Below are 115,343 nucleotides of genomic sequence, written 5' to 3'. Positions count from 1 at the left end.
GCGGCGCAATGGCGGCTCTTATACAGAAGGCTACGGGTATTGCGCCATATTTCATAGGTAAGCCAAACCCATTGATGATGAGAAGTGCGCTCAGATTCTTGGGGGCGCACTCCGAAGAAACGGTGATGGTTGGCGACAGAATGGACACCGATATAGTCGCAGGCATGGAGAGCGGCATGGATACGATAATGGTGCTCACCGGCGTCACGAGCGGTGAGATGATTACCAAATTTCCTTACAGGCCGATGAAAGTTGTAGAGTCTGTCGCAGATATAGAGGTGTGATGACGCTCAGCGCCTCCCAAAGCCAATAATCAATATAAAATACTCCAATACTAAATTAGCTTGGGGGTCAACCATGTATGTGACTTTGGTCTACGTTCAGGTCAAGCCGGAGCATGTTGAAGACTTCAAGGAAGCAACGCTCGAAAATGCAATTCAGAGTCAGAACGAGCCGGGCAACATCAGATTTGATGTGCTTCATTCAAATGTGAACCCGTCATATTTCGTGCTGTATGAGGCATATGAGTCGGCAGAAGACGCAGCCGCGCACAAGGGCACATCGCATTATTTGCACTGGAGAGACACTGTCGCCGACTGGATGGCCGCTCCAAGACAGTCTGCAGCATATGAAGGGCTCAAACCTTCCAATGATTTTTGGGTAAGTGACAAATAGATATCTTGCTGCCGGTTATTATAGTGGACTGTAATGTAAAGTCGTGCGCGGCTCTAAGCAATTTACGCTAAGTAAATTGCACTTCTCAGCATAAAACCCGTATATGTTAAAGTACAATCTCTAATACAAGTTTATGGGCATAATTTACTTAGCGGCGCTGTTCATATCATTATTCGCTCCGATGTATGCGTGTGCCTCCACGCGTGACGCCGGAAACGTTCTCACAAAAACTTTGAGGACGGATTATTTCGTCGTTCATTACGATCCTACCGACCCTTACTTGCCGCAGCTTATGTCAGAGACTGCGCAGATAGCGCTTACGCGCATCAGCCGTGACTTAGGTTACAAGCCTGAGAAACACAGGCCATTGGTTCTGAATATATATCCCACGCATCAATCGTTCATAAAAGCCGGTGGCTTGAAGGATAGGGCGTTTACAGTAGGCACCGCAAGCAGCCGGGATATTATTTCTGTCGATGCCAGCGGAGTCTTTGCATCTCCCACTGAAACGATAAACCATGAGATCACTCATGCGATAATATTCAGGCTGCTCGGCAAAAACATTACTGCGCTTCCGCTGTGGGCAAACGAGGGTTTGGCACAGTATGAGTCTGAAGAGTTTCCCGATGCGGACAACGCCATCGTGGCTAACGCGGCGGCAGACGGCAGCCTGGTCCCGCTATCCCACTTTGTCGACCATTTTCCAAAGGACAAATCAAACCTCGCTTATGCGGAATCCGCGTCGGCAATACGCTATTTGGTCAAAGAACATGGCAAATCCGCACCTAAAAAGATGCTTGCCGAGCTTGCACACGGCACTTCGTTCGATAAGGCCATGCTCAAAGCCGCAGGTCAGAGATCTGGTGATTTTGCCGATAGCTGGGAGGAACACGTCAATAAACGATACTATGCTCTTAAGTTGACGCGCATAGCGATTGGCACTGTGCCCATTGTTATGGCTATTCTCGCCATAATCGCCTTTTTTGTCAGACGCAAACAGAAGATTGAAGCAGCAAAGCGATGGGAGCAGGAAGAATTCGACGAGTCAATGCGCAGGCAACTCGGCAACGACTGGCATAGATAAGCAGCATTGATATGCAGATTGGACCTGCGCCAAAACGTGCATTGAAGTATAATTATATATGTGTGAATTACGAATACGAACAGTGAGATAGGAACCTACTTAGTATCATAATGAGTTTGCAAAATCTGCTTCAAATAAATCAGCGATTTTCCAAGTCGCGAGACGTGGCCGATTCAATAGCCAAGGGCATGAGGCTGGTCCAGGTGGAAGGGCTTGCCGCATCTGCGAAGGGTTGGCTGCTTGCAGGGCTATACGACCAGGCTAAGCGCACGACACTCGTGCTCACATACACATATGAACAGGCCGAACGCATAGCCGAAGACCTGCCTCTATACGGCATCCCTGCCGAGCAGGTGATGTTCTATCCTCCCAGCGACTCGCTGATATATGAGGAGGGTCCGCCCAACTACAGCGTGATAGGTGAGCGCCTTGCGGCTCTGCAATCGCTGGCGTTGGGTGAAAAATCGGTGATAGTGGCGCCGATAAATGCTGCTCTCCGGCGGACCATGACCGGCGATGAATTGATCTGCTCATACGCTTCCGGTAAGGTCGGCGATGAGATGGACATGGACAAGTTCGCCGCGCTGCTGGTGAGCATGGGCTATGAACATACCGATGTGGTGGACCGTCACGGCGAGTTCAGTAAGCGCGGCGGTATAATAGACGTATATGCGTCCAATCACGACAGTCCCATACGTATTGAGCTGTGGGGAGATGAGGTCGAAAGCATACGCCACTTCGACAGTGCCAGCCAGCGCTCTACGTCCAAGATAGACTCTGCACTGATATTGCCGTCACGCGAAGTGCTTCTCAATCCTGACCGGGCAAAGAGCGCGATAGTGCGTATCCGGAAAGAACTCGATGCTCAGCTAAAGAGCCTTTCCGATTCGGGTGAGCAAGAGTCTGCAAAACGGCTCTCTGAGAAGGTCAATGACGATATCCGTCGGATCGAGAACCTGGATTACTTCGACGAGCTTGAGTATTACCTGCCGTATCTGTTGTCGGATGAGGTCTCCATATTCGATTACCTGCCCGCGGATGCCTTGATCGTGCTCGACGAGCCTATGCAGATCAAGAGCCATTGGGAACAGCATGAAGAACAGATGGTCGAGACCCTGATAAACAGGGCCGGCAGGGGGTTGCTGCTTGCGTCACAGCGCAGACAGCACGTGCCGCTTGAGTCTACTGTAAAGCGTTCCCTTGCAACTCGTCAGGCCGTAGTGCTCACGCTGCTGCCGAGGCCGGTCAGTTGGGCAAAGTCTGATGTGATCGTTCAGATGGACTCCGCGCCCATGGACAGTTACGGCGGTCATCTGGAGGCTGTGGCTGACCAGATCAGGACATGGCAGTCGAACGACCTTACTATAGTTCTTGCCAGCAGTCAGGCCAAACGCATGCTCGAAATACTTACCGAGTTCAACATATTGGCTGCACGGCTTGAAGACATTGACGGCGGCGATTCAGAAACCGCTGCTGAGGGTGACAGAGAGGATTGTCCATTCTCCACTCTCCACTCTCCACTCTCCACCGGCGTTTACGTTGCTCAAGCACCGCTTCGCTCAGGCTTTAAGCTAAACGATGCAGGGCTGATGGTGGTGGCAGACTCGGACGTATTCGGCGCGCAAAGACTTCATCGACCGCGAAAAGCCTCTCATGAAGGCATCCCGATTTCGAGCGTCCTCGACCTGAAAGAGGGCGACTATGTGGTCCATATAAACCATGGCATCGGATACTATCGGGGTATTCACAAACTCACTACCAACGGCGTGGAGCGCGAATATCTGCTGCTGGAATATGCTCATGACGACAAGCTCTATGTTCCTGCGGAGCAGATCGACCGTGTGCAGAAATACATCGGCGGCGAGAGCAGTCCGCCTGCTGTCCATAGACTCGGCGGCAGCGAGTGGCAGCGCACGACCAGCAAAGTCAAAAAGGCCGTTCAGGAGATGGCCAAGGAGCTTGTGGAGCTATACGCATGGCGGCAGGCCCTCGGTGGACACAGCTACAGCCCCGATTCTGTCTGGCAGGAGGAGATGGAGTCAGCGTTTCCATATCGTGAGACTCCAGACCAGCTTGCGGCGATCCATGACGTAAAGCATGATCTTGAGGAGCCTAAGGCCATGGATCGCCTGATCTGCGGGGATGTCGGTTACGGCAAGACGGAGGTCGCTATCCGCGCTGCGTTCAAAGTGGTGAGTGAAGGCAAACAGGTGGCTGTGCTCTGCCCGACTACGGTCCTGGCGCAGCAGCACTTCAACACATTCAGCGAACGACTTGCCGCATTCCCAATCTCAATAGGCCTGCTCTCGCGTTTTCGCAGCAAGAAAGAACAGAAGGAAACAGTGGAGGGGCTCAAGTTCGGCACTGTCGATATCGCCATAGGCACACACAGGCTCCTGTCTAAAGATGTGGAGTTCAAGGAACTGGGACTGCTCATCATAGACGAAGAGCAGCGGTTCGGCGTGCGCCACAAAGAAAAGCTCAAACAGCTCAGGAAGACTGTCGATGTGCTCACCATGACCGCGACCCCTATCCCGCGCACTCTGCATATGTCGCTCTCGGGCATCCGGGATATGAGCATCATTAATGACCCGCCGGAGGGTCGCCAGCCGATCAAAACTATGGTTCGTGAGGCTCAGTCCGATATAGTGCGCGACGCCATAGTGCGTGAACTCGACCGCGGCGGGCAGGTGTTTTTTGTGCATAACCGTGTCGAAAATATTGGCCATGTGGCTGAGCAGGTCCAGAAGCTGGTCCCGTATGCCAGGGTGGATGTGGCGCACGGTCAGATGCCTGAGAGTGAACTCGAACGGGTGATGATGGACTTTTACGAGCACAAGTTCGATATTCTGGTGTGCACGGTCATCATCGAGAGCGGCCTGGACATTCCCAATGCGAATACGATCGTACTAAACGATGCCGACAAGCTCGGTCTGGCTCAGCTCTATCAGCTCAGAGGCCGTGTCGGGCGCTCGGACAGGCAGGCGTATGCATATTTGCTCTACAGACCAGACAAAGTCGTAAGCGAGGTCGCCGAAAAGAGACTTGCTGCCATTAAGGAGTTCACCGGTCTGGGCAGTGGGTATCGAATCGCTCTGCGTGACCTCGAAATACGAGGCGCGGGCAATATTCTCGGAGCCGAGCAGAGCGGACAGATGGCTGCGGTGGGCTTCGACCTCTATTGCCAACTGCTTTCCAAGGCTGTCGCGGAGTTTAAGGGCGAGGAAGTAAACGAGATCGAACTGCCGGCCGTGGACCTGCCGGTGGATGCATTCATTCCGCAGGGATATATGCCCACCGAGGCGCATCGGATCTTATTCTATAAGAAGATGGCGGCTGTTAAGAGCACTGCGGATGTGCAGGCAGTGCAGGACGAGCTTGAAGACCGTTTTGGAGACCCACCGCGGCCCGTATGGAATATGCTCGCTATATTGAGGCTCCGCCTGCGATGTTACGAGCTTGGGATTGCGAATATATCCACACTCAAAAAGCAGGTGATTGTCCACTTCGGCCATGGCGTGCGCCTGACTCAGAGCGTCTGTCTTGAACTTAACCGCCAGCACCGCACTCATTACTTCCAGACGGATAAGCTCACTATCAATGTCTCGACGCCCTCGCGAGTGATTTCAGAGGTCGAAGATATGATTGAGGTGCTTGCTAATGGGTTTAAGAGGGTGAAGGAGATACTGGCAAAGAGTAGTTATTAGGTGATGGGTGAAATGGCTTTATGCTTCAGCTTGCCTTAGATAAATTGATGTGTCTATTAATAAGCTATATAATCGATTCGTAGACATGTATTTTGTTACGACTGTGATTTGCCACGGAGGAACCCGGTGGAACCGTTACCATATGAAATCACTGAGGCAATGATTCAATGCTTTGGAAGAAGCTTTCATTATCGAGATCCATTTGCAAGCTTCTTTCGATCTGCTGGAGTTGACAGAGAGCTAGTTGACAAATATAGTCACTTGCCTAAGTTTAGGTGGGCTCGTAGCATTCTTACAGATTTGGGCAATTCAGAAGATGGACGTCTAGTGCAACGTAGGCTACTGACTGAGTTATGTAAGCTCCGAGGACTGCCCGATAATGATGTTCCGGATCGTGACGCTGGAATTAATGCGTTAAGGTGTCTTAAGGAACTTGCTATTTCGCACGATCTGTATGTCCAAGCAGAAAAGCAGCAAGCTAATACACGAGTGAAGCGTGCTGTAGACAAGATGAGTGTTATACAAGAAAGAGTTAATAAACTAGACAGTCTGCGGCAACAATTCAATGCAGGGCTGAAAAGTGATAAACGGCAACAAGCAGGCTATTCATTAGAAACTATATTCAAAGAATTATGTGCTCTATTTGAGATAGAATATAGAAAGTCCTACAAGATACGCAACCAACAAATAGACGGTAGTTTCAAGTTTGATGCATTTGACTATCTTGTTGAGGCAAGATGGCGTTCTAAATTGCCAACAAGTCAAGAGATAGGTGGATTCAAGTCTAAAGTAGACACCAAATTAGAAAGCACTCGCGGGCTATTCATATCCGTACTGGGTTTTAGTCCTGAAGTCATTAGTGAATATGAAGGTCGCGGTGCGAAGATTGTTTTCATGTCAGGTGAAGACCTTATATATATACTAGAAGGGCGTTTTGACTTTTGTGATGCCTTGAAGCTTAAAGTATCAAAGGCTGCACAGGAAGGCAAGGTATATGTGTCATTACGTGAACACCTATAAAATATAAGCTATGTTCTTTTTGTGTGTCTTTCCTGTTTCCTGGGTGGCGATTTCCGAATCGCCACCCCACCACTTAAGAAGGGGTTTCCAAATCCCGAAACTAATCAACCCACAAATGGCACATCGCTACAAAGTAACCCCCTTTATCACACAATCCTCTGTGCTCTATATGGTAGTGGTCAATAACCAGCCAAAGGAGGACACTACAATGGCAAGAAAAGATATAGAAGAGCAGCACTTTCAAACCGATCAGCAAGCGCAGGCGGGGATATCCATCGGAGACTAATGTCGGCAAGGGCATGCGAGTGGTTCACGGATATAAGGAACTCGAGGAAAAGCTGGGTAACAACGACCTGTGCCCATGCGGGTCGGGACGCCGCTTTCAAGAACTGCTGCCGAAACTCAGGCAGGTATGACGGCTCCGGTCGTCACTATTATTTTTAGGTGATAAAAAAGCTCGTGGGATCGGTGATCGATCCACGAGCGTTTGTTGCTGGAAGCATGGCGGTCCCAAGGGGGACCGGGGTATATGTATATTCCCTACCTCATTTCACTTCGTTGCTACTCTCAACAAGAAACGTGGGCATGGGTTTAGGGCGGCGTAATTTATACCGCTGTATCGGAGGTCTTTTTCTCTCATATCGCACTGACGACTGCGGCCAGATAAAGCTATTCAGTGGGTGCATTCGCTCTGTAGGAACGAGGAGCTTTGTTAGAAGTGCAGGGGTATAATTCAAGCAGTGGGATCGTTGCAATCCACCAATTACGGCTACACTTTGATATCTTATATTCACATTGACAACAAGCTATTGTTGTGCTAGTATGCTGCTGGTTGAACTTATCCCCACAGTAACTAAAAGTTTATAGCATACCGGAGAACTGTTGGTTACTATAATAAGGTTTCAACCGTGAGGCTCCACCCCCGCAGTGCTTGTCGCTGACGGGGGTGTCCTCTTTTTAGGGAGGTGTTGCGTCGTGAGATATGTGCTTGGGTTGGATATTGGAATAGCCTCAGTCGGATGGGCAATTCTAAATCTGGATGATAAGCGAGTTGAAAGACTTGGAGTACGTGCCTTTAACAAAGCAGAAAACCCCAAAAACGGTGCACCATTAGCCGAACCACGGAGGCTTGCAAGGTCTGTACGTCGTAGGCTGCGTCGAAGATCAGAACGGCTGCATAGAGCGAAAGACCTCTTTGTGGAATATGGTCTTATTGCCGAACGAGAGCGCGACACTGCATTTATAACTACAGACGCACGGCCAGACCCTTGGTGTATACGTGCTGAAGGGTTAGATCGACTTTTGACTGGCGAAGAGTTTGCACGAGCATTGTTTCACATCATCAAACGCCGCGGATTCAAGTCCAACCGCAAGAGCGAAGCTGCAGAAGAAACTGATGGAAGAATGAAAGCAAGTATATCTGCAAACTTGCAATATATGAATGAACATGGATATCGAACTGCGGGCGAGATGTTCTACCTAGATGAACGATTCAAAGGGCAAAAGCGCAATTCCAGAGATTTCTATGAGAACGCGGTAGATCGACCTACACTAGAATCTGAGATAAAACTGCTTTTCAATGCACAAAGAGGATTTGGCAGTAAATTTGGCGATGCAACTTTTGAGTCCAGAATTACGGATGTCTTTCTCTGGCAGATGCCCTTCGCCAAAGGTGACGATCTGTTAAAGAAGATCGGATATTGCTCTCTGGAAAAGGATCAGCCAAGAGCACCTCAGCACTCATATTATGCCGAGAGGGCAATGTTGCTAGGAAAAGTAAATAGCCTGAACTACTTCTGCAATGGCAACAAATGCTATCTTGAGCGCGACCAACGCGACAAAGTAGTTAATCTTGCATACTCTAAAGTAAAGGTCACCTATGCTGATTTACGTAAAGTTATTAATTTACCTGCTGACGCAAGATTCACTGGTCTTACCTATATGCGTCGTAAAACAAAAGGAGAACCCCTTGTAGAATGTGTAGAGGAATGCGAGAAGTCCTCTTGTGTTGAATTGAAAGGCTTCCATACTCTACGCAAAGCATTCGGAAAGAATGGTTTATGGAAAAGCATTGAGTCAAATCCTGACCTAATGGATCAACTCACATATGCACTGACGTTTTTCAAGACAGACAACGATATTCAAGAGTATCTTTCTAAAAACAGTGTCGATGACGAGATTGCTAGAATCGTACTAACTTGCCAGGGGCTAGCGAAAACAGCAAAGCTGAGCACTATTGCCCTTAGGAAGATACTTCCACATCTTGAGGAAGGTTGTTTCTATAGTGATGCATGTGCCAAGGCTGGGTACAACCACTCAAGTCTGAATCCTGGGATTAAGTTTAAAAAGCTACCTTCGATCGATCCTGACACGATACGTAATCCAGTGGTTCTGCGCGGTTTGACACAAGCGAGAAAAGTCGTAAATGCTGTGATTGATCGTTATGGGTCTCCATATAGAATACATATCGAACTTGCCAGAGACATGGGCAAATCCCGCAAGGATCGCGATGAAATTACTAGACACCAAAAGGAGAATGAAGCGGAAGCCGAGCGTGAAAGACAGCGATTCCGCGATCTGTTTAATGGGCGTGAACCAAACGGAACAGATCTGATTAAGCTCAGATTATACAATGAGCAACAGGGCAAATGCGCCTATTCCCAACAAAGCATAGATATCAATCGCCTATGGGAACCTCATTATGTCGAGATAGATCATGTTGTCCCTTACAGCAGGAGCTTTGATGACAGTCGATCTAACAAAGTGCTTGTGCTTTGGTCGGAGAATCAAAAGAAAGGCAACAAAATACCATTTGAGGCATTCGGACATGATGCCAGAATGTGGGCTGCATTCGATGGATGGGTCAGAGCAATATACCATGACAGAAAAAAAAGAGATAACCTGCTGCGCACCAGTTTCGACGATAAACTGGAAAAAGAGTGGAGAGATCGGAACCTTAATGACACTCGTTGGATTTGTCGAGCGTTTATGAATCATGTGCAAGACAACCTGTTGTTTGCAGATGCCGGAGAAAGAAATCCTGTTATTTGTGTAAATGGTCATATTGTCAGCAAGGCAAGAGGAATGTGGGGCATCAAAAAGGACCGGGAAGAAGATGATCTGCATCATGCAGTAGATGCAGCGGTTATCGCATCTCTTCTACAATATCAAGTTAAAATGATAACGGAACATGCTAAAGTGGGAGAAACTCGAATATCTTATAAAGATGATACGACCGGCGAAGTAATCGAGTGGGTCGAGAACAAGCGGCCCAGGCTTCCGCAGCCTTGGAATGGCTTCCGTGATGAGGTATTATCAAAAGTCCAGGATGTAATGGTGTCGCGCATGCCGCAACATAGTGCAAGCGGTGCAATTCACGAAGATACCATACGATCATCAAGAACAACACATCTTGATGGAAAGAGTTCAATCCGCAAACCGCTTAATGGACTCAAGGCCGATGATCTAAATAATCTATATGCTCCAGAAACGAATGAGAAGCTATACTCAGCAATACGTGAGAGGATGGTTCAATTTGATAATGATGCTAAAAAGGCATTTGCCGAACCGCTTTACAAGCCAACAAATGACGGCTCTCAAGGCCATATAGTAAAAAGCGTGAAAGTCTGTCAGACCCAGAATAGTGGCATTCATGTCCAAGGTGGAATTGCCGATAATGGAGACATGATAAGGACCGATGTGTTCAGGAAACCTAATGGCAAAGGGAAGTATGAGTATTATTTGGTTCCTGTATATGTTTCAGACAGACTCTTCAGGAAATTACCCAATAAAGCAATTGCAGCAAATAAGTCGTATGATGAATGGCCGGTGATTAATGATACCTACGAATTCTTGTTTTCTCTACGGCCTTTTGATCTGGTTCAGGTCGACGATATTGTAGGATATTATCACACAGTTGATCGGTCTAATGCTCGCATTCAGCTTTCTCTGCCTAATAAAACAACAGAAAAGCAGCGTGCCAGCACAAAGACCGCAACAACCATGAAAAAGTTCGCAGTTGGTATATTGGGTGACTACTATCCGGTCCGGAAAGAGGCAAGAGTTGGCTTGGAGAACGGTAGTAGTATCAAATCCTGCAAAACTACGAGTTCAAAATGATCAATTGGTAATCCAGCAACAGACTGCTGTGAATCTTCCTGTGGAAGACATCAGTGTCCTGGTGCTGGAGTCGCCTGAAGTGACTCTCTCATCGGCACTTCTTGACAGGCTTGCGCAACATGGTGTCACATTGTTCGCCTGTGACAGACGTCACTTACCTAGCCTGATCGCCACACCTTTTGCATCGCACAGCAGACTTGCAGGCATCCAGCGAATGCAGTTGGATGCAAGTATACCTTTCCAAAAGCGCTGCTGGCAAACGATCATCAAGCGCAAGATAGCAAATCAGGCTCGCTGCCTTGAGCTTCTTGGAAACACCACATCAAAACGTGTCGGCACTCTTGTCTCTCATGTATTGAGCGGAGATTCAGGCAATGCAGAGTCTACCGCTGCCAGAGTCTACTTTCAAGCTGCATTTGGACTAGCATTCAATCGCAGTGAAGAAGACACTCTCAATCACGCCCTCAACTATGGTTATGCCATTATGCGTGGCGCTGTGGCCAGAGGACTTACCGGTCATGGGTTTATTACATCTCTTGGCATTCACCATCGCAGCGAACTCAATCAGTTCAACCTTGCCGATGACTTTATCGAGCCGCTCCGTCCGGTAGTTGATCTATGCGCAGCTAATATGAGCTTGGGTGGCGAGTTGACAAAATCGAACCGTGAAAAGCTGGTGGCTTTACTCCATGCTGATGTTTTGGTAGACGGCAAATGCCATGCCGTCCATTATGCAGCAGAACTTATGGCAGCATCCTTTCTTGCTGCCTGTAGAGAAAAAGATGCAAGGTTGCTTAAGCTGCCGCAACTACTGCCGCTAAAGATGCACGAGTATGAGTAGATTTATGAGACTGGTTGTATTATACGATCTTCCGGTTGTGAGTAGAGTGCACAAAAAAGCCTATGTCAGGTTTCATAAGTTCCTACTGCGTGACGGCTATGATATGGTGCAGTATTCTGTATACGCAAGAATCTGCAATGGACAAGATGCAATAAACAAGCATGTAGCCCGACTAAAGGCAAATTTGCCAAATGATGGTTGTGTACGATGTATGCAGGTTACTGAGAAACAGTTCGCGGATATTCTAGTATTGGTCGGAGAAAAAAAGAAGAAAGAAAATCAAAAATACGCAAACCAGCTGACGTTTTTTTGATTCGAAATTGTGTAAATGGCCTCGATATTAAGCTCAATATCGAGGCTTTCAGCTTTATGCATTATAGCATACCGGAGAACTGAGGGGAACTATAGCCCGGGGGAGGAGGGAGCCGGAGAAGCCAGAATTATAGCATACCGGAGAACTGAGGGGAACTATAGCCGGCCAGGCGGCTTCGCCGCGTCGTATTCATTATAGCATACCGGAGAACTGAGGGGAACTATAGCTAGTTGGTGTCCCAGGCGTTCAGCAAACTCATTATAGCATACCGGAGAACTGAGGGGAACTATAGCTATGACGATAAATTATGTTGATGAGCCAAAATTATAGCATACCGGAGAACTGAGGGGAACTATAGCTTTTGCGAGGACTACAGGGTACTGGCTGATATTATAGCATACCGGAGAACTGAGGGGAACTATAGCTAGATGGTGTCCCAGGCGCTCAGCAAACTCATTATAGCATACCGGAGAACTGAGGGGAACTATAGCTCAAGCTCAAATATATGTGTTCTGCGCATGATTATAGCATACCGGAGAACTGAGGGGAACTATAGCGATGCCGGAGGTGCAGAGATGAAAGGCTGTATTATAGCATACCGGAGAACTGAGGGGAACTATAGCCCATCCTCGCCATATAAGGGATCGCCATTAATTATAGCATACCGGAGAACTGAGGGGAACTATAGCATGATGATTGAGCGCGAGGCAACACTCAGGATTATAGCATACCGGAGAACTGAGGGGAACTATAGCCATGAATCATACACAACGATTGCAAGCGCTATTATAGCATACCGGAGAACTGAAGCAGGCTTACATCTGCCCGATAAATTAGCTCCCCCCGGCTTTTTATGGCCAAGGCGATGTCTTGCCTCAATAATTCCTCCACACGCACTCAACCCTCTTTTGCCTTTCAGACACATGCCCTTCCCCCTGCAGCCCGCTTGCCCGCGTGCGGCCGGCAGCTTTACAGTTGACCTCCCATTCCTGTTTATCCCAGCCGAGGGTGTCGTATAGCTCATTAGGATAGCCGGAGAGCATCACCTTGCCCGTGACGTGCCGGAGCAGCTCCACCAGGTCACGGTGGTCCTCTTCCGTCATTTCGCATCGATAACTGCCGCCCTTTCGTGTGCTCGGCACGTAAGGCGGATCGAGGTAGAAGAACGTTTCCGGCGTGTCGTATATCTTGAGAATCCTGCGGAAGTCGTAGCACTCAATCTCCACTCTGGAGAGCCTCTCTGAAATAAGCGGAAGCATACAGAGCACGTTTTTATATGCCGACGCTTTTTCGGCCATTCCACGCGATGACGACGTGACACCCAGGCCAAATGCATTACCGAGAACACCGCTAAAGCTGAACCTGGCCAGCACAAAGAATCTGCGTGCTCGCTCTATTGGATCGGGATTGTCATTGAGATGGTCTTTACAGAAGCTGTATTCTTCCCGACTATAGGGACTCAGCCAGGCGCGCTGATAGAAGTCCGCAAATTGAGCAGGATCGCGGAGGACTCGAAAGAAGTTGACCAGGTCGCCGTCAAGGTCGTTGTATACCTCGACCGGACTTGGGTCCTTGGTTAGTAGCAGTGAGCCTCCACCTCCGAACGGCTCTACATAGGTATGATGCTCGGGAATGAGTGCCAGGAGCTTTTTGGCGAGCAGTTGTTTACCGCCAAACCATTGAATCGGGGAATGAAGTTGTGTGGACATAATACCTCCAAAACTAGAACATATGTTCGTATAATAATGTAAAAAAAGAGAGGGGCAGAGACAATTTTCCCTGCCCACTTCATTTGTGATTGGCAAATCAGGCCAGAATCGCTGCGGCTATAGCCTGCGCAGCCTGCTCGATCCAGTATTTATCGGTCAGCATCCGAACATCTGCGCTGTTGGTAAGAAAACCTACCTCTACCAGGACTGCCCGCATATGTCTGTAAGTATTTCTCAAGACATACAAGCTGCTGTGCTGACTCTGGTTATCCAGCTTTACTCCGCGCAACTTCATTCCTTGCCCACCTATAACGTGCAGGATTTTCTTTGCAGCCGCGCCACTCTGCTTGTCCGGCGCGGCTATAAATGCTTCGGCTCCACGTGCAGATGATGGTCCGGCGTTGAGATGGATCGAGAGGAACAAATCGCAGCCGTTTTTGCATGCTATGGCTGCTCGACTCTGCAGCGATACAAACGAATCGCCCTCACGGGTGAATACGGTCCTTGCTCCCATAGCGCGTAAATAATGCCCAAGGCGCAGAGCAAAGTTCAGCGCCCAGTTGTCTTCGGTTATTCCGTTGCCGTGAGCGCCGGTTGCGCCTGTTGGCTTATGGCCATGGCCGGGGTCGAGACATACTCGCATTCTAGTGCTCTCCTTACGAGTGTCAGCCCGAACTCGCGATATGACTGCTGCTCCTCCGGCGTTTCGCCCCATAGGGCGGCCAGGCAGTCAATTAAGTACTCGAGTTCGGGCGACATAGTGGTATTACTGCGCAGTGGCGGTGCTGGTGTCTGTCGTGGTTGTAGACGAGTGCGTGAAAGCGCCGATCAGATTCTTGAAATCGACAATCACATCAATAAGATTGCTGACACAGCTTATGATAGTCGTGGTTGGCAGATCGATTGAGAATGCGCTGTCCACAGTGTTGAGAGCTGCTGACACGAGGTTCAGAACAGCTTCTTTTTTCTGCGCACCGGTAGCACCAGTATTCTCGACCTGTTCTACCAGAGTAGTGATGTAGGGCACGAGTCCCAGGAGTCCCGAGAGTGTGCTGAGTGCAGTGATAACGTTCTTTACGATGCTGAGCATATGCTCCTCCTTTAATGTAAAAAAGCCCGCCTCCGGGATTGGAGGTCGGGCGTTGAAACCGGTATTGTATTTCGCACGGAATTATCGATGTGTTACGAGATACAAAATCAGTGAGCCATACAATGTCACCGATATACTCCAGAGCAGGTTCAGACTGATTGCTGACGCGCGGGTCTTCCACAGCTTTTCGATCTGTTGTTCGGCGCATGCAACTCGCGTCTTTTCAGCAGCGCAGTTAGCCGTCTCGCCTTGAACGACCTTCGCCAAATCCTCTTTCACGTGCGCAATGTCGTTTGTGGCGATTATCAGCAGTTCGTGATCCGATTTCTGCGATAGTTGTTTTAGTCTGTCGTCTGCAGACATTCGGTTCTCCTAATCAGCTCACCAGAGCAGTAATATATGTCGTATTGCGGGGTGCAACAACGGCCTGGCCGATTATGCCCCCGGCCAGCAGTGAACCCGTTGTTTCATCAGCCAACAGATTGCCCTCGATATCGCATAACAATGTGCCGTCCGGGAACAATAGATCATATCTGTAGTCGAGATGCACCCATATCTTTTGTCCTACATCCGGCTGAGGTCCGGTCAGGGAATTCGTCAAAACAACCTCGCCGGTCCCTACATTATGAGACGCAATGACGTTTGCCTGCGGGTAGCCGTAATATTCCGTTCCGCCTGCTCCGCTCAGTAGATATACAGTGTAGCCGGTGTAATCCTTGTCCAGCCCATCGACCACAAAATGCGTTGAGTCGGTTACGGACGTGATCGTGCCCTGCTTAGTGGTCGGGCACTGCAGCGCTGCTGTAAATGCGCCGGAGTCGTCTGCGGTCAAGTCCTGCTCGCTGAGCAGTGCCCCGTCCACTTTGTCGTACTTGCGAAGCTTGACTGTGCCGATATCACTCCCGCTCTTGGATATAGCTCGCACGAGCAAACGTGCACGCAGTCGTTTTGAGGCACCCGCATTAGCAGCTCCGCCCCCTTCGCTATTAAATGGGTATGCATATTTTGTCGCCTGAGCATATGTGTCAATGGCAATCGAAGTGCTCTCAGCATCGGATGTATAGTGTCCGCGAGCTAGGTAGATTATAGGGATGTTCGTTGCTTCCTCCGGGTAATCGAACTCCACCAGCCCATCATTCGGGTAATATCGACCCGTGGCAGACAGAGCCTCGGGGACGTGCTGCCATTTTCCCATGTCTCCCGTATAATGCGTCATGCCCATAATCTCAGCGGCCACGATGCCGTCAACGATCACGACTGCTGTGCGGCTATAGTATGTGGAGTTAGGGTCACCAGCAAGCGCATACGGTCCACCCAAATCGCTCGCACCTACGGATGTCCCGGTCTTACGTGTGCAGGTTCCGCCGTCCACCAGCACCTGGAATGGGTGTTTGCGCTTGAGCGTCAGGGATTTGAATGTGTATACCCTGTCAGCCTGAAGGTTGCCAAACTCAATATCACCGACATCGTGGATTCCCCATCCCCACGTAGGCGATCCAGTCCAGGCTGTTTGGCTCATATCTACAGCAGGAGTGTCAATATCGACAGGCGCGATCAGATCGATCTCATAGTCTGCAGGGCTGATCTGATACTGTCTCGTCGCCAGATATACGTCCACGGAGTCAGTATCGTCAGCCTGGTTGGTCGTAAACAGCAGATCGGCGTATCGACCGCCAGCCAGAGTGGCCGAATGTGTTTTCTTTATCCTGCACGGAGCGCTTGTCACAACCACCTGTATGCCGTCCGTTGTGTCCGTGATTGTGGCGGCTCCCTCGACTACAGTCCAGTCCGCCGCCGCGAATTGTGAAATAATGCTCTTCGACGTTGGCACGGTAATCGTAAGCGCGTCTTCGAGATAATCCATACTGGTTCTGATGGGTAGGCGCTTGTCGGACGCGCCATAAAACGACACGGGATATTCGTTAGTCCCGTCTGTATTTATGTATCGTTCCCCGGTCTCCATCGACCAGGGAAACTCCGGCTCACCCATTGCCCGGCAGTTACCTATCCAGGCGTTGAGCACAATCATTGATGTGTCGTCTGTTGGATTATAGCTGGGTCCTACATCATCCTTTACGTCGCTGTCAGAGTCGATTATAGTTCCATCTGTAGGACTAAGATAATGTGTCAGAGTGGCTTCATAGTGGCCATCATAACTTTTTGATACCTCAAATATCCCATCCTCATCAGTGTATCCCCCCGCATCATCGATTGTAGATATGTTTGCCGCAACCGCAGGGACGGTGCCGTCGATATTTTTAATGGTGCCACTGTAATTTGTAGAGTAAGCACCCTTCATAACACCTATGCCTCCAGACAGGTGGCCGGAGCCGCTGCAAACAAGACCGGCTGACCCTCCACCATAGGTCAATGTGCCAATATCTACCGATAGTGACCCTGATGGACTGCCGGAGATGCCGCTGACGCTCGCAGAGTATACCTGTCGCCCACTGCCACCTGTAGACTTTGCATTGCCTCCTATTGCATAACCAGATTTAAGCCCGTATTTGTATAATTCGCTGGGGATATCCTCGACGTCGTATGCGAATGATTTACTCCACAGGCTGCCGCAGGTAACTTCCAACGTCGCGCTGTTGAGCGTATAGACCGGACCGACAACATTCGGAGTTCGATCATACGGTGCCCAGTCTGCAGTATAGGCGTGGTGGAAGCTGGTCTGCTGATCTGCAGCCCCAATCTGCTCAATATTCACAGACATATTGAGCGTTAATGTGATATTAACGCTCAGAGATGTAGACCAAGAATACGGTGGCGCCCACCCATACTCATTCCACGATGGTTCGGGCGGTTGCGAACACTCATCGGTTGCGAATGCGTCTATTTGCCCGGTCCCCGATGCTCCGTCATAGAGTATCCCTGTCACCTGCAGGTGATTATACATCAGAAACTCAAAATACAGGGTGACTGTACCAAAGCCAGCTAATATAATGGTCAGCTCGCCTGCGGTCTCCTGCCACGCATATGCTCCATATCCCTCGGGAGGCGGATCGCCCTCCCACGCGCCGGATATATGAGCGTATATCGTGCCGCTGCCTGTAATAACTCGTGTAATATCCATTAGGCATGCACCACTGCAGTAGTAATCAAGGTCAGTGGATCAGATTCAGGACCTACAAATGTAGCCTCTTGCCCGAAAAATATGATATTGCGTGTCCGGTAAGTCAATTGTAGTGTCGACTTGTCATATTGCAGGTCTGTAATAACGCGCACCAAGACCGGTTGGTCACCAGTGTATCCCGGCATCAGCAGATCGAACGTGCCGCCGGTCACAGTGCCGCCGAAATCGATTGTCTGGTGTGTGGTATCAACCTGCGTAACCGTAACGGTCGGATCGGTTCCGGTCAGGTGGCTGGTCGCCTCTAGGAGCGGCACTGTATCCCACGCGCCGACAAACTCAATAGTAACATCGGCAGGCGCGGGACCATCTGTGAGTGTAACCGTTGCACCGACAAATCCGCCCACGTTCAGCAATTGCGTGAGCTTCGCAGCCAGGGCTGTATTGTCGATATTGTATGCCAGGTCTGTTACATTGATATCAGCCCGCCAATAGTCCTCATCGCGTGTGCCCTGCGTCGACGCAAGCTCGATCAGGTCAGCAAGCGCTGGCGATTCTTCTGCACCTGTTCCGCTGCTGATATCGCGACTGATGATGTAGTATTTCGTGCCGCTATAGGTAATCGTCTGCACCTCGACTATCGAGTCAACAGGTATTTTTTCGATATCAGTGTCGGCGACCTCTGCGATATTTATAGCCGTGCCGGTCTTGCCTCCGGTTTTGACCGTCCAGGTAGCATCGCTGTAGGTAACCTCTGCGAATGTGTAAACGGGGTCGTTGGCGGTGATTTTGGCGCAGAATGCAGATGCTTCATAAACACGTTGTCGTTGATTGCCGGGTGAATCACACAGGCCGATACCCACACCCGCACCATTCCGTGTTAACGACAAGCCAGACCCTACATGAATGTTCCCCGCTACATCAGCCTGACGAGCAAGCCTATTCAGCTTATTTATCAGTGACACTTTGCTTTGCAGGTCTTGTAGTGTAAACGTTTCCATTTTTATCCCGGTAATCCTAGAACTGAAGTAAAATCACACGATGCATATATAGGTTCGCTTGTCGTGGGGTCCTTTGGTATATCAAACGCCCCGGTGCCAGCTGTTCCAGATACATACACAGGCGTGCCGATTTGGGCAGGATCAGTAGAATAGTCTGGGGCTTCAGAGTCGGCATCCTGATAACGACGTGGCTGCTGATTGCTGTCTACAGCTTGCAGCGGAGGCCGCCAGAAATAGTTTTGCAGTATCACTGTTTCTGTGAAATGGTAGGTCACATTAACACTTATTAAGGCTCCCTCAGCAGTATACGACTCATCTTGCTCTGCTCCGTCAAATCTTAGGTATCCTGCCGCACATCCAAAAAATGACACAGAATTGATCTTGCCCTGTGCGGCTCTTATAGCAGTGCTTTGATCTGTGTCGCGCCGACATTTCAAAGTCCAAGTAGTTACCGGCATATAGACCGGTATATCGATCTCAACCGGCGTACCCGCATTGGTCCAGATATAGCCCCGCGTGATGTTTTGTTGTTCTAAACCGAACGACTTACTGAGATCAACAAATGATTCTGCAAGTTCACGCTCTGTAGAATAATTGGCTATAGCCTCACCAAATCCACCGTCGAGTTCGTTTGTGTCCACGCTTACACAGCGTAAATATGGGCGGGCAGTCGACCATGCGTCACCTGCACAGGGAAGATCGGTGTTATAAGTATCGTCTATATCATCAGTGAAGCTCGTGACTTTGAAATACTTTGTGCCTGTATAACCCTTAGTTGTGAACTTAAGACTTCGTCTGCTGTCTTCGCCTACGATACTCATGGCATTACTCCGACTGCATTCATTTTTCTTAACTCACGTAGTTGGCTGTTTTGTATACGTATCATTTGCAGAAGAGCGGCAGTGTTTGCGCTACTGTTACCTGCAACAGATTTTGTCTCAGCTGCTCTATTTTCATTCACTCTTTCAAAAGACTGATCCACTCGTTGCGTGGCACGTTGCACAGGCTCTACCATCGCCACGCCGCCAAGTTTAGTCATTTCTTTTTGCACGCCTGAAACCAGATCGGGGATGTAGCTATGTCCTACAACCGCATCAAAGAGGTTCTTAAAAAAGCCCGCCACTTTTTGGAGTTTTTCTTTGATATAGTCCACTATTTTTGTAACCCCAGCCATGGTGATTTTCCAAACTGCAGACCAGAGATTTTTGAAGAAGGCTTTAATCTTGTCCCAGTGCTTAAAGATAAATCCTGCAGGAGTAGCATTAAGACAGGCTTGCTTTACTAGGTTCCAGCCCCAAGCAAAAGCGACTTTCACTCCTGCCCATAGCTTTTTGAAGAATGCTTTGATCTTATCCCAGTGTTTAATCACCAGATACACGCCCGCGGCAACAGCCGCGATAGCAGCGATTACTAGGGCTATAGGTCCGAGTGTGGCAATCCAGGCAGCCGCAGCTTTTATCTTTACGATGTTGAATGCTACACCCAAATCCTTAAGCGTTGTAATCATAGTCAGCATCGAGCCTGTAGCCATGATAAGCGGGGAGATATTCCCGATCTTTTGCAGGAAGACTGCACCTAGTTGCTGGGCACGTGCCCAAGCGAAGCCCATCTTGTTAATGCCTTGGGTCTGCTCTTTGTAGGCTGCACTAACGGCAGTATTAACATCTCCATTTGCCTTTAACGCAGCAGTAAGTTTATCCGCCTGGGGCCCTGCTAATGACATAGCAAGTGTCTGACCTTCAATAGACCCAATGTAGTTCTGGAGAGGTTGACCAGAGTCCTGAGCTGCCTTGACAATAGCCTCAATAGTTTTTTGTAGACCAAGCTGTTTAACCATAGCTTCGCCAGACGCGAACCCCTGCTTTTCAATCAAATCCGACATCGCCTGTGTCGGAGCCAATAAACCCTGCAAAATGCCCTTATACTGTGTAGATACTTCTGCAGCATTCCCAGTTACACCCGTAGCCGTTGCCATTACGGCGAACAGTTCTTCTTGCGTAACTCCCAGAGATTTTGCCAGCGGTGTAACACGTCCTATGCTCGACGCAAGTTCGGGGAATGTTGTCTGTCCGAGTTTTACAGTTTCCATCGCCAGGTCAGCCACATGCTGGACAGCCTTTGCAGATGTGTCGCCATAAGCCTTGGTGACAGCGGAGGTCAAATTGATCGAGTCCGTTGTGCTCGCAACACCGGCAGTTGCAGCTTTGACATTAGCTTCTAGAATCTTAGCGGTGTCCGACGTATCCCCGAATGCGGATATCACCTGATACAGACCACCAGCAATGTCCTGCGTGCTTTTGCCGGTCTCAATTGCCATCGATTGAACAGAACCCTTGAGTTCGTTCACTCTGCTTATGTTGCCGGGGATTAACGATGCCACATTTGCCATCGACTCGTTAAAGTCGTTTGAGAACTTAAATGCTGCGCCTCCGAGTGTAGCCAATCCCACCCCGAGGCCGATCAAAGTCTTATTCTTGAGATTGTTGATCGTCTTTTCGCTCTGGCCAAACCGACTCTCGACACCGTTCATATCTTTGTCGAAGCTGCCTTTGTCAAGCCGGAGGACAGCGAAAAGCTCGCCGACTTTTAATGCCATAGCGCACCGCCTATAAAAACAGTTCTTTCCATCGCCGCTGTAACTCGTCTTTCGAGGTCACAACATGTGACCGTCTCTGATTCCTCGAAAACAACAGACTGTCCGCAGACAGGCCTTGCAGTAAAACAAAAAAACGACGCCAGGAAATGACGTCGATAATCGCCCACAAATCAAGGTTATATTCGCGCTGAAAATCGGCCTCTATATCTCCGAATCGCGCAATTATGTCTATGCCCCGGCGTCGGGAACCGGGGCTGTCGGGTTTCCCGCGTCGTCTCCAACTTCCTCGCCGCTATAAACCGACAACGCCCAACGTATTACCTCTCCGAGTTCATCAGTGGTAATACCGTCAGCTAATAACAAATCCAATGCCTTTTTGCCGATTATCGACAGCGACAATTCTGCAAGTTCGTCTTGAGGCACATCCGCCTCAGTCCCGTATTTTTTAGTCAGTCTGAGCGCCATAACCGGGACTATGGCGGGGATTTCAGGCGGCAGGTTGATCAGCATGCCGTGAATCTTAAACTGAATAGGGTCGCCCTGCTTTTCAGCGCGACCCTGATCAAAATCCTTGTATCGGTTGTTCATTAGCTCTCAGACACCTCGCTGTAGTACCGGATTGTTGCATTCCAATCCGCCGGATCGTCTTTTTCGCCACCGCCAAGGTCGCCAAGCGTAACAGTCCCCATAAACTCAGTGCCGGATGTTGCACCTGCAGGAGTAAACTTGAACTTGCCAATGGCTGACGTGCCGGTCAAAGCGCCCAATGCCTCCATTGCCGCTTGTCCTGCATCCCGTGTTCCATCACTAAGATCAACGTAATATTTGCCTTCCAAATCCCAGGACTTAGCTCTACGTGCAGGCAGTAATCGTTCGATCTGGTTTCCTGCACCGTCCGTAGAGTCTTTTGTGGACATATCGGCATCCGACGTGGTATGCTTCGGCGTGATTTTGTCTAGACCTTTCACCTCGACATATCCCGCCCCTGAATTGACTTCGATTTTCACCAAACTTGCTAAAACTGAATCAGCGGCCATCACCGCACCTCCCTGTTCGTATTTCTATACTTGATATTCAAATTGACCGCGAATTCCGGTCTGCTATTATCATCATCGCCCAATGGCACAATGCCTCCGTTCGGTGACAGACAGCTCAGGATATATGCCCCGCCATTGATGAACCACCCGTTCCGAAACCCATGTGTCTTATCGTAAATCGCCTGCGCCCGTGCTTGGGTTTCGACATCTGTATCAGCCGCCCCCCTCACAATGATCTGCACACCGGTATTATCTAGGTTGTCATAACCAGGCGATTGCGTGCCGGGCTGAGGCAATACAGCAACACATGTATCAGGTGTTGCAGGCAATTCGATGAACACATCTCCGCTTGTATCGTTAGCATCATACGTGACTAACTCGCAGGCATCTAAGTACTGCATGATCTCAGCGATCAACATATTTAGCCCCCTAAAACTCTCTTAATTGGACCAGCTATAATTTTGGCGACCTCGGATTCGCACTTTTTCAAAGTCACTTCCAGCCACTTCCCAATTCTGCCGTTTTGGAACTTGTATTCTGGATGTTCGTGAAGGCGGGCAGCATAAGGAGTATCATAACTGACGTTCGCTTCCAGCTTTTCATCATCAACGCTGGTCTCGCCGGATCGCTGCAAGGTTCCCTCGTTGTGCGGAACGACTCGATTACTCTCTTCGAGCAGATATTCTGCACCCAACAACAACCCCTCTGCCGCAGCTTCCTTGACCTCACGAGTGACCTGGTCGCCATACCAATTGAGCTTTACACTGACACCCATCACTCCGCCCCAATCGACTTCAGATAGACCTCGACATGATCGATCCGGCCATTGACCGGTCTCTGCTGTGAATCTATGACCTCATAGACCTGCCCATCTTTAGTAACTCTGTCCAGCGTCTTGACTGTCGCGGTTGCGCCCAGTATGCAAAAAGCGGAGGCCACAACCTCCGCTCCCTGCCTGTCTACGATTTTTTTGAAGCCTGGCTCGAATATACACGACTCGGAATAACCAGCCCCATATTTCGAGCCATAGGCGGTATTGCCCGCGTGCGGCTCAATCGATATCGAGTCCCTCAGCATCGATCTCGGCAGTCTCATTTCACACCCACCCCGGCATAGAGCAGTCCGGCTTTGAGCAATACACGCCGTGCCCGAGGTGCAAGATATCCAGGCGCTACGCGGTTGTCACCTGCACCATTTTGTATTTGCACCTTGCCTGCCACATATGTTTCAACAGGTCCGCTTATATCCCGATCCTCCCCGACCTCCAACCAAAACTCCACCTGCGCGCAGACTGCTTTCTTTGCTGCTGTGAGATGGTCAGCATTGTCAAGATCGATGAAACCGGGCGTAATGTCGTCCACCATCTCCGATGCACGGGTTATGAGCCTATCGATATCGCCAGGCAGCGCATCAGCGGCTATGCCGGTGTATGTGGTTATGTCGGCTGATGTTGCGTAGTTCATATAATCCCTGCCGCATGCCACTCATCAAAGAATCGCTTGTAGCCTTTGGTTGTGCCGTCGCCATTATCGTCTGCTGTGCAGAGCTGGTCATAGCTGCCGTCCGTCGAGCCGAAGAACGTCTCAAAATCGGCAATGTCCACGCGCTGGAATTGATCGAGGATAATGGCTGTGCCATCTATCAGCCCGGCGTTTGTAAGATTAGAAATCAACTGTTCCATCAAAACCTCCTATCCGCACAATTGCAGCAACAGCCAGTAACATCCGGGTGATGAACCAGTATTTTTGACCTTCAACTGTGCCGACCCGCCCCAGGGTGCATAATTCTGGCCGGTAGATGCCAAGTCGCGCCACGTCTCATCTGCTGTATTCATGACCGTTCCCAGTGTATATTCGCTTACCGACACTTCCCCTTCAGGACTTATGCGCTGAAAATACACGGTCCCCGCCACATCCTTCGCTTTGCCGAACACGATAAAGAATCGCATCCACCCGATGTCATCAACCACGACCGGGGTTGTGTATGCCCCGGCAGCAATCTGATAGCCATTGCCATCCTCATCACCATTGATGATGAGTCCGAGGTTTTTGTATTTGCCTCTGATCTGCTGCGAATCACCGTCGAGGGTATCAGCCAGATTTGCAGGGTGATCTACGATAGGAATTTTATTACTCATCGGTCACCTCTTGTGTCTCCGAACTTTCGCCATCTGTCTCAGCAGTTGCAGTGGTTACCCCCCCGTTTTCGGCCTCTGCAGCTCCTGATGTAACCTGTGCTTCTTGGGTAGTCGTTGTTGCATCGGTCGACTTCTTCTCATCGCCGGTGGCGCCGCCCTTAACTTCTGCAGCAGCCTCGGTGGTTTTCTTCGATTTCGACTTAGTATTGCCTTGGGCGGCATTCACGCCGCCCTTCCTAACCCATTTGATTTCCGACATAGCTCACCTCCTTACGGCAACTGAAAGACCTTGGCAGATACAGCCGCGCTCGCGTCGAGTCTGATCTTACCCTTGTCGGTGCCAGAGAGCGCTTTCACGCGAGCCGACTCAACATATATTGCTTTGGTCTCGCTCGCGCCGAGAGTAACCGTGATATCGCCCTGACCGCCCAAAGGTGAATCATCGCCACCGGCCTTGATGAGCACGGTCGCGCCAGCCTCACTGGTATCGGTAAGCTCGATTATCATTTTGTCGGATACCGGAGTGATGACTCCGTCATTTGCCGCAGCAAGTAAGGTTGCAGTGACAGCGTCACTTGCTGTGTTTATCCCGAGTTCCACGGGAGAAATTGCCTGATCAGCCATAACATTTTCCTTTCGTAATAACAAAAGGCGTGGTCATTACAACCACGCCTCTAGAAGTTGCTGAAGTTGAAGGTGTGAGCCTTACGACTCCGCGCCGATGGTTGCGTCAAGAACGGCCATGCAGTCTGGATCGATGACCTTAGCGCCATAAACATGAAGTCCCTTAACAGCATCACTGAACGAAGACTCCGGTCTGTATGCTTCGACCTTATTGATCTGCTCGGCATAGGTGATAGCCCGATCAGTTCCGGCCATGATCTTGTAGTTTGTGCCGTCGTTTGGCACATTATTGGACTGACGCAGGTCAAAACCGGCGCAACGAGCGATTCTGCCATTGTCGAACGCATCGTTGGAAGTGTTCTCGACAACATACTTTGCCAAGACAAGCTTTGTCTTGAACCAGGAGGGAATGACGCACCAACGACCTTCTGCAGGCACATTGAGATCATCCAGGGCTTCTCCTAATGAGAGCAGTGCGGCATAGACATTCTTGCTGGTGATAGCTGTAGACTCAGTGATCGAACTAGCATCGGCGTAAAACGATGCTATGTATTGATCAGCCTTATCGCGCATGCTAAACGCGGCCTTGTCCATGCCTTCGGCCATCAGATTACCACTGGCTTGGCGAGCATCTACATCGTCAACCTTGAACGCAAAGTATTTGCTCTGAGTGATCTCCAGATTCATCTGGGAGTCTTCAAGTTCTTCGGCAACGATATTTGTAACATTCGGGGTATAGTCCTCAACAGATACTGGTCCTACAGAGCCGATCTTAACCGTATCGCCCTTCTGGGCAATCTCACCCTCATAATCTCTGTTAACCAGAGAACCATAAACGAGAGTCTTCTGCAGTTTGCGGAATATCCGATCAGACCACAGTTCGGGAATAAAATTGTTGACAGACATATGCGTTTACCTCGCAGTTTTATTTTTTACGTTTCGCGGCATAGTATTTCTCGATCTCAGGCATCCGCCTAGCCATTTCGGCAGGTGACATGTCGGCTATGATCTCATCAGTCAGCGGCTTGCCGTCATTGCCATGAAATCCATCAGAGCCGCCTTTGTCATTGCCGTCAGGTGCAGTAGCCTTCAACTCCGGCACATCCTTGAGCAGAGCTTCGACTGCTGTTTTGATTGCACCAGTATCGGGTTCGCCATTGTCATCGACATCGATGTCGGACAAGTCGAGCATCCGCAGCGCATAATTGAGCCGGTCTGCCTTGATACCTGCCGCCAGAGCCTGCACTTTTGCTTCCGCTCGAATAACGCGGGTATTGGCCGCAGTGCTGGTATCTTTTGCTTTCTTTTCGGCCGCTTCTTTTTCGGCCTTGGCCTTCTCGGCCTCGGTCATCTGGGCTTTATTGCGCTCTTCTTCCTGAGCACTTTCCCAGCTTTTGCGCTCACGCCCCAGGCGCTTTTTGACAATATCGTCAACTTCGGTCTGTGTAAACGTCTTTCCGGCATTTCCGCCGTTACCATCGCCAGCATTTTTATCCTGGTCGCCGTCTCCAGCACCCTTGTCATCATTGCCGCCGCCGGAACCTGCTCCGTCATCGGCATCTAAGAAGAATAAGGGAATTCGCAAGAATCGAAAAAGTGTATACATGGTTCCTCCGTATTAGCCCGTCGGCTTATCCGCGATCAGCCCCGCGTAGGCGTATTGGCATCCCACTCGATGAGCGGGAAATTGTGTGCGATAGCGTCGGCAATTGCATCGACGGCATACTCGATCTGCCGTCTGAAGCCGCCAATCAGAATATCGTAAGCATTTTGACTGAGAACTCTATGCTCCCAAAGATCGAGCCGGATTATGTCGGTAGCCGATTCCAGATGACAATGAAGCAGTTCGTGAACTATCGTGTGACGCTGTTCCTCTGGAGATAACTCGCGAAAGCCTGTGCATAAATATATTGAGGCGCGTTTCCTACCCTCAATAGGAACTATCTCAGCACTTACATCCTCGTCTTCAGGCGGCTCGTCTTTCAACACAAACTCCCAATCACGCAGCCTCAGCTTATCGGCCACCTCGCGTATGTAAGAGCAGAGCGGATTATAGTCAGTCGTCAATGTAATCTCCGATGGTTGAATGAAAAAGCCCCCCGACAAAGCCGGGAGGCTCTATAAAAAATCGTATTTAAGAGGATTAGCACAGGAGTTAGCACCTGAAATCTGTTTCCACCGAAGCTATATAATCGGAATAACCTTGTGTCTTATGTGTCCTGCCACATCGCACTAATCCTCAAACAGCACTATTCTTTAAGCAGCTTTCTGCTCAACGGTATTTTTCACAAACTCACGAAGTTGATCGAACTTGCCATCGATATCTGTGTGCACTTCCGTGATTCCCATATCGTCAGAAGTCAGGACAAACGGTATGCCGTCGACTGCAAGACGAATAACAACAGTGCCCTCGGGTCCGATGACTTCATCGGTTATGATGACACCGCATTCAGTCCGCCAATAGTTGACCAGTGCATCGACGGACTCAACAGTATCGATATCTACCAATACGAGCCTTGAGTTGTCTTGCACATATGATCTTGTGGTTATGTTGCTCATTCTGCACCAAATTTCTTGTCGACACCCGAGTTTGTTTTAGTTGCAGTTTTGAAGATATCTTTGTAGATATCGTCTCCGGTGAGACCTTTACGCCGTTTATGATCGATCATCTCTTCCCACGTCAAGTCATGGTGCGTCGAAAGAATCTCTTCGAGATCATGCGGGTTTGACATCAGCTTCCTTGCCTCCGCACGAATCTCATTCCTCGCATCAAAAGCAGTTCTTGCACGATCCTTGATCGGCAATGCCGGATCGATCTTGGGCACTACACTCTTGAGACTGCTTACATACCAGTCTCTTACCTCTCTGCTGGACAATTTCCCATAATAAGCTGGGTCCACTGTCAACGGCATTATACCACTTTTTGACTCATTAACAAGTCCGGTTGCTTTTGGCTTAACAGCAAGTCCCTGTTCACGTGAATAATCCCTCTTCAGCGTTATCCAACCCTCGCCGTGCCTCTTCTCTCCGGCAAGGTTGGCCTGCTTGATATGCTCGCGCTGCGTGGCCTGCCACTGTCGGACTTTGGCGTGGGCTTTCTTCTGCTCTTCCGGTGTGATCGCCACTGCCTCGCGCCGTTTCCAGCGCCGAATATGTTGCTCGTTTGCTCTTTGCTGCTGACGAGCTTTGTATGCTTCCGGGTCATACGGCACATCATGCGGCCTGGTCACATCCTCGATATACAAGCCGATGGTGTGACGGCAGTTTGGATGTTTGAATCCGGCATCAATGGCCGTTTGTAATGACGGGTATTTCTTCGATTCGCCAGAGAATGATACGACGCGCCCTTCCCACGGTGCGCACAACGGGCAACAATTACCGTGACTGGAGATAATCCCCAGGTCCTGATCGTTCGCCTGCAGCTTGTCGATATGTCCCTGATCGGCTGCATTTCCCGCTGCAGTCCTGACCGCCATTTCAGCATACGACTGCGCGTTCCACCATCGCCCGGCTGAATCTTTGTATCCACTGATACCGTGCTCGGCAAACTGATTAAGGACACCCTGGATGGCCTCCCTGACCGTCTGCGTGCCGTTCACGACCTGAGCAGCTCCGGCAGCTACGGCGTTTCGGTAAACATCCTGTGTGACTCTCAACATCCGCAGGTGAGTAGAACCGACTGCGCCAACAGTCTCTTTGACGAGTGCCTTGAGAGCATTCCCGCGGGTGAATGCAGATGCACTCATATCTTTGAGCTTTGCCCGCTTCAGCTCGTCAACGGCCTCTTGCGCACCGGCATCGTAAGCCTGGTTGATTGCATCCTCGATATCCTGGCTGTTCTCACCCAGATCGGTTATTTCGCCGCTGATATCCTTTTTGAGCGCTCGGACCTCGGCCAGTTTCTTTTCTGCCCAGCCCGGCTCATCTATCCCGCGTGCCAGCCGCTTAGCGACCTTTTCGAGCATAATGCGCTCGGATTCGGCGTATATCCGCCCAATCTCATCAGCATAGGCGTCAACGTAGTCGTATACACGTTCCCAGGCCATTATTCGGCCTCTTCATCGTTCTCACTATCACCGCGTCCGAGTGTTGTCGGGTCCGGCACGTTCGCGCCTTGCTCGTCGAGGATTGCCTGCTTTTCAGCTTCTACCTGTTCGGGTCCCCAGTCCGGGTGCAACATCCGAATCTTCGTGATGAGACTAACTGCAGCCGCCCTGTTCACCAGGTCGAGTGATGACGCAATATCCGCCACAGATGACTGCACACTGTCCTGCATCTCCACATTCGGGCGTAGTGGCTCGACCTTACCGTCAAGGTGCCGTTTATCGATCTGCAGCATTATCTCCAGGATATCTGCAATCGCAGGTGCCCAATATCCGGCTTTTTTTGCTGTTGTGATAAACGTCCGGCGCTCACGAGTCTTGAGTGCGGTACCTGATTCCGCCTGACCCTGAATATCCAGCCCGAACGTTTGCGGTGAGTAACCCGCAAGCGTATATGCCTGCCTCAACAATGAATCTATAGTCGCTTTATGCGCTTCCGCACGTATGTCGAATTGCACCTGGTCAATCTGGTCTTTGAGATTACCTTCCCCAAGCGGTGCATTCAAGGCGATATATGCTTCGCGGTCGAGGTCAAACGAGTATTCGCCAGTTTCCGAGTCTTTCTCAAACATAGATTGTGAGCCGACGAGTCTACCGACCCCAAGGCGGATGTCGCGCATCCAGGATGTCCATACCTCGTCAATGGAATCCATGACCCCTTCAATGCCGGAGTAATCGCTTTGACCTATCGAGCGGTTTCTGAAACGACGGTTTGGCCGCATATTTGGTATGTATCTACAGGCGAGTCCGGGTAAGCCTGTGTCTATCTCGGCGGGCAGATCGGCCGTTTCAGGCCGACTAGAAAGATCGACCTCAGAACCGTGGTCGTGTTCAGTCCCACGGAATAGGTGATTGATGATTTTACCGGCAGTATGCTCTTCACAGTGCCACCAGGTTACGTCATCATCATCGGTTTCTATGACTCTATACAAATCCACGCTTGTCAGTATGCCGAACCAAAAATGCGGGATTGCACAATCAGCCTGAACAATCGAGGGGATCGGATACGATGATCGTTTTTTGTCCCAATTGACCTTGATAAACACCCCGCCCAGAGCAGAAGCGCTCTCGGCCGCCTCGCTGAGCAAATTAAAGAACGATGTTGCCTCGATAAGCTCGTTGAGGTGCTGTTGAGTTTTCTCTTCAGGTGAACCGGACGCATCCGCACCGGGAATTTTGACAACCGGATGCTCGGAAAACAGCATCGATGCGCTGGTTGCACTGATGTCGCCTGCCACAGGGACATGCAGCATCACTCTGCGCTCGGCTATGAGCTGTTTAGACCAAAACTTGCTATGTGCCAAACGACCGGCATAAACACTGCTGAGCGTAATGGGATCGCCGGAAAACCACGCGGCATGCTCTTTATATAAATCAAAGACCTCCGTCCAACCGGTCGGAGGCCATGGCCTTGAGTTTATAAGTGTCATTCTACGCTGCTTTCTTAGTAGTCTGTAATGCGATTTTCTTCAGAATCGGCTCCCACACATTGCGTGTGCCGTTAGCCCAATATCGCAAGGCATCGGGAGCGTGGTCGTTTTGCTTGACCGGTGCATCCTCACCGCGTTCCTGTGCTTTGGGGTCCCAAACATAACCACTCAGCTCTTCATCAAGCCCTTTGCACCGTCGATGCATAAACAATAACGGCGTCGAGAGCAATGTGCTTACTCTGCGGATACCGTCCAGAACACTATTATTTGCCGGTATAAGGCGGGCACGCAGGTCTTTGTGATCGTTATAGACCTGCAGCCGGAACGAGGCAGCCGATGGATCGATGAATATCCACTGCAACTTCGCGAGCGCGCTATGCGAAATTATGAACTTGTGCAGAGCATCAGAATATTGTCCATCGGTCATCTGCCGGTGCTCTTTGACCGAATCCCAGCGCCATTCATCAACAACATAGAACCGATTATCCGTGCCCTGTCCAATAAGCAGGAACACAGTCGGGTTCGTGGTGCCGTAATCGCAGGTAACCCAATAGCGCACCATTTCAGGCAGCTTATCTACGACATGCACTGCCTCATCGAACATATCGTAGATCGCGCCCTCGGCGGCGACCCATAGGCCGAGAATGTATCGCTTGTAAAATACACCGAAAAACATACGCTTTGCGCGTTCTTTTGCCTTTTGTGAAAGCGTCAGATTGTCATCCAGTGTAAAATGCAGATGCAGTATGTACTTTTCACAAGCCTTGAGAATATACTCGGTATTGACAATGTGATATGGACTCTCTGGATTGCAGTTCCACCAAAATAGTGAATTCGGAATGCTCAACAGTCGCCCAAGTGCTTGAGTAATAAATTCGGGGTGATGGAGAGCAATTTCATCTGCAAGCCAACCTGCAGCCGTTAGACCTTGCACTACATCTTGCGATGCTTCGTTATCAGCACCGAACAGGTAGTATGTATTATTTCCAAAGATGAGATAATTTTCAGACCGGTTATACTCGTATGCTATGCGCAGTGCTTTGAGTATCCGCAACATCGGACTGACAACATTGCGTTTCAGCGCGCCAATCGTGCGGCCTGAGATAATAAAGTTATATCCGCCGCTGGCAAACTCATGAGTAGACCAGAGAATAAAACTTAGAATAAAGACAATTGTCTTCCCAGAGCGGATCGAGCCGTCGGCAATGATACCGTCGTAACCGGCATACGGACTGCCTGAACGCCACCAACTGAGCACTTTTTTTTGCTTCCGGCTCATAGGCTGAAACTTGAATGCGGTCACTCCTCTTCGCATTGCTCAGCCTCATCACCAGTCCATATATCCTCAATACGGGAATCGATGGATTCGATTATATTATCTACGCCGGATTCATCTTCAGGCTCACTTGGCGATTCATAGAGCTTCAGCAGTTTGTTGAGTTCGGCCTGCGCGGCGATTGCGTTACGTATCTCATCAGCGCCATCTGCTTTATGATACTGTTTCTCCAGTCTGCGGATACCCTTGCTCAAATGTATTGGCTTTAGCTGCTTCGATTCGGCCTCAAGGAGCGAGTTGGCACGAGCTATTAACTTTTCAGTCTGTCGCCTGGATAAATTCCAATTTTCCGAACTATACCGAACTATTTCACGCGTGGAATAGCCGTCAACCAGCATCTCATAGATGTGGTCAATCCGCTCTTGCATTGTCGCCTTGTTGGATTTTGCAGCCACATCAATATCTACCTCGCCACCCGAGCATACTTCCCCGCACGCGCTTTGCCCCTGCGCCGCCGATCCGCCCATAAAGCCTCGTGTATGTCAATCAGTTTTGCACGCTCTGGATCGAGCACTCTGAGGGAGGTTAAGCGTATTTTGCCTGTTGTCGTAGTCATAGTCGTCATAGTAATAATCGCCCCCGTGTGCCGGATCGGGGGCGATTCAGAAAGGAGGTGTCCGATATTGCCGATGTTCTGCCCGCGTCGGACCGCGCGGGGAGATGATAGTTGTTGTTCTATAGGTTTTGAAAAATATCGCGGTCTATTTTATATAAATTTCTTAATTGCCTATGCAGGTCTCTATGGCATTTGCCACACAACCATTTCACTTCATATGGGTGCTCATAATCAATATGATGCCCTTGTATATTCTCTGCGCCAACGTTTTTACCACAAGCCTCACATGTTTCAGGTTTCTCGATTTTCCCTGTTTTTATAGCGTATGCAAGTAGGCTTCCGGCATTGTGTCGTTCTTGGCGCGTTGCATTTTTTGTAGCTGTTGGCATAAATACACCTCCCTAAGATGCCCCTGTATAGTGTCCCGGGTCAGACCAGCAGGGAACTGGCTTTTCGGTAGCTAACCTAGACCCGTTTTTATCTTCTATATACATGCGTGAAAACGGCATGGGGGGCAGCCACTTTTTGCCCCAAAACGCTATTTGTCTGAGCGTGAAGAAAACTTTTTTGAGCGTGAAACAGGGGGGCAGCCATTTTTTTTATTTTTCTGCTTATCGGACCATTCTTCACAGACATCAGCCATATGCTCGCGCACCTCACGCCAAGAAAAGGTTTCAAGCATAACAGTAAGAAGCCCATGCTTCATTGGCTGATAAAGACTTATTTTGTCCAGTGCAACCACACGAGCTTTCTGAACTGTTTGCCTTGCACAATCAAACCGCTCTGCTATCTCATAGTCGCTATTTCCGAGCAGGTGGCATACCAGCACAACAAGCTGCCAGTCCGTCAGCCCCCCACGCTGCCGTCGTGACCAGCGTATCATCTTGCGGACTTCCCGCCATAATAAGCCGGTGAGGCCGGGATCGCGGCATATGTTACTGACATATGAAAACGGACTACAAGCCTTTTCCCAGAGACCCGCTCCAACCGCAAATACATCTTCAATTTCCTCAACCGCTATTGTCCGCCTTGCCACCTGCCTTTAGCCTCCTGCATAGTAATAATTGCTGTGTATGTGTATCTAGATCAAACCCAACGCTACCGACTCAGCTTCCGACCAATCGTCAGGGAAGCGCCATAGATAAACCCGTGTTGCCGCTCCCCAAAGACGATTCAGCCACTCTTCCTGTTCTTCAGTTACAATTCGCCGTTTGGTTTTCAGCTCGGCGATAATAAGCCCGTGAACCGGATGGACTGCCACAAGATCGGGAAAGCCAGCCTTTGTTTTGCGACTGTCTGTGACGTGGTAGCAGAGCCAGCCCTGACTCTCGAATAGTTGCTCGACCTTTGCCTGCCATAGCGTTTCGGCTGCATCTGGACCGGGCATGTTGATCTCGCCTCCACGCTGGTATGCGCGGTATTGTTCCGGGGTCCAGACTTCCTGACTCACTGCTGCACTCCGAATCCATCAGTCAGCGCAAGCATCTTGCCGCTTGACAGCGCTTCCTGCATCGGTTGTAACATCTGCTGCCCTACGGTTCTGCCGTTCGGCAAAACGATGTGAGCCATAAACTCCTCGTCGAACGTCGTAATGCCGGACTCGACAGCTTCGAGCTTGGCTTTGATGACAAGATTCAGCGCACGATATGACCGCCTGCATTCCTGCTCCCAGGCGGCGTAAACAGCGTTTTCCGAAGTTCTCTCACGTCCGGTTTCGGTAAGTCTAAAGCGCTCTTCGTTCTTGTCCGGCAGTTGCATGTAAATACGAACCAGCCGACCTTCGCACTTGAACTCAACTTTCGCTATCCTGCTCTCCTCGGTAAAACTAAACCCGTCAGCGCTATATCGGTTCACGGTCCGGCGAATCTCCATAATCGAGTTCTCGACGCTGACGGATGTGTTCTGAGCGTAAGCCATCAGATCAGCTCCTTTTCCTTGCGCAAGCAAATCTTACATATTAGCCGATCTTCCGTTTCGCTTCGTGGCCGCAGATTGCCATTGCCATACTTGCCAAATCCGAGCTGCCGTCCGCAGAGACTTGTGCCGTTAGGCATTACGATATGCCGCTTACCGGCATGACCTCGACCGGTCATCATGACGACTCCGTTGATTTCAGATATCATTTCTTCCTCCTTTTTCGGTGTTCACTATTGTTTCGTATCAATCCAGCACAAGGCAGTAGTCAGTCCCATCCGCCGCGGCCAGTATCGGCCAGATATAGAGCTTTTGCTGCCTGCTGCCGGCAGGGATCAGCCTGCCGAAGTCTAAATAAACATAGGGTCTCTCGGGCTTAGGTTTTCCCGGTTCCCAATATTGAGAATATTGATAACCCTGGTCAGCACAATATCGAAATAGCGCGATATAATGCTTCTCCAATTCATCAAGCTCATCGTCAGATAGCCTATCGAACCGGCCAGACGACACGGGAGACGGCAAGGTCGGGACTGCCTGCATTTCGAGCAGCTCGGCGATAATAGTCTCTTTTGCATCGACCACCTGCCGGTGGAGGTGGTCGGGCAATTTTGGCGACACGATCAGTTTCCTGCTGTTCGATAGATGCACGCTGTATCCACGGTTCTTGAGTCCTGTCAAATATCGTCCCATGTTATTTCCTCCGTTTTGCTTCACGAAAAATTGATCTTAGTTCCTCGATAATTGTGGGTTTATAGCAAGATATCTGTCGTGCAAGCGGAGGCAACGGCTTAGGTGTTACGACAATATTTTTACCATTGCGAGTAAGCCGGACCCGAAAACCCATTCTTTCCAAGATACTAAGATAGCGTCCCATTTCTTTGCCTCAATATGTAACAGATTGTGTAATTATCACCAATGTTTCAATTCTGTAGGGTCTGCACAGTTCTGTAGGGTTTGACTATTATCAGCGTCATTACTCATATTTAAGCTTAAATAAATAACTATAATCATAGTACATTCAACCCTACAGAACCCAACAGTTGAGCGTGACAACCCTACAGAAATCTGTAGGGTTGGCGTGTTCACAACACAAACACATATGTCTCCCCACTGGCAGTAAAATCCGGCACATGCCCCTGTTTTTAACGCCTGATTGGCTGCGGTTTCTATATTTCGTCATATTCTTTTTCCTCTGAAAAATCCAGGTTATTTCCATATTTCGATAAACCGATTCCCCAGTATTCGATGCCGTTCCCGGACCTGTGCCGTTGCTTTTTAATCCCCGGTCTATCCGTCATCATCCGCCCAAACCTAGTGCTGCTGATGGGTTTGTCCTTACTGGTTTCGCAGTAATCCAAATACTCTTTGTAGAGGTCACTTGCCTTGATAGACTGGGTCGGCTGCAGGATGCACCGGTCGGCAATAAACGGTCCCAGGAAGTCCATTTCATCGCGATATTCGGCAGTCGCGGCTCTAACCTCCTCCGGCTCTCCAAGACCCTGTTTTTGCCAAATCTGACATCCTCTGACTGCCCAGGCAAGAATACCTTCGGCCTCATCCCTGAGCCGGTCAGGAAGCGTTGCATCCTGCTGATTGTCCGGTATACGGACAAGGAACGGAATCATCTTGATACGTCGCCAGATTCCGTCGTCAGTGCCCCTTACGCCCGGCTTGTGGTTGGCTGCAAGGAATATCTTGAATGTGCCCCGGAACTGGAAGAACTCCTGCCGCATGAAGCGTGCTGTGATAGTGTCGCCGCCGGTGAGCCGCTTTACCAGGCTCTCGGCCATACGTTTGTCGGCCTCCGCCTCAACAGCCGTAACGAAGCGTGCTCCTCTGAGCCTTGCGATATCGTTGGATATGCCGTCATTTTGCTTTATCATCAACGACTCGGTCGGCGTGTCCTTGGCATAGTCGCCCAGAACGTCCTGTATGACGTTCAGGAACGTGCTCTTGCCGTTCGAGCCGACTCCGTGCAGGAAGAACAGGCACTGCTCACGTATCACGCCTGTGAGCGCGTAGCCTACCGCCCGCTGGATGTAGTCGATGATATGCTGGTTGTCCTGGAATATAGAATCGAGGAACTCCAGCCATGTCGGACACCCTGCATCAGGATTGTAATTCCACGGCACGAGTTTGGTTATATAGTTGTCCTGCCGATGAGGAAGCAGCTCGCCGTTGCGCAGGTCCAGGATGCCGTTTTTGCAATTTAGTAGCCACGGGTCGGAGTCGAGATCGTCGGAACCTATACCGAGCCAGGCACGCGCCAGACTGAGCATTGCATATATTTTGTTGTTCGATTCAGATGCTCGGGCATATTTGATGAGCCTCTTTTGAGATGCTTCGTCTACAAGCGTTTGAGCCTCATCGAGCATCTTGCGGACCGTCAAAGCTGACCGCTGTACGACCTTGCCGGTCTCATCCTCAGCCCACCGCATATTGTCCCAGACAAACCACTTGCCGAATGCAGGACAATAGAGCAGATCGTTTCCGTGCCTGGCCAGAAACCGCTCGGCATTGCCTAAGTCTGTCTGAGCGAAGAATGCCAGTTCCTTGTCATCGATCTGCTTTTCTTCCTTACGTGGTGTGTGTGTAACAGTTGCCGAGGCGGCAGGCGTGCCGTAACCTTCGCCTGAAAGCGCCCTGGCTGCGGCTGAATAGTCACCGCTGTGCAAAATAGTAGTGTAGATGCCGAACGGCGTGTATGACCGCTCAGCCTCAAACGGCGGGGCATTCGTGCTGAATACGTAGAACACCTCGGAGTCCTTGTAGTTCCACGTTGCGGATATTCCTTTTGACTTACCCGGTCGGCGCCAGTATTCGACTTCGCTCTTTTCCCAAACCCGTGTCCAGCCCTGACCCTGTAGCACTTCCCGCCAGTCGCCGTGGGCGTTGTAGTCATCGCCCGGAGCGCCCCCGCGTTCCTTTTCTGGTCGTGATGAGGTCGACTTATCATCGGGCATATACTCATTGAATGACCGCGCTATCTCAAGCAGAGCCTCCCGGTCATCGGCGCTGATAACAGGGATATCGCACAGATCACCGCGCACGAGTATATAGGGATTGCCGGTCTCGTGGACTTCGACAGGAGAGCCGGGCGCTATGGTATAACCGCCTTCACCACGGGTTTCTATAGCGACCTTGACCTTGCCGTCAGGATCGAGATACCGGGCAAGCGGCTGGTTGCCCTCGACCGGAGACTCACATCGGTAGTAGAGATGGTAGCAGCGCGTTGACCTGGGCGTGCGGACAAGCGGGAGTGATTCTATCAGCTCACCATAGCCGCATTCCTTGGCCAGATCCGCCCAGGCTTTGCACGAGCCGGGCAGATCGAAGTCGATGCGCTCCAGGTTGCCGGACACCGCGCCGCCGATGATTGCAATGCCGTGATTGCCCGCCACAAACCAGCCGCGTAGTGTCCGGTCGTCGGCGATCTGGGTCTTGTATGTATCCCAGGCAACCGCTGGAGCTTTACTGCCGTCCAATTTTAGAGGTATTACCGACAGCCCTGTCTTGGCGTATTGTCTTGCTGTCAGATAAACCGATTCTGCCATCCTTGTGCCTACTCCCCGTGTTAACTGCTCAATCGGCAGATTTGTCAAAACAATAGTCCCCGCGCATCCATCGCCCGAGGCGAAAGCCATAAGCATTCCATGCGTTCCCTCGCGCCGTCAGCATAAGCCTTTTTATCGAACCGCTCCCAGTCGCCGTAAAGTTCATCGTATAGTTCAGACCGATAACCGGAAAGCACAACCATACCCTTGACCGACCGTAGTACCTCCGCAAGTTCACGATGATCGTCGTCTGTCATCTCGTGCATATAATCCTTGCCGGGATCCGACCTTGAAGACATCACGTATGGCGGGTCAACATAATGCAGCGTGTCGCCTCGATCGTGCTGCTGCATACAATCGATCGCTTTGCGGTTTTCGATGACGACGCCTGCAAGTCGATCGCGGAACACGCTAATGTGGTTTGGATACCGCGCCCAATCGTGCGCTGGCGTGGTTCCCGATCGATACGAGTTGGCACGAAAGCCGGTATCGTGCGTCCACGTCGATGCTCGAGTGCACATCCCCCGAGCTTTGCCGGCGTGAATGGCGTTTGACCCGAACCCCATATATGCTTTCACGATCGTGCGTCTTGCCTGTTCGACATCCGTAAGCTGCTCTTTGATCTCATAAGCTATCTCGAACTCTAAGCGTGAGAATGGTGTCAAATAGAGCAGCTTTTCCAGTTCAGCAGATAGATCCGGATCCCGCAGCACTCGGAAGACGTTATATACCTCCGGGTCCAGTTCGTTATATATCTCTGCATACGATCGCGGCTTGCGCATCAGAACGGATGCCGCACCGCCATAAGGCTCAACATAAACCCGATGCGGCGGGAAGTGCGATATCACCCAGGGTGCAAGTCTCCACTTGCCACCGTGATAGCGCAGGATCGGACGGATTGGTTTGCGCATAGACTGAGTAATCATTTCACAGCTGTCCCTACCCGAGGTGCCGTCAAGCTGTCAAGACACTCCGACCAGTTTTGAAAGAAAACGACGTCCGGCAAGTAGTGGAAGATATTCTCACGATATCCGACCACACACAGCTTCTTGCCAAACGCGACCGCAAGCCCGAACTCTACGTGTCTACCGCCTCGGGAAAAACCGGAGTCTGAAAGTTCGGTAAAAGATACCACTATGTCTGCTGCCATCAGGTCCTCGCAGTCTTCCAGGGCATAACGCGCTATTGTAAGGGAATCAACGAATGCTTCCCCGTGACTGCCATGAATCCACCTGCTGGTCACAATGTGCCCATGGCGCACAAGATCGGCTGCGTAGACCTCAAGCTCTTCACGCCGGTCGTATCGTGCTGTTAAATAGATATTCATATTCCTAATCCTCTCTCACCACTCGGAGCTGGTCCGGCTTGAACGACACTCGCTTGATACCGCCAAGCTCTTTAACTCGCCTGTCCATATTCACGGTGATGCACAATCCGATACCAGATGCGAAAGCTACGGCTTCAACTCGCCCGAATTTGTCTCTGAGGAAGCTGATATTATCCGGCCTGGCGACTATTACTTTCTGCTTATGCATATCAGTTACTATCTTGAATGATGGATAATAGCCGGACACAGCCACTCGTGCACCAACCGGAAACTGCTTTTGCCAGAGTTTGATCAGCCTCTGCTGCTTTTCTCTGCGTTCCCGCTCCCGACGCTCTTTTGGTGATTCATATCTTGTGCTCATATTTGTGATCCTCTGCTATAAGGTGCAAATAATGGCCCGACCGCAGTGGCCGGGCCTCGCTCCGCTGACCCTATTCGTCCTCGAACGGGTCGTCATCGCCCTTTTCCTTTTTTCCGACTTCAAACTCGCCGCCGCCAACCGGCATAACGCCCTGCTTCTTGTACGGCGAATAACTAAGTATGTTGGCGTAGGTCCTTTTGTTTTCGCCATTACCTTTAGTTGTGTGGCCAACGACGCCAGAGAATTGTCGACCGATCAGATCGTCAGTGTCGACCTTTTCGCCACCTGCGCAGTCGATTGCTCTACCAAATACAGCAGAGGTCAGTTGATATAACTTCGACGGCTTGTCGCCTGCGGAAATGACCTGAGAGGCCATTACGCTAATCCACTTGCCTTTCGTTTCGACATCCTCTACTTCTTCAGGCTTGAGGATTTCGCACTTGATCTTGAAAAACGGACCGTAATCCCCCTTGTCGGCATCGATATCTATTACCTGGAAGAGATACCTTCCTTCAGGAATCAGTTCAAACTCTTGTTCTTTTGCTGTAATTACCGGCATGTTCATAGCTCCTTTTCTGATCTCTTGCAATCTGTCCGTTAGCGGACTTCGCTGTCTGAGATATTCACATTCTGGGTTCTGACACTGTGCAAATCGTCTACCCGATTCGCCATCGTAAAAGTGTTTCATAGGCTGCCCGCAATAGGGGCAAAGCCCATCAGTCGTGAGCAACTCGGCATACCCGAACTGCAGGGTCTCAAGCTGGACGGCCATTGATCAGCCCTCCCATCAGTCGTATGTGCCGCTGGACCGCTATAAGGTGTTTGCACAACTTTTCCTCGTGGTCCATCCGACACAGGAAGTCCATACAGGAACACTCCATCAGGTCAGTATCGACAATGTATTTGCGCTCATCATCGACGGGATGACTCACCAGCCAGTGAGTGGCATCGATTTGCTTGAGCGTGTAGGCCCACAGCACTTCATCGCTACGGATGATGCGATCCGGATCGGCTGTGCGTTCGATTCGTTTGGGACCTACCGCTGTGATGATCATCAGACTACCACCTCTGATTCTGCCGAGATTCTGGCCGCATGCCTGGTCTCGTCTGCTTCCAGTTCCTTGAGCTTGTTTTTCCAAAGAACAAGGTCGGCCTCAAGGACTTCCAGGGAAACCTGATCCTGCTCAAGCCGCTGTTTCTTGTTCATAATGCGGACTTCGAGCTTGGTGATTTCACGCTGAAGCATATTGGTCAAATTGCTCAATTACGCCACCTCCTTATGATCGAATACAAAGCCGTCATCGACAGGCTCGAAAAACTGTGCTTCTTTTGCTTCTTGCAATTGGCGATAGGCAACAGCTTTAGTTCCGGCTTCACTGCCGAGCATAACAACATGTTTAACCCACATGCCCGGTCTGAACGAACCTACCATTCCACTCCAGGCAGTGCCGTAAAAGACCAGGGTGCCTTTGCCGTCGTCTCCGTTGTCTTGTAACCTGATAGCGACATTCTCGGGGTCGCTTGCTGTGCGTGGATAGACTTTGATTGAGATATACTCATCCTCGAATTGGCCTCTGCTGCCCAGGTTGTTTACTATAGAGACCGCCGCTTTATGCACGGCCTTGGTCTCGTCGGTTGCGTGCCTCTGTAATCTGAAAAACATCAAACCACCTCCTTTTCTTTAGCTCTGTATATCTGAGCATCGGCCAGATACTTACTAAGCGATTCGTTGCAGATCGGACAAAGCTGCTTTGATTTCTTTCGATTCTTCAAGCGCCTCTCGAAACTGCGATCACCCTCTGGCCATACTCGCACGAGCCGCCAGGGAATACCGGCCTGGGTTATAACAGCCATAAGCCTGCTGCCATTACCGTGTTCGTGCCGTTGCATTCTGGCTTCAATGCCCTCAGCATCCTCGACAAACCCTATGTAATGTCGAGCATGTTTATAGGGCCGGTCGAAATGTATCAAGTAAACAGGCATCACTTCGACCCCCCACGTGCTGGCAACTTGCAGAGGTCCCACATCATCTGCGCCCACATCGCCTCAGCTCTCGTCATCAGTCGAAAGATCGATTCCATCACGAAGAGCCTCCTTGTCCGCGAAGTAAGCTGCAACTATCAACGGAACTGCTATGACTACACCGCTGATGACCAAACAAACGAAATCGCCTATCATGCCACTCCCTCCAAAAGCGCCAGTTCCCGCTTCAGTTCCGCAATTCTCTGCTGCTTCGCCGCCTCTGCCGAGTCCAAATCTTCCCCAAGTGCCCTGCGGGCCTGTGCAAGCGCGAACGGCGTATCACGTACCGCTTCCACCAGAGCCGCAATCTCCGGGCAGATCGCACCTGCAAAGTCGATAGCCAGACCGGGAAACGTGCGCTCTACCTGGCGCGTCTTGCCTGTGATCGGGCTGGTAAATGTGACCGGCTTGGGTTCGACAAATTCAATTGTTAGGTCAAGCGGTTTGCGCATAATAAAATCTCAACTGTAAGCCCTTGTGCTATAATTCGCCTATGAGATATGTAACTTATCACTATGTCCATGGCGTCTGCCCCAAATGGGGAGTCGACGTTCATCTAGAAGCAAAATATCAAGTGCCAACGGCAGATGATGACTTTGGACCAGCAAAACTTCTTATTGTAAAATGTGTTGTTGACGATCCAATTTCCAAGCATTGGTGCTGCGGTGAAGACGATTGTGAATTCATACATAAAGCACCTAAGACTCTCAAATATCCTTATTGCTAGCATCCTGCTCACAAGCCTTGAACTCAAACTCGAAGTTCTCGATTTCTGCCAGCTTCTCCGAAAGCTTGTTGAGCATCTCGCGCGTTTCACTGACGAGTTTTTCAAGTTCATCCAGATTGGCAATTTTCATAATCATAAGTAACCTCTTCAAAACCCCGCATTTCTACCAGTAGAACTTTATGCCAAAATGTTATACAATTAGCCGTATATCGGATGCAGTTCAGGCTCGGAGGCCAAGTGCCGCCGGGCTTTTGTGCATCTTTAGGCGGCGCATACAGAGTGGCGATTATCAAATCGCTCAAACGCATCAATGACTAAAGACAGTTGTTTTTCAGTAAGTCCGGCATCGCCGTTTTCGATACTTGCCAATGTGGTAAGTGGTATGCCGGTAATCTTTGTCAGCCAAGCACGGGTTACATTGCGTCTTGCTCGTTCAGCTCGTAGATCGTTGCCTGTTTTGATCTGCATATCTTCACCTCTTGCGTGCTATACATAATGTATAGGATACAATATGAGTATACCATCGTTTAAGTGATTTGCAATGACAGAACAATAATATATTCATGAAATGAAGTACACATTTTGCGTTAGGCTTTTTTTGTGAAAGACACATAAAATGGTGATTTCGGATTGTATAATGCTTGAAGCAATGAGTAAACAAAATCCATTCCCTGCGGCGCTAAAAGCGCTAAGGGCAAAATACGGGTTGTCCCAGTTTCAGTTAGCTATTAAGCTAGGGAAAACACCGTCCAAAATTGCGCAATATGAAAGCGGCCAGCGCAATCCGACTCGCATCGGTATAGCTGAGATTGTTGAAGCTCTTAAAGCAACAAATACCGAACACAACGAATTGCTTATGGCGGCTGGTTTCATGCCAGAAAATTATGGACAGCTAAACGGCGCAGCAGAAGCAATGGAATTGCTAAAGGACCCTCTCTTCAAGGATGTAGTTATACGCATGCGCTCATCTCGTAATCCTGCTGCAATAAAGCGGATTCTCGAAACAGCAAAAGAAATACTTGAAGAGGAAGCAAAAGAAGAGAGTGAGCAATCCGATTGATTTGGCGCAAGAGTGGGCAGCTTCGGCTTGGAAGAGATTCGATTTCGAGCTGCCGGTTAACCTCAGCCTGATATGCAAATATCTAAAGATCAACTTCCGGCACAAAGTGATGGAAGACGCTGTCGGAGGATATCTGCTGAGGACGCCGAAAAGGCGGTATATAGTTATGAACAGCAATCACGAGCTTGCCAGGCAGCGATTCACCATTGCTCACGAGATAGCCGAGTTCCTGCTGGATCGCCGCCAAGAATATTCAGGCCGCCGCTATTCGATTGACGGCTCTCAAGAGCCGCGAGAGCGATTCTGCAACCGTTTTGCCGCTAATTTGCTAATGCCGGCAGCCGCAGTCCTAACACAAGCTCAAGAGCTTCATCACTCTACCAGGAACAACAAGACGAACGTATTAGCCTCAAGGTTTGGTGTAAGCGAACAAGCTATGCGATACAGGTTGAACGAATTGGCCTTACGCCAAAACCTAAAATATTAGCCACAACACATTACTGAGAACCCAGCAGTATCAGGTTCTTCTGGTCAAAAGGAGAACAAATGAGAGTTCCATGTATCACAGTGTTTTTGCTATTGCTGATATTGCCAGCAACAGGGTGCAGTAACTCCGATGCAAATGTAACAATAGAGCACAAGATGGCAGTTATTCAAGCTCAAGGCAGTGTATCCGACAATGATCCGCTTGTAAAACAGTTTGCTGACCACCTTGATAGCCTAGAGCGAAAGACTACACAAAGTCGAAAAAAAATCGCGGATATAACTGTTGTAGCTTGGCAGGACATCCACAAAAACACAAACATCGATGATAGTCTATTAGAAACGATCAATGCACTAGACAATTGTATTCCTGACAATTATTCTTGCAAACTTGATTTTGCCGAGGTTGCTGCAGTATATATGACAGCGCGAGAGAAAGGTAAATAATTCTGTTTAGCTATCTGGCCAGGAGGAGAGCCATATGAATGAATTCCAGGTCACATTTCTCGACAGACCCGAAGTTGGGAGGACCGTCAGGATAATCTATAATGGGCAAGTTGGACAGACTGCTCGAATCATATCGGTTCAACAACACCCCAGTCAACCAAATTACTTTAAAGTGGTAGCAGAGCAGAATGTCATCTGTATAGGGGTATTTAATCCATCTGCACAAACAACCGTGCCTGCGCAGACACAGGCAATGCAAGCTCCACCTCCGGTAATTATGCCAAAAACAGAGGCAGCAAAGAATAACTTCCCGAAATGGTTGAGTGTTCCAATCGGTTGCTTGGGGCTGTTTATTTTGCTTGGTATCATCGGTGCACTGGTGGGAGGCACACAAACTGGTTCATCTGACTCTACCCCCGCTACAGAAGACACGAGCCAAACCACTAAAGATTTGACGCTGCAAGATTGGTCGGTGGAAGGCCAAAGCATCAAAGGGGTGGTGAAAAACAATAGCAATAGGACATATTCATATGTCCAAATCGAATTCAATGTTTATGATAGTAGTAATGCTCAAATCGGATCAGCCATGGCCAATATAAACAATCTTGAACCGGGTGGCATATGGAAATTCGAGGCGGTTGCGCTTGAGGATAATGTTGCCTCAGCTAAATTTAAAGACCTTTCGGGTTGGTGAAAAATACGGAGGGTATTACTCGCAATGATTCTCAAAATACAAAATCAAATCAATGATAGATGCATATAATACGAGAACGGAGAGGCATATATGAGTTGGAAATGTCCTGCATGTGGTTACCCTAATCCCGATAATCTGAACAAATGCTTCAAGTGCTCAACACCCGTGTCGTCTGCTGGCTCCTATGGCCAAAGGGTGACCGCACCCACAGCAGCAACCACTGTGGCAACTAACCAGCAAGCAACGAGCCCGTTTGCCCAGTCTATAGAGCCAACAAAACAGATATCGTCGGATCAGTTTCCAAGATTTATCAAAGGTGTTAATGGTGAAATTGAATACGATCAGAACTCAATAACGATCAGCCGCAAGCGCTTCTTGGGCTTTTTGACTAACGGTCTCGATGGCAACAAGATCATCTATATCAACCAGTTGTCGGCTATCCAGTTCAGGAAACCAGGAACGCTGACAAACGGATATATTCAGTTTGTTTTTCAGGGTAGTCAAGAGAGCAAAGCGGGGATTTTGAATGCTACCCACGACGAAAATACTGTTATGTTTAGCCAGACGCAACTACCTGATTTCGAGGAACTGAGGGCGTTCGTAGATGGAAAGTTGAGGCAAAAATTTTCAAGCGATACAGCGCCCAGCAAGCCGAGTGAGGCAGACGAGTTGGTTAAATTCGCATCGCTCAGGGATCAGGGTATCATTACGGAAGCTGAGTTCCAAGCAAAGAAAAAGCAACTGCTCGGGCTGTGAAACCAGGATGAAAGCAAAAATGAGAATGAGGGTATTACTCGCCTGGTCTTGGATTATAATATGCCAATTCCTCTGCTGTTCTCCGGCCTTCAGCGCCCAGCGCCCCTACGCCGCCACGGTCCTGCGGGTCCTGGACGGCGATACGATAGAGGTGCAGCACGGCCAGGCGGTCGAGCATATCAGGCTTTTCGGTATAGACTGCCCGGAGAAGAACCAAGAGTTCGGTCCGGAGGCCACAAAGGCGACAACCGAACTGGCGGCAGGTAAAAGGGTCTCTATCGAGCCTGCCAGTCGGGATCGCGACAACCGGGTCGTGGCCGTCGTGATCCTGCCGGACAAGATCAACCTGAACCAGAAACTCGTGGCCATGGGTATGGCGTGGTGGTGGAAAGAATACGCGCCCAAGTCGACGCAACTTCCAAAGAATCAATCGGAAGCGAAAGCCGCAAAGCTCGGTCTGTGGGCGAAGACGGACCCGATCCCGCCGTGGGAGTTCAGAGCACAGCGCAGAGGCAAGGATATATCTGAAGAGCCTGCTGTGCAGCCGAAGAAGCAGGCTATTGTCGACCAGGTATACATAGCCGAGACCGGCAATTGTTACCATCGCCGGGACTGCCGGACGATTAAGAACTCGAAGGTCACGTTAATCAGCCGTGCTGAGGCGAAGAAGAAGGGATATAAGGCCTGTAAGGTGTGCAAGCCGTAACAGATGTCATTATACGATCTCCTCAATTCTCATAACAAAACCGACCAGGAGCCTCTCAAGCAGGAGCGTGCCCGCGCCTACGTGCGCGTCAGCCACGAGCGCTCCGCCGAAAAGAATATAAGCCCTGAGACTCAGCGCAAGCGGATCGAGGCTTACGCCCGCGAGCGCGGGTATGAGATCGTCCAGTGGTATGAGGACCTGGGCATTTCGGCATTCAAAGACGACGATCTGCGTGTCGGATGGAAGAGATTGCTCAGTGATTCCAAGGCAGACCCGAATACTAAAGTCGTGCTCGTATGGCGCTATGATCGGTTCAGTAGAGGAGACAATGCCCAGGTAATCCAGCGGGAACTCCTCCGCCACGGTGTCCGCATAGAGTCGGCAGAAGAAGGCTATTACGACCCCGACTCGGAGACCGGCGCCATTATGATGCCTCTCACCTGGTCGCTGAACCGCCTCTTCTCTATCAAGCTGAGAAACGTCGTCATTCCGAACATGAAGACCAATTTCGAGCAGCGCGATCCCGACACCGGATGGGCATATAAAAACGGCGGTTGGGCGCAGTGGGGATACAAAAAGCATCGTATCAAGGTCGGTCGGTCCGCCAAGTCCATGGATATCTACAAGGTCATTTGGGTGCTCGATGACACGGTAGTTGCAGGCAAGCCGGTATGGGAGTGGGCGAGGACTATGCTGCTGGATTGGCGACTCGGGCAGCATCTCGGATACGATACGATAGCCGCCAAGCTGACCAGCGCAGGCATTCCTACTCCGAGCAAGCGAGCTGCATGGAGTCATACAACCGTTCAGGGGCTTATTGGCGATTGGACGCGGCTGTATCAATATTCAGGCATCGCATTTTGGAATCGAGAAGATTGTACTGACCGCAATAATCGACAGCAAAGAGACCCGTCTGAATGGATTGTCGTGCCGGATGCTCACCCGGCCATTATCACGGAACAGGAGTGTGACGACATCAGAAAGATGGTAGAGCATATAGATCGGAAGCCCAAACCAGGGAGGAAAGGGGAGGAGTCACGTTTTGCGCTCTCAGGTGGCTTACTGAAATGTAAACACTGTGGTGCGAACTATGCAGGTATCAAGCGCAAATCAGGCGATTACTATGTTTGTGGCTCACACCTCTATCGCCGTGGCGCAGACTGCGGACCGTCTTGGAATATTCCCAGAGACACAATAGAGAACCTTGTGTTCAGTAAAATACTCGCCCGTATGCCGGACGATCCCAATAAACTGCAGCAGTGGGCAGATGAAATGAATCACCAAGTCGATGACTATTGGAGTGCTTTTACAGACACTTCTGCTGAAAGGAAGCGTGAAGCTAAACGTCTTGAGAAGCGGCTTTCCAATCTTCTTGATGTTGCCGGCAGTGTGCGGAGCAGTGATGAACTGAAGCAGCGCATAAACGATACATCTGCTGCTCTTGAGCGTTTACGGCTGGTGAATGATATTGAGAGACCTCCGAAGGTGGATATTGAAAAGCTCAGGCAATTTCGGGATGAGGTAGCTGAAGCTGCGACGTCGACCGATTTCTCTCAAAGAAGATCGATACTGAAAAGGCTTGTTGTGGAAATAAAAGCGGACCCGGAAACAAAAACGCTCGAAGGCAATCTCATTGACCCCCGAGCGCTCGCAAGTATACATATCGGTGGCGGTCCCAAGGGGAGTTGAACCCCTCTCCCGGCCTTGAAAGAGCCGTGTGCTAACCGATGCACCATGGGACCACACTTTATTATTATACCAAAACAAAGAGCGTTGATCAATGGCGGTCCAGCGGTTGCTATAGACAACTCTGCATGCGTCCTTATTCTAAATTTTTAGCAGTCTCCATCTTCGAGTTTATCTCTGAGATACTGCTTTACGCCCTCAATAGGCATCCTTATCTGCTCCATGGTATCGCGGTCGCGTATGGTGACCTGATTATCTTCTTCAACTGTCTGCACGTCCACCGTGATGCACCACAGGGTCCCAATCTCATCCTGACGCCTATATAGCCTGCCAATGGATGCTGTGTCATCATACATGGTCGGGAATGCTCGCTGCAGGTCGTGAGCGAGCTTCTTGGCAGTATCGACTATTTCAGGGCGATTTCGCAGCAAAGGCATAACAGCCGCCTTAACCGGAGCAAGGTCTTTGCTGAGCCTCAGAACCGTGCGCTTGTCTTTTTTGTCACCCTTTTCTATGATCTCGACATCATAGGCGTCGATCAGAAATGCAAGTGTGGCTCTGTCTGCACCAGCAGCAGGCTCGATTACGTATGGTGTAATGTGTTGTCCGCTTGGCTCGTCGAAATAAGTGAGGTCTTTGCCTGAACCTTCCGAGTGCTTGGTAAGATCATAGTTGGTGCGGTTGGCAATCCCCTCAAGCTCACCCCAGCCGAACGGGAACTTATATTCGATGTCGGTCGTGCCCTTGGAATAGAATGCAAGCTCAGCCGGATCATGCGCGCGCAGGCGGAGATTGTCCTCTTTCATGCCCAGTTTTTTGTACCAGTTCCACCGCTCTTTGACCCAATACTCAAACCATTCGTCGTCAGTGCCCGGTATGCAGAAAAACTCCATCTCCATTTGCTCGAACTCACGCGTGCGGAAGGTGAAGTTACCGGGAGTGATCTCGTTCCTGAAAGATTTGCCGACCTGGCCGATTCCGAACGGCAGCTTTTTGCGTGTCGCCTGCTGAACATTTGTGAAGTTGACGAATATTCCCTGGGCGGTCTCAGGCCGCATATAGACCACTGCGGCGTTGTCCTCTACCGGACCCATGAATGTTTTGAACATGCAGTTAAACTGCCGTGCCTGGGTGAGTTCACCACCGCACGCAGGACACTTGTCACCTTCAAGGTCATCGGCGCGATATCGCTGTTTACACTGTTTGCAGTCCACCAGCGGGTCTGTAAAATTCTGCACGTGGCCGGATGTTTCCCATACCTTCGGATGCATAAGAATTGCTGCGTCGAGCCCGACGATATCGTCACGTGTGGCGATCATATCGCGCCACCAGGCATCCTTAACATTGCGCTTTAATGCAACTCCAAGAGGACCATAGTCCCATGTGCTGCCGAGTCCGCCATATATCTCAGATGATTGAAAAATAAACCCGCGCGCCTTGCACAGGTTTACAATGGTCTCCATTTCTACGTTTGCCAATTTGCCGATCTCCCTACGTTTCTACTGACAATGTTATTCTAAAGGTTAGGACAATAATGGTCAAGCGTACGCTGCACCCGCAGCACTATTCCAAGCTGGAGGATGTATAAAATACACTTACGCTGAGCCCAGAGTCTTGACTGTAGCAAACAAGCGCAATATACTACACAGAGGCGTGTAAGTTGTGGGTAAACTCCAACCAAGCCTCTTCCGATCCCTCTGGCAGGGCGACTCTTAAGGAGGGCAATCCTATGGCAGCAAGAATAGGGTTCGATGTTGGCTCGGATACCGTAAAGACTGTCATCGTTCATGAAAACGGGTCGATCGAACCACAAGAAGTCAAACATATTCAAGGTCAGCCTCTTCGGCGAATAAAGGAAATCCTTGAGGGCATACGTTCGCAAGTAAATGGCGAGGCCCTATTGGCGGCGACAGGCAGTGGCGCCGGTATTCTCAAAGAGCTGATCGGCGCGGATGCAATACACGAGCCGAATGCGCTTGCCACAGCCGTGGACAGGCTATATCCCGAAGTACACACTATTGTGGAGATGGGACGAGAGTCTCAAAAATACCTGCTCTTTGAACGCGACGGCGTGAGCGGCAGGCTCTTGGTCGAAGACTCCAATCTGGGCAACAAATGCGCATCCGGCAGTGGATCATTCCTCGACCACATGGCAAAGCGGCTGAACTATTCATCTATCGAAGATTTTGCACAGGTAGCTCTCGAAACCGAAAGCCCAGCCTCACTTTCCGGGCGCTGTGCCGTTTTTACTGAGTCGGACATCACGCATCTATACCAGAAGGGCACACCACGCAATCGAATCGCAGCAGGAATCCATCAGGCCATAAGCCGTAACTACCGCTCGGCTATAGCGCGCGGCAAAGAGTTTCGCGATAAAGTCGCTTTTATCGGCGGAGTATCGGAAAACCCGGCTGTCGTAAAATATCTATCTGAAGAGCTAGGGTTGGGTTCAAGACTTTTTGTTCCCAAGTATAATCGAACCCTAGGGGCAATCGGCGCTGCACTGCGGGCCGAGGCTGTCGTCGACATCAAAACAGCCATTTCAAAACTTGAAGAACACCTCAAAAAGCCTCTCGAATACCCTGGCGCTGACCCGATCAGGCTTGAGAAATCCGAGATTCAGTGGCAGACGAACAAAGGCGATATCAGCTCCTCGACCACAGCCTTGAGTTCTCAGCTGCCACGGAATATCGAGCGTGCTGCTCTTGGAGTAGATATTGGGTCAGTGAGCACCAAGGCTGCAGTGGTCACAAAGATGGACGACAGGTTTTATGTCTTGGCGGCATATTACCGCCGCACAGACGGCGACCCACTGGCGGCTGTGCGCGATACACTTGCAAAGATCAATCAGCAACTTGAGGATGCAGGATTTGTAATCGGCAAAATGTCCGCGGCTACCACTGGCAGCGGACGATATCTTACAGGCGATTACATAGGAGCCGACCTTATTAAAAATGAGATCACGGCTCAAGCCTCAGGCGCGCTTGCATACGCCGAGGATGTCGATACAATTTTTGAGATCGGCGGTCAGGACAGCAAGTATATCCGGCTCGACGGCGACGTGATAATCGACTTTGAGATGAACAAGGCCTGTGCTGCAGGCACGGGCGCATTTCTTGAGAAGCAGGCTGCAAGGCTCGGTGTGCCGCTGGAAGATTTCGGTGACCTGGCGATAAAAAACACTCGTCCGCCGGACCTGGACTGGACATGCACAGTCTTTTCCGAGTCGGCCATGGTCTATTATCAGCAAAACAACGTTCCCGCAGCCGACTTGGCGGCCGGAATATGCCTTGCCAGCGTAAAGAACTACCTCAACAAGAACGTCGCCAGCCGCGATATCGGCGGCAAGATTGCATTCCAGGGCGCAGTTGCGTTCAACAAAGGGATGGTTGCGGCGTATGAGACTGCTCTGGGTCGAAAGATTGTGGTCCCCCCATATCCGCACATTACGGGTGCTGTGGGAGCCGCACGGCTTGCATATCTGGCGAACCCTGAGGTCAGCACTTTCAGAGGCTTCGACAAGATTGCCGAGACAGAGTATGAGATCACATCATTTGAGTGCAAATCGTGCGCCAACAGGTGCGATGTCAATACTTTTAAGATAAAGGACGGACCAAAATATTTCTATAACGACCGCTGCGAGAAATACAGCGCAGTGCAGAAGAAGAACCTGGGCGAACACCTGCCGGATCTGTTTGCTGAACGCGAAAAGATGATGTTTGAGATTGGAAACAGCATCGGCTCGGCAGGAGCCTCGCCCTCCCATTCCCAATCTTCAATACCCGACACCCAACATCCTGCACCTGACACCCGACACCCGGCACCCAACACCCGGCAACTAAGGGTGGGCGTTCCGCGCGGGCTGATGTTCAGCGAACTCTTTCCGCTCTACAATGCTTTTTTGAGCGAACTGGGCTTTGAGGTAGTCGTCTCGGATCAGACCAATAAACGAATAGTGGAGATGGGCTTGGACGTCGCCATAGGTGAGCCATGCTTCCCGTTCAAAGTTGCACATGGGCATTACGTCGACCTGATCGAAAAGAATGTGGATGTCATCTTTGCTCCCCGGGTCATCTCCACCGAGCAGCCTAACCCGCATATGCGGCAGGCACAGACCTGCCCATATCTGCAGGCTGCGCCGGATGTCATCTCATCCTGCGTGGGTTTAACTGAGCATGGCATCAAACATATGTCACCGGTGCTTCACTTCAAGCGCGGCCGCAAGCATCTGGAAAAGACTTTTGTGCAGGCTGGCAAAGAGCTTGGTAAGAGCGCAGGTGAGTCCAGGGCGGCGCTGGAAATCGGTCTGAAGGCCCTCAGTAAGTTTAGAAGATGGCAGGAAAAACGCGGAGCCGAAGTGCTGGCAAGCCTGCCTCAAAACCAAATGGCCTTTATTGTGGTCGGGCGGCCATATACACTGTGGGACCCTGTTGTCAATATGGATATCGGCAAGAAAATACAAGACCTGGGAATCCTCGCGATCCCGCAGGACTTTTTGCCGTTGGAGGCTGCCGATATATCAGACCATTGGCCCAACGCGTATTCTCGACAGATACAGAAGAAGTTGATGGCTGCCCGGCTGATTCGGGAAGATCCCCGCCTGAAAGCAGTCGTACTGACATATTTTGCCTGCGGACCCGACTCTTTCGGCAACCCCTTCTTCAAGGATGAAATAGGTGAGCCATGCTATATGATGCAGATAGATGAGCATACAGCCGACGCAGGTGTTATCACACGAATCGAGGCATTCGCAGATACGGCTGGTAAAAGTGCGGCTAAAGGCACGGACGATATCCGCAGCGATGATGCTCCAATCACAAGGCTCAAAGGCCGCAGGCTGTGGATTCCATATGCCAACGAATCGGCGCGTATTCTTGCAGCAGGACTACGTGCGTATGGGATAGATTCTGAAGCTCTGCCCCGGTCACCAGACGCAGGACTCAACTTGGGTCGCAAAGCGATCAGCGAAGATGTATGCCTGCCCGCGCTGATGACCACTGAAGATATGCTCTATAGAATACAGCAGCCGGACTTCGACCCGGAGAAGGAAGCATTCTTCCAGGGAAACTCTGAGGGACCATGCCGATTCGGAATGTACAGCATGCTCCAGAGGCGTATTCTCGACAAGATGGGCTGCGAGAACGTAGACATAGTGACCCTCGGCTCCAAAAGTGAGCATGGTGGATTGGGATTGATGTTCGCGCTGGTCGTATGGGATGCAATTATATGTCACGACCTGCTCTTTAAGATGATGCAGCGGACTCGTCCTTATGAGGTCAACAAGGGTGATAGCGAAGTCATGTTCGAGAGATATCTGCAGAAGGTGATTTCGCTCATTCCGGCTCATAAAGAGAAAGTGGAGCGTGCAAAGATCAGGACGCTCACAAGCACCAAGCATTTGGACGAGTTCGAGGAGCTGCTGCGGCGCGCACAGGATGATTTCTCCCGCATTCCGATGCGCCGGGAGGATAGACCCCTGGTCGGTGTCGTTGGTGAGTTCTTTGTGCGGCTGCACGACGGCGCAAACCAGGATATACTTAAGAAGCTGGAAGCCGAGGGCGCCGAAACATGGCTTGCTCCGATGACCGAGTTCTTCAGTTATTCCAACTTCATAGCCAGAATCCTATCGGGTGAGCGCCTTAAAGAGTGTGGGTTCACAATGGACGAACTCAAGACGTTTACCGCTCACTGGGCAAATTCAAAACTGGCTCACAAGGATGAACATGCTCTCTCTCATGCGACACTGCCCTTCCTCGACGGCTATGACGATATTACCTCGCCCGAAGTTATCGCACTTGGCTCGAAGTATGTGGATCACAACTTCGGTGGAGAGGCAATCTGCTCAATGGGTAAGAGCGAGGACTTCGCTCGCCGCGGTCTGGCCGGAATCGTGAGCGTAATCCCATTCAACTGCATGCCCGGAAATACAGTGACCGCTTTGAGCCAGTCTCTCAGGCGGCATCACAACAACATACCGTTTTTGAACCTGGACTACGATGGGTTTGTGGACTCATCTCGCGATGCAAAAATAGTCAGTTTTATGTGGCAGGTGAAGGAGCGCTATCAGGGTCAGCAGCAGGCTTGCCGAGAGGCCGAAGAGACTCTTGAGCTTTCGAGTGTTGAAGGTAGAAAAGGCGGGAGTGTGGAGTGATCACACATCATTATTCTAAAAAAGATAAAATCAAGAACGAACATTTTCAGCGGCTTAGAGAAGTAATCAAGCTGGCAAAACGCACGAGTGATCTTGCGAAAAGTGCGATGAACTGTGAAGAGCATCATGATGAATCGCACATGGTTAATGAAAATACATTGATCAGAGTATACGACGATTTAGACTTCATACTCAGTAGTCTTAAACTCAAAGAACGCAAACAATTGGAAAACGCCTGCCCTGACTATTTTGGTGCGTACGTCACTTTGTATGCCTGCCGCACATCAATTGTTCATAATAGAGGTCTTCTACAAGAAAAATACAGGTGGGATGAAGATAACAAAGACTACTGCAACAAGCGATACAAATGTTTCTGTATCTCGCTGGGTATGGAACCTGTTGAGGTTGGCGAAAAACTGAAACTGCCCGTCAGAGAACCTGATTTTCTAATCAATCTCTTTGAGCAGGTTGAAGCATTTGCCGAAGCTGTTCTTGTTGGCAAGAATAATGGAAATCATAGTTCTCTCCTACCAAGTCAAAACCGTTGCGACTTTGATTCTCGAATGGGAACTGGCGTTTATGAGTCAATGAAATGCTCGGTTATCCGATAACCTCATACACCCGCTCCTCAAAATGCCTGTCATAAGCAAATACTCGATCAACCTTATGTTGCCTGATGACCTCGAAGCTCACACAGTCTACCAGGCTGGGAGATCTATTGGATGATGCGGCATTGAGAACTGAGACTGCAGTATTATGAAGTTGCTCATCTACCCACTCAATAGAAAATACAGGAACCATGTTATCAGCAAATTGGCGTGCAATTGCGATGCCAAACCGACTGTGCAAGAGCGCGGTGGTTTCTACGATGACATAGTTTGATGTAATCACTTCATCATCTGAGTTCATCAACTCGGTCCAAGTGGCTGACGCAGATTTGTTTCGAGGGTCAACGCTGTCGAATATGGCAAGAATGGCGGAGGTATCTATGAATACACTCACTCTGAGTATGCCTCCTCCAAATAACGGTCATGGTTTACCGACAGATCGCCCGTATCTGACTTAACGCACCCAATTACGTTCAATGCGCGCTGCCTTGCTTCTAATGCCAATTGCTGCTTCAGTGATGTATCCAGGGCATGACGAATATACTCAGCCATAGATATTCCCATCTGAGCAGCAGCCCGTTTAGCCTGTTCCGCCTGATTTTCAGTTAGCTGAATCTGAGTTCTAACCATGGTGCACCTCCGATTACAGTATACCACATTTGTGATTACATGATAGCATAACAAATAGAGCCGGAGTGCGGTTAGCACTCCGGCTCTATTTCCTATTTCCTATTTCCTGTTTCCTACACTACTTCTTCACGTTATAAAACGCCTTTATCCCAGGGTAGCGGGCGACGTCTGAGAGATCCTCTTCGACTCTGATAAGTTGATTGTATTTCGCAACGCGCTCGCTGCGAGCAGGAGCGCCTGTCTTGATTTGACCGGCATTTGTGGCAACCACCAGGTCAGCGATAAAAGTATCCTCAGTCTCGCCCGATCTATGGCTGACAACTGCGGTCATATTGTTCTTCTTGGCAAGCTCGATAGTGTCGAGAGTCTCAGTGAGCGAACCGATCTGGTTCACTTTGATAAGGATCGAGTTGGATGCTCCAAGCTCAATGCCTTTCTTTAGGCGCTCGACGTTGGTCACATAGAGGTCGTCGCCGACTATCTGGACCTTGTCGCCTACGCGCTTGGTAAGTGCGACCCAGCCGTCCCAGTCATCTTCAGCCATACCGTCTTCGATGGAAATAATCGGATATTTGTTGACCAGTGATTCCCAGTAGTCGACCATCTCGGCAGAAGTGCGTTTGACGCCCTCACCCTCGAAGTTGTAAACACCATCGTGATACATCTCAGTCGCGGCCGGGTCCAGGGCAATCATGAATTGCTCGCCCGGCTTATAACCGGCCTTCTCGATTGCTTCAAGAATAACTTCAATGGTCTCTTCAGAGTTCTTGAGATTGGGAGCAAAACCGCCCTCATCGCCGATTGCGGTCGACAGACCCTTACTCTTCAATACCTTTGCCAGATTATGATAGACCTCGGCGCACATTCTTAAGGCATCAGCCCAGCAGCATGCCCCGACCGGCATGACCATAAACTCCTGAATGTCAACAGTGTTGTCAGCGTGCTTACCGCCGTTCAGGATGTTCATCATCGGCACTGGCAGATCCTTGGCATTGACTCCGCCCAGATAGCGATACAGCGGCAGTCCCTGTGACTCTGCTGCGGCCTTTGCGCAGGCAAGGCTTACACCCAAGATCGCATTTGCGCCGAGCTTTGACTTATTCTCAGTTCCGTCCAAGTCGAGCATGGTCTGGTCGATAGCGGCCTGCTCGGTCACCGGGTAATTGATGAGTTCAGGGGCGATTAACTCATTGACATTGCGCACTGCGTTCATAACGCCCTTGCCCAAGAAGCGGGTCTTGTCGCCGTCTCTCATCTCGAGTGCTTCGTGAGCACCGGTGGATGCTCCGCTTGGCACGGCTGCACGTCCCATTGTGCCATCATCAAGCCAGACTTCGACTTCAACGGTCGGATTGCCGCGTGAGTCGAGTATTTCTCGTGCTATGATTTCCTCAATAGATGCACTAAACATGGTTCACCTCGATAGTTCGTTGTGGGTCAATAATTTCCAAACCCTCCAATTATAACATGTCAGGCAGCCTGGATGGAATGGAATGTACTGCATCATTTTGAAATCAAACGGAGATCACATAGACTTCTTACTTGAGAGCCGCATCGACAGCATTGGAGATGCTCTTGAACCTGTCTGTACTATATTCATTCTTCTGAACAGCCTTCACCACTGAGTTTTGATCAATTACCACCACAACTGGGATTTTGCCACTTACGTCATAGGCTTTTGCTGTCGAGCCGTTGAAATCCAGCATCAGTGGGTCTTTGGTCTCTTTTCTGATCCTCGATTTTGCGATCCCCCGGCCTATGCCTGGGATAGTATGTAAATCCATCAAGCCGAGGAGCTGGATTTTATCACCGTATTTCTTTTTTAGGTTATCGACCCATGGTCCCATAGCTCTGCCTGAGTCTCTGTTTGCCACAACTACGACCACAACCTTGCCGGATAGGCTGGATAGATCCCAGGTCTTGCCGAACTGGTCGTTGAGCTTGAAGCCAGGGGCTTTTTCACCTGTCTGAAGTGCAATCGCACGTAAGGCAAGCGTGATAGTAAAGACCGTTGCAATTAAGACAATGAACCGTAAATTGCGCATTATGCTTTCCTCACTAATGACATGGTTGTTTTATATACGTCTCTGTCACAGATGTCGTTACCCAACATACGAAAAACGCAAAACGCGCAGACGCTAAGTAAATCACGGTTGGTCACTTGCATATCACTATAGTTTTTCACAACAGTAAAACCACATACAATCGTGCAATTTACTGACCGTAAATTGCTTAGCCCGCATTATTCACGAGGAATGTGAATAATGCTCTCGGAGACCCGGATTATGCGGGAGGCGCATATTCCGAGCTAGGCTGGTTTAGTTTTGACGATACGTGAGTATGAGCGTGGAAATGCCTCGGGGGTGGGTTTGACCTTTGAGATAATAACCAGACGGCGAATTATATCTGTTAGCGGGATTTTTACTTTCGCAACCTTATGCACATGTCCGCCAAGCTGACCTATTATCGGGCGGGCATGGCTTATCTCCTCATCGATCAACTTGCTCTTTTGAGCCACCACATGCCCGCCTGTTTTCACGAGTGGCAGGCAGAGTTCGGCCAAGATCGTAAGCTCGGAAAGAGCGCGGGCATAGGCAATGTCGAATTTCTCTCTGAAATCTTTGTCCCGACAGATATCCTCTGCTCTCCCATGAATTGGCACTACTTCAGACAATTCGAGTAGAGCGACTGCCTGAGATATGAACTTTACTTTTTTAAATGTCGAGTCGAGCAAACTGACATGCAAATCCGGCCTGGCTATTTTTATCGGGATGCCTGGAAAGCCTGCACCTGACCCTACGTCAATTACATTAGCACCATGCTTCGGGTTGAGAGCAGCAAGGCATGTCAGCGAGTCCAGAAAGTGGGATGTGACAATCTCATGCGGGTTTGTGATGCGCGTCAGGTTAAAATGCTTATTTGTCTCAACGAAGAACGAGGCGAAACTGTCGAACTGATCCAGTTGACTTGCGGACAACTCTATTCCCAGTTCAAGCGCTCCACTTTGAAGATCGTCTATGTTTATAAATGTCATATAACATAACCTACGAAGAATATCTGGCAGAGAGTAGATAAGCGCTCCACTCACATATTTTATTGACCAAGTATAAAAATCTATGCGATAATTCGGTTAGGAAACGATGTCTTGGGTATACCCCATTATACACACTTGTCGCTGCAAGGAACAATCCAAGTTATGCACCGGTTCAGAATCCATTTCATAATTTTGTTGGTCATAATGGGCTTTTACGTGCTTTATTTTGCGGGGCTGGGAGCGAACCCACTGCTGGACCCTGACGAGCCCATATATGGCCAGTTCGTAAAAGAAATGGTCAGGAGCGGCGACTGGCTGACCCCGCACTACGCCGGTAAGCTCTGGTTCGATAAACCGCCGATGTACTATTGGCTGGCCTCCGTTTCAGTCAAAACGTTCGGGCTCTCTGAATTTGCACTGCGGTTGCCGTCAGCGCTCTGCGCTGTCGGCATTGTGCTGATTGTATTCCTGCTTGCTTCATATGATTTCGGCAGACGCACGGGGGTGTTTGCGTCCCTGGTCATAGCCACAACCATGATGCAGATAATAATGTCGCATGCCGCGGCGACCGATGCAATAATGGTCTTCTTCTTGGTAATTGCTCTCTATGCATACAGACTCTGGCTGGATACGACCGGACGCAAGCGTTTCGTGTGGATCGCGATATGCGGATGCGCGACAGGTTTTGGAATGCTTACGAAGGGTCCCGTGGTCCCGCTTCTACTTACTGTGACATTTTTCATTCATCTCTGGTGGACAAAATCTCTTCGTAAACTAAGAATGGCTGATGCAGCCATTGGAACCATTACTGCGCTGGTTATGGGGCTGCCTTGGTACATCGCGATGTGCATGATGCATGGCAGAGCATTTGTGGATGGGTTCATAATAACCAACAATCTAGCCAGATTTGCAGCGCCTCTGCACAAGAGCCAGACCGGGTATTGGTATTCATATCTGCGAAATGTGCCTATAATGCTGGCATTTTTCCTGCCTTGGAGTGTATTTTTACCGCAGGCAGTCAAAAAATACTGGCGGGCAAATAATGGCGCAAAGCTCTTGGTCACATGGTTTGCCGTGGTGATGGTATTTTTCTCAGCCTCAAAGACTCAAAATTTCACCTACACATACCCCGCGTTTCCTGCGGCAGCGATATTGGTAGGTATATTGTTCGCGAAAGCGACCAAGGGTGAGAAGAGTTCCGCCAAATCAATCTCGATTGGCATACGAACAGGACTAGCTATATCCCTGCTGTTGGCTGCTGCTTTGGTTATATTTGCAGTTAAGCGCTTCCCTGCTGCCATAATGCCTGCATCCGTTATTGGAATAAGCCTTGTGGGTGCATTCGCAATTTCGCTGATCGGCTCAATGACCCGCCGGATAAAGGTAGCCAATACTGTTTGGATCACAACAGGTGGAATGCTTGTCTTTACGCTGGTGCTGATATACTGTGCCATGCCCATAGTCTCCAGACAGAAGAGCACAAAACTCATAGCTGAACGGATCGCTGCTTTGGACGGAGTAAAAGTGGCGGCATTTAACCTGTGGAGACCCGGGCTGTTCTATTACCTGGACGAGAAACCAATCGATATCAGCAACAAGGCACAGATAAGCGAACTGATGTCCGACTGCAGCCCAATCGTTATCATTTGTAAGGAAAATGACGAGGATTATATTGAGCAGGAAGGCTCGAAAGAACTCTTCGGCATCGGCGATCTGGATGTCTACCAGAATCATGAGTGCATGCGCCGCGATAGAAGGCTTATTGTGGGACAAGTCGCATACAATTCATTTGTATGCGACTTGTCCAATGTCCGGCCGAAATTCTAAATCCTGCTATCCGGCGCCGCTATTAAGTTTTCCCTATTAAATTTACCAGTTTATTGACGATCTCGCCTGCCCACTTGTTCCAAAAAAACTGCAATCATCGCAACATCTGCGGGTGTCACCCCCGGTATGCGAGATGCCTGCCCCAGTGTTGTTGGCCTGATTCGAGTCAGCTTTTCTCTCGCTTCGCGGGAAATCGATTTCATATGGTCATATTCGATGCCCTCGGGTATGGATTTTCTTTCCATTTTATGTGCCTGTGCCACTTGCATTTCCTGACGCTCGATATATCCGCTGTATTTGATTGCAAGCTCCACTTGTTCGGCCACATCGGGTGGAACATCGCCATTTTTGACTGCCTTTGCGATATCCGAGTAGCATATCTCAGGTCTGCGCAGTATTTCTTCCAGCGAACAAGCGCGGTCCGTCAGGTCCAGACCCAATGCATCCAGCACAGCTTTATCCGACGGCTTTATATAAGTCTCAGAAAGCCTTGTGCGTTCTTTTTCAATTAGCCTGGTCTTTTCTGTAAAACGGGACCACCGCTCATCGTCGACCAACCCGGCTTCTCGACCTATCGGGGTGAGCCGTGTATCTGCATTGTCTTGCCTGAGCAAAAGCCTATACTCAGCGCGGCTTGTTAAGAGCCTGTATGGATCATTGACCCCCTTGGTCACCAGGTCGTCTATCATTACCCCTATATAACCCTGATCGCGTCTTATTATAATTGGCTCCTCGCCCTTGATCTTGCGCGATGCGTTTATAGCCGCCATAAGACCCTGGGCAGCCGCCTCTTCGTAACCCGATGTCCCATTTATCTGACCCGCAAAGAAGAGACCATCTACCAGCTTTGTCTCAAGCGAGGGCTTGAGCTGAGTCGGTGGAGCGAAATCATATTCTATGGCATAACCCGGCCGCAGCATTTTTACATCTTCAAGGCCGGGGATGCTCTTCAAAAACTCAAGTTGAATTTCTTCAGGCAGGCTTGTAGACATACCCTGGACGTAAATCTCATCGGTATTCCAGCCCTCCTGTTCCAGGAAGACCTGATGCCTCTCCTTGTCCGGGAACTTGACCAATTTATCCTCAATCGAGGGGCAGTATCTGGGTCCGACGCCATGGATTCTCCCGCCGTACATAGCAGAGCGCTTGAGGTTGCGCAGGATTATATCCTTGGTTTGACTTGTGGTATATGTAAGATAACACGGAAGCAGACCCTCCCGCTCGATATGACCCGACATGAACGAGAATGGTCCGGCGTCGGGTTCGGAGTCCTGCCTTTCGCACTTGGTAAGGTCGATGCTCTTTTTATCGATCCGGGCAGTGGTGCCTGTTTTGAGTCTGCCGAGTTCAAATCCGAGGGAGCGCAGGCTATCGGAGAGTTTATTCGATGCAAACTCACCCGCTCTGCCGGCCGAAAATTGAGTCTCGCCGATATGTATCAGACCCTTGAGAAAGGTTCCAGTCGTAACGATCACACACTTGGCGCCATACTCTATGGCCGTCTGAGTTCGTATGCCTATTACATGCTGCCTGTTACCTGTTCCTTCCGTTACGATCTCTTCGACCATAGCCTGCTTTACATCAAGCCTGGGCTGGCGCAGAGCGGTCAAGCGCATATGGTCTTGATATAGCCGCTTATCAACCTGTGCACGCAGGGCATGTACGGCAGGACCTTTGCCCGTGTTGAGCAAACGGATGTGAGTATATGTGGCGTCGGTTGCCAAAGCCTGCTCGCCGCCCAGAGCATCTATCTCACGTACAAGATGCCCTTTGGCAGGTCCGCCTACGCTGCAGTTGCATGGCATGTGGCCGATGGTCTCTATATTGATAGTGACAAGGAGTGTATCCAGACCCATTCTAGCTGAAGCCAATGCAGCCTCACAGCCAGCATGCCCCGCCCCGATGACAATAACATCATAACTTTGCATAACAGGTAAATTATAACATGGACGCAGGGGCAAAGACTGCACTAAGGCAGGTTATATCATCACGGGGCTGATACGCTTAAGCATCGTAACTACGGCGATTCCATGCTCCCACTTGAGGTTCACTTCATCCATAAGCTGGCGCATCAGATAGAGGCCACGTCCGCCTTCTCTGCTTGGGTCGACGCGGTTTGGAAATACAGGACAGCCCGGTCCTTTGCAGTTGTTTCTTATTTCTACTTTGAGACAGTCCGGCAGCATCACGCACTTTACTTCTACGTTGGGATTGTCATCTGTGGGGCAGCCGTATTTGACTGCGTTGGTGCATGCTTCACCAACGGCCAATTTGAGATCCTCGATTTGGTCGGCGTCAAAATGCATCCGCCGGGCGACACCTTCTACGGCATGGCGGACGATCGTGACGTATTCGGGAGAACTGGGTATCTCCAGCTGCATGACTTCGCCTTGTCTCAAAACAAAAGCCTCCATAAACTCGCGAGACGCAGGACTAATACCATTATTGGCCATACGCCGACTCGACTTTATGCGCGTTATCCAGTAAATCTATACTTGAGAAGGGTCCATATGCATTCGAGGCCGTCACGCCAGGTAATTTTTTTGCCCTGAGCATGGCTGCGCGCCTTATACCAGACCGGGACTTCGGTATATCTATGGCGGCGCTTCAGGAGGCGCGCGGTGACCTCCGGGCAAAACTCGAACCGGTTGCAGTGAAGATTGAAGCTTTTTATGACATCCGTGCGGAATGCTTTGTAACACGTGGCTTCGTCGGTGACTTTGATGCCATAGAGGATTGTTGCCATAAAAGCAAAGAGCTTGTTGGCATAATAGTTGGCAAGCCGCATCTTTGGCTTACCTTGCAAGAATCGTGACCCATAAACCAGGTCGGCCTTGCCGTCTAGTATAGGCTGTATCAGTTTTGGATAATCATCCGGGTCATATTCCATGTCGGCATCCTGAATCAGGACAATATCTCCGCTGACATGCTCAAGCGCCGCTCGAATGGACGCGCCCTTACCCAGATTGGCCGGGTTTTCGACAAGGATTACGTCCGGCTGCGTATGCACGAACTCACGCGTGCCGTCCGTTGAGCAGTCATCGGCGACGATTATCTCCTTTTCGATATCTACCGCGCGGACCCGCCTTAGGACCTCTTCAATCGTGGTCATTTCATTATAGGCTGGTATGATGACACTGAGTTTCATCTAATTACATATACGACGGCATTGTCCAAACCGTCTCCATTCGGATAAATTTGTTCTAATAATCCCTTGTCGATTGCGCCATATACAGCCTGCGTGCCCTTGCCCCATTGAGGGTAAAAGCTGTAGTTTATCAAGACATGGGTCACTCCACGGCTCTTAAGATATCTGACCAGTTTTTTCGGCGATGCAAAGTATCGAGTAAACTCTGCATTGTGACCAGGGTCAGCCCAGACATACGCTCTGTCGAGGTAAAAACCGCGGGTATCGCCAAAGAGCGCTATCTTCGCGTCGGCCGGCAGATTTTCGTTGATCCATTGATCGGCGGGGTAGATGTCGAGCGTTCTGGAAAGATATTCATCCCGGCTTTCGCGGCAAAAGACAACCGGCGCTGTGTTTGTTATAGCTGAACAGAGTGTCAATATCCCGAAGACAGCCGTCAATAAAAATACACTCCACAGAGCGTAATACGATATGTGAAAACGACCATCGCTATATGCAAGCGCTGCAATAAGTACGGCCAGAACAGCGAAACCCGGCACAAGATATCGACTTTGTTGGGTCAGTGCGAACCAGGTGATCAAAAAAGCCAGAAAAAAGAGCGTCAGACCGACGAGCTTTCGGCTGCGGTACTTGGCGAGCAGCAAAACCGGCAGCCCGACAAGAAATATTGGTCCCACAAAAAGTCCGGCAGTGTCATAAAATTTCTCTGAATGGAAAGCAAGGTTATACGGCAGCATCAGGAAAGCCGCCAAGCCATGACCCATACCGAATAGAGATTGCTGGGTCGAATAATTGTGTGCAAGCTCGGCTGTCCAATTCCTGCCCCCAAATACAGAATAGAAGAACGGATAGACCGGGCTGCCTGTGTAGATTACAGACTTAATATACCATGGCGAGCATACAATCAGTGCCGCCACGACAAATGCAAGACCGTTTTTCCACTCGATTTTCCGACCTTGCGAGCAGAACCGGTCGATGAGCAGCCACGCCAAGATCAGTGGAATAATGACCAGACCGGTCATTTTTGTCGATGCAGCAAATCCCGCGGCAACAGCACTGCCAATAATATAGTGCCTCTCGGGCTGATCCAGATAGTTAAGCAGCAGATGGACTGCCAAAACAGTGTATAGAGCCATAGCGATGTCTATATATGCGGTCGTGGCCAGCCACATAACTATGGGCATCCCGGCAAATGCTATTGCCGCAAGCGGTGCTGCTTTGGAGCTAAAGTGCTTCCTGGTCAGCAGCATAACCGATGCAACGAGCAGCACAGCCGTCAGGTATGTAACCATCTTCGCCGCGGCAGGGTTATCGAACTGCAGCGGAAGAGTATAGATGGTCTCCATCAGCATGGGGAAATTGGAGTGAGACATGAAGCTGATATAATACATTCCACCGTGATTCAAAAAGAGCTTGGGCACGGACAGGTGATACGCCAGAGAGTCCCAGTCGGACATAGACGGCGGCGCTAAAGCCGGAATGAGCACTGCAATTGCTATGATGGCGAGAAGAATTGCCGACACTATGCCGGAGAGTTTTTTATCACGAAAACACGAAATTACGAAAGCACGAAATTCAGATAGAGCGCCATAGTGTTTGTTGATGATTGAGAAGATGCCAATACAAGTGAAAACGAAGAAAACTACTACTAGTAGGGGTGTTTTGAGCAGTTGAGCTGCTGATATGACAAAAAAAACCAGTGACAACACTCCCAGACCCAGAGCCGTATCGACAATAAACCTCTCGCCTGCCGGGTCTGACTTTCGTGACCACAGGCTGCATGCCACTCTGCCTGCACCCGTTGCAGCAAAAACCAGAAGAAACAGAAAAATTATGGCAAGTAATGTCTCCACGTCTCTCCTACGCTTTCGCCAGAGGCATCAGTTCGTTGGAAACATCGGTTATATGACCAGAATCGATATCAATTTCAACTCTGCCGACATAGTTGGCATAGAAGCCATGATGAAATATCCATGTCCCGCCAACCTGCTCCTCGGCCAGGACATGGGCGTGCCCGCCAAGAATAATATCGATCCCGGACACGCTTTCAGCCAGCTCACGGTCGGCCTTGATCCCGATGTGAGTCAGAGCAACCACCACATCCGCGTCTTTGCGCAGCTTGGTGACAATTTCTGCTGCTGCCTCGATGGGCGGCACAAAATAATAGTCCGACACTTTTTTTACAAGCATCTTCTCTGTAATGCACGGAACGCTCAGCCCAATTACTGCTATGCGCACTCCTGCGCGCTCAAGAATGATGTGAGATGGTATTTTGAGCGTGTGGTCGGCTTTGGATGAGCGGATGTTTGCGCTCATGACATGAAAATCGGCTTTTGAAGTCTTTGAATCGACGCCTATCGCCATGAAATGAAACTCACGGTTGCCCATGGATATGGCATCATAAGGCACGGAGTTCATCAATTCCAGTGCAGGCTCCCCACCGGGCCGCCAGTATATGTTGCCCGCCCATATCGCATCTCCTGAGTCGAGCATGATACTGTCTGAAACTTCCGACTTAAGGTCATGCAGACGTGCCGCCAGCTTGGCAGTGAGCTTATTGTGCATATCGGAGGTATGGAAAATGGTGATGCGCGCCATCAGGCGACAGCCTCCGGGCCCTTCTTGATATCTTCCTCAAGAGCCAGCTCATCGAGGAAGCTGCGCACAGCATCATCCCATCTGCCGCCTGCTTTGAGGATCGTCTCGATAGCTTCGCGGACTGCACCCTTACCGCCTGCAAGCCTGGTGGTCATATCTGCACGCGCTTTAACCTCTTCGGCGGCATTCGGGACGGCAATAGAGAAACCCGCGCGCTCGAATGCGGGCAGGTCATTGAGGTCATCGCCTATATATGCTATTTCATTGCGGTTGAGAGAATAGAGCTTTGCAATCTCGTCGATTGCTCTGGATTTATATCGCACACCTTGATAGACATCCTCAACGCCGAGCATATGGGCGCGGCGTGCCACAGACTCGGTGACATTGCCCGTGATCCAGGCGATCCTCAGACCATAGTTCATGGCCAGCCTGATGCCCAGACCGTCATATACGCTGAAAGACTTTATCTGTTCGCCGCCATGAAATATCATGGCGCCGTCAGTTAGAGTGCCGTCCACATCCATTGCAAGCAGCTTGATGCGTTTCAGACGTTCATCCATCATACGATCCCAGCCGCAACCAGGTCTTTTAGCATCAGCACACCCACGGGTTTTTCATCCACCACCACCGGCATTTCACCAATCTGTCTGGGAGGAGCTTCCATAAGGTGAAGGCCTTCAGTCGCCAGCTTGTCTGGCGAAATCGTCCTGGGGCCGACACTCATCACCTCTGCAGCCTGTTTGTTGAGTGCGGCTTCATCAGCCAGGATCGCGCGGCGCACATCTCCATCGGTGATAATCCCGGCCAGCTTTCCTTCTGCGTCCACCACAAGCGCTGCGCCGGCACCGGCTTTTGTGATTGCAAAAAGAGTGTCCCGAAGGATTGTTTCGCGCTTAACGATCGCCACCGCCTTGTCCGTGCGCATAACATCGCTCACTCTCAATAGCAGTTTTCTGCCGAGTGCGCCGCCGGGGTGGAAGAGCGCATAATCCTCTTTGGTAAAGTGCCTTGCCTCCATTACAGCCAGGGCAAGGGCGTCACCCAAAGCCAGTTGGACGGCAGTGCTGGTGGTAGGAGCCAGACCCAGCGGGCACGCTTCGCACTCCACACATGTATCAAGCACCAGGTTGGCATATGTCCCCAGGGTCGAGCCATCTCTACCGACCATCGCGATCATTTTTGCCCCTATGCGGGCTATTGCAGGCAAAATATTTACTATCTCTTCGGATTCTCCACTATTAGAGAGAGCCAGCACCACATCGTCACTTGTCACCATGCCCAAATCGCCGTGAATTCCCTCGGCTGGGTGAAGAAAAAGAGATGGAGTGCCTGTGCTCGAGAATGTTCCGGCGAGCTTGCGGCCTATAGCGCCTGACTTGCCCATACCGGTGACTACCAGCCTGCCCCGGCATTTGAGGATCATCTCAACTGCTTCGGCAAATGCTGTATCCAGCCGGTCACAGAGCTTGAGAATCGCTTCAGCTTCGCTTTTCAAAGTTGCGGACGCGCGGCTGAGGGCTCTTTGTCTGTCTTGTTCGTCAAAAACTTGCGGGTTCATACTTCCTCCGCCGCAATTATAGCAGAGACGGCAGAGGGTTACAACAATCTTTCGCGCGCATTATTCACGAGAAATGTGAATGATGCGCGTCCGGACCCGAATTATCCTCAACGAGCATAATTCGGGTTAGTCGGCCCTGGTCACGTTGAAGCGGATATTGTTCATGTTTATGGGGTCTGCGGCGTAGATATCATCCGTGGCATATACATCGAGTTTGACAGTGGTGTTTTCTGCCTTGATCTTATCGACCACAGCCATCAATCCCTCGACTTGAGTGCCCGGGTCGACTCCGGCAGTTATGCGCGGGTCGGGGTTTGATATGGGGATAATGCCAGCTCTGAGAGCAGAACGGCTGACATCTGTCTGCAGGAAAGAGATCACAGACAGCAGTATTCGACCTTCGGACTGACGCCCATCAATCTTTGAGCGGGTAATAAACTTACCTTTTGGATAAACGAGATTGTTGAGATATAGATGAAGCTCCACAGGAACTTGTTCGCCCTCGACAGTGTTTCTTGCACAGACAATTTGAACGAGCGCGTCCGCATTCTGAAGCCTGCCGCTTGCAATTGTGCTCGCAGCCATATCTATGCACTCCCGCTCGCCAATGTAGCTTTGAGCATCAAGCAGGAATATCAGTTGGATTGCTCTTTCATTGTCGCCGACCTTTGCGCCCGCTTTTTCAGCTTTTTGGCTTAAGTTTTCGAGCAGTGATAGCAAATCTCCCTTTATTCCGAGAGTCGACTGGCGCGGTGAGATTACACCTCGCCCGAGTTCATCACCTTGTCGGAATTTCAGCTCAGAGTTTCTGAGTTCCATCGTTTCCTGCTGGAAGTTTAAATAACGCTTGCCTAGTTCAACGAGGAGTTTTTTCTGCTCCGAAAGTGTGCTTCGCTGCTGGTCAATCTCGAGCTCCTGCTGTTTGAGTGTCTCTTCAGCCTCTGCCAGCTGTACCCTGGTCTGAATGAGTTGGGCGCCTATGGCTGCCAGGCGAGCCTGGACGCTTGTAAGCTCGGTCTGTTTAGCCTTGAGGTTATTTCTGGCGATTTGCAGATGCTTTTGGACTTCATTGAGCTGTTTTGCTTTCGCTGCCAGCTCACTTTGGGTGGCATTGCTCTTCTTTCGCAGGGCATCAAGCTCCTGCTTGCGCTCAATAATCTCTTTCTTAAGTCTTGAGACAACCTCAACTGCTGCATTTCTGGCTTTTTTAGCTTCAACTGCGGTTTTGCGCGCCTTATCGGCCTCTTTCTGGAGCCTGTCAGCTTCTTTTTCAAGTTGAATACTGCGCACCTGGAGAGCTTTGTTACGCACTTCAAAATTCTTACTCTCGATCGCAAGGCGCTTGTTTTGAGAAGTCACGGTCTCCCACTGAGTGAAAGCCTCTCTAAAGCTCTTATCGCCTGCAAGCAGCGTAGCCAGCACCAGTGCAGATATGACCATGCCTGTGATGGTGGTTACAACAATCGCCGTGTAACGCGGACGGAGCCGGAAAACGCTCAGGCGTTTCTTGCCCATCTTCCGGCCAAGCAGGTCACCGAAATAGGCGATGAAACCGGATACCAGCACCAAGACTATTACGAAGATGATCGAATATCGCATAAATTAAGAACTAAAACATACTGATTGGGGCATGCTTAGGTTGTTTTGATATGGATTATCACTTGAATCGCACAACCCTGCTGTGTTAATTTAGACTTCTCTATACTAAGGATATATACCTCCTGGCCTTGGCTGCGCTGTCAAGCAAACTTGACATCTGCCATAATCAGCACTGCGAAAGCCAGGATAATCATACCCGCCCCGCGGTTGATCCACTTTAGCTTATGGCTATCCAGGCTGTTGCTGATGAAGCCAACCCCAATGCTCAGTGTCAGCCACCACAGGCTTGATCCCACAAGTGTTCCAGATACTATCTCTGCTGCCGATGCTATACCATGGCCGACCGCCCCGATTCCCAATCCTGCGAATACGGCTGTGTATGAGACTATTGTCATCGGGTTTGCAAGGGTGAGGACCACCGTGGACAAATACGCTTCAATGAGCCCTTCATGCTTGTGATCCGCACTGGCAAGTTCCGGCTTGGCCAGAATCATTTTGATGCCAAGGTAGAACATAAAAGCTCCACCAAGCAGGCGTAGCCATAAGTTATTGCTGATGAGAAAATGTGATACTGCAGTCAGACCGAAGCCCGCAACAGCCGCATACATAGCATCAGCGCTGGCTGCACCCAGCCCTGAGACAAAACCCGATGCGCGACCATATGCAAGGGTTCTGCGAATGCACAATATTCCAATCGGCCCTACGGGGGCGGCAATAGAAAAGCCGATTATGACCCCCTTAGCAAGAAATCCCAAGGCAATACGACTGCCTTTCTAAAAGTTAGATGGCTGGAGATTAGGTTCGTTATCACCTTATCCTTTTACGCACCTTCTTCCAATCCTTTTTCTCAAGAAAACTGTCCGGCACATCGGCTTCCATTTCAATGAACATCTGCCATGGCAGGGTGAATGTGAGAGTATCTGGATCAACATATGGCCGAGCGGTTATATCAATTGCACCAACAACCGCTTTAGGATTGGCTTTTCCCACTTCGGCGTAAGGAAGCAGGAATATGCTGTGGCATCCAGCGCCGAAGTCGATTTTGACGTTGTCATTTGTCGCTCTGTCATAGTTTGCAAGCACAACAAGCGCAGACAACTGATCCGGATTTACCAGAAAGCTCACCAGAACCGGTGTCTCAACTTCAGTATCGATTGAATCCAGCGGCTTGAATATCACGTAGTCGAACGGAATTGTTTGCCTTGGAAGGCAGTCAACAAATGCTTTGGCAAGCCTGGGTGTCTTTTTATATCCCTCACCCTCTGGAAATCCCTCACCTCTGCCTGTTGATAGAAAATACTCGATTCCACCCGGCGGCCCTTCAAATTCCTCGCAAAAGCCCAGTCCTATACGCCCACCGCCGCATGTGGTAGTCTGATAGTCAAATACGGCAGTCTTGCCCTTAGCTGCAGCCGAGAACATCGCCATCACACATCCCCAGGTTCCCTTTTTGAACTGCATCGCATCTGCGGGCTTGGTATTTGCAAGTATCATTGCCACAGGTGAGTATTTCAGCTTAAGCTTATTTGCAAGGACGCTGTCCATATACACTCCTTGTATAAAACAAGATTACAAGCGATAGATGTCAGTATAGGCTTTACCTATCCTTGCCACCTTGTGCTTTTAGTAAAGTCTACTTTCCCAATCCTGCCCGTATTTCGTTTAGACTTTTCTCAGCACACGAAGCCATCTGGAAGAAGTTAGTCAGTTTCTCGCAGCCAAAGTCATCACAGTAAGCACAATTGGCAAGACCCCTGCTCACCACACATGCCCTGATCTCACACTCAGCACAATGTCCGCACTTGCGATTGCCATCAGTCATGCATCCGTCGCATAGGATACTTTCCATCTGTATATCTGCCCCAAACTGCTTGCTCCAATCAGCAGCAACCTTTGCGATTGCCTCATGATCATTTGCCTGAGTTGCTTTATATGCATCACACTCACTGCAACTGAGTCCACACGCGCCAATAATATTCTCCATGTCTGTCTCCTTGAGTTAATGATGCTGCATTCTATCGAACATATGTGCGCTTGTCAAGAGGCTGCCAAACGCATCATCAACGCTTCAGTCGCAATGGGAGCACTGGCATTGCCGAGTATCGCCCGTTTTGTATAAAGTATCGAGTCGACTGCATTTGCCAGTAGGCCGGCGTGCGGATAGTGTGTGCACTGGGACTTTATCTCATCCACTTTGTCCAAATTCACCAGCGCAGCACCATTGCCCTGCGATTTGACTGCCAACAGGTCTCGATACCACACCAGCAGCATATCCAGAGACTCGATCACATTTTCTCTTGCGCTCTTATCATCGTCCGAGGACCGTAGAATGCCTGCCAGTTTGAGAGCTAGCCATGGGCTGCCCGAGCAGACGTCATGTGCCAGTCGAATGATCCTGTTGCGCTTCTCAAAAAAAGACTCATTGCCGATAAGCTCGATCGCCCTTCCGGGGCAACCTTGTGAGTATACTGCCAGGAACTTGGCCTCTTCTTCGCCTGCATCAAAGTCCTCGATCAGCCTATCGCACAGTTCGTTTGCATCGACTTGGGTAAACCTTATAAGCTGACATCGCGAACGAATAGTAGGCAGGGCATTAGCCGCATTTCTAAACAGGAGTATGTTGATAAGATAATCCGGCGGCTCTTCGAGAAGTTTCAATATGCAGTTTGCCGACTCTTCATTGAGAGTATCTCCCTGCTCGATGATATTGATCTTCCACTTACCCCGCGTCGGTGCGAATTTGGCCATCTCACGCATCTCGCGCATTTGGTCTATCTTAGTGTTCTGACCCTCTGGTGACCACACTCTGATATCAGGAAAGTTGCCATGCTCGACTGCATGACAGATTGCACACTCGCCGCATGCATGTCCTTCGCGTGGGTCCAGGCAGTCCAGAGATTTGCCGAACTCGCGTGCGAGTGTTGTCTTTCCTGTGCTTCTTAATCCGAGGAAGAGATAGGCGTGAGTGGGGTTTTGCTCACGCGATGCCCTGACGAGCACTTTTTTGGCAAGCTCCTGCCCAATTATCTTGTTGAAACCTGTGCAATCAGACACGTACGAACTTCTCCACATCCACCACGAATATAATCGCCCCTCCCACTTTCACCTTCACCGGGTTCATCATAACTCCTGTTGCCCCCAGCGCATCGGGAAGAGGCTGGTTGACATATTCGTCCCTGGACGAACAGCAACCTTGAATGGTCTCAATTATATCGTCTATATTTTCTTCGTCAGTGCCGAGCAGCAGGGTCGTGTTGCCGTCGCGCAGGAACCCGCCGGTCGAGGCGACTATTGTAAACTTGTGACCCGCCTGCAAAAGTGCGTCGCTTACTCTCTGTTTGTCCCTTTCATGGATGATTGAGATCAATAGCTTCATAGACACCTCCAGTTGGGTGATGTATATCGGGTGTTAGGCATATGCAGTTGCGGACCATTTCGGCAACCTTATGCACCAGCTCCCCGATCCTGCCGCCTGCCATTACAGTATCCCGAGACAGTTTTTGTGCTGCAGCATTCAAGCCGTCAAATCCTCTGTCATCCTCTATGCCTCTAAAACAATGCTTCAGAGACCGCAGCGACTGATAAATGTAATTGCCGACCTCTTGTTCCATGCCACTGATTGCCAGTGGACACATTTTTACATGGGCTACGTCAGGCATTCCAGCGTTTTGTGCATGGTAGAGTTCAAGTGACCTATCACCACGCTCGCCTGCTTTTTGATGTAACGCTGCGTAATCCTCCCTCGAATGGAAGCTGATATCAAGTTTTTGAAAAGGCGATTCGTCCACAAACCAGTATCGGCCTGATGGCTGCCTTACCAGAGTGAACGGCCTATAATAAAGCACCAGTTTTGCCTCGTGAATCGCTGCTGCTGCAGTCCATTGAGTCGTTTCCACATCGCGGCATGCCACCCACATGTCTACATCCGACCACATATCAGTGCGCCCTTCCGCAAGTGACCCAAACAGCGCAACTGCTTCAACCGACGTTACAGCGCGAAGGGCAGAGATTATCTCATCCGCAATTTTTTGTGCAGAATGGCAAACATTTCCTTGCCTAACACTCATCGCCAGACACCCATCACCATAATAAGAGCCTGCTCAACGATTTCATCAATACTTTTCGTGGCATCGAAAACAATAAATCTGTCGCCCTCAGTATCTGCCAGTTCAAGAAAGCCGCGCCTTACGGCTTCATGGAATTCCAGCTTTTCTGATGATACTCTGTCTATCTTTTGCTGACGCGCAAGCCCTTCCGATGCGGGAAGATCGAGAAGTATCGTCAGGTCGGGCACAAGACCCGCCGCGGCGAAATCATTTAGCGCTCTGACCGTATCTTTGTCGATTCCTCTGGCGTATCCCTGGTAAGCAGTTGATGAATCGGCAAAACGGTCACAGATCACTATTGCCCCGCGCCGCAGCGCCGGAAGAATGGTCTCTTCCACATGCTGCGCCCTTGCCGCTTCAAAGAGCAGCAGTTCCGCTCGGTCGGATATTACATTCGATCTATCGAGCAAAATCTGCCTGATTTTGTTGCCCAGAGCAGAACCACCCGGTTCCTGTGTCACTATGATCTCGCGCTCATTATCTTGCAGTGCCTTTGCAAGCTCATGGGCAAGAGTGCTTTTACCTGCGCCTTCTATGCCTTCAATTGTGAGAAAAAAACCTGTCATGATGGGTGTTAGGTGTTGGGTAATGAGTTACCCTTTGAATATTCTTACTCTTCTGTAGGGTTCTGTCCCGACGCTCTCTGATGTCAGGTCATACTTCTCCACCAACTGGTGCTGAATCCTCCTGATAAAGCTCGATTGCGGTGCAAGCTCTTGAGGCTCACCTGTCTCCACCAGCCGCTGGACGGCCTCTTCAACCTCACGCAGAGCCCCTTCTTCCTCATTGGATGGTCCAAGGTGGAAGATATCACGCATCACGCCCGCAATCTGCGCATATGTGTTACTCTTAATCACATATACGGGTACACCGCGGCGTTTTGCTTCCTGCAGCAGACCTATATCTTTGCGCTCATGCGTTTTCAGGGTAACGACGGCATTGGCCTCGCCGAGTTCCTTGATGATATACGCCGGGACTTTGAGTTCTTTAATTGCCCTTTCCAAGCGGTTCCGGCTGACACCATACGGGAAGACTTTTACAATCGCGGTCATCGGGTGTGTTTCGACAACCTCATGCTCGTGTTCGAGTCTGGACCTTTGAGACTCACCCCTGCTCACCAGGTCGCTCGGCTGAACTACTTCAACTTCGCCCTCGGGATTGCGGACTCTGATCTCAGGTCTTGGAGGCGCACCGCGCAGCATCTTGTCAACAATATCAGCCACATCGTGATGGATCGCCAGTTTGTCCATCTCCATGATCTCGATCAAGACGTCGAATGTGGGCGGAGCCTTGCGTTCAAGGACGGTCTTTTGAGTCCCGCGGCGTTTTGCTTCTTCATCGGACAGAGTAACGGTCTGGATCCCGCCCACCAAATCCGAGAGTGTCGGGTTCATCAGCAGGTTGTCAAGGGAGTTACCATGAGCCGTCGCAACCAGCATTACCCCCCGTTCGGCAATGGTTCGGGCGGCGAAAGCCTCCTGCTCAGTGCCTATCTCATCGATCACGATCACTTCCGGCATGTGGTTTTCAACTGCCTCGATCATCACGGCATGCTGCTGGTCGGGTGTCGCAACCTGCATTCGACGAGCATGACCGATGGCGGGGTGTGGGATATCTCCATCCCCTGCTATCTCATTGGATGTATCGACTATCACCACGCGCTTCTTAAACTCGTCCGACAGTATTCTGGCCACTTCTCTGAGCTTGGTTGTCTTGCCGACCCCGGGCCGCCCGAGCATCAGTATACTGCGTCCGCCTTCGACCACGTCGCGGATAATATCAATGGTGCCGTAGACTGCACGCCCAATGCGGCATGTCAGACCGACTATATGCCCCTGCCTGTTACGTATTGCCGATATTCGATGGAGAGTTCGTTCAATACCGGCACGGTTGTCCTTGCCGAACTGGCCGACTCGCTCGACGACGTAGGCTATATCCTCAGCTTTAACAGCGATATCGGATAGCTGCATCACTCTTAATGGAAACCGTGCTTCGGGTTCTCGTCCCAGGTCCATGACTATTTCAAGCAGGTCCTCCACATCTTCCTGTTCTTCCAGTCTCTGTCGAACCGGGGGCGGCAGGACATCCAGGAGTTGCTCCAGGTTGTCTGTAACCCTGAGCTGCTTTATTCCCAAGGTGTTTTTTTCAATAATCGCCATATTTTACAGGCTCCACTTTTGCAAATTTGGGTCATGCCGATTCAGCGGGAGCCATGCTCGCTCGGCACTCTAATTTTTCCTTCCCCACCTGCAGCCGAATTCCTGCAGGGTTGGATGTTGGAACCTGTGTCCATCACTCGATTACAATTCGCCTTCCAGCTCATAGAGTATTGCCGCGCACCCCGCAATCGCCGCCGTTTCAGTCCGCAGGACTCGTCTACCCAGGCTCACGCATACCGCCCCAGCAGACTTTGCGGATGCCACTTCACTTTCGATAAGCCCGCCTTCAGGGCCCACAATGAGCATGACAGACTCAGCCCCTGCATTTTTCCGCAACGCGCTCTTGATTCCGACACTTTGCTCTTCTTCCCATGCGATCAGCGCGAGGTCATATTTCTTTATCTCATCCGGCAACTCGGCAAAATCGACTATACCCGTCAGCTCGGGAATTCGAGCGCCACCGCACTGTTCCACTGCTTCAGATGCAATTTTGCGCCATCTGGCGAGCCTATCAGCGGTTTTGGATTCATCGAGCCTGGTCACGACCCTCTCCGAGTTCACTATTATATATCTTGATATTCCCAACTCGGCGCACTTCTGAACAATAAAGTCCAGCCTGTCGCCCTTAGGCAGGCAGATTGCTAGGGTGAGGCGCAGTCTCGGTTCGCGGTCGCAGGAGTTGGTTGTGATTATTCTTGTGGATACCTGCTCTTTCGTAATAGAGGATATCAGGGCGCTGTGTTCATTTCCCAGCCCATCGAGCAGACAGATCATATCGCCCTCTCTCAGGCGCAGGACTTTTGTGATCTGCCTTGCCGTCTCGCCTGTAATTACGGCGTCGGAGCCATTTATCTGATTGGGGTCTATTAAGAATCTGCGGTGATTAGCCATATATGTAGAGTAAAAAAGTCAAAAGGTTGTAAACTGAACTAATCCGGCTGCTTGAAGACCAGAGCCACCCAGTCGCCGCCCTGCCGCACTTCGTGCAGCTTCAGTCCAAGACTGGTCAGAGTGTCGATCACTTCCTGTGAGCGCTCGACTACGATTCCCGAAGCGATTAATATTCCACCGGGCCTAACCTTTGACGCGAGCCCTTCGGCCATGTCGATAATGACCTTCGCGATAATATTTGCCAGCACTATGTCGGCCTGGCCCTCAAATGCCGATGGCGAGTCTGCGCGTTCTATTTTAATCGTGTTGCCCAGATTCACTCGCTTTACATTATCTACTGCTGCTTCCACTGCCACCGGGTCGATCTCCAGCCCAACAACCCTCGCGGCACCGAGCCTTGCCGCAGCCATCGCAAGGATAGCCGAGCCTGTCCCCATGTCCAGAACGGTTTCGCCGCCTTTTACATAATCCTGCAGAGCTTCCAGGCAGAGTTTTGTGGTCGGATGACTGCCCGTTCCAAAGGCCATGCCCGGGTCAAGGTCGATCACAATATCGTCCGGCTGCGGATCATACTCTTCCCAAGTCGGTCTGATTACGACTCGGCCTATCTTTAGGGGCTTGAAAAACTTCTTCCACGCCGATGCCCACTCTTCGTCCTTAACTCGTTTGATAGTTATTTCATCACTTGCAAGGCTCAGCCCAAGGTCCGGCAGAGTCTTTACCCGCTCACTGATATTCTGCAGTCTGCCTTCAAGCCTGTCGTCAACCGGCAAATATCCGATGATGTCATTGGCTGTCTGTTTGTCGGATTTCACGAGACTGCTTGTGGCTGTTCCGCCGCAGCCTTCCTCGATAAGAATATTGCTGACAGCCTCTGCCGATTCACCAGTGGCGTTTACGGTAATCTCGACCCATCTCATAGTCCGTGTATGGCATCCTTCACTCGTTCAAAGAAATTTTTGCCCTGCGCTTCTTTAATGTCTTCTCCACGCAGTTCGGCGAACTGTTTTAGCAGTTCTTTTTCCTGGTCCGTAAGTCTTGTCGGAGTTTCCACACGCAGGACCACATTCTGGTCACCAGCCCGGCCACCGGTCGGGTCAGGCATGCCTTTACCTCTTAACGAGTAGACTTCACCGGACTGCGTCCCCGGCGATACATCCAATTCGGATGTGCCGTCTATAGTCCGCACATCGATCTGACCACCAAGGGCTGCCGTTGCAAACCCAATCGTAACTTCGCTCCAAAGGTCGCTGCCTCTGCGCTCGAAGTAGTCGTGTTTTTTTACATGAGTGATTATATACAGATCACCACTGGGTCCGCTTCTGCGTCCGGCATCGCCCTCACCTGAGAGGCGTATTCTCATACCACTGTCGACCCCGACAGGGATATCCACGTTCTTTTCGATTGTCTTGCGCTTTCTGCCCTGACCGGAACACTCTTTGCATGGCGAGCCTACAGTTTTTCCTTCACCATGACACTTGGGGCATGTTCCAATCCTGATCTGGGTGCCGAATATGCTCTGCTGCTGCTGCCTGACCTGACCGCTTCCGTGACATAGAGTGCATGTCTCAAGTTTGGTGCCCGGTTCTGCACCGGTGCCGCTGCATACTTGGCAAGTTTCCATCCGAGTATAGCGGATGCTGCGGCTGACTCCGTGTGCAGCCTCTTCGAGAGTCATTTCAAGGTCATAACGAAGATCATCTCCGCGTTCGGCTCCGGTTCGTCCGCGCGTCGCGCCGGCACTTGGGCCACCGCCGAAAAACATATCGAATATATCTTCAAAACCCCCGAAGCCTTCAAATCCACCGAATCCCTGACCTTGTGCTGCACCTTCGAGCCCCTGCTGGCCATATCGGTCATATATTTCACGCTTCTCCGGGTCTGAGAGCACTTGATATGCTTCGTTTATCTCTTTGAACCTTGCTTCTGCATCGGCGGCAGAGTTCACGTCCGGGTGATGCTGTCGCGCCAATCGCCTGTATGCTTTTTTTATTGTGTTCAGGTCGGCATCTCGCGCCACACCCAACGTTTCATAGTAGTCTTTTTTATTAACCATATCAAAATCCAACGACCGAGGAACGCATTGTCATCCTCGGCCGTTACGGTCCCCAAACAAAATATAAAATCAAAAATCCCAAATACTAAATGTGATTAGTCCTCCGAGTTTTCTTCCTCGTCGGCAATAATATCTTCGCCAATAGCATCAATATCTATATCTGGTTCTATGTCAGCCTTGGATTTTCGTTTGCGTTTGGGCTTTTCATCCAGTGCCAATTCGTCGTCCAAATCCTGCTCAACCACATCTTCGGTTTCACCTTCATCTTCGTCCAGCCCGAGATCAAGCGGCTCTTCCTCTTCTTCATCTTCGAGCTCATCAAGCTCGTCGTCCTCTGAGATATCCTCATCGAGTGTCAGAGTGGTTTCTTCCTCAACCGTCTCAAGTTCGAGCTCTTCCTCTTCTCCCTCAGGTCTTTCAGGGATCGCCAGCAACTGGGCAACTTCGGGTTCCTCGGCAACTGTCGTAATGACGTCTGTGTCTGGCACCTCGCATGTGATCTTGCCTGCAGCTATCTCCTCCAGAGCAATTGTCAGCGGATTTTTAGAGTCCGTGTTTATTAGAGGCTGCACGCCGCTCTTGATCTGCTTTGCTCGTTTTGCAGCAAGCACGACTAACGCATACTTGCTGCCCATGTTTTCAAGTTTATCTGCGGATGGATATATCATCTGTGGTTGTATCACCTCGTGAATTGTGACCCAAGCCGATTATACGGCTTGTCAGAGTCCGGTACACACAAATACCCAGAAATCACAAAATAGCGATTTCCCTACTCGTAAGATATTATACAATTTTTCCTGCATCTCGGCAAGAACAGAATGTAATTTGGCTATCTCGTCGGAACAACCTTGTCCCGAACAGAATTGTCAAGCCTAATTGCGCTGAGCTGTCAGCGCACTTTGAAGGGCATTACAGCTTTCATTTCGTATTTGGTGCCGGTTGAGCCAATCGTCACACCAAACGCACCGATTTTTTTGCTAACAGATTTAACAATTTTACGGTCACTGGCCGGGACATTTTGTGCAATGAAACCCATTGTCGAACCGGAGTCGCAGTATATTAGAGCGGTTGCTTTCTTCGGCAATAGTTTTGCCACGCTCTGGAATGACTTGCTTCTCACAATAGACGGAGACTTGCCTGCGGAAGTCATTATAGCGCTCTTTAGTCCCTCAGCCGTGTTGGACCCACTCAAATTCAGCAATAGACAATTGCCGGATATTGCATCGCAAAACACCCCACTCTGACCAAGTGGGACTATGGCTGCATCAACTCCTCCCACCTTGGCGGGCTTGATCTGAACAAAGCCAAAACCCGAGAGTGCAGTATGTATCTTTGTTAGCGAATTCCGCATGACATCGGGCTTATCCATTTTGAAAACTAACGTCATATTGCCGCAAATAGTATTCATCTTGAGAGGTCCCGTCGGGTCATAATATCCGCCGACTGCCGTTATCCTATCAAACAGGTCTGCATACGGATCGATTCCGATAAACTGCTGAATTTGGTTGGACATCATATTCATTTGTCCAGCTATCTGTGGGTTAGAGTCCATCTGGACTCTAAAGTCTTGCCAGGCATTATCGAATCCCGTAGTCGCAGCAACTACCGCTGCTCCCTTCGGAGCAAATGACGCTAGTTCTTCGATCGAGACACTATCGGACTGAATGGGCTTCTTCGTGATGCCCTTGAGGTGAAAACTTATTCCGTCCGCAGTTGCGTCGAAATTACCCACTGCGGCAACGTTGTTTTCAATCAGGTCCTTTATCATGTTATCCGCACCGGGGGCAAATTGTCCTGAGGCGATTTTGAAAGCCGGACCGATCAGCTTATAGTAGCTTTTGCCATTATAATAGACCGATGCAAACGTCGACCCGCCCTTCTTGCGCATGGTTTTGAAATATTCGTTGTCGGCAAGGTTCGACCGGCCTTTGGCGGTGTCCACAACAACCTTAAATGCCTCATCACTGTTGGCATAAACAATACCACTCTTTACCGCACCGACATAGCTGGCGATCCCAGTCGAATACGGATTTCGCGAACCCTCTGATGGGACATAGTAGTAATAAAAACCGTCATACTCCAATCTGTCGAATTTTACTTTCTTCTTATTTAGCTGATCGCCCAGCTTTGTCATAATCGCGTTTGAATCGTTTTCACCCCTGGTTCCAACAACGGCAATTATCTGCGGCAGCTTTCCTGTCATTGCAGGCAGCACTGCCGCAGCGCCCACGCCGCTCAAATGGCCAATAACATCACTCTTTATATCAATCCTAAGCTGCTTATTGACTTCTTCAAAGAACCTGTGTGTCGGGTCCTTTACACCTGCGTCCTTAAATATCGTTAGGATTGTCTTGAGTGCAGCTTCTTTTTCGGCTGTTTGTGTAAGGTCGACCGTCACGGCTGCAACTGCATTTGCAGGCACATATGTGGCGGGATCAACCGGGGACCTAAAGTATACAGCGATCATATAATAAGCCGCAAGACAAGATGCCGCAATCAGCAGCAGCACTACAACAAGAGGAATAGTCTTATTTCGACTTCTCGGACTCATAGTATTCAATTGCTCTTCCATTTGGTGGCCTCCAGCGACAAGATATTTTGTCGTTTTCTCTTTCAGACGCACTACAAGCCTGTATTCCACATTCATCCAATCAAATCAGACGAATTTGGTTTAGCAAGACCGCACAGAGCGGTAAATACCAACTCAGCAATATAATACCTGAAAATCAATTAGGGGGAAAGCTATGATGACAAATGTATTGGTTGTGTTCTACTCTCGCTACGGGAACACCAGGGCGCTGGCAGAAGCGATTGCCGAAGGTGCCAGAGGGGTAAGTGATGTGGATGTGCGCATCAGGAGAGCGGCAGACCTTGCTCCAGAAGAGGTAATTGCCAAGGATCCTCGCTGGGCTGCAGCCCGCAAAGAAATGATGAACACATATCAAGAACCAACCAACGACGACATGGAATGGGCGGATGCCATCTTTTTGGGGACTCCTACGCGCTATGGAAACCCAACGGCGGAGATGAAACTTGTAATCGATAAGACCGGACCGCTGTGGATGAAAGGCGCACTCATCGACAAAGTTGCATCGGTGTTTGTGAGCACAAGCACAGCTCATGGCGGCAATGAGTCGACACTACTTGCAATGCTCAATCCACTTATGCACCTTGGCATGATTATAGTGCCGCCGGGATATGCCGATCCGATTATGTTCTCGGCGGGCACACCATATGGTGTAAGCTCTGTAAGCGGACCTGAATCAGACCAGCTTCCAACACAGAACGATCTTGCAGCCGCACGTTTTTTGGGCAAGAGAACCACCATGCTCGCGTATATGATCAAACTCGGCAGAAAAACAATTTCAGACGATTAATATGCATTGTCTTCTCGCAGGAAGATAACGACGATTAATAGAATACTCCAGTTGAGGGGAGTGTAAATTTATGCCCGAATTAATTGTCAGAAATCCCACGCCTGCGGAAGTCGAAAAGGCAGCTGATATTGCCTATGTAGTCTTTGGCCAGGACCAAGATAAGTGGCAGAGTTCGTTTCATACGATTGCTGAGATGTTTGGCGAGAGGTTTATTCTGGTCTGCGAGGTCGATGGGGAACTTGTCTCCACATTGATCTGCACCCCAGGCCCGGTATATGTTGGTGATGCTGAAGTCAGCCACTCTGCCGTAGGTGCAGTGTGTACGCTCTCGCAGCACAGACGTCATGGATGTGCGCAGGCCTTACTTACCCAATGCGTAAAGCTCTTGCGTGAAGAAGGTATTTCTACTTCATCATTATGGCCTGCTTCATATGAGTATTATCGTAAATTTGGTTGGGAAGTGGGTTGTGAGGTAAGGACTTACACTGCTGATGCAAGCGCTCTTACTACTATCGGAGACCCTAGTAAAGCCCGCTATGCCTCACTTGACGACTTGCCCGAGATCAAGAAGATTTACGATAGTTGCGCCAGAGACTATAACTGTTCTACGCTTAGGTCTGATGATTGGTGGGACAGGATTGTACATATCAAAGAAAGTTTAGCATCTGTTGTCGAAACAGGCAGAAGGGTCATAGTCAGCATTGCTGACGACGGACAGCTTTCAGGATATGCGATATATGCAGTGCGCACAGAAGAAGAAAGAAAGCTGTTCTTTATAAGCGAGATTATGTGCCCAGATAATGAGCACAGACGGAATATTCTTGCAATGCTCGCATCCATTGAGCCCGACGCGAGGATCAGATTTAGTACCCCGGTTGATGACTTGTTCTTCCATGGGATTCCGAACCCGCGACTGATCAATGCGATGGTCAGGCCGTCCTTTGAGTTCAGGATAGCTGACCCCTTAAAAGCCATGGCTTCACTGAAACCGATGGAACACATATCCTGCAGCTTTACACTTTCGATAGACGATCCTGTCTTTGCGCATGGATTTGAATTTGATGTCAGGGCTAAAGACGGAAAAGTTGAAATCGATAAGCCACTGTCAAACAACAAGCTGCGAATGGATGTCCAAACACTCGCAAAACTATACACTGGCTATCTGGACCCAATGTATGCCTGGCAACTCGGCAAGATCAAGACAGATGGGGACGCGATGCGGGCCCTTGTGGATGCTTCAGGCGTATTTTCTCCACTCACTCCATTTCGCTCGTGGGTTGAACCGGGATAGTAAGAAATACTGCAGGTGCCCATCGTGTGCCTGTCTATAACCAAGAGGATTGTTAATGAACCTGGAGAGTTTTCATACCAGCAGATATCAGCTCGACTTGGAATATGATAATCGGCTGCAGAAAATAGTACTTAAGGACGCTTACACAGGCGTCCTTTTTGCGGACAGCGAATATAGATACTCAGCAATAGTCGAGTATGACGATAAGATCGTATATCTTGATGGGCTGTTCACACCCGTCATCAACGAAGAGATCACAAGCTCAGGCAAAGTCGTGACCATCACAGGCGTTTTAGGTGCGGCCGACGGCGGACAATTGGTAAGAGTGGCACATAAATTATTTCTGCCCGAAGGCGACGAGTACCTGGAAGAACAGATTACTATTCGTAACTTGGGAAAAAACGACCTTGTACTTCGCGGCTATCGGTTCGGATTTCGCAAGAAGCTTGAAAAACCCAGCCGTTATGGCGGTCCTGGAATAGACATTGAAGATTACAGGCTTGTTGCTCTCCCATTCAGGCTCCAAACTGACGGCAAAAAGCATGACTATCAGCTCGATGATCTCTATAAAGCCCGGTATGAGTGCTCAGAGAACCACCATCCACAGCGTTTGGCGCAGGAAGTAGTTGACAAGAGTAGAGCCAGATCTGAAGGATGGGCATGGACAGATGGCGAAAATGGACTGCTGATCATTAAGTATAATCCCGATTCCATAGAGTATTCTATGCTCGACACAGAGCTTCGTGAAGGCGCGAGGTACCTTACATTTGGCGGAGCGTCGGCGTCACTCTATGACGAGCCGACCGAGGCGCATAGTCTGAAGTCGGGCGCGGCTTTCATCTTTGGAAAGACTCGCTATCATTTTTATGAAGGATTGTGGAGACAGGGAAGCTATATGTTCCGCGAATTTATGAACTCGCGGGGACACGGTTTACCGGAAAATTATGATCCGCCTGTCCACTGGAACGAGCTTTATAACATCGGCTGGCACCACAACAATCGACAGGCTCTGGCACAGCATTGTTCAATTGAGGCGCTGGAGCGAGAGGCAGGCATGGCTCGCGATGTCGGCTGTGAGGCATTATACCTCGACCCAGGCTGGGAGGTCTGCGAAGGTGAGACCATTTGGGATACTGAGCGTCTGGGTGATACTGCAGAATTCGTAAAAACCATAGAAAACAAATATGGCCTCAAGACGGCATTTCGCACGATCGGCCGCAGCTATTGTAATAGCTATCCTGATATGTACGCTCATCGCGCGGACGGCAACATAGGCTACTACTGCAAGCCAGACGATTACAAGCCCTTTTATGAACCGTGTGTATGCTACACTCGGTATCAGGAGGAGAAACTCCAGAGAATTCGCAAGCTCGCAGATGCAGGAATGAGCTTTGTAATGTTTGATGAGTTCGACTGGCGAGGAGCATGCTATGACCCGAATCATGGCCACCCGGTACCCACCACCCCAAATATGCATGCGCGGGCGGTTGTAGAGCTTTCTCGCAAGCTCCATGAGAGCCATCCAAATATACTGACAGAAGTGCATGATCCGGTGTGGCCATGGGGTGTACGTTACTTGCCGATGTACTATCTGCATGGCGGTGGAGTCTTCAATGAAGCGTGGGCATTCGAGTTTATGTGGGACCCATTCGAGGACCTGCTCTCGGGTAAGGCATTGAGTCTCTTCTACTACAACTTGTGCTATGAAATTCCGCTATACCTGCATATCAACATGGATAAGGACAATGACAACTGCCTCGCGTTCTGGTGGTATGCAAGTACGATACGGCATCTGGGCATAGGCGGCGGCAAGGATAATCCGGCACGATTTGAAGCATATAAACAGGCAATGATGCAGTATAAGGAACTTAAGGACCTATATTGTCGAGGCAGGTTCTTTGGGATAGATGAACTCACTCATATACATCTGCTTGCTGAGTCCGGCAGATGTGTGGTGAACTCATTCAATCTCACTGACACACACGTCTCACGTAAAGTAGCGTTGAGGTTAAGTGACTTGGGACTCTATGAAGACGTGGCTGTGGACGGATCAGCCTACGAACTTGTCGGGGACAAACTAATCCTCGATCTTCAAATACCACCGTTCAGCCCTATAATAGTTAAGGTCTTCTTTAAACTGGTGAGCTGAAGCACATGCGATCCCTTTGCCCGCATTATTCACGAGAAACGTGAATAATGCTCTCGGAGACCCGTATTATGCGCTTTACGCATAATACGGGTTAGGATAGAATGGCCCGAAGGGATCGCGCCTTACCAACCATCAATTACTATTTCCTGTTACCTATTACCTATTTCTCAGAAATTGCTGCTCGGCTGAAGCCAATATGACGCATTCCACCCATATGGCCAGCCGACTGGTATCTGGCCTGCACTGCAGAACGCTCCGCATCTTGCCCATGGGTCGACCCGGACTATGGTAGGGGCTGTATATGGACAAGTGTTACATGCAGGCGCTCTCACTTCGCACAATGGTGTTCTATCCCATGCAGGAGCCTGACAAGTCGGGCAAACTGTGCTCAAGTCCGGCTGACCGTAGCATGCTCTACACTCAGCGCCCATAGCCGACATTGAACCCGCAGTAATGGCAATAATAGCCGCGAAGGCAAATACATATGCTATTTTCATTGAAGCACTTCCTAAAAGAGATTAACCAGTTCTCATGTGAAGTTTACCCACCTGATTCGGCGAAAACCCGACAATCTGTTATAATAGATCAAATAGGTATTAGGTGTTGGGTTTAGGATGCCGGAGATTGGAGAGTAACTCCGGTTTCTTTTACCTAACCCGCATTATTCACGAGGAACATGAATAATGCTCTCGGAGACCCGTATTATGCGTTTACCGCATATACGGACTAAGTGGGAGGTGTTGCAGGATATGACGCCTGGACCATGGTTTGGACTAAAGGACAAGGCTGCACGTAAAACTGCTCGAAAGAGCGTGGATGCGCTGCCCGATGGACTGTGGACAAAATGCCCGAAGTGCAGCGAAATACTGTTCAATAAGGAACTGGAAAAAAATCTGCGCGTCTGCAGCAAGTGTGGATATCACTACAAACTCGGAGCCCTGGAACGCATCGAGATTACGATAGATGATGGGACGTTTGTCGAGATGGATGCAGGCCTTACGGCTGTCAATCCACTGGATTTCCCCGAGTATGAGACCAAGATCGCCAAAGGCAGAATGATGTCCGGCCTCAGCGAGGCTATAGTGACAGGAACCGGCGAGATAAACAGAATCGAAGTGGCGCTCGGTGTGGCGGACTGCAGGTTTATGTGCGGAAGCATGGGCAGTGTTGTCGGTGAAAAGGTAGTGCGGGTTATTGAGCATGCCATAGAGAATAAGCTGCCTGTGATCCAGTTTACCACATCAGGCGGCGCAAGGATGCAGGAAGGTATTCTTTCACTAATGCAGATGGCCAAAACTGCTGCGGCATGCGCACGACTGAGCAAGGCCGGCCTGCCGTACATAGTCGTCTTCACAGACCCGACTACTGCAGGTGTGCATGCCAGTTATGCATCAATAGGCGACTTTATATTCGCCGAGCCTGGAGCATTGGTAGGTTTCGCAGGTGCCAGAGTTGCCCAGCAGGCCGGTGTCATCCATCGACCGGACAACTTCCAGACATCAGAGTTCCAGCTCGAACACGGCATGATCGACAGGATTGTGTCGCGCAGAGAACTCAAGTCCACACTCATAAAGGTGCTGCAGTTCTGCGGCTGTAAGGAGAAGGAAGATGCCGCCTAGCGAATGGAATGTGCTTGATTTTGAAAAACCTATTGCAGAACTCGACAACCAGATCACTGAGATTAAAAGGCTCACCATGGAACGCGGTGAAGACCGCTCTGACGATATCGCAACTCTTGAAAAAGACCGTGACAGACTCTTGGCTGAGATATTTGCAAACTTAAGTACGTGGGATAGAGTATTGCTGGCGCGTCACCCGAAGCGGCCATATACGCTCGACTACGTCAGGGTGATGTTCGATGATTATACAGAGCTTTCGGGCGACAGACTCTTTGCGGACGACCATGCAATGGTGGGGGGTATCGCCACGCTCGACGGCAGGCAGATCATGTTTGTCGGCCAACAGAAAGGTCGCGATCTTAAGGACCGTCAGTATCGCAACTTCGGCAGCGCCAAGCCCGAGGGATATAGAAAAGCACTCAGGCTGATGAAGATGGCAGAAAAATTCAAAAGGCCGGTTATCTGCCTTGTGGATACACCCGCCGCAGACTGCAGTGTCGGCTCGGAAGAGCGGGGTATAAGCGAGGCGATTGCCCGCAATCTGATGGAGATGTCGACTCTGGAGACGCCAGTAATTTCTGTTGTCATAGGTGAAGGCGGCAGTGGAGGCGCATTGGGTATTGCAGTTGCCGACCGTGTTTTGATGCTCGAACATGCAGTCTACTCTGTAATACCACCTGAAAGCTGCGCGGCTATCCTCTGGCGTGACCCGACAAAGCATAGAGAAATGGCTGAAGCCCTGAAGGTAACCAGCCGCGATGCTTTGAGACTTGGTGTAATAGACGAGATAATCGCTGAGCCGCCGGGTGGCGCTCACAGGAATGTGGATATTGCCGCACGGAATATAAAGACTGCGCTTATCAAGCATCTGGACCAGCTCGAAAAAGTAAAAACACCAAAGCTTTTGGATGAGCGTTACAAGAAATTCAAAAGCATGGGTTCCTTTAAGGAACCATCCGAACAATAAATCAAGATGAGGCCGTCTTGCGACGGCCTCACTTTTATTTGATGCACTGTATGCATGCTTTAGCAATCTCAATCGAAACAGCTTCTCGGAAGAATTTGTCTTTCAGATGTGCGGAATCGCTGACATTCGTCAGGAAGCCGATCTCGAGGAGCACGGCGGGCATGTGCTTATATGTATCTCTGAGCACTCTAAGTTTGGTATGCTGACTCTGCGAGTCCCACTTCACACCACGATTGGCCATTCCTTTTCCAACCACGCAGGTGACCAGGTCCATTGCTATTTCAGCACTGCGTGTATCTGCTTCGGCTACAAAGGCCTCAACTCCCTGCGCGCTGGATGGACCGGCATTGCAGTGGATCGAAAGAAAGAGGTCACACTTGCCTGCGACCGCCATCTTTCCGCGTGCCGACAGAGCCGTCATTGTATCATCCGAACGGGTATAGAGTGTGTGATATCCAGCAAGCCTTATGTGGTGGCCGATCCTTTTGACAAAATCAAGCACTATCTCGTCCTCAATCAGGCCATTTGCAGCCGCACCGGTGTGTGATGACTTCCCACGGCAGCCATGCCCTGCATCGAGTGCTATTTTTATTACAGAACTTTTTCCCAAAATTAACCTCCGCCTGTATATTTTTCAGGCTCTGCCTCAAAGGCATCACGGCATTCTTTTGAGCAGAGGCGATATGTTTCGCCATTGTGAAAGAGGGTATAGCCCTCGATTGGTTTGGCACCGCTGAGCATATATAGTACCTTGCCATCGCCAGAGAGTTCGACTTTACAAACCGGGCACTTGACCATCATCGAGTTCCTCCTATTTGGCAAGTTTCCTGATGCGTGCGGTGATGTAATCAACAACAGCCGCAGCAGTCTTGCTGCTCACGGCCACACCATATTTTGCGCTGATAGTCATAATCGCGTTGATTGCCGTTTCGCGGCGCTCGGCAGCAGTATCGACTGCATCATATAGCTCACGTATAGAGTTTGCATCGAGTTTTTCGAGTACCTCTGCTACTGCCGTGGGAATATAAGTCCCGAGCGGTGATTTAAGCAGATAAGCAACGACCAAGGGCACAAGATAGCCCAGTGAACTGATAATGATGTGGAGTATCTGTGAGTCCATATTGTCCTCCTGTAACAAGAAAGCCCGCCTTTCGATAAAGGCGGGCATCACAAATTAAAACCGGGTGACCAAGTATAAGATTAGAGCGCCGTAGACAGTTACTGATATGCTCCAGAGCAGGTTCAGACTGATTGCCGAGGCACGGCTCTTCCAGAGTTTTTCTATCTGCTGTTCGGCGCATTCGACACGGGCATGTTCCGCGGCACAGTGCGCTGTTTCACCTCGTGCGATCTGGGAGATTTCGTCTTTTATGTGAGCGATGTCATTTGTCGCTATCATAAGCAGTTCATGGTCTGACATCTGTGATAGTTGTTTGAGTCTCTCGTTTGCAGTCATATGATCACTCACCCCAATGCACAAGAATCGCCAGCTTTACCACGCAAACATCTCCGATACGATGCTGGGAAATTCGTGCGACCGTATAGGAGCGTCCATCGCGAGTGAGTGTGTCATCAACGTTGATATCTGCATCTCCCTGAGTTATCAGAAGCAGTCCCGGATGTCCGACGCCCAATACCTCAATGTCGTCGAGATATGTGTTCATAGTGGATGAGCTGAGCATGCGGAAGATGCCCTGGTATGTCCCTCCGGTAACGGTAAATGACTCACCGTATTTGGCCAGTTTCTTCTTTACACGGTCCAGAAAAGACATCTACCACACCTCCTCGTCATTTGAAAAGCAGGTGTCGGTATCGATGGTCGTGGAGTCGAAAGTGCTCTCAGACATCATCGGCAGCATGCTTTTCAGATAAGGAGCCAGTCGCGAAGCTCCCTGCTCTATCAGGTCTACCCCACGCAGAGACGGTGAGCCTATCGTCACACCTCCCGCTGAAAAATCTTCAGACGCGCCCGCTTCCCTGCCAAGCTGCTCGATAAATTCACCTGTAATGATTTCGAGCATTCCCAGCTTAAGAGTGGCCTGAAGGTTGGCGTTAGTATCGTTAAGATAGACATCTGCTATGGAATACTGCAGCGCAGACTGCATCTCCGTGATAAGTGAGGTGATGGAAGTATCGTAGGTGCTCGAGTCGATCATGGCCTTGCGCTTGACATCTGCAGCAGTTATTGTAATAGCCATGGGTGGCCCTCCTTTGGTTGCTGAGAGCGGAGAGTGGAGAGCGCTGTGTCATACCAGTCACCGCTCGGTCTATTGCAGGCTGATTTGTTTTACAATATCCCAGATGCATGCCATGCGTCGAAGAACCGCTTATATCCTTTGGTTGTGCCATCACCGTTGTCATCGGCTTCACATAGCTCGGCGTAGCTGCCATCTGTTGACCCGAATAATGTTTCAAAATCGGTAATATCCACGCGCTGGTATTGGTCAAGCACAATAGTGTTTCCAGATATCAGACCGGCATTTGCAAGATTAGAAATCAACTGTTCCATTCAAATCCTCCTGTCTATCCAAAGAACGCAATTTTGAGCCAATAGTCACCTGCGGATGAGCCTGTGTTCTTTATCCTTAGTTGAATTGACTCGCTGCATAATATTGGACTGGTGGTAAGCATGTCGCGCCAGTAACCGCTGGCAACGGAGAACACATTGCTGATTGTCCCTTCAACCTCAGACACATTTCCCTCGTCGTCTATGCGTGACAAATACAACGTGCCTGTGGAGTTGGATTTATAGAAATACAGAGCATATCTAGTCCATGCCAAATCTGTAATGACGACCGGCGTGGTATATGCACCAGCTGCGATCGTATAGCCGTTTCCACCTTCATTGCCATCCACCAGCGATCTCATGCCCGCATACCTGGAAGTGACCTCAACTCGTAGTCGGCCATCTCCGGTGGTGGTAACATCCTGCACGAGATTCGTGTCTTCATTCAAAGCCGTTATCATTCTCATATCACCTCCAAAAATGCCTCCAGGCTTTTTGCCCGGAGGCACAATATCTCACCAAATACTCAATCTCAAATACTCAATACTAGATCAAGAGACTTGACTTCCATAGGCCATCTGCCAGAGTCCATAACCTGCATTGTAGCGGGCACGAACACCATAGATATACTGGTCGCGCATAAAGCCGCTCTCTGAGTCGGCTTCAAGCGCCGCGAACTCTATGGGCATTCTTGACTGCAGGATCACAGGTTTTACAATTCCCTTGGTAGAGAGGACAAACCAGTCATTTGTGTCCGTCAAATATGGCGACACCAGCAGGTCGAGTTTGCCCTTAAGTACGTTTGATGCCTGCTTGGTGTTGTCGGTCGGCCAGTAGGTCGATTCCAGCAGTTCCATAGCTGTCCACTGCAGATCCGGCGGCACTACGAGCAGGTCAGGTACTATACCGAGGAACTTGCCGCGGTCGTCTTTGTATTTCATCATTGCCGTGATCGCTGCCTGAAGCGCGGATGCGTCAAGGGCAGTAGTGCCCTTGTTTGACTGCGTGCCGCTCTCACCTTCGGAGTGATCCGTATCGAAGAAATACTGACCGTCATAGCAAGTGGTCGCGAAACCGTTCTTCAGAAGGGTGAAGACCAGCTCGTCGACATGGCGCTTGGCCTCGCGGGCAAGTGACTGCACACGCAGCCTGATCTGACCGAATTTGTCGTCCTCGATAGCCTCACGCTCGACGGCTATTGAAGACTCCCAGGTCTTATTCTTGATTGAATAGCTGTGCTCCAGCAAGCCCAAGGGCATCCTCTCATCCTTGAACTCGCGCATATTCGGCACTGCTCCCAGCCAGGGGTAAGCCTCCTCGTCGGATTCAGACGGAACTATGGTCGCGATGCGCTCATAGTTGCCGATCGTTGCATCCATCGCTTCAAAGAATACTGTTTTCAGCCCGTCCTCGAGCAGGTTGGGCATATCTGATTTTGTAAGCGGCATTTTTAGCTCCTTTCAAATATAAGTTACAGTTGCAGTTTACTATTGAGTGTTGAATGCCGGAATGGCGTGGCATTTACAAGGAACACAAAACTTAAACTCATAACACAAAACAGTGCTTAGCTTGCGTAACGGTCGATCCTGATCCTGACGCTGGTCGTGGAGATTGACTCGACTGCGACACCGGCAACAATATTGTTGCTTGTTGCAGCATCAGTGACTGTCTGGTTGTCGGCGATTTTGAATGTGACGCCGACATCTGTCTGAGCGCCATTGGCTCCGCCGTCGACAAATACGAATGTGCCTACAGTCTCGACTCTGATATTGAGCGCTCCTGCAGTTCCTGCTGAGTTGTCCACAGTCTCATATGCTACGCCTGCGAATGTCTCGCCGGAGGTATCCGTGGCATTGGTGGTATAACCCGCTGCGTTGATGTTCACCAGCGCTCCTTTTGGGATTTTGACGGCTGCCATCGGGTAGGATATGATCTCGCCGTCCTTTCTCTTTGCTTCTCTTGCGGTTGTTGTTGCTGTCATGGTATGCTCCTTTCGATATACTTGTGTCGGCGCGTCACATCTCAACGCGTCGGTGTGTTGCTGATTTGTGCGCGAACAATACTTAAGGCGACGTCGTCATACAATCACTTTAGGCAATGGCGAGGAGGCGAGCGATATGCCCTGGTGCCCCAAATGCGGGACGGAATATCGAGACGGGTTCGATACATGCGCTGACTGCAGAGAAGCACTTCGACAAAACAACCCATCAACCTTCAGATCTACCCAACAATTTACTGGGTCAGGACATCCATTGGCACAGCTAGCCACTGTTTGGCTTCTATTGACTGGTGTGACGTTTGTATTGTTGATTACACATTTCCTTGAGTTAATACTGGTAGCAATGTTAATCTCATTCTGCGTTGGATATATAGGTGGATACTGGTTCTGTCCACGTTTACTTCCTGCTGCCTGGCTGGTTGCAGTTGCCTCTGTGCTTGTTTGGAATGCAATAGCTTCGGCAGTAGTTGCTCCGCGTTCGATCGGATTCGCGATATTCATTGCCGTCATATCGGGATTGATGACAATAATTCTTGGAATTGGCGTTAGGACTAGAAATAGGCGCTAGATTTCTGTCCTCTGCTCTCAACTATCTCCCACGATATTTTTCCACCTGCCCACTTGTGACCCCGAGCTTTGCGAATATCTCAGGCTCATCGACATCAGCTTCAGCAGTTGCAATTTCTGAAAACTCGATCACCTTGGGCTGAGACTCCAGAAACCATCTGAAAACCTGGCTCACAGGCGTAACCGAGCCGCCGAATGTGATTACATTTGAGTCTTCAGAGCGGAGCAGTGCCTTGGCAAATACTTCAGACGCTGGAGTGAGCTTCCCGGAACGCTTGAGATCGTCAATAACACTCTGTGCATTCTTATCTGCAAGCTCAGCCCTGAGCCTGTCTACCTCGGGATCATCAATATCAGAGCTGAATTCTGCATCTACTTCAATCTCACTCTCATTGATCTGAACCGTATCATCCGCACTGAAGACTGCTGCGTCTGCGATCCTCGGCTCACGCACAAGAGAAACCTCGGCTATTGCGCTTTTGTCCTTCTTTATTGCGACGGAGAGCCGCTTCGCATTCGCCTCCTTGATAAGCTCCCATGCAGCGCTAGTAAAGCACAGCCTTCCGAAGAGCTCTTTTCCCTTGCGATAGACAGACTTGAGCATCCCGATAGCGCCGTCAAACGGCGTGGATGTATGCTCAATCCGCACGGGTGCATTGCTGGTTCCCTCAATCAGCGAGTCGAGATCCTCTTCGGTGATTTCAATCCCCCTGTCCGGGTATGCGCCGGCTTCAAAGAGCTTGGCTTCTCGTTCGATTGTATCCATATCTTCTCCTTTCACATTTTGACATAGTGACGTTACGACGCAATAGGCAGACCCAAATACTCGCGTATCCAACCCTCGTCGGGTCGGATCACTTCGCCTGAGATGAGCTTTGTGACTGCATTCGACAGCGATTCCAGGTCTTTGTCCTCCAGAGGTCCCAGGCTGAATGTCGGATACGCACTGACTTTGAAGTTATAGTCGACCAGCCGCCTGATAATCTGCTCACGCATGACGCTCTCTTCCAGGTCTCGCTTGAGCTTTTGCAAGCACATCTTAAGCACGTTCAAATGGACATTTGCCATGGCATATGAACCTGTGCCCGCACCTTCGTCAGTAACCATTGTCTGGGCGAGGATGGCCTTAGCAATCTGCCTGTCGTGAAACTCGATTGCATCCAAATACCCGGCTTCGCCGCCGCGCTGGGCCTCGATAAGCTCAATCTGCACATCCTCTGGTATCACGATCGCCGTCTGCTGCTGAATCTTGTCGAGTATCTTCAAAAGGTCATCCTGAGCAGTCTTGGGCGTGCCTCGTTTGTAGCTGCCCTTGGCTGTCGGTGAGCCATATTTTTCGAGGTAGACATTCAAGAACCGCATCAGCACGTCCTTGCTCCAGAAGTGCTTGTAGGCTGCGCGCAGGTCTGATGTGCCGTAGGGTGACTCATATCTGGGCAGATATGAGTAGATTGCAAATTTCTCAGGTGGAAGGTCTTCCTTGCCTCCGCACGTCCTTTGCAGCGAACGCACATTCATGAACTCATCCGTATCGAACGTAAATGTAGAGGGGTCCTTGCTCTTGATCGAGGCGAGCCCGATCAATCCATCATATGGTGAGCCCTCAATCACGCGATAGTTGATCTCCATAACACTGAAGCCCTTCGCCAAAGCATCGAGAACGTTGTAGAGCACATCCAGAATCGATCCGCGCATATCCTCAAATGCCCATCGTACGAAGTCCGCGACACGAATGTCCTTTAGATCACTTGACGCCGGGTGCACCTCCCAGCCATGCGAAAGCACGGCGAATTTCTTAATCATAAGGCAAGCATGCACCTGTGTGTCACGCTGCATCTGATCGTAAATACCGTAGCCACGTTTACCTATCAGGTCATCGGGGTTATACGGCATAATCGAGCCGATGGCGGATGTAACTGATCCTCTGGCGGATGCGAGTTCGCTCAGGGGTGGCGGCTTCCTGGAGCGGAGCTTATCCCTGAATTTGGATAGAACCGATGTAGACATATACAGCCTCCTGTTGGGAAATGTGAAATAAATCGGGCATAAAAAAGCGCCCCTGCATCTGCCTGCAGAGGCGCATGTTGAAAGATTCGTTGATTATAGATTAGTTGCCGAACACTGATTTGAATTTTGTCCAGTAGTCCGGCTCTCTGTTTTGATAACCACCGGGAATCATAAAGATATCTTCGCGCTGCTTGTTCTGTTTAATGTTGCAATATTGAATTACAAACCTCTTGCCGAGTCTTTCTGATGCAATCTTCACCGGCACTTTCAACTTTTCAGAGTACCATCGGGTCTCCTTGCCTCCCATAGTCGGATAGACTATTTTTCTGCACTTTACCCCATCGATTTTAGCTATGCCGCAGTCTGCACCTTGCCATGAAGCACATTCGGATTGGCAATTCAACAAATTATATGGCACTTCACGCTGTAAACTCCAATAGAGCTTTAGATCCGAATCGTAATACCAGATTGTCGGGCAGCCGTTTTGGGCAAGCATCGTCATAAACGTTTTGCCGCCCTCCTTTATGTCCATACGTATGTAATCGCCTTTAACAAACACTCTACCACTAGAGAGCTTGTCTCCCACTTTGATTTTCAGATCAGCGCAAAACTCTGCTGCGTTGCACGCGCAGTATGATGCAACAAAAAGAATTACAAAGATAAACGACCGCACCAGTCGATGTGCCATATGAGCCTCCCGGGACGCACGATTTTCACAATTGTTCATTCCACATAAAGGCTGATACAGCACAACCAAATGAAAGTGCCCCTGCGGATAGACCGCAAGAGCGCTGGTTGGAAATCACTATATAGTAATTCGCGTTATGTTGCTCCTGCCTCACCTGCCCTGCCAAGGACACTGGTTTCTTCCTCAGGTGCAGGAGCCTTTGCTGCAAATATGAAGTAGTGATAGATCATAGCCGCAGCAACAGCCCCGACGACCGGACCGACCAGATACACCCATACGCTGGTGAAGTTGCCAGACATAATCATCGGACCGAGTGTGCGCGCAGGGTTCACAGACCCTCCACTCACCGGTCCACCGATCAGGACACCGACACCGAGCGCAAATCCTATCGCCAGGCTTGCAGTGGTCATATTAGCCCGCTCGTCTGTCGAGATCGAGACGATAGTGAAGAGCAGGATAAAGGCTATGATAACCTCCATCAGGAATGCCTGCAGTTCGCTTGCCATGGCGGTAGGATATGTGGCAGCGAGAAAGGCTGTATTTCTGGCTGCATCTCCAAAGGTTGCCCACACTGCCGCCGAAGCAGCAATTGCTCCCGCAATCTGAGCGATAATATAGGTGACCACATACTTTCCCGGAAACCGCCCAATACTATAGAGTCCAATTGTGACTGCAGGATTGAAGTGCGCGCCTGATATATGGCCTAGTGCGCCTATCAGAGCCACCAGCACCAGCCCGAATGTGAGCCCTACCGAAAGCGAGTTGAGCGGCATTCCGGCGATTGGCCGGCTGAGTATAGCCGAAGTGGCTACGGATGTGCCTGCAAAGACGAGAATAAAAGTCCCGATAAACTCTGCAATGCTTGCGCGCATCATATTGTCTGTGCTTGAAGTGTTGTTGCCCGGCATGATAAGACCCTCCCAGAGTAATGTTGTATTACTTATACCAACTCTGGGAGGAAAGAATAGCAGAGCAGACTACTGCCTCAGGGAATCGAGAACTACCATTCTTCCGCAGCCACACTTCCATTCCTGCTCAAATACCTTCCAGAAAAGCCGGATGACTTCGCCTGGTGGCATGCTAAGGCCAGAGCTATCACCAGATCATCGTGGTAGCCGGAGCGGGCGTTCATGCGGACATTGCCCGAGTCCGTAAGCTCGTATTCATAGTATTGCAACTCCCGCATAAGAGCTTCGTCGTGCGGGATAGAAATTGCATTATGAGCAAATTGAAGTGACAAGTTTTCTATCAAATCCCGCTTGGACTGGTTGGTAAAAGTATAACCCTCAACGGATATATCAGCACCGCACTCCCATAGCTTTGATTTTAGCTGTTCGAGGAGCGGATCGCCTATTGAGCTCTGGTCCGTAAGCGCAGAGCTAACTCTATACCGACATAGGAAATCCACTACTCTCTCAATCTGACTGTTCCAGCTCATAGCATTGAAACGGTCGATTCCAATTACCCTACAGCCCGAATCGCTTATGCTCATGGCGACGACTGCCGTATAGTCTGAATACCTCGCCCAGTCAATCCCGGCCACTACATAATCGCTGTCTGCAGCAGCAGTATCAGAATGCGCCGTGGCAAACTCGATGTCTTTCCATGAAAACACACTGCATTGGTCATCAATAAACGCAGCCTCATACTCGACAGCAAACTGCCTCGGACTTATCTCATGTCTTTGCTCTTCTATATATTCACGACTGATATGTGGGTTTGTCCAAGACGGAAAGCTGAATGACGCATGCCTTTTGCTGTTGGACTCCGCTATCCCTCTCATAAACGCTCTATAAAAGTGGTTCTTGCCAAATGGCGTCGAGATCATCACCAGACGTCCGTCACGGTCGGCAAGCATGGGCGAAATAACTTCCTGGATCACGCAGTCACGCACATACGCGGCCTCATCGACAATAATCCGATCGGCACTGTTACCGCGCAGGTTGCGGCCGTCCTCGTCGGCTGTGCGCGCTGTGATTATACTCCTGCCTATGGTGAGCCTTGGATAAGGCGTCCGCACTGCTTTTGCTGCATGCCTGAGATATTTTGAGCCGGTTACAAGCCGTTCCACGCTGTCAAATATCAAGCGTGCCTGATCATATGTAGCGGAGACTATCATTTGAACGCTGCCCGGCTCGAAAATTGCCATAGTCGCAGCGTCTATGGCTGCAGACTCGGTCTTTCCCCAGCGCCTGCCGCATGACGCCACTTTTACTTTTGCCTCGTTGAGCATCCACTGCCTTTGAGTCTTGTGTGGCTTCCAACCCCAAAGCAGTTTTGCCAGCCGGAGTCTGATCGATGCATCAGTCTTCATCTTTATCCTCAGAGGCTCGTCTTATTATCTCTGCGAGTGCTTCTCCTGGGTCGACCTCGGGAGTCTCGAATGCACCACTAGCCTTTAGAATTTCGAGCAGAACCTTGCCATCTGCCTTTGTCGACTCAGATGTCATCCGGCAAAGCGCCGATGCAGCGTTCAGAGCGGCTTGCCTGGCAAGTCTTCTAGACTCCGAAGCCTGCTCCTTCTCGCGTTCCCGCAGTGCCTCCATAAAGCTGTCTTCGCGCATCCAGCCTCTGAGGGTAGGCAATTTGACCCCAAGCATCTCGGCTACCATATTGTCTGGATGGCACATCAACAGTTCAATGGCAGAACGCATTCTTGCTTTCATAATAGCCTCCCTGAGGTGTCTGGGAATACAAAAAAGCCTCGGGTTTCCCCGAGACTCCACTACAAATTGTTCTCCCATAATTATAAGACGACAACTCAAGCAAAATGTGATTAACAGGCCATGATATTTAAGCTAAATGTTGTTCACATATAGTGAACGCACTTGCTGTAAATACACCACGTTGCTCGACAACACTGAACGCAAGCATTATTCGTTTTCAGTGCCTTTTGAGCCATCTGCAACTCAAGGCGGCTGGCAAGTGTGGACTATTGCATTATCCATCTTACCGGCCTGAAAAACCAATCATCAATACGACACTATAGCCTTGGTATTTAAAATTTTCACAACTGAAATATCTTCTAATCACTTGGAATAATTACATTCTGGATTAATGTATAGGAGTCTTCAGAGACTGGTCTGAGCATGCGCACCACAATTCCGTTTTTTGTGGTACAACTGCTGATTCCCAGAATATCAATTAGTGCGCCGTCTGGCGGCATCGTCTCCTCGCCAAACGGCCAAGCAACTGCGATGCCTTTTAGATTTATATCACCGTCATCGAAACTAACTGCATCATCTATGTAAAACACGTCATTTGCGATTCTTGTAACTCGCCCTGTAGTTTTGACCAACAGCCCTATGTTATTCGCTCCGCCGTTTGTGAACAAATCCCTTGACCAATACGGTTGATCATTATCGTCAAAATGCTTGATTACGCGATAATCCTGAACAGCACACTGCAATCCAAGCAGTCCGCCGCCGAGCGCGTTAAGATTCATATAGAAAGGCAGCGGTATAGATGTATTGGCACATTCATTAACCAAAGAACTCGTAATAACGCGTTCCCCGTCCACCGTATTCATTGTGCCTTCGACTGTAACGGTCTTTCCTGTGCCGGACACTGTTCCCAAAACACCGATTCCGCTGACTCTATCGGCACTTTCGACATAAAATCTGTCGGAGAAAGCAGCAGTTGTTGTGTAGCATGCGATGCCCACAGGTGAGCCGTCGGGAACGCTCTTAGTACTGGGTAGATCCATATAATTGTGTGGAGCTTCATAGCAGCCTATATCTGCTACGGCAGTTCCATCGCCATCTCCGTCTCTTGGTCGTGCCAAGCCGTCGATATCATCAGATGGTGCTCTGCTCGTATCGCCTGCATCAATACAACCTGAGCCAGGTAGAAGATGGTAATCACCTGCTGACATATCAAAGAATAAAGGATCACATGCCAAATCTGTAGCATGTCGTATATTCGTTGGGTCATAGGACGTTTCGCATCTATACACATCATTACTTACAAGATTTATTGTATATCCTGTGATCGAAGTGCAAATGGCCGTATCACAGTATGCAAAAATATTGTTAGCAACGTATGGTAATATTGTGCCATTACACTTAATACCCCAAACGCAATTTACAATCGTGTTATTCATCACGGAACCTGCGTTGCTCGTTTGTATACCTTGATAGGTACAGCCATCAATTAGGTTGTTGTATATCGACATCATCGGTGACTCAAAAAAACTGATTCCAGATCTGCCCCCAAAGATTTTGTTGCTTTGTACAGACACCGCACCTTCAAACCCTACCCATATCGCTCTCCAGCAATTACTGAATGTGTTATCGGTAATTGTAAGTGAACTCTTATATGTTGATATGGCATCGATTTTTTCATTAACAAACTTATTATTAGCTATTATTGCACCTTTACTGCAGGAACAGCTTATACTCTTGTCCTCGTTTTCAATAAATGTGTTGTTTGTAATAACGGCTGGAACATGGCTGAGAAAAATACCTTGATCGCCCCCAGACACTGTAAAACCATCGATGGTACATAAGTTTTTAACCCAAAATGCGCGGGTCGATGGACTCTGAATAATTGTCTTGTATTCATCTATATCACGCGTGATACCGGAACCTAAAAATCCCCCTTTAAGCGTGATGTTCTTTGAAATGATTATATTTTTCTCGGTGTATGTACCTTGCGCAACCCACACTTCTTGACCCGGCACGGCTTTATCCACGCCTTCCTGTACCGTAAGGAATGCCGTATCCCAATTCTTGCCGTCATGGACGCTGCTGACGGAATTTACATCTACATATACTGCACCGAGAAGTAGTTTCACGGATCGTGTAGTAGTCCCCTCACCTGTAGTCAGATCGGTAAAAATGAGGGTGTCTTCATATGCGTCATTTGCAAGATTCGATACATTTGTATTAAGCGATGCGGTAACTGTTGTGATCTGTCCGGAAGCAAGGCATCCTCCGAGTGCAGACAAACTCAGCCAATTCTGGCTATTAGAAACAGTCCAGTCAATATCTGAACTGCTGATGTTTTTTATAGTATATGTAATGCTAGAAGGATTGAAAGGACCGCCAGAATTCGCTATTATATTGAGGCCAGTCGATGGTGTTACAACCAACCCTCTGATCATCCAAGGCACTTCATATGGTCCTATATCGACTGCCGGAACGCCATCTCCATTGCCGTCAACAGGCCGCAGATTTCCGTCTGCATCGTCTTCAGGCGCATTTATGGAGGTTCCTGCATCGATACAAGGTGAGTCAAACGGTATATGAAAATCGCCGGCTTCAGCATCTAACAGCATCGGATCGGCGTGTATGTCGCTCGAATGGATCGTGATGCCATCATAATCTGTTCCGTTGCTAAAAAGGACATTATTTGAAAGCATCGGCGCAGTGCCATTTGCACTTGCAAGTATTCCAGTACTACAATTACAGATTATATTGTTGCTGATCTCTAATCCACTTGTAGTGATTCCATTGCTTGCATTCGTAGTTATTCCAGAGCTGGCATTGATAATAAGGTTGTTATTAATCCTTGCTTTAGCATTTTCAGTTGCAATCCCAATATTATTGCCGTCACTGATATTGTTTGTTATGACTGCGCTGCTTGATGCATTACAGAAAATCCCATAGTCACTTGTGGCGAATCGATTTCCGTTGATCGTTGGATTACTCATACTGCCAGTGCAGTATACGCCATAACTATTGCCTGAGGTTTGATGGTTTATAATAGTATTATTAATGATTGTCGGAGAAGCGTCGCCGCAGAAGACACCATTAGTTGCAATCCCGGAAATTGTGAAGCCATCGAGTATAGACGAATCAGCTCCAAAAACGTATTTGATAGTCGTTACATTTCCACTGATATCTCTGGTGCCGTCCGACGCATTATAGCCGCCTCTAACTGCAACACCGCTCTTGAGCGAAAGACGTTCACCATAATCACCGCCTGCCACCAGGACCTCTTGTCCGGTTACAGCCACTTTTAGTCCATCGGCAATTGTTCTATACGCCGTAGACCAGGACTTGCCGTCATGGATAGAACCTATACAGTTAATGTCAACATAGACTATTTTGCCGATTGCCAATTTAGCGGGGCGAGTGGTGTTGCCCGTGCCGTTGGTGACATTTGCAAACACGATTGTGTCGGAATAAACACCATTGACTAGAGTATTGGCATCGGAGTTGACCGAAGCAATAATGGTTGTGCTTTCACCGGGTAAAAGCGTGCCACATTCGGATGACAAAGCCAACCAGTTTTGTTCCTTTGAGGCAGTCCATGATATGCTGCTGTAACCAGTATTCTCCAGAATGTATGTATCATTTGATGTGCTAAACGGTCCGCCGGACTCACCTATGTAAAGCAGCTCTGTATACGGTGTCACAGACAGATATCCGGCTGTGATAGTCAATATCACAGATCGAGTAGTGTTGCCTATACCGTTTGTAGTATTTGTAAATGTTATGGTATCCGTATAGGTGCCCGCCGCAAAACTGTCTGCAGAGCTGAGAATTGACACTGTAACGGTTGTGCTTTCCTGAGGTGATAATGTACCGCTGCTTTTTGATAGCGATATCCAATCCGCATTCTTCGCTGCAGACCAGCTCATATTTGCGTATCCGGTATTGGTAATAGTATAGGTGCATGATCTCGGAGTTATCTGTCCACCCGGCTGCCTTGATGAAGTGAAGGTAGCAGCAGGAGTGACAGCTAGAATGCCATTGCTGACGACCAGACTCACAGGCCGACTGGTATTTCCTACACTGGTCGTCAAATTGGTGAATGTAATCGAGGCAGCATAGTTACCTGCAGGTTTCGCCAAAGCCTCCGAAGTAGGCAGAACACTTACTAAAGTCAATCCACCGGCAGGTATTGTCCCACTTGCAGGAGAAACGGTAACCCAGTTTTGATCGGATGAGGCGGACCAGTTCAAATCAGCGCTGCTGCTATTGAACAGTTTATAGGTATTACTTGTCGAATCAAACGGGCCGTTTACCGATCCCCTGAATGTTATACCGTAGTTGGGTCCGACTTTGAGACCCTTAAGCCCAGGTAATCCGTCATAGCAGCCAGTACGCTGTGGATCGTGGCCCTGCATTGCCCAGGCTATGTTGTCTGTGTAGCCTGACGTTGTGCAATCCCACAAGCAGACATAGCCATCCGCCTCACGTATGCCCCCCAAAACAGTTAGGCAGCCAATGCCCGTCATATCCGCAATTGATGGTAAGCAAAGAAAATTTACCATGCTGGAGTCTGTTATGGATGTTTCGGCCAATGGGTCTGCGCTTGCCATTGGCGTGCCGTCTGGTTTAAATACAGTAATTCGCGAGTTACAGGAAGTAATTACTTCCATCTCCCTATCATTGTCGATATCACCAATAGCTCCCACCACAGCTCCAGCAAAATTACTGTATCCCTTGCTGTCCACAGGCCATCCGTTTACTGGTGTGCCATCATGATGAAACGCATAGATTAATTTGAGACCGGCACCAATGACAATCTCCAGGTCGCCATCTCCGTCCAAATCGCCCAAAGCAAGCGAAGAGCCGGGAATTTGTATATTATTCCAATTTGAGTTGTATAGCTGCCCATCGTTAGTGAGAACAACCGTGTTTATCGCCGTGCAAATAACAATCTCTTTCTTGCCGTCATTATCCAGATCACCCATTACAATATTCATAGGCTTCATATTATCCGAAAAAGTGCATGACCACCCATCCTTGATCTGCCCATCGGTATCAAAAGCGTAGAACTTCGCACACTCCGGTTCATATGCACCAACCACTATCTCTGGCTTGCCATCGTTATCTATATCTCCCACAGCAATAGACCCGTTGGCATCATAAAATACGGTATCCGCATTGCCGAACTGATAGGGGAACCCACTCTTCACCTGGCCGTTTCCGTAGAGCACATATAATGCCGCACTACTCGCAGTAGTTGAACTTCCGTAATACTCGGTTGTCAGCACCAGTTCCAAGCCGGGCGAGGTCATGTCAATATCCGCTAAAACCACCTGGCTGATATCCGATGTTTTTTGCATCTGTACAGGAAATCCCTGAACAAAAGTTCCGTCAAGCTTATATGCATAGATTTTGGACCGGCTGCCGCTAGCGCCTAACGTGGGATACACAATTTCTGCCTGACCGTCGCCATCTATGTCACCGATGCTTGGATCATGCCGAATGCTCGGAACACTCATGGGCCACACAGAGCTATATGAGGTGCCAGCAGCGGTATATATGCCGAGCATATCTTCGCCTGTTATAATCACTTCTTTGATTCCGTCCCCATCGACATCCACTGGAGTTATACTGCTGGGCACAATATTCTTAGGCCATCCTGATCTCACAGGCCATGGAATCATAATACCTATATGCCGAGTGACCGAGTAATCATCATCCGCCGTAATCTCAAGACTGAAATCAAGAGAATGGCCATATGGCGCATCCGCAGATACGGTGAAAGAGTAGTCTTCGCTCGCGGTTTGTCCTTCTTCAATGCTGCCATATATCGCTTCTGCGGACGTAATGGTTACGTATGGATCGGTCGAGGAGATTAATGCCGAGATACCGCTCGCATCCTGCCAGATGTTTTTCAGAGTTAGATTCATTACAATTGATTCGCCAGGATCAATCTTACCGTCCAGGTTCCCGGATAATTCGTTTGTATCAATCCGTGATATGTTCAGGTTCGGTTGTGAGCTATCGGTCAATATCGCATTTGACAGGTTAACTCTGCCATATCCAAGCAAACCCACATAATCATGGTTGGTTTCATCAATACAGTCGCAGGTATGTGTCAGAAATTCTTCAACCTTGTCACTGGTCCAATCCGGATGGCTTGACATTATCACGGCAACTGCTCCCGACACATGTGGGCAGGCCATACTCGTTCCACTTGCTCTATAATAGATGCTGTCGACTACTTGGCTTCCGCCATTTTTATATATATCTGTTTCACTGGCTCTGAGCGAAAGGATATCGACGCCAGGAGCGCTAACATCCACACCGCTGCCAAAATTCGAGAAATAAGCCCTGCAATCTTGATAATCTAGTGCGGCCACGGTAACTGCAGGTGCATAACCTGCCGGTGAAGCGTTGGCAACATCATGATTTGAGTTGCCGGCAGACACAACTACTACACATCCCAGTGATCTTGCATAATCTATTGCATTTTCAATCACAGGATTAGATGTGGTACCATCAGACCCCCAGGAATTGCTTATTACTTTTGCACCGTTGTCAGCGGCATAGCAAATTGCAAGAGCGCCATTATCGCTGGTTCCCGAACCGCTTGAACTGAGGAATTTGAGTGCCATAATCTTTGCTTGTGGAGCAACACCGATGACGCCTATGCTGTTATTGCCTATCGCTGCAATAGTGCCGGCACAGTGTGTGCCATGACCATAGTCATCACTCGGGTCATTTGTATTGTTGCAGAAATTCCAGCCGAAAACATCATCCACATAGCCATTGTCGTCATCATCAATGCCATTATTGGGAATTTCGTTTGAATTGGTCCACATATTGTCTGCCAAATCCGGATGACTGCGGTCTACACCAGTGTCTACAACGGCTACTACCACACCTTCACCTTGTGCATAATCCCATGCTTGTTCACAGTCTATTTGCTTGATCCCCCAAAGATCAGGATACGATTGGAACCAAGAATGAACTGGCAGATTCTGCAGATCGGTGTTGTAATAGTAGTCATTTGGGACCATATCGGCTTTATAAATATAGTTCGGTTGGGCAAACTCGACGTTTTCATTAAGGGCATAAGCTTGGGCAATACGTTGCACATCGGCATCTTTATCGAATTTGAGTTTGAAAATCTTTTCAAAGCCTCGACTTTGCTCCGTGGAATCCTGTTTGAATATACCTTTTCTTCCTTCACTGATTTTGCGCTGCTCGGAACGAGAAACAGACTTAAAAAGGGCTTCCATCTCCTTCAATTTATATCTGGTATTCAGCCTCGATAAGCTTTGCAATGAAGGTACTAACTGCGATGCCTCAATACTCTGCGCTGTGCTGACAATACCCGCTGCCGCGGTGGATTTGAACTTAACGATTATTTCTCCAGCGACAAACTCGGAGGAACTTCCCTGCGTTTTTGGCTTGGACGTCGGCATTTGTAGTTCGGCATTTGTTGCCTGCCCAGCGTCATCTAAAGCAATCGCAATAGCCGTCGAACAACAGGAAAGAGTGACAAACACTGATATCACAGACAGGATTTTCTTCACCATAATGCCCTCTATGTTAGTAGTAAGAAGATCAATGCAAAAAAACGAGGTAAAACTGCAGAAGATAAGTAAAAGCTCTGCTGCTTGCAATATATCATTACATGACTAGATCGTCAACGGGCAATTAATATCTGCTTTGTTAAACAAAGCTATTGAAAAAACTATAGATAAACCAGAAACCGAACAGGATATTGAGCTTAATTCTAATAGCGATTAGAACTTTTGAATTTCATTATATAGCAAGCAACAAGCTTACCAGTGTTTCTTTTCAAGTTCCTTACAGCCAATTTTTACTACTCACTTACATCCTGGCAGGGTTACTGTCTGAACATTGCAAAGACATATCTTCAACGACTATCAACTTTGGTCCCAAGTCAAGCCGTCACTTTCCTATGTGGTCTCTCAATGTCTGCGGGTTGTGCGGATGTGTTACCAGAAGCTGTCAAGTTTATCACCATCCCTCGCGGCCTTAGTAATCGCATAGATGTGTAATTTCTTCTACCACTTTATTAAGAGAGGAAATCCTACAGTTCATGCATCATTTACATCTGTTTGAGGTCAATTTGAGACTGTGCGCCGTCGGATTCTCAAAAACCAGGTTGACACTACAGCATATTTGGCTAACATACCAAATAGAGAGTTGATATTAGTGATGTGCATTCAGGAAGTGAGGCGCAATTGCTGTGATTCGATCTGATGATACTCCTCAGCGGGCGAACAGGATTCGCAACATGCTTTGGGGAGCGTTGGGCGGTATGGCTTGTTGCACGGCAATGATGGCTATTATGATGGCCGGAGGGCATAAGCTGATGGGCAAGATTTGTGGCAAAATGAAGGGCATGATGAGCTGCGGCATGCCGGATGCTTTAGGAATCCTCAAGTGTCGATATGCTGAGGGAGAAATCACCAAAGAAGAATATCAACATATAAAGCATGAACTAGAAAAATAGTACGGCAGAGGAACCGCAAGACATCTTTACTCGTATAAGAGATATAGTTGGTTGACTTGCCAACAACAAGGCGACAGGAGCGTATGAATACAAACAAGCTAGAATATGAGATGAAAGCAAAGATTATCAAGGCGTTAGCTCACCCGAGCCGCCTGATGATGGTTGATGCGCTTGCCGAAGGTGAAAAATGTGTATGTGAACTCACCGGATTGGTCGGAGCCGATATCTCCACAGTATCCAAGCATTTATCCGTGATGAAGAATGCAGGGATTGTTGATGATCGAAAGGTCGGTCTGCAGGTATTCTATCGCCTGCGCGTGCCCTGCATTATCAAGTTCTTCAGTTGTATTGAAGCAGTGATGAAAGAAGACGCTAAAACAAAAGAACAAATAATATCTTGTGTATGTTAGCCCTTACCCGCATATTATTTTATTGACTAGTTGGCAGATTGCGAAATTAGCCAATATATAGGAGGTTGTATGAAGATACAGGTTCTTGGCACAGGCTGTGCCAAGTGTAAAACGCTTGCTGAGAACGCGAAGAAAGCCGTCGAGCTTGTTGGGATAGATGCTGAAATCGAGAAAGTTGAGGATATCAAAGAGATCATGAAGTTCAATATCCTCATGACGCCGGGATTGGTTATCGATGGCGAAGTCAAAGCGGCGGGACGGGTGCTTTCCCCTGAAGATATCAAGAAGCTGATCCTTGCTGCTGGAGGTGACTAAATGACCGATCAACTGCCTGGACTGATTATGTGCGTATGCACCGGCAAGTGTCCTGGATTTGCCAAAATGGACATCTGGGACTTCATCAACAGAGTGCGTGTGGAACTGCCTGTGGAATATGGATTTATTCATCCGCAACTCTGTGAAGAAGATGGTGACCGATTCCTTGCCGATATGCTCAAGGCAAAGAGGAAGCTGGTGATCGCCGGCTGCGCTCCCAATATGCAGATGAAACTTTTCCGTGACGCCTTTGAAGCTGCAGGAATGGATATCAAAACTGACATGATCCCGCTGGATATCCGCGAGATGACCACGGATGAAGCGGTCGAGAAAGTGTCCAAAGCGCTTTCTGAGATGGGGGTGGAGCAGGATGGCTGATGACACGTTCATGGGCGTGAAGCGCGAGAAGATAGACTGGTGCCCGACCATCGACTATTCAAAGTGTGACTTTTGCATGGAGTGCGACAAGTTTTGTCCTCACCAGGTGTTTGAGCGGCGTGATGAAAATCCCAAGCTGGTGGTCGCAAATCCGCACAACTGCGTCGTCTTTTGCAGAGCATGTGCGAAGACATGCGGCCCGGATGCCATCTCATTTCCCAGCAAACCTGAGACCATCGCAAAGATCAAACAGATCCGCGAGGAAGAAGGGGAGCAATGAAGCGTGCAGTTTTATCTTGTAATGGTATGGATAAGCAATTTGGATCGCTCGCGCGAGAACTGGCACTAAAGCTCTCTGAAACACAAGGGACGGAGATTATCTGCCCTGTTTTGCTCAACAACTCTCCCGACAGATATGAAAAGACTCTGGCTGAATCGTCGCTCTTGGTGGTTGATGGTTGTCCTACTCGTTGCGCCTCAAAGCTCGCCAATAAGCTCGGCCTTAAGGTAGACGATAAGGTACTGATATCGGAGGAGGCGAAGACGACTGGTCTGGAAGTCGGCAAATCGCTGCGGCTGGGGCCGGTGGGGATGCAACTAATTGAGCTTTTATCCAAAGAGTGCTTGGTGTCGAGACAGATATCTGTAGAGGAAGCCAGTGCCGGTTTTGACTCCCCAGTTGACTTCATAACCGTCACCCATGACAAATTCATTTTTAAGATTCCATCACATGATTACCTGTTTAGTGAGAATGACTGCTGGGTTCGTGTAATCGGCAATAGGGCCCGTATTGGTGTATCGGATTTTGTTCAGCAGAATTTGACCGACATAACCTACTTTGAGCCTGCCGAGGTAGGCAGAGAGATCGAACAGTTTGATGAGGTAGGCTCTCTGGAATCAGGAAAATCGATGATGGATGCCTTATCGCCCGTATCCGGTAAGATTGTAGCAGTCAACACAGAACTTGTCGATTCACCCGAGTTGGTAAACGAGGATCCATACGGCAGGGGCTGGATAGCTGAAGTCGAACTTGATGATTTTGAATCGGATAAAGAAGTGCTTCTTGACGCGGCCGCCTACTCCAGGATCGTCGAAAAGAAAGCCGCTGAAGCGAATTAGGAGGGGTTTGTTAAGTGACAATAGATGTAAAGAAACAAAAGATAATCGTAATGCCCTGCAGTGGCATTGGAAAAGTGCATGGGCTTATCGCTCGTGAAGCCACATATGCAGTGACGGATGAACTGGCGCCGGATAGTTTTGAGCCGATGTGCCTTGCGCTGCTTGTTTCGGGAGATGAAGAGGCACTCGCAAAAATCAAGAAAATGGATTGCATCACAGTGGACGGCTGTCCCAAACTTTGTGCAGCTAAGAATGTCGAGATGGCTGGAGGCAAGATCGTCAGATCAATTAGAGTTGTGGATGCATTCAAGAATTATCGGGGTGCCGAGCCCGGCACTGCAACTAAGCTAGCTGACGACGGCTGGACGATAGTCAGCGAGATAGCCGGGGGTATATGTAATAAGCGCGAAGGCGAGGTGAGCTAGCAGTGGCTGACGGAGAGATCAAAGTAGGAATTATATCATGCAGTGGTGAGGAGATACCTGAGGGAACCATATCCCGCCTGGCGACCCGGAGAGTGTTGGAACTTATGCGACCTGATAATACGGTGACGATCTGCCTGCCATTGTTCCTCGCTGGAAATGAAGCGGAGCGTGAGTTTGCAACAAAGCACCCGACGATAACTGTGGATGGATGCAGCAAGTTATGCGCAAAGAAAGGCACTGAAAAACACAGCGGGCCGGTGAGTGCCGCTATAGTAGTCTCTGAAATACTAAACGGCGAGGGTGCGTGTTGTGCCAGGTCGGCTAAATGCCAAACCGAAACAGATAAAGAAGCAGTCTGGCTGGTTTCTGAGGAAATTGCGAAAGCAGTGGACTCAATCATATCTGAAAATTGCTGCTGCTCGGTAGAAAATGCGGATACTGGCGAGTGCGCGTGCTCGAAGCCACTTCCGGGTATGGTGATTGAAGTTGATGGCAGACCCGTCACAATTGCTGGACTGTCTCTCATATTCGATCACCTGGCAGAGAACGGTCTTGCCGCTGACGATTTGTGTGGAGACAAACTTCTTGAAACGGTAAAAATCTATCATCAGATCGAGCCTGAAGAAGAGAATGTATACAAGACAGCTTTGATATCAGCATATAAGAAATACAGGAGGCAATAGAACAATGAAGAATAACTGGCTCAAAGGATTCTCAGCGATATTGATGATTGTAGTAATGGCAGCCATCACCGCCGGCTATGCAGCAGACAAAAAGGCCCCAAAGCCGCCAGCGAAACCTGCCGCCAAACAACTTCCGAAGCTCCTTGATCTCGGAGCCACCAAGTGCATACCCTGTAAAATGATGGTCCCTGTTCTTGATGATCTTAAAAAGGAGTATAAGGGACAGTTGGAGGTTCAGTTCATTGATGTCTGGAAAGACCAGTCTGCTGCCAAGAAATATAAGATACAAAGCATTCCAACTCAAATATTCTTTGATGCCAAAGGCAAAGAGATATACCGGCATACGGGGTTTATTTCAAAGGATGATATCGTGAAGGCTTTCAAAGACCACGGCATAAAACTGAAAGAGCCGGCGAAACCAAAGAAATGATATAAATAGAGGTTAAGTAATTTTGGAGCATCTTTTTATAACGTTTACCAAGGCAATGGAGGGTGCTGTACCGATTGCGCTGGGAGCCTCATTCATCTGGGGCATACTGAGCGTGATCCTGAGCCCTTGCCACCTGTCAAGTATCCCACTGATAATTGGTTTCATCAGCGAACAGGGCAACCTCACCACAAAAAAAGCGTTCGGGCTTTCTTTCCTGTTCGGACTTGGGATACTCATAACTATAGCGGTGATCGGCATAGTGACTGCCGCTATGGGTCGAATGATGGGTGATGTAGGCAAGTATGGCAACTACATTGTCGCAGCAGTATTTTTCATAGTCGGATTGCACCTGGTCGGCATAATCCCGATGCCGTTTTCCGGTCCGGGCAGCATAAACATCAGACGTAAGGGACTTGCGGCGTCTTTCATTCTCGGCCTTGTATTTGGAGTCGCGCTCGGCCCATGCACATTTGCCTATATGGCACCTGTGCTCACACTCTCCCTCAAGGTCGCAGCTACCAGTTTTTTCTATGCCGCATTGTTACTTGCCGTCTATGGAATAGGACATTGCACGGTTATTGTGGCAGCAGGCACTTCCACGGAAGCAGTCCAGAACTACCTGAATTGGAATGAGAGATCAAAGGGCGCCAATATTGTAAAGAGAATATGCGGAGTGCTGGTAATGCTTGGTGGAGTCTATCTGATTTATGCAGCCAGATAATGTTGTTGAATATCAGCAGATGAGACATATTTGCTCATCGGGAAACCTAGAGGTAATTCGCTGGTCGGAACCTTCTGTCGATGCAAACCTGAAGATAGACGCGCAGTTCGCTCAATGCGCTGCTCGAAGTGGCAATCGGACTGTACGATTGTGGTGGGGCAGTGGTCCTACTATTGTTCTCGGTTGTGGAGACAAACCCGAGCTGGCGCTAAATCTCGATGAATGTCGAAAGCGTGGAATCGAATGGGTCAGAAGAATCACCGGCGGCGGGACAGTCCTACAGACTCCCGGCGTATTCAACTATTCGTACACAGCACCAAGCGGTGGCCGGATGGATATGGACAGAGTATTCAGGCAGGGTGCCGATCTGATTATTAAAGTCCTTGCTCGATTTGGTGTGAACGCCTGGCAGCGTGGTGTATCCGATGTTGCTGTAGGCGAGCTTAAGGTTTCCGGTAATGCACAGGCTCGCAAGTGGAAATCGATACTTTTGCATGGAACACTGCTGGTCGATATAGATCGCAAGTTGATGGAAGATGTTTTGAAGTACCCATCAAAGGAACCGGATTATCGAGATGGTAGGAGCCATAGTGACTTTATTGTTACGCTGAAGGAACTAGGGGCCTTTTCTGATCCAGTCATTCTCGAGAAGGCCTTTGCATCAGCGGCTGTTGAAGTCTTTGGATAACAAGCCGGCATGAGGAGCGATATTACAATGGCCACCGCGAAACTCATGGAGATTCTAGACATGGCCACGACATCAATGTGCTCATGAAACGTCTAGCTGATCTCAAGATAAAAAATGGGTGCTTTTCCTTTGGCTGTTTATTTCAGAAAAGCACCCATAGCCATGTTTGCTAAACCCGCCGCTGTTAAGCATCTCTACATTAAGACACCATTTATTGCGCCAGGTTAACTAACATATTAAGAACTACTCCGGCTGAGCCCAATCGACTCTGACATAGAACTGATAGACAACATCCGGATCATCCTGAATTGAATAAATGTCTCCATCAGTTGCAGTCACTGTGATCATGTATTCACCGCCATAGGTGTAGGTGTGAGAAACTCCCACACCAGTACTATCGCTAGTACCATCACCCCAATTCCAGGTGTACGTTACAGAATCAAGCCCCAGATAATCAATTTCTTCATCGATATCTATAGTCTGCGGGTAATGCATGCCTGGGCGATAGACATCAAATGAGGCCTCTACACCTGACGTTAACACTGATCGTGTTACGAAATCGGGTATTGGGCAAGCCAATACAGAAGTCATAGCAACCAATACCAATGCAATTGTTGCTACTACACAAAACCACTTAGTCATGTTTTTCTCCCCTTTCTTGGGTTGGTTTATCCTAACAGCTCCCGGGTGTGCCGTTTTGGATCGGTGATGTAAATGTGACGCTATTTTTTCTTGAGCAGCGAGAGTCGTTCTTTTGCATCATCAACAGATTTCTTGTCGGGGCATTTTTCGACTATTTCTCGTAATACAGCTTCGCCCACAGCTAGATCACCCTGACATATGCAGCAGTGAGCATATGCAAAATGAGCATTATAACCATATTTATTGTTAGGGTAATGTTCGTAAACAGCTTTGTATGCATCTCGAGCCGTCGCCAGATCACCTTTGGAAAAACTGCAGTTAGCCAGATCGATCTTCCATTTAGGAACTAGATAGTGATCTGGATTGTCTTTGATAAGCTGGTTGAGCAAGGTTTCCGCTTTGGTAGCATTGACCAAAATGTAAACCTCCGCCAATTTAGTCGACACTTCGGCTCTTCTATATTCAGGGCAGGTGTTTTGCATTTCTTTGAGCAAGTTAATTAGCTTGGATGTCTTCCAGCCCGCCTTGTAGGCATAATAAAGATAAGACTGAAGCTCATATTTATGCGGGAATTCAGGATAATCCGCCTGCAGTTTCTCTAGAAGAGAAATTGTAGTCGATTTATCTTGCTCCGTATAAAATTTAGTCCGAGCATAAGTCCAATCAGCTTCAAGTTTTAGTTCAGGATGTTGCCGGTAATAGTCCACCTGATAATCAAGTGCCTCCTGGTCTCTTCCTAATGCATGTAAGCATTCAGCCAGCACTGTAAGAGCATCAACAGCATTTTCGGGTTTACTTGCAGCGATTTCTTTACAAAGTGGGATTGCTTTTTCATAGTCTCTGGCATCAAGATAAGCATGGATCAGAACAGTTAATGTTCCCAAATCACCGTCGTTTTTGACTTTTTCCCAGCAGGGAGCAGCCTTACTGCATATAGCGTTCGCTTCAGTCATACACCCTGAGTCCATACACATATTCCATGCCCATCCATATATCGAAGCCCTCTGCTTATCAGTGCAGTCGGGCAAGTAGCGAATCATAGTATAAGCGACTCTAATAATTCGATTGGTATCATCGTAGGGGTAGCATTGCAAAACGTAGCCTATCAGTTCTTTATCAACCTGAGTTCCATTATATAGTTCTGCCGCTTTCTTGATCTCAACCAACGCCTCAGTATGCTTGTTTTGATAGTAATAGCAGATAGCTTTGAAATTATGATAGCTCAGCTTATCATCGGGATAATCTGATGCGATGGTTTCGATAAGAGTGAATGCCTGATCCCAAATCTCCAAATTTTTGTAACAATCAAGCAGTGCAACTCTAAGTTTGAAACCAGTGGCGTCCCTTGGAGTTGATTGTGACGCTGTTTTCAATACTTCAACGGCATCCAAAATTTTTTCACCCCAGAGCTCTTTGTTCTCATCATCAATAACAAATGATGCCGCATCTTTTGGTGACTGGGATATCAACAGCTTTAGTTGAGAGGTTGCGCCTTGCCAATCTTGATTTTTCAGGCAATCACGCATTTGTTGACTGGAAACAGTGTTGGCTGTAAAAGCGTTGCCAGCTGTAAGTATAAGGAGCGTTATTGTAACAGACAATAGTGCGTTTACTTTAGCTTTCAATATCGACCCTCCTTGTTCGATATAAAGAGCCTTACTTTGATTCTATAACTATAGCGTACTAATTATCTAATGCTAATTTACTGCTATTATCACTATTGCGTCACTGGGGTGCATGCTAGCGCATACTCGTGCTGTTGTCAAGCATTATGTTTTTTGCGCCTAAATGAAATTAGACCGGGCATTAATTTAGATAATATTCTCTTTCGCCATACTAATCAAGACTTATCTGGATAAGTGGGGACTATTTAATTACTATTTCGGTATAATCGAGCTATGCGGATGAATAATATCTCAACAACAACTTGCCTGTCAAGTATTATTTTATCCTCCGCATAATATATATTGCAACATTTAATTCATAATAGACTTGACAGATCATTCAAAGCAAGCTAATATTAGCAATCAGCTATACAATTATCCTTGATCGACATTGCGCAATAAAAAAATTACGGATGATGAGCAATGGCACACGGAAGTTTCGCAAGATCGAGAATAGCAGATAGTCTACGACTCGGGCGCGCCTTAAGGCTAATGTGGTTGAGTGGTCCTAGATGGATGATTGCGAATCTAGGATTACTTATAGTCCAAGCTATTCTGCCGCTTGCCATACTATATATGACCAAGCTGGTGATCGATATAGTATCATCTCAAGCAAGCAATTCAGACAAACTGCATCGGATTCTTGTATTTCTCGGAATTTCGGCAGTAATTGCCGTTATCCTGGCAATTTGCCGATCAATTTCCAATCTGGTATTCGTTGCCCAATCAGAGGCCCTCACTTACTACACACACCGCCTAATCCACGAAAAATCCATAAGTGTCGACCTGGAATATTACGACAATCCTGATTATCACGATATACTTCATCGTGCCTTGGGAGAAGCATCTTACAGACCAGCAAGAATAGCAAATGGGCTGACTCAAGCGGGTCAGAGCATTATTTCTGTATTGGCTGTTGCAGTACTTTTGCTAACATTCAGCTGGCAAATTGCATTTATACTATTTTTAG

At 49.4% G+C, this 115,343-nt stretch carries 127 protein-coding genes, 1 tRNA gene, 1 pseudogene and 1 CRISPR repeat array (2 of these 130 only partly in view); of the genes and pseudogenes, 36 read left to right on the top strand and 93 right to left on the bottom strand.

Annotated elements, in window-relative coordinates:
• The 9 genes from LLG46_02485 to cas2 all read left to right on the top strand — a co-directional run.
• Positions 1 to 284, top strand: partial view of an HAD-IIA family hydrolase gene (locus LLG46_02485; GenBank protein ID MCE5322164.1) — the 3' portion only. 478 nt of this gene lie to the left of the window's left edge; 284 of the gene's 762 nt are visible here — the last part of the coding sequence; its start codon lies beyond the left edge, outside the window; the stop codon is at positions 282 to 284.
• A 73-nt stretch (positions 285 to 357) separates the two neighbouring features.
• Positions 358 to 675 carry an antibiotic biosynthesis monooxygenase gene (locus tag LLG46_02480; GenBank protein MCE5322163.1) on the top strand — a complete coding sequence of 106 codons (318 nt, stop codon included), beginning with the start codon at positions 358 to 360 and terminating at the stop codon, positions 673 to 675.
• 292 nt (positions 676 to 967) lie between these two features.
• Complete coding sequence (locus LLG46_02475) at positions 968 to 1,759, top strand: hypothetical protein (GenBank protein MCE5322162.1); 792 nt, start codon at positions 968 to 970, stop codon at positions 1,757 to 1,759.
• A gap of 164 nt (positions 1,760 to 1,923) precedes the next feature.
• The gene (mfd, locus tag LLG46_02470; protein MCE5322161.1) at positions 1,924 to 5,466 is read left to right on the top strand and encodes a transcription-repair coupling factor; all 3,543 of its coding nucleotides are present in this window, start codon (positions 1,924 to 1,926) and stop codon (positions 5,464 to 5,466) included.
• 126 nt (positions 5,467 to 5,592) lie between these two features.
• Positions 5,593 to 6,486 (top strand): restriction endonuclease, encoded by an 894-nt coding sequence (locus tag LLG46_02465; GenBank protein ID MCE5322160.1) that lies wholly within the window; start codon positions 5,593 to 5,595, stop codon positions 6,484 to 6,486.
• Positions 6,487 to 6,785: 299 nt separating this feature from the next.
• On the top strand, positions 6,786 to 6,902 hold the full coding sequence (locus LLG46_02460) for an SEC-C domain-containing protein (protein MCE5322159.1): 117 nt from the start codon (positions 6,786 to 6,788) through the stop codon (positions 6,900 to 6,902).
• 559 nt (positions 6,903 to 7,461) lie between these two features.
• Positions 7,462 to 10,605, top strand: a complete 3,144-nt coding sequence (cas9, locus tag LLG46_02455) for a type II CRISPR RNA-guided endonuclease Cas9 (protein ID MCE5322158.1) — start codon at positions 7,462 to 7,464, stop codon at positions 10,603 to 10,605.
• Positions 10,550 to 11,446, top strand: a complete 897-nt coding sequence (gene cas1, locus LLG46_02450) for a type II CRISPR-associated endonuclease Cas1 (GenBank protein ID MCE5322157.1) — start codon at positions 10,550 to 10,552, stop codon at positions 11,444 to 11,446. The genes cas9 and cas1 overlap by 56 nt, the downstream gene beginning before the upstream one ends.
• Before the next feature lie 4 nt (positions 11,447 to 11,450).
• Complete coding sequence (gene cas2 / locus LLG46_02445; GenBank protein ID MCE5322156.1) at positions 11,451 to 11,759, top strand: CRISPR-associated endonuclease Cas2; 309 nt, start codon at positions 11,451 to 11,453, stop codon at positions 11,757 to 11,759.
• Positions 11,760 to 11,819: 60 nt separating this feature from the next.
• Positions 11,820 to 12,580: a CRISPR direct-repeat array (repeat unit 36 nt; unit sequence ATTATAGCATACCGGAGAACTGAGGGGAACTATAGC).
• A 54-nt stretch (positions 12,581 to 12,634) separates the two neighbouring features.
• Here the strand turns inward: cas2 and LLG46_02440 are convergent.
• From LLG46_02440 to LLG46_02220, 45 genes are all read right to left on the bottom strand, one after another.
• Complete coding sequence (locus tag LLG46_02440; GenBank protein MCE5322155.1) at positions 12,635 to 13,468, bottom strand: DNA adenine methylase; 834 nt, start codon at positions 13,466 to 13,468, stop codon at positions 12,635 to 12,637.
• Positions 13,469 to 13,565: 97 nt separating this feature from the next.
• Positions 13,566 to 14,111, bottom strand: coding sequence for an N-acetylmuramoyl-L-alanine amidase (locus LLG46_02435; protein MCE5322154.1), 546 nt, complete (start codon positions 14,109 to 14,111; stop codon positions 13,566 to 13,568).
• Between the two features lie 123 nt (positions 14,112 to 14,234).
• A complete protein-coding gene (locus tag LLG46_02430) occupies positions 14,235 to 14,558 on the bottom strand; it encodes a hypothetical protein (GenBank protein MCE5322153.1) in 324 nt (107 codons plus the stop codon).
• Between the two features lie 81 nt (positions 14,559 to 14,639).
• Positions 14,640 to 14,921: a hypothetical protein gene (locus tag LLG46_02425; protein ID MCE5322152.1), complete on the bottom strand. Its 282-nt coding sequence runs from the start codon at positions 14,919 to 14,921 to the stop codon at positions 14,640 to 14,642.
• Between the two features lie 13 nt (positions 14,922 to 14,934).
• Positions 14,935 to 17,637, bottom strand: coding sequence for a hypothetical protein (locus tag LLG46_02420; protein MCE5322151.1), 2,703 nt, complete (start codon positions 17,635 to 17,637; stop codon positions 14,935 to 14,937).
• Positions 17,637 to 18,524, bottom strand: coding sequence for a hypothetical protein (locus tag LLG46_02415; protein ID MCE5322150.1), 888 nt, complete (start codon positions 18,522 to 18,524; stop codon positions 17,637 to 17,639). Before LLG46_02415 ends, LLG46_02420 begins: the two co-directional genes overlap by 1 nt.
• Positions 18,525 to 18,637: 113 nt before the next feature.
• Positions 18,638 to 19,456 carry a hypothetical protein gene (locus LLG46_02410; protein MCE5322149.1) on the bottom strand — a complete coding sequence of 273 codons (819 nt, stop codon included), beginning with the start codon at positions 19,454 to 19,456 and terminating at the stop codon, positions 18,638 to 18,640.
• Positions 19,453 to 21,231 carry a phage tail tape measure protein gene (locus tag LLG46_02405; GenBank protein MCE5322148.1) on the bottom strand — a complete coding sequence of 593 codons (1,779 nt, stop codon included), beginning with the start codon at positions 21,229 to 21,231 and terminating at the stop codon, positions 19,453 to 19,455. Before LLG46_02405 ends, LLG46_02410 begins: the two co-directional genes overlap by 4 nt.
• A gap of 10 nt (positions 21,232 to 21,241) precedes the next feature.
• Positions 21,242 to 21,436 carry a Gp15 family bacteriophage protein gene (locus tag LLG46_02400; GenBank protein MCE5322147.1) on the bottom strand — a complete coding sequence of 65 codons (195 nt, stop codon included), beginning with the start codon at positions 21,434 to 21,436 and terminating at the stop codon, positions 21,242 to 21,244.
• Positions 21,437 to 21,459: 23 nt separating this feature from the next.
• Positions 21,460 to 21,819, bottom strand: coding sequence for a hypothetical protein (locus LLG46_02395; GenBank protein ID MCE5322146.1), 360 nt, complete (start codon positions 21,817 to 21,819; stop codon positions 21,460 to 21,462).
• Positions 21,819 to 22,268, bottom strand: a complete 450-nt coding sequence (locus LLG46_02390; protein ID MCE5322145.1) for a hypothetical protein — start codon at positions 22,266 to 22,268, stop codon at positions 21,819 to 21,821. The genes LLG46_02395 and LLG46_02390 overlap by 1 nt, the downstream gene beginning before the upstream one ends.
• The gene (locus LLG46_02385) at positions 22,268 to 22,687 is read right to left on the bottom strand and encodes a minor capsid protein (GenBank protein MCE5322144.1); all 420 of its coding nucleotides are present in this window, start codon (positions 22,685 to 22,687) and stop codon (positions 22,268 to 22,270) included. The genes LLG46_02390 and LLG46_02385 overlap by 1 nt, the downstream gene beginning before the upstream one ends.
• Before the next feature lie 2 nt (positions 22,688 to 22,689).
• Positions 22,690 to 23,043 (bottom strand): minor capsid protein, encoded by a 354-nt coding sequence (locus tag LLG46_02380; protein ID MCE5322143.1) that lies wholly within the window; start codon positions 23,041 to 23,043, stop codon positions 22,690 to 22,692.
• Positions 23,043 to 23,363, bottom strand: a complete 321-nt coding sequence (locus LLG46_02375) for a hypothetical protein (protein MCE5322142.1) — start codon at positions 23,361 to 23,363, stop codon at positions 23,043 to 23,045. Before LLG46_02375 ends, LLG46_02380 begins: the two co-directional genes overlap by 1 nt.
• Positions 23,360 to 23,731, bottom strand: coding sequence for a hypothetical protein (locus tag LLG46_02370; GenBank protein ID MCE5322141.1), 372 nt, complete (start codon positions 23,729 to 23,731; stop codon positions 23,360 to 23,362). The genes LLG46_02375 and LLG46_02370 overlap by 4 nt, the downstream gene beginning before the upstream one ends.
• Positions 23,728 to 23,949 (bottom strand): hypothetical protein, encoded by a 222-nt coding sequence (locus tag LLG46_02365; protein ID MCE5322140.1) that lies wholly within the window; start codon positions 23,947 to 23,949, stop codon positions 23,728 to 23,730. The genes LLG46_02370 and LLG46_02365 overlap by 4 nt, the downstream gene beginning before the upstream one ends.
• A 9-nt stretch (positions 23,950 to 23,958) precedes the next feature.
• A complete protein-coding gene (locus tag LLG46_02360) occupies positions 23,959 to 24,405 on the bottom strand; it encodes a hypothetical protein (GenBank protein ID MCE5322139.1) in 447 nt (148 codons plus the stop codon).
• On the bottom strand, positions 24,398 to 24,664 hold the full coding sequence (locus LLG46_02355) for a hypothetical protein (protein MCE5322138.1): 267 nt from the start codon (positions 24,662 to 24,664) through the stop codon (positions 24,398 to 24,400). The genes LLG46_02360 and LLG46_02355 overlap by 8 nt, the downstream gene beginning before the upstream one ends.
• An 11-nt stretch (positions 24,665 to 24,675) precedes the next feature.
• Positions 24,676 to 25,029, bottom strand: a complete 354-nt coding sequence (locus tag LLG46_02350) for a hypothetical protein (protein MCE5322137.1) — start codon at positions 25,027 to 25,029, stop codon at positions 24,676 to 24,678.
• A gap of 81 nt (positions 25,030 to 25,110) precedes the next feature.
• A complete protein-coding gene (locus tag LLG46_02345) occupies positions 25,111 to 25,935 on the bottom strand; it encodes a P22 coat protein - protein 5 domain protein (protein MCE5322136.1) in 825 nt (274 codons plus the stop codon).
• 19 nt (positions 25,936 to 25,954) lie between these two features.
• A complete protein-coding gene (locus LLG46_02340) occupies positions 25,955 to 26,635 on the bottom strand; it encodes a DUF4355 domain-containing protein (GenBank protein ID MCE5322135.1) in 681 nt (226 codons plus the stop codon).
• A gap of 35 nt (positions 26,636 to 26,670) precedes the next feature.
• The gene (locus LLG46_02335) at positions 26,671 to 27,096 is read right to left on the bottom strand and encodes a hypothetical protein (GenBank protein MCE5322134.1); all 426 of its coding nucleotides are present in this window, start codon (positions 27,094 to 27,096) and stop codon (positions 26,671 to 26,673) included.
• A gap of 189 nt (positions 27,097 to 27,285) precedes the next feature.
• Positions 27,286 to 27,588, bottom strand: a complete 303-nt coding sequence (locus tag LLG46_02330) for a hypothetical protein (protein MCE5322133.1) — start codon at positions 27,586 to 27,588, stop codon at positions 27,286 to 27,288.
• Complete coding sequence (locus tag LLG46_02325; GenBank protein ID MCE5322132.1) at positions 27,585 to 29,075, bottom strand: phage minor capsid protein; 1,491 nt, start codon at positions 29,073 to 29,075, stop codon at positions 27,585 to 27,587. The genes LLG46_02330 and LLG46_02325 overlap by 4 nt, the downstream gene beginning before the upstream one ends.
• Positions 29,075 to 30,562 (bottom strand): phage capsid protein, encoded by a 1,488-nt coding sequence (locus tag LLG46_02320; GenBank protein ID MCE5322131.1) that lies wholly within the window; start codon positions 30,560 to 30,562, stop codon positions 29,075 to 29,077. The genes LLG46_02325 and LLG46_02320 overlap by 1 nt, the downstream gene beginning before the upstream one ends.
• A 1-nt stretch (position 30,563) precedes the next feature.
• Positions 30,564 to 31,877: a PBSX family phage terminase large subunit gene (locus tag LLG46_02315; GenBank protein MCE5322130.1), complete on the bottom strand. Its 1,314-nt coding sequence runs from the start codon at positions 31,875 to 31,877 to the stop codon at positions 30,564 to 30,566.
• Positions 31,862 to 32,365, bottom strand: coding sequence for a hypothetical protein (locus LLG46_02310; protein MCE5322129.1), 504 nt, complete (start codon positions 32,363 to 32,365; stop codon positions 31,862 to 31,864). Before LLG46_02310 ends, LLG46_02315 begins: the two co-directional genes overlap by 16 nt.
• 208 nt (positions 32,366 to 32,573) lie before the next feature.
• A complete protein-coding gene (locus LLG46_02305) occupies positions 32,574 to 32,843 on the bottom strand; it encodes an HNH endonuclease (GenBank protein ID MCE5322128.1) in 270 nt (89 codons plus the stop codon).
• A 149-nt stretch (positions 32,844 to 32,992) separates the two neighbouring features.
• Complete coding sequence (locus LLG46_02300; GenBank protein ID MCE5322127.1) at positions 32,993 to 33,490, bottom strand: hypothetical protein; 498 nt, start codon at positions 33,488 to 33,490, stop codon at positions 32,993 to 32,995.
• 45 nt (positions 33,491 to 33,535) lie between these two features.
• Complete coding sequence (locus LLG46_02295) at positions 33,536 to 33,904, bottom strand: VRR-NUC domain-containing protein (GenBank protein ID MCE5322126.1); 369 nt, start codon at positions 33,902 to 33,904, stop codon at positions 33,536 to 33,538.
• The gene (locus LLG46_02290; protein ID MCE5322125.1) at positions 33,901 to 34,371 is read right to left on the bottom strand and encodes a hypothetical protein; all 471 of its coding nucleotides are present in this window, start codon (positions 34,369 to 34,371) and stop codon (positions 33,901 to 33,903) included. Before LLG46_02290 ends, LLG46_02295 begins: the two co-directional genes overlap by 4 nt.
• Positions 34,371 to 34,577 (bottom strand): hypothetical protein, encoded by a 207-nt coding sequence (locus LLG46_02285; protein ID MCE5322124.1) that lies wholly within the window; start codon positions 34,575 to 34,577, stop codon positions 34,371 to 34,373. The genes LLG46_02290 and LLG46_02285 overlap by 1 nt, the downstream gene beginning before the upstream one ends.
• 37 nt (positions 34,578 to 34,614) lie before the next feature.
• Entirely contained in the window at positions 34,615 to 35,058 is a 444-nt protein-coding gene (locus LLG46_02280) for a hypothetical protein (protein MCE5322123.1), read from the bottom strand.
• A gap of 476 nt (positions 35,059 to 35,534) precedes the next feature.
• On the bottom strand, positions 35,535 to 37,922 hold the full coding sequence (locus tag LLG46_02275; GenBank protein MCE5322122.1) for a phage/plasmid primase, P4 family: 2,388 nt from the start codon (positions 37,920 to 37,922) through the stop codon (positions 35,535 to 35,537).
• A gap of 44 nt (positions 37,923 to 37,966) precedes the next feature.
• On the bottom strand, positions 37,967 to 38,848 hold the full coding sequence (locus LLG46_02270) for a DNA adenine methylase (GenBank protein MCE5322121.1): 882 nt from the start codon (positions 38,846 to 38,848) through the stop codon (positions 37,967 to 37,969).
• The gene (locus LLG46_02265; GenBank protein MCE5322120.1) at positions 38,845 to 39,249 is read right to left on the bottom strand and encodes a hypothetical protein; all 405 of its coding nucleotides are present in this window, start codon (positions 39,247 to 39,249) and stop codon (positions 38,845 to 38,847) included. The genes LLG46_02270 and LLG46_02265 overlap by 4 nt, the downstream gene beginning before the upstream one ends.
• A 4-nt stretch (positions 39,250 to 39,253) precedes the next feature.
• Positions 39,254 to 39,610: a hypothetical protein gene (locus LLG46_02260; GenBank protein ID MCE5322119.1), complete on the bottom strand. Its 357-nt coding sequence runs from the start codon at positions 39,608 to 39,610 to the stop codon at positions 39,254 to 39,256.
• A 70-nt stretch (positions 39,611 to 39,680) separates the two neighbouring features.
• On the bottom strand, positions 39,681 to 40,382 hold the full coding sequence (locus LLG46_02255; GenBank protein MCE5322118.1) for a hypothetical protein: 702 nt from the start codon (positions 40,380 to 40,382) through the stop codon (positions 39,681 to 39,683).
• Entirely contained in the window at positions 40,366 to 40,665 is a 300-nt protein-coding gene (locus tag LLG46_02250) for a hypothetical protein (protein MCE5322117.1), read from the bottom strand. Before LLG46_02250 ends, LLG46_02255 begins: the two co-directional genes overlap by 17 nt.
• Positions 40,665 to 40,874, bottom strand: a complete 210-nt coding sequence (locus LLG46_02245; protein MCE5322116.1) for a hypothetical protein — start codon at positions 40,872 to 40,874, stop codon at positions 40,665 to 40,667. Before LLG46_02245 ends, LLG46_02250 begins: the two co-directional genes overlap by 1 nt.
• The gene (locus tag LLG46_02240) at positions 40,875 to 41,273 is read right to left on the bottom strand and encodes a hypothetical protein (GenBank protein ID MCE5322115.1); all 399 of its coding nucleotides are present in this window, start codon (positions 41,271 to 41,273) and stop codon (positions 40,875 to 40,877) included. It lies immediately after the preceding gene.
• Positions 41,273 to 41,650 (bottom strand): hypothetical protein, encoded by a 378-nt coding sequence (locus LLG46_02235; GenBank protein MCE5322114.1) that lies wholly within the window; start codon positions 41,648 to 41,650, stop codon positions 41,273 to 41,275. Before LLG46_02235 ends, LLG46_02240 begins: the two co-directional genes overlap by 1 nt.
• A gap of 134 nt (positions 41,651 to 41,784) precedes the next feature.
• Positions 41,785 to 42,084 carry a hypothetical protein gene (locus tag LLG46_02230; GenBank protein ID MCE5322113.1) on the bottom strand — a complete coding sequence of 100 codons (300 nt, stop codon included), beginning with the start codon at positions 42,082 to 42,084 and terminating at the stop codon, positions 41,785 to 41,787.
• A gap of 255 nt (positions 42,085 to 42,339) precedes the next feature.
• The gene (locus LLG46_02225) at positions 42,340 to 42,495 is read right to left on the bottom strand and encodes a hypothetical protein (protein ID MCE5322112.1); all 156 of its coding nucleotides are present in this window, start codon (positions 42,493 to 42,495) and stop codon (positions 42,340 to 42,342) included.
• A 125-nt stretch (positions 42,496 to 42,620) separates the two neighbouring features.
• The gene (locus LLG46_02220; GenBank protein MCE5322111.1) at positions 42,621 to 42,827 is read right to left on the bottom strand and encodes a helix-turn-helix transcriptional regulator; all 207 of its coding nucleotides are present in this window, start codon (positions 42,825 to 42,827) and stop codon (positions 42,621 to 42,623) included.
• A 169-nt stretch (positions 42,828 to 42,996) separates the two neighbouring features.
• Between LLG46_02220 and LLG46_02215 the strand changes: the two genes are divergently transcribed.
• From LLG46_02215 to LLG46_02185, 7 genes are all read left to right on the top strand, one after another.
• Positions 42,997 to 43,419, top strand: coding sequence for a helix-turn-helix transcriptional regulator (locus LLG46_02215; protein MCE5322110.1), 423 nt, complete (start codon positions 42,997 to 42,999; stop codon positions 43,417 to 43,419).
• Positions 43,403 to 43,906 carry an ImmA/IrrE family metallo-endopeptidase gene (locus LLG46_02210; protein MCE5322109.1) on the top strand — a complete coding sequence of 168 codons (504 nt, stop codon included), beginning with the start codon at positions 43,403 to 43,405 and terminating at the stop codon, positions 43,904 to 43,906. Before LLG46_02215 ends, LLG46_02210 begins: the two co-directional genes overlap by 17 nt.
• A gap of 59 nt (positions 43,907 to 43,965) precedes the next feature.
• The gene (locus LLG46_02205) at positions 43,966 to 44,349 is read left to right on the top strand and encodes a hypothetical protein (protein MCE5322108.1); all 384 of its coding nucleotides are present in this window, start codon (positions 43,966 to 43,968) and stop codon (positions 44,347 to 44,349) included.
• 34 nt (positions 44,350 to 44,383) lie between these two features.
• Complete coding sequence (locus tag LLG46_02200) at positions 44,384 to 45,043, top strand: FxLYD domain-containing protein (GenBank protein MCE5322107.1); 660 nt, start codon at positions 44,384 to 44,386, stop codon at positions 45,041 to 45,043.
• 222 nt (positions 45,044 to 45,265) lie between these two features.
• A complete protein-coding gene (locus LLG46_02195; protein ID MCE5322106.1) occupies positions 45,266 to 45,799 on the top strand; it encodes a DUF4429 domain-containing protein in 534 nt (177 codons plus the stop codon).
• Positions 45,800 to 45,818: 19 nt separating this feature from the next.
• On the top strand, positions 45,819 to 46,505 hold the full coding sequence (locus tag LLG46_02190) for a thermonuclease family protein (GenBank protein ID MCE5322105.1): 687 nt from the start codon (positions 45,819 to 45,821) through the stop codon (positions 46,503 to 46,505).
• A gap of 3 nt (positions 46,506 to 46,508) precedes the next feature.
• Positions 46,509 to 48,194, top strand: coding sequence for a recombinase family protein (locus LLG46_02185; GenBank protein MCE5322104.1), 1,686 nt, complete (start codon positions 46,509 to 46,511; stop codon positions 48,192 to 48,194).
• Here LLG46_02185 and LLG46_02180 read toward each other — a convergent pair.
• A tRNA-Glu gene (locus LLG46_02180) sits at positions 48,173 to 48,247 on the bottom strand. The genes LLG46_02185 and LLG46_02180 overlap by 22 nt on opposite strands.
• A gap of 93 nt (positions 48,248 to 48,340) precedes the next feature.
• A complete protein-coding gene (locus LLG46_02175; protein ID MCE5322103.1) occupies positions 48,341 to 49,654 on the bottom strand; it encodes a glycine--tRNA ligase in 1,314 nt (437 codons plus the stop codon).
• A gap of 266 nt (positions 49,655 to 49,920) precedes the next feature.
• On the opposite strand from LLG46_02175, the gene LLG46_02170 reads away from it, so the two are divergent.
• Both LLG46_02170 and LLG46_02165 read left to right on the top strand, forming a co-directional pair.
• Positions 49,921 to 54,342, top strand: coding sequence for an acyl-CoA dehydratase activase (locus LLG46_02170; protein MCE5322102.1), 4,422 nt, complete (start codon positions 49,921 to 49,923; stop codon positions 54,340 to 54,342).
• Complete coding sequence (locus tag LLG46_02165) at positions 54,339 to 54,953, top strand: hypothetical protein (protein MCE5322101.1); 615 nt, start codon at positions 54,339 to 54,341, stop codon at positions 54,951 to 54,953. Before LLG46_02170 ends, LLG46_02165 begins: the two co-directional genes overlap by 4 nt.
• Here LLG46_02165 and LLG46_02160 read toward each other — a convergent pair.
• From LLG46_02160 to rsmG, 5 genes are all read right to left on the bottom strand, one after another.
• A complete protein-coding gene (locus tag LLG46_02160) occupies positions 54,943 to 55,344 on the bottom strand; it encodes a PIN domain-containing protein (GenBank protein MCE5322100.1) in 402 nt (133 codons plus the stop codon). The genes LLG46_02165 and LLG46_02160 overlap by 11 nt on opposite strands.
• Positions 55,341 to 55,580, bottom strand: a complete 240-nt coding sequence (locus LLG46_02155) for a ribbon-helix-helix domain-containing protein (protein MCE5322099.1) — start codon at positions 55,578 to 55,580, stop codon at positions 55,341 to 55,343. Before LLG46_02155 ends, LLG46_02160 begins: the two co-directional genes overlap by 4 nt.
• A 118-nt stretch (positions 55,581 to 55,698) precedes the next feature.
• On the bottom strand, positions 55,699 to 56,991 hold the full coding sequence (eno, locus tag LLG46_02150) for a phosphopyruvate hydratase (protein ID MCE5322098.1): 1,293 nt from the start codon (positions 56,989 to 56,991) through the stop codon (positions 55,699 to 55,701).
• A 127-nt stretch (positions 56,992 to 57,118) separates the two neighbouring features.
• Entirely contained in the window at positions 57,119 to 57,625 is a 507-nt protein-coding gene (locus tag LLG46_02145; protein MCE5322097.1) for a redoxin domain-containing protein, read from the bottom strand.
• Between the two features lie 263 nt (positions 57,626 to 57,888).
• Positions 57,889 to 58,614, bottom strand: coding sequence for a 16S rRNA (guanine(527)-N(7))-methyltransferase RsmG (gene rsmG / locus LLG46_02140; protein ID MCE5322096.1), 726 nt, complete (start codon positions 58,612 to 58,614; stop codon positions 57,889 to 57,891).
• Positions 58,615 to 58,776: 162 nt separating this feature from the next.
• Here rsmG and LLG46_02135 point away from each other — a divergent pair, with 162 nt between their 5' ends.
• On the top strand, positions 58,777 to 60,441 hold the full coding sequence (locus LLG46_02135) for a glycosyltransferase family 39 protein (GenBank protein MCE5322095.1): 1,665 nt from the start codon (positions 58,777 to 58,779) through the stop codon (positions 60,439 to 60,441).
• A 50-nt stretch (positions 60,442 to 60,491) separates the two neighbouring features.
• On the opposite strand, the gene mnmG is transcribed toward LLG46_02135, so the two are convergent.
• The 21 genes and pseudogenes from mnmG to LLG46_02030 all read right to left on the bottom strand — a co-directional run bounded on the left by mnmG (position 60,492) and on the right by LLG46_02030 (position 81,128).
• Positions 60,492 to 62,369: a tRNA uridine-5-carboxymethylaminomethyl(34) synthesis enzyme MnmG gene (gene mnmG / locus LLG46_02130; GenBank protein MCE5322094.1), complete on the bottom strand. Its 1,878-nt coding sequence runs from the start codon at positions 62,367 to 62,369 to the stop codon at positions 60,492 to 60,494.
• A 51-nt stretch (positions 62,370 to 62,420) separates the two neighbouring features.
• Positions 62,421 to 62,840, bottom strand: coding sequence for an ATP-binding protein (locus LLG46_02125; GenBank protein MCE5322093.1), 420 nt, complete (start codon positions 62,838 to 62,840; stop codon positions 62,421 to 62,423).
• A 77-nt stretch (positions 62,841 to 62,917) separates the two neighbouring features.
• Positions 62,918 to 63,589: a glycosyltransferase family 2 protein gene (locus LLG46_02120; GenBank protein MCE5322092.1), complete on the bottom strand. Its 672-nt coding sequence runs from the start codon at positions 63,587 to 63,589 to the stop codon at positions 62,918 to 62,920.
• Positions 63,586 to 65,442, bottom strand: a complete 1,857-nt coding sequence (locus LLG46_02115; GenBank protein ID MCE5322091.1) for a glycosyltransferase family 39 protein — start codon at positions 65,440 to 65,442, stop codon at positions 63,586 to 63,588. The genes LLG46_02120 and LLG46_02115 overlap by 4 nt, the downstream gene beginning before the upstream one ends.
• 7 nt (positions 65,443 to 65,449) lie before the next feature.
• Entirely contained in the window at positions 65,450 to 66,187 is a 738-nt protein-coding gene (locus LLG46_02110) for a metallophosphatase (GenBank protein MCE5322090.1), read from the bottom strand.
• On the bottom strand, positions 66,187 to 66,750 hold the full coding sequence (locus LLG46_02105) for an HAD hydrolase family protein (protein ID MCE5322089.1): 564 nt from the start codon (positions 66,748 to 66,750) through the stop codon (positions 66,187 to 66,189). Before LLG46_02105 ends, LLG46_02110 begins: the two co-directional genes overlap by 1 nt.
• Positions 66,747 to 67,745, bottom strand: coding sequence for a KpsF/GutQ family sugar-phosphate isomerase (locus LLG46_02100; GenBank protein MCE5322088.1), 999 nt, complete (start codon positions 67,743 to 67,745; stop codon positions 66,747 to 66,749). The genes LLG46_02105 and LLG46_02100 overlap by 4 nt, the downstream gene beginning before the upstream one ends.
• A 126-nt stretch (positions 67,746 to 67,871) precedes the next feature.
• Positions 67,872 to 69,344, bottom strand: a complete 1,473-nt coding sequence (locus LLG46_02095) for a DUF3084 domain-containing protein (protein MCE5322087.1) — start codon at positions 69,342 to 69,344, stop codon at positions 67,872 to 67,874.
• Between the two features lie 140 nt (positions 69,345 to 69,484).
• Complete coding sequence (locus LLG46_02090) at positions 69,485 to 70,105, bottom strand: LysE family translocator (protein MCE5322086.1); 621 nt, start codon at positions 70,103 to 70,105, stop codon at positions 69,485 to 69,487.
• 46 nt (positions 70,106 to 70,151) lie between these two features.
• Positions 70,152 to 70,889 (bottom strand): DUF169 domain-containing protein, encoded by a 738-nt coding sequence (locus LLG46_02085; protein ID MCE5322085.1) that lies wholly within the window; start codon positions 70,887 to 70,889, stop codon positions 70,152 to 70,154.
• Positions 70,890 to 70,977: 88 nt separating this feature from the next.
• Positions 70,978 to 71,328 (bottom strand): DUF3795 domain-containing protein, encoded by a 351-nt coding sequence (locus LLG46_02080; GenBank protein ID MCE5322084.1) that lies wholly within the window; start codon positions 71,326 to 71,328, stop codon positions 70,978 to 70,980.
• 53 nt (positions 71,329 to 71,381) lie between these two features.
• Positions 71,382 to 72,398 carry a DNA polymerase III subunit delta' gene (locus LLG46_02075; protein MCE5322083.1) on the bottom strand — a complete coding sequence of 339 codons (1,017 nt, stop codon included), beginning with the start codon at positions 72,396 to 72,398 and terminating at the stop codon, positions 71,382 to 71,384.
• Positions 72,391 to 72,720, bottom strand: coding sequence for a cyclic-di-AMP receptor (locus LLG46_02070; protein ID MCE5322082.1), 330 nt, complete (start codon positions 72,718 to 72,720; stop codon positions 72,391 to 72,393). The genes LLG46_02075 and LLG46_02070 overlap by 8 nt, the downstream gene beginning before the upstream one ends.
• Positions 72,692 to 73,411, bottom strand: coding sequence for a nucleotidyltransferase domain-containing protein (locus LLG46_02065; GenBank protein ID MCE5322081.1), 720 nt, complete (start codon positions 73,409 to 73,411; stop codon positions 72,692 to 72,694). Before LLG46_02065 ends, LLG46_02070 begins: the two co-directional genes overlap by 29 nt.
• Positions 73,408 to 74,016 (bottom strand): dTMP kinase, encoded by a 609-nt coding sequence (gene tmk, locus LLG46_02060; protein ID MCE5322080.1) that lies wholly within the window; start codon positions 74,014 to 74,016, stop codon positions 73,408 to 73,410. The genes LLG46_02065 and tmk overlap by 4 nt, the downstream gene beginning before the upstream one ends.
• A gap of 27 nt (positions 74,017 to 74,043) precedes the next feature.
• On the bottom strand, positions 74,044 to 75,609 hold the full coding sequence (locus LLG46_02055) for an AAA family ATPase (GenBank protein ID MCE5322079.1): 1,566 nt from the start codon (positions 75,607 to 75,609) through the stop codon (positions 74,044 to 74,046).
• A gap of 141 nt (positions 75,610 to 75,750) precedes the next feature.
• Positions 75,751 to 76,500: a 16S rRNA (uracil(1498)-N(3))-methyltransferase gene (locus LLG46_02050; GenBank protein MCE5322078.1), complete on the bottom strand. Its 750-nt coding sequence runs from the start codon at positions 76,498 to 76,500 to the stop codon at positions 75,751 to 75,753.
• Positions 76,501 to 76,538: 38 nt separating this feature from the next.
• Positions 76,539 to 77,420: a 50S ribosomal protein L11 methyltransferase gene (gene prmA / locus LLG46_02045; GenBank protein ID MCE5322077.1), complete on the bottom strand. Its 882-nt coding sequence runs from the start codon at positions 77,418 to 77,420 to the stop codon at positions 76,539 to 76,541.
• Positions 77,417 to 78,556, bottom strand: a complete 1,140-nt coding sequence (dnaJ, locus tag LLG46_02040; protein ID MCE5322076.1) for a molecular chaperone DnaJ — start codon at positions 78,554 to 78,556, stop codon at positions 77,417 to 77,419. The genes prmA and dnaJ overlap by 4 nt, the downstream gene beginning before the upstream one ends.
• A gap of 488 nt (positions 78,557 to 79,044) precedes the next feature.
• Positions 79,045 to 79,224, bottom strand: a pseudogene (gene rpoZ / locus LLG46_02035) (DNA-directed RNA polymerase subunit omega).
• A 221-nt stretch (positions 79,225 to 79,445) separates the two neighbouring features.
• Complete coding sequence (locus tag LLG46_02030; GenBank protein ID MCE5322075.1) at positions 79,446 to 81,128, bottom strand: DUF3352 domain-containing protein; 1,683 nt, start codon at positions 81,126 to 81,128, stop codon at positions 79,446 to 79,448.
• A 172-nt stretch (positions 81,129 to 81,300) separates the two neighbouring features.
• Here LLG46_02030 and wrbA point away from each other — a divergent pair, with 172 nt between their 5' ends.
• The 3 genes from wrbA to LLG46_02015 all read left to right on the top strand — a co-directional run bounded on the left by wrbA (position 81,301) and on the right by LLG46_02015 (position 85,373).
• Positions 81,301 to 81,933: an NAD(P)H:quinone oxidoreductase gene (wrbA, locus tag LLG46_02025; GenBank protein ID MCE5322074.1), complete on the top strand. Its 633-nt coding sequence runs from the start codon at positions 81,301 to 81,303 to the stop codon at positions 81,931 to 81,933.
• Between the two features lie 70 nt (positions 81,934 to 82,003).
• A complete protein-coding gene (locus LLG46_02020; GenBank protein MCE5322073.1) occupies positions 82,004 to 83,224 on the top strand; it encodes a GNAT family N-acetyltransferase in 1,221 nt (406 codons plus the stop codon).
• Between the two features lie 55 nt (positions 83,225 to 83,279).
• A complete protein-coding gene (locus tag LLG46_02015; protein MCE5322072.1) occupies positions 83,280 to 85,373 on the top strand; it encodes a hypothetical protein in 2,094 nt (697 codons plus the stop codon).
• Between the two features lie 167 nt (positions 85,374 to 85,540).
• Here the strand turns inward: LLG46_02015 and LLG46_02010 are convergent, their stop codons facing one another.
• Positions 85,541 to 85,870, bottom strand: a complete 330-nt coding sequence (locus LLG46_02010; GenBank protein MCE5322071.1) for a hypothetical protein — start codon at positions 85,868 to 85,870, stop codon at positions 85,541 to 85,543.
• A gap of 207 nt (positions 85,871 to 86,077) precedes the next feature.
• Here LLG46_02010 and accD point away from each other — a divergent pair, with 207 nt between their 5' ends.
• On the top strand, positions 86,078 to 86,992 hold the full coding sequence (gene accD / locus LLG46_02005) for an acetyl-CoA carboxylase, carboxyltransferase subunit beta (protein MCE5322070.1): 915 nt from the start codon (positions 86,078 to 86,080) through the stop codon (positions 86,990 to 86,992).
• Positions 86,982 to 87,959, top strand: coding sequence for an acetyl-CoA carboxylase carboxyltransferase subunit alpha (locus LLG46_02000; protein MCE5322069.1), 978 nt, complete (start codon positions 86,982 to 86,984; stop codon positions 87,957 to 87,959). The genes accD and LLG46_02000 overlap by 11 nt, the downstream gene beginning before the upstream one ends.
• Before the next feature lie 34 nt (positions 87,960 to 87,993).
• Here the strand turns inward: LLG46_02000 and LLG46_01995 are convergent, their stop codons facing one another.
• The 17 genes from LLG46_01995 to LLG46_01915 all read right to left on the bottom strand — a co-directional run bounded on the left by LLG46_01995 (position 87,994) and on the right by LLG46_01915 (position 105,951).
• Positions 87,994 to 88,569 carry an N-acetylmuramoyl-L-alanine amidase gene (locus tag LLG46_01995; protein ID MCE5322068.1) on the bottom strand — a complete coding sequence of 192 codons (576 nt, stop codon included), beginning with the start codon at positions 88,567 to 88,569 and terminating at the stop codon, positions 87,994 to 87,996.
• Positions 88,570 to 88,571: 2 nt separating this feature from the next.
• Positions 88,572 to 88,760 carry a hypothetical protein gene (locus LLG46_01990; protein ID MCE5322067.1) on the bottom strand — a complete coding sequence of 63 codons (189 nt, stop codon included), beginning with the start codon at positions 88,758 to 88,760 and terminating at the stop codon, positions 88,572 to 88,574.
• 10 nt (positions 88,761 to 88,770) lie between these two features.
• Positions 88,771 to 89,079 carry a hypothetical protein gene (locus tag LLG46_01985; GenBank protein MCE5322066.1) on the bottom strand — a complete coding sequence of 103 codons (309 nt, stop codon included), beginning with the start codon at positions 89,077 to 89,079 and terminating at the stop codon, positions 88,771 to 88,773.
• Between the two features lie 54 nt (positions 89,080 to 89,133).
• A complete protein-coding gene (locus LLG46_01980; GenBank protein ID MCE5322065.1) occupies positions 89,134 to 89,415 on the bottom strand; it encodes a hypothetical protein in 282 nt (93 codons plus the stop codon).
• A gap of 4 nt (positions 89,416 to 89,419) precedes the next feature.
• The gene (locus LLG46_01975; protein ID MCE5322064.1) at positions 89,420 to 89,731 is read right to left on the bottom strand and encodes a hypothetical protein; all 312 of its coding nucleotides are present in this window, start codon (positions 89,729 to 89,731) and stop codon (positions 89,420 to 89,422) included.
• Positions 89,732 to 90,157: a hypothetical protein gene (locus tag LLG46_01970; GenBank protein ID MCE5322063.1), complete on the bottom strand. Its 426-nt coding sequence runs from the start codon at positions 90,155 to 90,157 to the stop codon at positions 89,732 to 89,734. It lies immediately after the preceding gene.
• 89 nt (positions 90,158 to 90,246) lie between these two features.
• On the bottom strand, positions 90,247 to 90,468 hold the full coding sequence (locus LLG46_01965) for a hypothetical protein (GenBank protein MCE5322062.1): 222 nt from the start codon (positions 90,466 to 90,468) through the stop codon (positions 90,247 to 90,249).
• 14 nt (positions 90,469 to 90,482) lie between these two features.
• Positions 90,483 to 90,932: a hypothetical protein gene (locus LLG46_01960; GenBank protein MCE5322061.1), complete on the bottom strand. Its 450-nt coding sequence runs from the start codon at positions 90,930 to 90,932 to the stop codon at positions 90,483 to 90,485.
• Positions 90,933 to 91,016: 84 nt separating this feature from the next.
• Complete coding sequence (locus tag LLG46_01955; GenBank protein MCE5322060.1) at positions 91,017 to 91,913, bottom strand: Mu-like prophage major head subunit gpT family protein; 897 nt, start codon at positions 91,911 to 91,913, stop codon at positions 91,017 to 91,019.
• A 116-nt stretch (positions 91,914 to 92,029) separates the two neighbouring features.
• Entirely contained in the window at positions 92,030 to 92,446 is a 417-nt protein-coding gene (locus LLG46_01950; GenBank protein MCE5322059.1) for a hypothetical protein, read from the bottom strand.
• A 607-nt stretch (positions 92,447 to 93,053) separates the two neighbouring features.
• The gene (locus LLG46_01945; GenBank protein ID MCE5322058.1) at positions 93,054 to 93,797 is read right to left on the bottom strand and encodes a hypothetical protein; all 744 of its coding nucleotides are present in this window, start codon (positions 93,795 to 93,797) and stop codon (positions 93,054 to 93,056) included.
• A gap of 32 nt (positions 93,798 to 93,829) precedes the next feature.
• Complete coding sequence (locus LLG46_01940) at positions 93,830 to 95,038, bottom strand: DUF935 domain-containing protein (protein ID MCE5322057.1); 1,209 nt, start codon at positions 95,036 to 95,038, stop codon at positions 93,830 to 93,832.
• Positions 95,039 to 95,138: 100 nt separating this feature from the next.
• Positions 95,139 to 95,726, bottom strand: coding sequence for a hypothetical protein (locus tag LLG46_01935; protein MCE5322056.1), 588 nt, complete (start codon positions 95,724 to 95,726; stop codon positions 95,139 to 95,141).
• 134 nt (positions 95,727 to 95,860) lie between these two features.
• Complete coding sequence (locus LLG46_01930) at positions 95,861 to 96,634, bottom strand: MIP family channel protein (GenBank protein MCE5322055.1); 774 nt, start codon at positions 96,632 to 96,634, stop codon at positions 95,861 to 95,863.
• Positions 96,635 to 96,726: 92 nt separating this feature from the next.
• The gene (locus LLG46_01925) at positions 96,727 to 98,040 is read right to left on the bottom strand and encodes a terminase family protein (GenBank protein ID MCE5322054.1); all 1,314 of its coding nucleotides are present in this window, start codon (positions 98,038 to 98,040) and stop codon (positions 96,727 to 96,729) included.
• Positions 98,030 to 98,392: a hypothetical protein gene (locus tag LLG46_01920; protein MCE5322053.1), complete on the bottom strand. Its 363-nt coding sequence runs from the start codon at positions 98,390 to 98,392 to the stop codon at positions 98,030 to 98,032. The genes LLG46_01925 and LLG46_01920 overlap by 11 nt, the downstream gene beginning before the upstream one ends.
• A 359-nt stretch (positions 98,393 to 98,751) precedes the next feature.
• Positions 98,752 to 105,951 (bottom strand): S8 family serine peptidase, encoded by a 7,200-nt coding sequence (locus tag LLG46_01915; protein ID MCE5322052.1) that lies wholly within the window; start codon positions 105,949 to 105,951, stop codon positions 98,752 to 98,754.
• Positions 105,952 to 106,631: 680 nt separating this feature from the next.
• Between LLG46_01915 and LLG46_01910 the strand changes: the two genes are divergently transcribed.
• From LLG46_01910 to LLG46_01860, 11 genes are all read left to right on the top strand, one after another.
• Positions 106,632 to 106,898 (top strand): SHOCT domain-containing protein, encoded by a 267-nt coding sequence (locus LLG46_01910; GenBank protein MCE5322051.1) that lies wholly within the window; start codon positions 106,632 to 106,634, stop codon positions 106,896 to 106,898.
• Between the two features lie 83 nt (positions 106,899 to 106,981).
• Entirely contained in the window at positions 106,982 to 107,308 is a 327-nt protein-coding gene (locus LLG46_01905) for a metalloregulator ArsR/SmtB family transcription factor (GenBank protein MCE5322050.1), read from the top strand.
• A gap of 69 nt (positions 107,309 to 107,377) precedes the next feature.
• A complete protein-coding gene (locus LLG46_01900) occupies positions 107,378 to 107,623 on the top strand; it encodes a thioredoxin family protein (protein MCE5322049.1) in 246 nt (81 codons plus the stop codon).
• Positions 107,624 to 108,001, top strand: a complete 378-nt coding sequence (locus LLG46_01895; GenBank protein ID MCE5322048.1) for a hypothetical protein — start codon at positions 107,624 to 107,626, stop codon at positions 107,999 to 108,001. It abuts the gene before it with no gap.
• Positions 107,994 to 108,281, top strand: a complete 288-nt coding sequence (locus tag LLG46_01890) for a 4Fe-4S binding protein (GenBank protein MCE5322047.1) — start codon at positions 107,994 to 107,996, stop codon at positions 108,279 to 108,281. The genes LLG46_01895 and LLG46_01890 overlap by 8 nt, the downstream gene beginning before the upstream one ends.
• On the top strand, positions 108,278 to 109,120 hold the full coding sequence (gene gcvH / locus LLG46_01885; protein ID MCE5322046.1) for a glycine cleavage system protein GcvH: 843 nt from the start codon (positions 108,278 to 108,280) through the stop codon (positions 109,118 to 109,120). The genes LLG46_01890 and gcvH overlap by 4 nt, the downstream gene beginning before the upstream one ends.
• Before the next feature lie 14 nt (positions 109,121 to 109,134).
• On the top strand, positions 109,135 to 109,545 hold the full coding sequence (locus tag LLG46_01880) for a putative zinc-binding protein (GenBank protein MCE5322045.1): 411 nt from the start codon (positions 109,135 to 109,137) through the stop codon (positions 109,543 to 109,545).
• Between the two features lie 2 nt (positions 109,546 to 109,547).
• Entirely contained in the window at positions 109,548 to 110,228 is a 681-nt protein-coding gene (locus LLG46_01875; GenBank protein ID MCE5322044.1) for a putative zinc-binding protein, read from the top strand.
• 4 nt (positions 110,229 to 110,232) lie between these two features.
• On the top strand, positions 110,233 to 110,658 hold the full coding sequence (locus tag LLG46_01870) for a thioredoxin family protein (GenBank protein ID MCE5322043.1): 426 nt from the start codon (positions 110,233 to 110,235) through the stop codon (positions 110,656 to 110,658).
• Between the two features lie 19 nt (positions 110,659 to 110,677).
• Positions 110,678 to 111,379 (top strand): cytochrome c biogenesis protein CcdA, encoded by a 702-nt coding sequence (locus LLG46_01865; protein MCE5322042.1) that lies wholly within the window; start codon positions 110,678 to 110,680, stop codon positions 111,377 to 111,379.
• Positions 111,366 to 112,067 carry a lipoate--protein ligase family protein gene (locus tag LLG46_01860; protein ID MCE5322041.1) on the top strand — a complete coding sequence of 234 codons (702 nt, stop codon included), beginning with the start codon at positions 111,366 to 111,368 and terminating at the stop codon, positions 112,065 to 112,067. Before LLG46_01865 ends, LLG46_01860 begins: the two co-directional genes overlap by 14 nt.
• 243 nt (positions 112,068 to 112,310) lie before the next feature.
• Here LLG46_01860 and LLG46_01855 read toward each other — a convergent pair whose 3' ends face one another.
• Positions 112,311 to 112,709 (bottom strand): PKD domain-containing protein, encoded by a 399-nt coding sequence (locus LLG46_01855; GenBank protein MCE5322040.1) that lies wholly within the window; start codon positions 112,707 to 112,709, stop codon positions 112,311 to 112,313.
• An 80-nt stretch (positions 112,710 to 112,789) separates the two neighbouring features.
• Complete coding sequence (locus LLG46_01850; GenBank protein MCE5322039.1) at positions 112,790 to 114,334, bottom strand: tetratricopeptide repeat protein; 1,545 nt, start codon at positions 114,332 to 114,334, stop codon at positions 112,790 to 112,792.
• Between the two features lie 555 nt (positions 114,335 to 114,889).
• Here LLG46_01850 and LLG46_01845 point away from each other — a divergent pair.
• Positions 114,890 to 115,343, top strand: partial view of an ABC transporter ATP-binding protein/permease gene (locus tag LLG46_01845; GenBank protein ID MCE5322038.1) — the 5' end (the start) only. The gene runs 1,262 nt beyond the window's last position; 454 of the gene's 1,716 nt are visible here — the first part of the coding sequence; it begins with the start codon at positions 114,890 to 114,892; its stop codon lies off the right edge, out of view.

The organism is bacterium (genome assembly GCA_021371935.1).
Lineage (GTDB): Bacteria > Armatimonadota > UBA5829 > UBA5829 > UBA5829 > UBA5829.
Note: the sequence above shows the minus strand (reverse complement) of the source record. Positions and strands in the feature narration are given on the sequence as shown.

Coding starts and splice junctions, on each gene's coding strand:
- LLG46_02480 (MCE5322163.1), top strand. CDS start 358: ATGTATGTGACTTTGGTCTACGTTCAGGTCAAGCCGGAGCATGTTGAA.
- LLG46_02475 (MCE5322162.1), top strand. CDS start 968: ATGTCAGAGACTGCGCAGATAGCGCTTACGCGCATCAGCCGTGACTTA.
- LLG46_02460 (MCE5322159.1), top strand. CDS start 6,786: ATGCGAGTGGTTCACGGATATAAGGAACTCGAGGAAAAGCTGGGTAAC.
- cas2 (MCE5322156.1), top strand. CDS start 11,451: ATGAGACTGGTTGTATTATACGATCTTCCGGTTGTGAGTAGAGTGCAC.
- LLG46_02440 (MCE5322155.1), bottom strand. CDS start 13,468: ATGTCCACACAACTTCATTCCCCGATTCAATGGTTTGGCGGTAAACAA.
- LLG46_02435 (MCE5322154.1), bottom strand. CDS start 14,111: ATGCGAGTATGTCTCGACCCCGGCCATGGCCATAAGCCAACAGGCGCA.
- LLG46_02430 (MCE5322153.1), bottom strand. CDS start 14,558: ATGCTCAGCATCGTAAAGAACGTTATCACTGCACTCAGCACACTCTCG.
- LLG46_02425 (MCE5322152.1), bottom strand. CDS start 14,921: ATGTCTGCAGACGACAGACTAAAACAACTATCGCAGAAATCGGATCAC.
- LLG46_02420 (MCE5322151.1), bottom strand. CDS start 17,637: ATGGATATTACACGAGTTATTACAGGCAGCGGCACGATATACGCTCAT.
- LLG46_02410 (MCE5322149.1), bottom strand. CDS start 19,456: ATGAGTATCGTAGGCGAAGACAGCAGACGAAGTCTTAAGTTCACAACT.
- LLG46_02405 (MCE5322148.1), bottom strand. CDS start 21,231: ATGGCATTAAAAGTCGGCGAGCTTTTCGCTGTCCTCCGGCTTGACAAA.
- LLG46_02395 (MCE5322146.1), bottom strand. CDS start 21,819: ATGAACAACCGATACAAGGATTTTGATCAGGGTCGCGCTGAAAAGCAG.
- LLG46_02390 (MCE5322145.1), bottom strand. CDS start 22,268: ATGGCCGCTGATTCAGTTTTAGCAAGTTTGGTGAAAATCGAAGTCAAT.
- LLG46_02385 (MCE5322144.1), bottom strand. CDS start 22,687: ATGTTGATCGCTGAGATCATGCAGTACTTAGATGCCTGCGAGTTAGTC.
- LLG46_02380 (MCE5322143.1), bottom strand. CDS start 23,043: ATGGGTGTCAGTGTAAAGCTCAATTGGTATGGCGACCAGGTCACTCGT.
- LLG46_02375 (MCE5322142.1), bottom strand. CDS start 23,363: ATGAGACTGCCGAGATCGATGCTGAGGGACTCGATATCGATTGAGCCG.
- LLG46_02370 (MCE5322141.1), bottom strand. CDS start 23,731: ATGAACTACGCAACATCAGCCGACATAACCACATACACCGGCATAGCC.
- LLG46_02365 (MCE5322140.1), bottom strand. CDS start 23,949: ATGGAACAGTTGATTTCTAATCTTACAAACGCCGGGCTGATAGATGGC.
- LLG46_02360 (MCE5322139.1), bottom strand. CDS start 24,405: ATGAGTAATAAAATTCCTATCGTAGATCACCCTGCAAATCTGGCTGAT.
- LLG46_02355 (MCE5322138.1), bottom strand. CDS start 24,664: ATGTCGGAAATCAAATGGGTTAGGAAGGGCGGCGTGAATGCCGCCCAA.
- LLG46_02350 (MCE5322137.1), bottom strand. CDS start 25,029: ATGGCTGATCAGGCAATTTCTCCCGTGGAACTCGGGATAAACACAGCA.
- LLG46_02345 (MCE5322136.1), bottom strand. CDS start 25,935: ATGTCTGTCAACAATTTTATTCCCGAACTGTGGTCTGATCGGATATTC.
- LLG46_02340 (MCE5322135.1), bottom strand. CDS start 26,635: ATGTATACACTTTTTCGATTCTTGCGAATTCCCTTATTCTTCTTAGAT.
- LLG46_02330 (MCE5322133.1), bottom strand. CDS start 27,588: ATGAGCAACATAACCACAAGATCATATGTGCAAGACAACTCAAGGCTC.
- LLG46_02325 (MCE5322132.1), bottom strand. CDS start 29,075: ATGGCCTGGGAACGTGTATACGACTACGTTGACGCCTATGCTGATGAG.
- LLG46_02320 (MCE5322131.1), bottom strand. CDS start 30,562: ATGACACTTATAAACTCAAGGCCATGGCCTCCGACCGGTTGGACGGAG.
- LLG46_02315 (MCE5322130.1), bottom strand. CDS start 31,877: ATGCGAAGAGGAGTGACCGCATTCAAGTTTCAGCCTATGAGCCGGAAG.
- LLG46_02310 (MCE5322129.1), bottom strand. CDS start 32,365: ATGGGCGGATCGGCGGCGCAGGGGCAAAGCGCGTGCGGGGAAGTATGC.
- LLG46_02305 (MCE5322128.1), bottom strand. CDS start 32,843: ATGCCAACAGCTACAAAAAATGCAACGCGCCAAGAACGACACAATGCC.
- LLG46_02290 (MCE5322125.1), bottom strand. CDS start 34,371: ATGGCTTACGCTCAGAACACATCCGTCAGCGTCGAGAACTCGATTATG.
- LLG46_02285 (MCE5322124.1), bottom strand. CDS start 34,577: ATGATATCTGAAATCAACGGAGTCGTCATGATGACCGGTCGAGGTCAT.
- LLG46_02280 (MCE5322123.1), bottom strand. CDS start 35,058: ATGGGACGATATTTGACAGGACTCAAGAACCGTGGATACAGCGTGCAT.
- LLG46_02275 (MCE5322122.1), bottom strand. CDS start 37,922: ATGGCAGAATCGGTTTATCTGACAGCAAGACAATACGCCAAGACAGGG.
- LLG46_02270 (MCE5322121.1), bottom strand. CDS start 38,848: ATGATTACTCAGTCTATGCGCAAACCAATCCGTCCGATCCTGCGCTAT.
- LLG46_02265 (MCE5322120.1), bottom strand. CDS start 39,249: ATGAATATCTATTTAACAGCACGATACGACCGGCGTGAAGAGCTTGAG.
- LLG46_02260 (MCE5322119.1), bottom strand. CDS start 39,610: ATGAGCACAAGATATGAATCACCAAAAGAGCGTCGGGAGCGGGAACGC.
- LLG46_02255 (MCE5322118.1), bottom strand. CDS start 40,382: ATGGCCGTCCAGCTTGAGACCCTGCAGTTCGGGTATGCCGAGTTGCTC.
- LLG46_02250 (MCE5322117.1), bottom strand. CDS start 40,665: ATGATCATCACAGCGGTAGGTCCCAAACGAATCGAACGCACAGCCGAT.
- LLG46_02240 (MCE5322115.1), bottom strand. CDS start 41,273: ATGTTTTTCAGATTACAGAGGCACGCAACCGACGAGACCAAGGCCGTG.
- LLG46_02230 (MCE5322113.1), bottom strand. CDS start 42,084: ATGCGCAAACCGCTTGACCTAACAATTGAATTTGTCGAACCCAAGCCG.
- LLG46_02225 (MCE5322112.1), bottom strand. CDS start 42,495: ATGATTATGAAAATTGCCAATCTGGATGAACTTGAAAAACTCGTCAGT.
- LLG46_02220 (MCE5322111.1), bottom strand. CDS start 42,827: ATGCAGATCAAAACAGGCAACGATCTACGAGCTGAACGAGCAAGACGC.
- LLG46_02215 (MCE5322110.1), top strand. CDS start 42,997: ATGCTTGAAGCAATGAGTAAACAAAATCCATTCCCTGCGGCGCTAAAA.
- LLG46_02205 (MCE5322108.1), top strand. CDS start 43,966: ATGAGAGTTCCATGTATCACAGTGTTTTTGCTATTGCTGATATTGCCA.
- LLG46_02200 (MCE5322107.1), top strand. CDS start 44,384: ATGAATGAATTCCAGGTCACATTTCTCGACAGACCCGAAGTTGGGAGG.
- LLG46_02190 (MCE5322105.1), top strand. CDS start 45,819: ATGAGAATGAGGGTATTACTCGCCTGGTCTTGGATTATAATATGCCAA.
- LLG46_02185 (MCE5322104.1), top strand. CDS start 46,509: ATGTCATTATACGATCTCCTCAATTCTCATAACAAAACCGACCAGGAG.
- LLG46_02175 (MCE5322103.1), bottom strand. CDS start 49,654: ATGGAGACCATTGTAAACCTGTGCAAGGCGCGCGGGTTTATTTTTCAA.
- LLG46_02170 (MCE5322102.1), top strand. CDS start 49,921: ATGGCAGCAAGAATAGGGTTCGATGTTGGCTCGGATACCGTAAAGACT.
- LLG46_02155 (MCE5322099.1), bottom strand. CDS start 55,580: ATGGTTAGAACTCAGATTCAGCTAACTGAAAATCAGGCGGAACAGGCT.
- eno (MCE5322098.1), bottom strand. CDS start 56,991: ATGTTTAGTGCATCTATTGAGGAAATCATAGCACGAGAAATACTCGAC.
- LLG46_02145 (MCE5322097.1), bottom strand. CDS start 57,625: ATGCGCAATTTACGGTTCATTGTCTTAATTGCAACGGTCTTTACTATC.
- rsmG (MCE5322096.1), bottom strand. CDS start 58,614: ATGACATTTATAAACATAGACGATCTTCAAAGTGGAGCGCTTGAACTG.
- LLG46_02135 (MCE5322095.1), top strand. CDS start 58,777: ATGCACCGGTTCAGAATCCATTTCATAATTTTGTTGGTCATAATGGGC.
- mnmG (MCE5322094.1), bottom strand. CDS start 62,369: ATGCAAAGTTATGATGTTATTGTCATCGGGGCGGGGCATGCTGGCTGT.
- LLG46_02120 (MCE5322092.1), bottom strand. CDS start 63,589: ATGAAACTCAGTGTCATCATACCAGCCTATAATGAAATGACCACGATT.
- LLG46_02110 (MCE5322090.1), bottom strand. CDS start 66,187: ATGGCGCGCATCACCATTTTCCATACCTCCGATATGCACAATAAGCTC.
- LLG46_02105 (MCE5322089.1), bottom strand. CDS start 66,750: ATGATGGATGAACGTCTGAAACGCATCAAGCTGCTTGCAATGGATGTG.
- LLG46_02100 (MCE5322088.1), bottom strand. CDS start 67,745: ATGAACCCGCAAGTTTTTGACGAACAAGACAGACAAAGAGCCCTCAGC.
- LLG46_02095 (MCE5322087.1), bottom strand. CDS start 69,344: ATGCGATATTCGATCATCTTCGTAATAGTCTTGGTGCTGGTATCCGGT.
- LLG46_02085 (MCE5322085.1), bottom strand. CDS start 70,889: ATGGACAGCGTCCTTGCAAATAAGCTTAAGCTGAAATACTCACCTGTG.
- LLG46_02080 (MCE5322084.1), bottom strand. CDS start 71,328: ATGGAGAATATTATTGGCGCGTGTGGACTCAGTTGCAGTGAGTGTGAT.
- LLG46_02070 (MCE5322082.1), bottom strand. CDS start 72,720: ATGAAGCTATTGATCTCAATCATCCATGAAAGGGACAAACAGAGAGTA.
- LLG46_02065 (MCE5322081.1), bottom strand. CDS start 73,411: ATGAGTGTTAGGCAAGGAAATGTTTGCCATTCTGCACAAAAAATTGCG.
- tmk (MCE5322080.1), bottom strand. CDS start 74,016: ATGACAGGTTTTTTTCTCACAATTGAAGGCATAGAAGGCGCAGGTAAA.
- LLG46_02055 (MCE5322079.1), bottom strand. CDS start 75,609: ATGGCGATTATTGAAAAAAACACCTTGGGAATAAAGCAGCTCAGGGTT.
- LLG46_02050 (MCE5322078.1), bottom strand. CDS start 76,500: ATGGCTAATCACCGCAGATTCTTAATAGACCCCAATCAGATAAATGGC.
- prmA (MCE5322077.1), bottom strand. CDS start 77,420: ATGAGATGGGTCGAGATTACCGTAAACGCCACTGGTGAATCGGCAGAG.
- dnaJ (MCE5322076.1), bottom strand. CDS start 78,556: ATGGTTAATAAAAAAGACTACTATGAAACGTTGGGTGTGGCGCGAGAT.
- LLG46_02030 (MCE5322075.1), bottom strand. CDS start 81,128: ATGGAAGAGCAATTGAATACTATGAGTCCGAGAAGTCGAAATAAGACT.
- wrbA (MCE5322074.1), top strand. CDS start 81,301: ATGATGACAAATGTATTGGTTGTGTTCTACTCTCGCTACGGGAACACC.
- LLG46_02020 (MCE5322073.1), top strand. CDS start 82,004: ATGCCCGAATTAATTGTCAGAAATCCCACGCCTGCGGAAGTCGAAAAG.
- LLG46_02015 (MCE5322072.1), top strand. CDS start 83,280: ATGAACCTGGAGAGTTTTCATACCAGCAGATATCAGCTCGACTTGGAA.
- LLG46_02010 (MCE5322071.1), bottom strand. CDS start 85,870: ATGAAAATAGCATATGTATTTGCCTTCGCGGCTATTATTGCCATTACT.
- accD (MCE5322070.1), top strand. CDS start 86,078: ATGCGTTTACCGCATATACGGACTAAGTGGGAGGTGTTGCAGGATATG.
- LLG46_02000 (MCE5322069.1), top strand. CDS start 86,982: ATGCCGCCTAGCGAATGGAATGTGCTTGATTTTGAAAAACCTATTGCA.
- LLG46_01990 (MCE5322067.1), bottom strand. CDS start 88,760: ATGATGGTCAAGTGCCCGGTTTGTAAAGTCGAACTCTCTGGCGATGGC.
- LLG46_01985 (MCE5322066.1), bottom strand. CDS start 89,079: ATGGACTCACAGATACTCCACATCATTATCAGTTCACTGGGCTATCTT.
- LLG46_01980 (MCE5322065.1), bottom strand. CDS start 89,415: ATGACTGCAAACGAGAGACTCAAACAACTATCACAGATGTCAGACCAT.
- LLG46_01975 (MCE5322064.1), bottom strand. CDS start 89,731: ATGTCTTTTCTGGACCGTGTAAAGAAGAAACTGGCCAAATACGGTGAG.
- LLG46_01970 (MCE5322063.1), bottom strand. CDS start 90,157: ATGGCTATTACAATAACTGCTGCAGATGTCAAGCGCAAGGCCATGATC.
- LLG46_01965 (MCE5322062.1), bottom strand. CDS start 90,468: ATGGAACAGTTGATTTCTAATCTTGCAAATGCCGGTCTGATATCTGGA.
- LLG46_01960 (MCE5322061.1), bottom strand. CDS start 90,932: ATGAGAATGATAACGGCTTTGAATGAAGACACGAATCTCGTGCAGGAT.
- LLG46_01955 (MCE5322060.1), bottom strand. CDS start 91,913: ATGCCGCTTACAAAATCAGATATGCCCAACCTGCTCGAGGACGGGCTG.
- LLG46_01950 (MCE5322059.1), bottom strand. CDS start 92,446: ATGACAGCAACAACAACCGCAAGAGAAGCAAAGAGAAAGGACGGCGAG.
- LLG46_01945 (MCE5322058.1), bottom strand. CDS start 93,797: ATGGATACAATCGAACGAGAAGCCAAGCTCTTTGAAGCCGGCGCATAC.
- LLG46_01940 (MCE5322057.1), bottom strand. CDS start 95,038: ATGTCTACATCGGTTCTATCCAAATTCAGGGATAAGCTCCGCTCCAGG.
- LLG46_01935 (MCE5322056.1), bottom strand. CDS start 95,726: ATGGCACATCGACTGGTGCGGTCGTTTATCTTTGTAATTCTTTTTGTT.
- LLG46_01930 (MCE5322055.1), bottom strand. CDS start 96,634: ATGCCGGGCAACAACACTTCAAGCACAGACAATATGATGCGCGCAAGC.
- LLG46_01925 (MCE5322054.1), bottom strand. CDS start 98,040: ATGAAGACTGATGCATCGATCAGACTCCGGCTGGCAAAACTGCTTTGG.
- LLG46_01920 (MCE5322053.1), bottom strand. CDS start 98,392: ATGAAAGCAAGAATGCGTTCTGCCATTGAACTGTTGATGTGCCATCCA.
- LLG46_01915 (MCE5322052.1), bottom strand. CDS start 105,951: ATGGTGAAGAAAATCCTGTCTGTGATATCAGTGTTTGTCACTCTTTCC.
- LLG46_01905 (MCE5322050.1), top strand. CDS start 106,982: ATGAATACAAACAAGCTAGAATATGAGATGAAAGCAAAGATTATCAAG.
- LLG46_01900 (MCE5322049.1), top strand. CDS start 107,378: ATGAAGATACAGGTTCTTGGCACAGGCTGTGCCAAGTGTAAAACGCTT.
- LLG46_01895 (MCE5322048.1), top strand. CDS start 107,624: ATGACCGATCAACTGCCTGGACTGATTATGTGCGTATGCACCGGCAAG.
- LLG46_01890 (MCE5322047.1), top strand. CDS start 107,994: ATGGCTGATGACACGTTCATGGGCGTGAAGCGCGAGAAGATAGACTGG.
- gcvH (MCE5322046.1), top strand. CDS start 108,278: ATGAAGCGTGCAGTTTTATCTTGTAATGGTATGGATAAGCAATTTGGA.
- LLG46_01870 (MCE5322043.1), top strand. CDS start 110,233: ATGAAGAATAACTGGCTCAAAGGATTCTCAGCGATATTGATGATTGTA.
- LLG46_01860 (MCE5322041.1), top strand. CDS start 111,366: ATGCAGCCAGATAATGTTGTTGAATATCAGCAGATGAGACATATTTGC.
- LLG46_01855 (MCE5322040.1), bottom strand. CDS start 112,709: ATGACTAAGTGGTTTTGTGTAGTAGCAACAATTGCATTGGTATTGGTT.